The sequence below is a fragment of the Luteibacter sp. OK325 genome (assembly GCF_003050935.1).
GTDB lineage: Bacteria > Pseudomonadota > Gammaproteobacteria > Xanthomonadales > Rhodanobacteraceae > Luteibacter.
Genome location: NZ_QAOX01000005.1, coordinates 229,430 through 344,772, shown reverse-complemented (window position 1 = coordinate 344,772; position 115,343 = coordinate 229,430). Strand labels below are relative to the sequence as shown.

Annotated in this window: 105 protein-coding genes (1 of these 105 cut by a window edge); 35 read left to right on the top strand and 70 right to left on the bottom strand. The window is 63.7% G+C overall.

Annotated features, from left to right (window positions below; genetic code table 11):
• The 4 genes from C8J98_RS13540 to C8J98_RS13525 all read right to left on the bottom strand — a co-directional run.
• Positions 1–1,701, bottom strand: the 5' portion of a protein-coding gene (locus tag C8J98_RS13540) for an autotransporter-associated beta strand repeat-containing protein (protein ID WP_107913705.1). Its footprint begins 7,545 nt before the window's first position; the window shows 1,701 of its 9,246 coding nt (coding positions 1–1,701); its start codon is at positions 1,699–1,701; the stop codon falls past the left edge of the window.
• Positions 1,702–2,165: 464 nt separating this feature from the next.
• Positions 2,166–2,708 carry a GNAT family N-acetyltransferase gene (locus tag C8J98_RS13535; protein WP_107913704.1) on the bottom strand — a complete coding sequence of 181 codons (543 nt, stop codon included), beginning with the start codon at positions 2,706–2,708 and terminating at the stop codon, positions 2,166–2,168.
• A gap of 58 nt (positions 2,709–2,766) precedes the next feature.
• A complete protein-coding gene (locus tag C8J98_RS13530; RefSeq protein ID WP_107913703.1) occupies positions 2,767–4,119 on the bottom strand; it encodes a TolC family outer membrane protein in 1,353 nt (450 codons plus the stop codon).
• Between the two features lie 181 nt (positions 4,120–4,300).
• Positions 4,301–4,588, bottom strand: coding sequence for a hypothetical protein (locus tag C8J98_RS13525; protein ID WP_107913702.1), 288 nt, complete (start codon positions 4,586–4,588; stop codon positions 4,301–4,303).
• A 382-nt stretch (positions 4,589–4,970) separates the two neighbouring features.
• On the opposite strand from C8J98_RS13525, the gene C8J98_RS13520 reads away from it, so the two are divergent.
• Entirely contained in the window at positions 4,971–5,696 is a 726-nt protein-coding gene (locus C8J98_RS13520; protein WP_107913701.1) for a hypothetical protein, read from the top strand.
• 78 nt (positions 5,697–5,774) lie between these two features.
• Here the strand turns inward: C8J98_RS13520 and C8J98_RS13515 are convergent, their stop codons facing one another.
• Positions 5,775–6,560, bottom strand: coding sequence for a sigma-70 family RNA polymerase sigma factor (locus tag C8J98_RS13515; RefSeq protein WP_107913700.1), 786 nt, complete (start codon positions 6,558–6,560; stop codon positions 5,775–5,777).
• Between C8J98_RS13515 and C8J98_RS13510 the strand changes: the two genes are divergently transcribed.
• Entirely contained in the window at positions 6,537–7,211 is a 675-nt protein-coding gene (locus C8J98_RS13510) for an ATP-dependent Clp protease proteolytic subunit (RefSeq protein WP_343125724.1), read from the top strand. The genes C8J98_RS13515 and C8J98_RS13510 overlap by 24 nt on opposite strands.
• Positions 7,212–7,280: 69 nt before the next feature.
• Positions 7,281–7,580 (top strand): hypothetical protein, encoded by a 300-nt coding sequence (locus tag C8J98_RS13505; protein WP_158272704.1) that lies wholly within the window; start codon positions 7,281–7,283, stop codon positions 7,578–7,580.
• Positions 7,581–7,640: 60 nt separating this feature from the next.
• On the opposite strand, the gene C8J98_RS13500 is transcribed toward C8J98_RS13505, so the two are convergent.
• Entirely contained in the window at positions 7,641–7,928 is a 288-nt protein-coding gene (locus tag C8J98_RS13500) for a DUF1330 domain-containing protein (RefSeq protein ID WP_107913697.1), read from the bottom strand.
• Positions 7,929–7,997: 69 nt separating this feature from the next.
• Positions 7,998–8,732 (bottom strand): SDR family oxidoreductase, encoded by a 735-nt coding sequence (locus tag C8J98_RS13495; protein WP_107913696.1) that lies wholly within the window; start codon positions 8,730–8,732, stop codon positions 7,998–8,000.
• A gap of 325 nt (positions 8,733–9,057) precedes the next feature.
• Between C8J98_RS13495 and C8J98_RS13490 the strand changes: the two genes are divergently transcribed.
• Positions 9,058–9,951, top strand: coding sequence for an alpha/beta hydrolase (locus tag C8J98_RS13490; protein ID WP_233260239.1), 894 nt, complete (start codon positions 9,058–9,060; stop codon positions 9,949–9,951).
• A 79-nt stretch (positions 9,952–10,030) separates the two neighbouring features.
• Here C8J98_RS13490 and paoC read toward each other — a convergent pair whose 3' ends face one another.
• The 19 genes from paoC to C8J98_RS13395 form a co-directional block, all read right to left on the bottom strand.
• Complete coding sequence (paoC, locus tag C8J98_RS13485) at positions 10,031–12,229, bottom strand: aldehyde oxidoreductase molybdenum-binding subunit PaoC (protein WP_107913694.1); 2,199 nt, start codon at positions 12,227–12,229, stop codon at positions 10,031–10,033.
• Positions 12,226–13,185 (bottom strand): xanthine dehydrogenase family protein subunit M, encoded by a 960-nt coding sequence (locus C8J98_RS13480; protein ID WP_107913693.1) that lies wholly within the window; start codon positions 13,183–13,185, stop codon positions 12,226–12,228. The genes paoC and C8J98_RS13480 overlap by 4 nt, the downstream gene beginning before the upstream one ends.
• The gene (gene paoA / locus C8J98_RS13475; protein WP_107913692.1) at positions 13,182–13,820 is read right to left on the bottom strand and encodes an aldehyde dehydrogenase iron-sulfur subunit PaoA; all 639 of its coding nucleotides are present in this window, start codon (positions 13,818–13,820) and stop codon (positions 13,182–13,184) included. Before paoA ends, C8J98_RS13480 begins: the two co-directional genes overlap by 4 nt.
• Positions 13,821–13,946: 126 nt before the next feature.
• Positions 13,947–14,303 carry a hypothetical protein gene (locus C8J98_RS13470; RefSeq protein ID WP_107913691.1) on the bottom strand — a complete coding sequence of 119 codons (357 nt, stop codon included), beginning with the start codon at positions 14,301–14,303 and terminating at the stop codon, positions 13,947–13,949.
• A 481-nt stretch (positions 14,304–14,784) separates the two neighbouring features.
• On the bottom strand, positions 14,785–15,867 hold the full coding sequence (locus C8J98_RS13465; RefSeq protein WP_199229914.1) for a PA0069 family radical SAM protein: 1,083 nt from the start codon (positions 15,865–15,867) through the stop codon (positions 14,785–14,787).
• A 57-nt stretch (positions 15,868–15,924) separates the two neighbouring features.
• Positions 15,925–16,545 carry a GspH/FimT family pseudopilin gene (locus tag C8J98_RS13460; RefSeq protein WP_158272703.1) on the bottom strand — a complete coding sequence of 207 codons (621 nt, stop codon included), beginning with the start codon at positions 16,543–16,545 and terminating at the stop codon, positions 15,925–15,927.
• Positions 16,542–16,973: a type IV pilin protein gene (locus tag C8J98_RS13455; protein ID WP_158272702.1), complete on the bottom strand. Its 432-nt coding sequence runs from the start codon at positions 16,971–16,973 to the stop codon at positions 16,542–16,544. The genes C8J98_RS13460 and C8J98_RS13455 overlap by 4 nt, the downstream gene beginning before the upstream one ends.
• Position 16,974: 1 nt before the next feature.
• The gene (locus C8J98_RS13450; protein WP_158272701.1) at positions 16,975–20,925 is read right to left on the bottom strand and encodes a PilC/PilY family type IV pilus protein; all 3,951 of its coding nucleotides are present in this window, start codon (positions 20,923–20,925) and stop codon (positions 16,975–16,977) included.
• A gap of 11 nt (positions 20,926–20,936) precedes the next feature.
• Complete coding sequence (locus tag C8J98_RS13445) at positions 20,937–21,524, bottom strand: PilX N-terminal domain-containing pilus assembly protein (protein ID WP_107913688.1); 588 nt, start codon at positions 21,522–21,524, stop codon at positions 20,937–20,939.
• Positions 21,521–22,843: a PilW family protein gene (locus C8J98_RS13440; RefSeq protein ID WP_158272700.1), complete on the bottom strand. Its 1,323-nt coding sequence runs from the start codon at positions 22,841–22,843 to the stop codon at positions 21,521–21,523. The genes C8J98_RS13445 and C8J98_RS13440 overlap by 4 nt, the downstream gene beginning before the upstream one ends.
• Complete coding sequence (pilV, locus tag C8J98_RS13435; RefSeq protein ID WP_255417741.1) at positions 22,840–23,358, bottom strand: type IV pilus modification protein PilV; 519 nt, start codon at positions 23,356–23,358, stop codon at positions 22,840–22,842. Before pilV ends, C8J98_RS13440 begins: the two co-directional genes overlap by 4 nt.
• A 128-nt stretch (positions 23,359–23,486) precedes the next feature.
• Positions 23,487–23,876 (bottom strand): MgtC/SapB family protein, encoded by a 390-nt coding sequence (locus C8J98_RS13430; protein ID WP_107913685.1) that lies wholly within the window; start codon positions 23,874–23,876, stop codon positions 23,487–23,489.
• A 57-nt stretch (positions 23,877–23,933) separates the two neighbouring features.
• On the bottom strand, positions 23,934–24,206 hold the full coding sequence (locus tag C8J98_RS13425) for a DUF3325 domain-containing protein (RefSeq protein WP_158272698.1): 273 nt from the start codon (positions 24,204–24,206) through the stop codon (positions 23,934–23,936).
• A complete protein-coding gene (locus C8J98_RS13420; RefSeq protein ID WP_107913683.1) occupies positions 24,203–25,735 on the bottom strand; it encodes a PepSY-associated TM helix domain-containing protein in 1,533 nt (510 codons plus the stop codon). The genes C8J98_RS13425 and C8J98_RS13420 overlap by 4 nt, the downstream gene beginning before the upstream one ends.
• Positions 25,732–25,923, bottom strand: a complete 192-nt coding sequence (locus tag C8J98_RS13415; RefSeq protein ID WP_107913682.1) for a hypothetical protein — start codon at positions 25,921–25,923, stop codon at positions 25,732–25,734. The genes C8J98_RS13420 and C8J98_RS13415 overlap by 4 nt, the downstream gene beginning before the upstream one ends.
• Before the next feature lie 202 nt (positions 25,924–26,125).
• A complete protein-coding gene (locus tag C8J98_RS13410; protein WP_107913681.1) occupies positions 26,126–27,073 on the bottom strand; it encodes an aldo/keto reductase in 948 nt (315 codons plus the stop codon).
• Positions 27,070–28,539, bottom strand: a complete 1,470-nt coding sequence (locus C8J98_RS13405; RefSeq protein ID WP_107913680.1) for an efflux transporter outer membrane subunit — start codon at positions 28,537–28,539, stop codon at positions 27,070–27,072. Before C8J98_RS13405 ends, C8J98_RS13410 begins: the two co-directional genes overlap by 4 nt.
• 15 nt (positions 28,540–28,554) lie before the next feature.
• A complete protein-coding gene (locus C8J98_RS13400) occupies positions 28,555–30,051 on the bottom strand; it encodes an MDR family MFS transporter (RefSeq protein WP_107913679.1) in 1,497 nt (498 codons plus the stop codon).
• A complete protein-coding gene (locus tag C8J98_RS13395) occupies positions 30,048–31,088 on the bottom strand; it encodes an HlyD family secretion protein (RefSeq protein ID WP_233260232.1) in 1,041 nt (346 codons plus the stop codon). The genes C8J98_RS13400 and C8J98_RS13395 overlap by 4 nt, the downstream gene beginning before the upstream one ends.
• Before the next feature lie 105 nt (positions 31,089–31,193).
• On the opposite strand from C8J98_RS13395, the gene C8J98_RS13390 reads away from it, so the two are divergent.
• Together C8J98_RS13390 and mug are read left to right on the top strand one after the other, a co-directional pair.
• A complete protein-coding gene (locus C8J98_RS13390; protein ID WP_107913678.1) occupies positions 31,194–31,805 on the top strand; it encodes a TetR family transcriptional regulator in 612 nt (203 codons plus the stop codon).
• Positions 31,802–32,377 (top strand): G/U mismatch-specific DNA glycosylase, encoded by a 576-nt coding sequence (gene mug, locus C8J98_RS13385; protein WP_107913677.1) that lies wholly within the window; start codon positions 31,802–31,804, stop codon positions 32,375–32,377. Before C8J98_RS13390 ends, mug begins: the two co-directional genes overlap by 4 nt.
• Before the next feature lie 38 nt (positions 32,378–32,415).
• Here the strand turns inward: mug and C8J98_RS13380 are convergent, their stop codons facing one another.
• Both C8J98_RS13380 and C8J98_RS22060 read right to left on the bottom strand, forming a co-directional pair.
• Positions 32,416–34,080: an MFS transporter gene (locus tag C8J98_RS13380; protein ID WP_107913676.1), complete on the bottom strand. Its 1,665-nt coding sequence runs from the start codon at positions 34,078–34,080 to the stop codon at positions 32,416–32,418.
• Positions 34,081–34,092: 12 nt separating this feature from the next.
• Complete coding sequence (locus tag C8J98_RS22060; protein WP_158272697.1) at positions 34,093–35,589, bottom strand: hypothetical protein; 1,497 nt, start codon at positions 35,587–35,589, stop codon at positions 34,093–34,095.
• Between the two features lie 167 nt (positions 35,590–35,756).
• Between C8J98_RS22060 and acs the strand changes: the two genes are divergently transcribed.
• Positions 35,757–37,697: an acetate--CoA ligase gene (gene acs, locus C8J98_RS13370; RefSeq protein WP_107913675.1), complete on the top strand. Its 1,941-nt coding sequence runs from the start codon at positions 35,757–35,759 to the stop codon at positions 37,695–37,697.
• Positions 37,698–37,702: 5 nt separating this feature from the next.
• Positions 37,703–38,371, top strand: a complete 669-nt coding sequence (locus tag C8J98_RS13365; RefSeq protein WP_107913674.1) for a response regulator transcription factor — start codon at positions 37,703–37,705, stop codon at positions 38,369–38,371.
• Positions 38,372–38,418: 47 nt separating this feature from the next.
• Here the strand turns inward: C8J98_RS13365 and C8J98_RS13360 are convergent, their stop codons facing one another.
• A complete protein-coding gene (locus tag C8J98_RS13360; RefSeq protein ID WP_199229913.1) occupies positions 38,419–41,934 on the bottom strand; it encodes a PAS domain-containing hybrid sensor histidine kinase/response regulator in 3,516 nt (1,171 codons plus the stop codon).
• 83 nt (positions 41,935–42,017) lie between these two features.
• On the opposite strand from C8J98_RS13360, the gene C8J98_RS13355 reads away from it, so the two are divergent.
• Positions 42,018–42,644, top strand: a complete 627-nt coding sequence (locus C8J98_RS13355) for a 4'-phosphopantetheinyl transferase superfamily protein (protein ID WP_233260231.1) — start codon at positions 42,018–42,020, stop codon at positions 42,642–42,644.
• Between the two features lie 145 nt (positions 42,645–42,789).
• Complete coding sequence (locus tag C8J98_RS13350; RefSeq protein WP_107913672.1) at positions 42,790–43,533, top strand: pyridoxine 5'-phosphate synthase; 744 nt, start codon at positions 42,790–42,792, stop codon at positions 43,531–43,533.
• Positions 43,534–43,745: 212 nt separating this feature from the next.
• Here the strand turns inward: C8J98_RS13350 and C8J98_RS13345 are convergent, their stop codons facing one another.
• From C8J98_RS13345 to dnaA, 9 genes are all read right to left on the bottom strand, one after another.
• On the bottom strand, positions 43,746–44,153 hold the full coding sequence (locus C8J98_RS13345; RefSeq protein WP_107913671.1) for a biopolymer transporter ExbD: 408 nt from the start codon (positions 44,151–44,153) through the stop codon (positions 43,746–43,748).
• Between the two features lie 5 nt (positions 44,154–44,158).
• Entirely contained in the window at positions 44,159–44,572 is a 414-nt protein-coding gene (locus C8J98_RS13340; protein WP_063571454.1) for a biopolymer transporter ExbD, read from the bottom strand.
• Between the two features lie 11 nt (positions 44,573–44,583).
• Positions 44,584–45,354: a MotA/TolQ/ExbB proton channel family protein gene (locus C8J98_RS13335; RefSeq protein ID WP_107913670.1), complete on the bottom strand. Its 771-nt coding sequence runs from the start codon at positions 45,352–45,354 to the stop codon at positions 44,584–44,586.
• Positions 45,355–45,407: 53 nt separating this feature from the next.
• Positions 45,408–46,070, bottom strand: a complete 663-nt coding sequence (locus C8J98_RS13330; protein ID WP_107913669.1) for an energy transducer TonB — start codon at positions 46,068–46,070, stop codon at positions 45,408–45,410.
• 197 nt (positions 46,071–46,267) lie between these two features.
• The gene (locus C8J98_RS13325; RefSeq protein ID WP_233260230.1) at positions 46,268–47,581 is read right to left on the bottom strand and encodes a tetratricopeptide repeat protein; all 1,314 of its coding nucleotides are present in this window, start codon (positions 47,579–47,581) and stop codon (positions 46,268–46,270) included.
• Positions 47,582–47,907: 326 nt separating this feature from the next.
• Positions 47,908–50,349, bottom strand: coding sequence for a DNA topoisomerase (ATP-hydrolyzing) subunit B (gyrB, locus tag C8J98_RS13320; RefSeq protein ID WP_107913668.1), 2,442 nt, complete (start codon positions 50,347–50,349; stop codon positions 47,908–47,910).
• Positions 50,350–50,416: 67 nt separating this feature from the next.
• Entirely contained in the window at positions 50,417–51,499 is a 1,083-nt protein-coding gene (recF, locus tag C8J98_RS13315) for a DNA replication/repair protein RecF (RefSeq protein WP_107913667.1), read from the bottom strand.
• A gap of 88 nt (positions 51,500–51,587) precedes the next feature.
• Positions 51,588–52,688 carry a DNA polymerase III subunit beta gene (gene dnaN, locus C8J98_RS13310; RefSeq protein WP_107913666.1) on the bottom strand — a complete coding sequence of 367 codons (1,101 nt, stop codon included), beginning with the start codon at positions 52,686–52,688 and terminating at the stop codon, positions 51,588–51,590.
• 211 nt (positions 52,689–52,899) lie between these two features.
• Positions 52,900–54,249, bottom strand: a complete 1,350-nt coding sequence (gene dnaA, locus C8J98_RS13305; protein WP_107913665.1) for a chromosomal replication initiator protein DnaA — start codon at positions 54,247–54,249, stop codon at positions 52,900–52,902.
• 189 nt (positions 54,250–54,438) lie between these two features.
• Between dnaA and rpmH the strand changes: the two genes are divergently transcribed.
• The 4 genes from rpmH to mnmE all read left to right on the top strand — a co-directional run bounded on the left by rpmH (position 54,439) and on the right by mnmE (position 58,135).
• Positions 54,439–54,573 (top strand): 50S ribosomal protein L34, encoded by a 135-nt coding sequence (gene rpmH, locus C8J98_RS13300; RefSeq protein ID WP_007082494.1) that lies wholly within the window; start codon positions 54,439–54,441, stop codon positions 54,571–54,573.
• A gap of 14 nt (positions 54,574–54,587) precedes the next feature.
• The gene (gene rnpA / locus C8J98_RS13295; RefSeq protein ID WP_233260229.1) at positions 54,588–54,968 is read left to right on the top strand and encodes a ribonuclease P protein component; all 381 of its coding nucleotides are present in this window, start codon (positions 54,588–54,590) and stop codon (positions 54,966–54,968) included.
• A gap of 73 nt (positions 54,969–55,041) precedes the next feature.
• Entirely contained in the window at positions 55,042–56,736 is a 1,695-nt protein-coding gene (gene yidC, locus C8J98_RS13290; protein ID WP_107913664.1) for a membrane protein insertase YidC, read from the top strand.
• A 55-nt stretch (positions 56,737–56,791) separates the two neighbouring features.
• A complete protein-coding gene (mnmE, locus tag C8J98_RS13285; protein ID WP_107913663.1) occupies positions 56,792–58,135 on the top strand; it encodes a tRNA uridine-5-carboxymethylaminomethyl(34) synthesis GTPase MnmE in 1,344 nt (447 codons plus the stop codon).
• Positions 58,136–58,229: 94 nt separating this feature from the next.
• Here the strand turns inward: mnmE and C8J98_RS13280 are convergent, their stop codons facing one another.
• On the bottom strand, positions 58,230–59,120 hold the full coding sequence (locus C8J98_RS13280; protein WP_107913662.1) for a LysR family transcriptional regulator: 891 nt from the start codon (positions 59,118–59,120) through the stop codon (positions 58,230–58,232).
• Positions 59,121–59,274: 154 nt separating this feature from the next.
• Between C8J98_RS13280 and C8J98_RS13275 the strand changes: the two genes are divergently transcribed.
• From C8J98_RS13275 to C8J98_RS13265, 3 genes are all read left to right on the top strand, one after another.
• Positions 59,275–60,033 (top strand): SDR family oxidoreductase, encoded by a 759-nt coding sequence (locus C8J98_RS13275; protein WP_199229912.1) that lies wholly within the window; start codon positions 59,275–59,277, stop codon positions 60,031–60,033.
• A gap of 31 nt (positions 60,034–60,064) precedes the next feature.
• Positions 60,065–60,712, top strand: a complete 648-nt coding sequence (locus C8J98_RS13270; protein WP_107913661.1) for a glutathione S-transferase — start codon at positions 60,065–60,067, stop codon at positions 60,710–60,712.
• A gap of 217 nt (positions 60,713–60,929) precedes the next feature.
• The gene (locus tag C8J98_RS13265; protein ID WP_107913660.1) at positions 60,930–61,688 is read left to right on the top strand and encodes an SDR family NAD(P)-dependent oxidoreductase; all 759 of its coding nucleotides are present in this window, start codon (positions 60,930–60,932) and stop codon (positions 61,686–61,688) included.
• A 17-nt stretch (positions 61,689–61,705) separates the two neighbouring features.
• On the opposite strand, the gene C8J98_RS13260 is transcribed toward C8J98_RS13265, so the two are convergent.
• The 4 genes from C8J98_RS13260 to C8J98_RS13245 all read right to left on the bottom strand — a co-directional run bounded on the left by C8J98_RS13260 (position 61,706) and on the right by C8J98_RS13245 (position 65,492).
• Entirely contained in the window at positions 61,706–62,614 is a 909-nt protein-coding gene (locus C8J98_RS13260; RefSeq protein WP_107913659.1) for a LysR family transcriptional regulator, read from the bottom strand.
• A 110-nt stretch (positions 62,615–62,724) separates the two neighbouring features.
• Positions 62,725–63,243 carry a GNAT family N-acetyltransferase gene (locus C8J98_RS13255; protein WP_233260228.1) on the bottom strand — a complete coding sequence of 173 codons (519 nt, stop codon included), beginning with the start codon at positions 63,241–63,243 and terminating at the stop codon, positions 62,725–62,727.
• A gap of 27 nt (positions 63,244–63,270) precedes the next feature.
• A complete protein-coding gene (locus C8J98_RS13250; RefSeq protein WP_107913658.1) occupies positions 63,271–64,497 on the bottom strand; it encodes an MFS transporter in 1,227 nt (408 codons plus the stop codon).
• Positions 64,498–64,595: 98 nt separating this feature from the next.
• Positions 64,596–65,492: a LysR family transcriptional regulator gene (locus tag C8J98_RS13245; RefSeq protein WP_107913657.1), complete on the bottom strand. Its 897-nt coding sequence runs from the start codon at positions 65,490–65,492 to the stop codon at positions 64,596–64,598.
• Positions 65,493–65,605: 113 nt separating this feature from the next.
• On the opposite strand from C8J98_RS13245, the gene C8J98_RS13240 reads away from it, so the two are divergent.
• Both C8J98_RS13240 and C8J98_RS13235 read left to right on the top strand, forming a co-directional pair.
• The gene (locus C8J98_RS13240) at positions 65,606–66,655 is read left to right on the top strand and encodes an NAD(P)-dependent alcohol dehydrogenase (protein WP_107913656.1); all 1,050 of its coding nucleotides are present in this window, start codon (positions 65,606–65,608) and stop codon (positions 66,653–66,655) included.
• Positions 66,656–66,889: 234 nt separating this feature from the next.
• Complete coding sequence (locus tag C8J98_RS13235; RefSeq protein WP_199229911.1) at positions 66,890–68,071, top strand: MBL fold metallo-hydrolase; 1,182 nt, start codon at positions 66,890–66,892, stop codon at positions 68,069–68,071.
• Between the two features lie 18 nt (positions 68,072–68,089).
• Here C8J98_RS13235 and C8J98_RS13230 read toward each other — a convergent pair whose 3' ends face one another.
• Positions 68,090–68,530, bottom strand: a complete 441-nt coding sequence (locus C8J98_RS13230; RefSeq protein WP_107913655.1) for a helix-turn-helix domain-containing protein — start codon at positions 68,528–68,530, stop codon at positions 68,090–68,092.
• Positions 68,531–68,609: 79 nt separating this feature from the next.
• Here C8J98_RS13230 and C8J98_RS13225 point away from each other — a divergent pair, with 79 nt between their 5' ends.
• A complete protein-coding gene (locus tag C8J98_RS13225) occupies positions 68,610–69,404 on the top strand; it encodes an SDR family oxidoreductase (RefSeq protein ID WP_107913654.1) in 795 nt (264 codons plus the stop codon).
• A 151-nt stretch (positions 69,405–69,555) separates the two neighbouring features.
• Positions 69,556–72,123, top strand: coding sequence for a DNA translocase FtsK 4TM domain-containing protein (locus tag C8J98_RS22530; protein ID WP_107913736.1), 2,568 nt, complete (start codon positions 69,556–69,558; stop codon positions 72,121–72,123).
• A gap of 169 nt (positions 72,124–72,292) precedes the next feature.
• Here C8J98_RS22530 and rbsB read toward each other — a convergent pair whose 3' ends face one another.
• The 14 genes from rbsB to C8J98_RS13150 form a co-directional block, all read right to left on the bottom strand.
• Positions 72,293–73,228 (bottom strand): ribose ABC transporter substrate-binding protein RbsB, encoded by a 936-nt coding sequence (gene rbsB, locus C8J98_RS13215; RefSeq protein ID WP_107913653.1) that lies wholly within the window; start codon positions 73,226–73,228, stop codon positions 72,293–72,295.
• Positions 73,229–73,251: 23 nt separating this feature from the next.
• The gene (locus C8J98_RS13210) at positions 73,252–74,196 is read right to left on the bottom strand and encodes a ribose ABC transporter permease (protein ID WP_107913652.1); all 945 of its coding nucleotides are present in this window, start codon (positions 74,194–74,196) and stop codon (positions 73,252–73,254) included.
• Between the two features lies 1 nt (position 74,197).
• Positions 74,198–75,679 carry a sugar ABC transporter ATP-binding protein gene (locus tag C8J98_RS13205; protein ID WP_107913651.1) on the bottom strand — a complete coding sequence of 494 codons (1,482 nt, stop codon included), beginning with the start codon at positions 75,677–75,679 and terminating at the stop codon, positions 74,198–74,200.
• The gene (gene rbsD, locus C8J98_RS13200) at positions 75,679–76,077 is read right to left on the bottom strand and encodes a D-ribose pyranase (RefSeq protein ID WP_107913650.1); all 399 of its coding nucleotides are present in this window, start codon (positions 76,075–76,077) and stop codon (positions 75,679–75,681) included. Before rbsD ends, C8J98_RS13205 begins: the two co-directional genes overlap by 1 nt.
• On the bottom strand, positions 76,074–76,970 hold the full coding sequence (gene rbsK, locus C8J98_RS13195) for a ribokinase (RefSeq protein ID WP_107913735.1): 897 nt from the start codon (positions 76,968–76,970) through the stop codon (positions 76,074–76,076). The genes rbsD and rbsK overlap by 4 nt, the downstream gene beginning before the upstream one ends.
• A 115-nt stretch (positions 76,971–77,085) precedes the next feature.
• On the bottom strand, positions 77,086–77,439 hold the full coding sequence (locus C8J98_RS13190; protein WP_107913649.1) for a DUF971 domain-containing protein: 354 nt from the start codon (positions 77,437–77,439) through the stop codon (positions 77,086–77,088).
• A 186-nt stretch (positions 77,440–77,625) separates the two neighbouring features.
• Positions 77,626–78,246 (bottom strand): hypothetical protein, encoded by a 621-nt coding sequence (locus C8J98_RS13185; protein WP_107913648.1) that lies wholly within the window; start codon positions 78,244–78,246, stop codon positions 77,626–77,628.
• A 39-nt stretch (positions 78,247–78,285) separates the two neighbouring features.
• Entirely contained in the window at positions 78,286–79,626 is a 1,341-nt protein-coding gene (gene hslU, locus C8J98_RS13180) for an ATP-dependent protease ATPase subunit HslU (protein WP_107913647.1), read from the bottom strand.
• A 4-nt stretch (positions 79,627–79,630) separates the two neighbouring features.
• Positions 79,631–80,164: an ATP-dependent protease subunit HslV gene (hslV, locus tag C8J98_RS13175; RefSeq protein ID WP_063572655.1), complete on the bottom strand. Its 534-nt coding sequence runs from the start codon at positions 80,162–80,164 to the stop codon at positions 79,631–79,633.
• Positions 80,165–80,385: 221 nt separating this feature from the next.
• A complete protein-coding gene (locus tag C8J98_RS13170; RefSeq protein WP_107913646.1) occupies positions 80,386–81,264 on the bottom strand; it encodes a tyrosine recombinase XerC in 879 nt (292 codons plus the stop codon).
• Positions 81,261–81,947 (bottom strand): DUF484 family protein, encoded by a 687-nt coding sequence (locus C8J98_RS13165; RefSeq protein ID WP_107913645.1) that lies wholly within the window; start codon positions 81,945–81,947, stop codon positions 81,261–81,263. The genes C8J98_RS13170 and C8J98_RS13165 overlap by 4 nt, the downstream gene beginning before the upstream one ends.
• A gap of 49 nt (positions 81,948–81,996) precedes the next feature.
• The gene (dapF, locus tag C8J98_RS13160; RefSeq protein WP_107913644.1) at positions 81,997–82,827 is read right to left on the bottom strand and encodes a diaminopimelate epimerase; all 831 of its coding nucleotides are present in this window, start codon (positions 82,825–82,827) and stop codon (positions 81,997–81,999) included.
• Positions 82,828–82,832: 5 nt separating this feature from the next.
• Positions 82,833–83,048, bottom strand: coding sequence for a lipoprotein (locus C8J98_RS13155; protein ID WP_107913643.1), 216 nt, complete (start codon positions 83,046–83,048; stop codon positions 82,833–82,835).
• A gap of 43 nt (positions 83,049–83,091) precedes the next feature.
• On the bottom strand, positions 83,092–83,562 hold the full coding sequence (locus C8J98_RS13150; RefSeq protein ID WP_107913642.1) for a GNAT family N-acetyltransferase: 471 nt from the start codon (positions 83,560–83,562) through the stop codon (positions 83,092–83,094).
• 242 nt (positions 83,563–83,804) lie between these two features.
• On the opposite strand from C8J98_RS13150, the gene C8J98_RS13145 reads away from it, so the two are divergent.
• A complete protein-coding gene (locus C8J98_RS13145; protein WP_107913641.1) occupies positions 83,805–85,289 on the top strand; it encodes a RimK family protein in 1,485 nt (494 codons plus the stop codon).
• A gap of 232 nt (positions 85,290–85,521) precedes the next feature.
• On the opposite strand, the gene C8J98_RS13140 is transcribed toward C8J98_RS13145, so the two are convergent.
• Positions 85,522–85,740: a hypothetical protein gene (locus C8J98_RS13140; protein WP_107913640.1), complete on the bottom strand. Its 219-nt coding sequence runs from the start codon at positions 85,738–85,740 to the stop codon at positions 85,522–85,524.
• A 108-nt stretch (positions 85,741–85,848) separates the two neighbouring features.
• Here C8J98_RS13140 and C8J98_RS13135 point away from each other — a divergent pair, with 108 nt between their 5' ends.
• From C8J98_RS13135 to C8J98_RS13125, 3 genes are read left to right on the top strand one after another with little or no spacing between them, the layout of a single operon-like run.
• Positions 85,849–86,397, top strand: coding sequence for a lipocalin family protein (locus C8J98_RS13135; RefSeq protein ID WP_107913639.1), 549 nt, complete (start codon positions 85,849–85,851; stop codon positions 86,395–86,397).
• A 58-nt stretch (positions 86,398–86,455) separates the two neighbouring features.
• Positions 86,456–87,286 carry a shikimate dehydrogenase gene (gene aroE, locus C8J98_RS13130; RefSeq protein WP_107913638.1) on the top strand — a complete coding sequence of 277 codons (831 nt, stop codon included), beginning with the start codon at positions 86,456–86,458 and terminating at the stop codon, positions 87,284–87,286.
• Positions 87,287–87,299: 13 nt separating this feature from the next.
• A complete protein-coding gene (locus C8J98_RS13125) occupies positions 87,300–87,569 on the top strand; it encodes a YkgJ family cysteine cluster protein (protein ID WP_107913637.1) in 270 nt (89 codons plus the stop codon).
• A gap of 13 nt (positions 87,570–87,582) precedes the next feature.
• Here the strand turns inward: C8J98_RS13125 and C8J98_RS13120 are convergent, their stop codons facing one another.
• Positions 87,583–87,894: a hypothetical protein gene (locus C8J98_RS13120; protein ID WP_107913636.1), complete on the bottom strand. Its 312-nt coding sequence runs from the start codon at positions 87,892–87,894 to the stop codon at positions 87,583–87,585.
• A 372-nt stretch (positions 87,895–88,266) separates the two neighbouring features.
• On the opposite strand from C8J98_RS13120, the gene C8J98_RS13115 reads away from it, so the two are divergent.
• Positions 88,267–90,567, top strand: a complete 2,301-nt coding sequence (locus C8J98_RS13115; protein WP_107913635.1) for a TonB-dependent receptor — start codon at positions 88,267–88,269, stop codon at positions 90,565–90,567.
• A 20-nt stretch (positions 90,568–90,587) separates the two neighbouring features.
• Here the strand turns inward: C8J98_RS13115 and C8J98_RS13110 are convergent, their stop codons facing one another.
• Complete coding sequence (locus C8J98_RS13110) at positions 90,588–91,046, bottom strand: DUF4126 domain-containing protein (RefSeq protein WP_107913634.1); 459 nt, start codon at positions 91,044–91,046, stop codon at positions 90,588–90,590.
• Positions 91,047–91,178: 132 nt separating this feature from the next.
• On the bottom strand, positions 91,179–94,418 hold the full coding sequence (locus C8J98_RS13105) for a protease pro-enzyme activation domain-containing protein (protein ID WP_107913633.1): 3,240 nt from the start codon (positions 94,416–94,418) through the stop codon (positions 91,179–91,181).
• 344 nt (positions 94,419–94,762) lie between these two features.
• Here C8J98_RS13105 and C8J98_RS13100 point away from each other — a divergent pair, with 344 nt between their 5' ends.
• The 9 genes from C8J98_RS13100 (at position 94,763) to C8J98_RS13060 (ending at position 101,857) form a co-directional block, all read left to right on the top strand.
• A complete protein-coding gene (locus tag C8J98_RS13100; RefSeq protein ID WP_233260227.1) occupies positions 94,763–95,296 on the top strand; it encodes an energy transducer TonB in 534 nt (177 codons plus the stop codon).
• A gap of 95 nt (positions 95,297–95,391) precedes the next feature.
• Positions 95,392–95,685 carry a hypothetical protein gene (locus tag C8J98_RS13095; protein WP_107913632.1) on the top strand — a complete coding sequence of 98 codons (294 nt, stop codon included), beginning with the start codon at positions 95,392–95,394 and terminating at the stop codon, positions 95,683–95,685.
• A 111-nt stretch (positions 95,686–95,796) separates the two neighbouring features.
• Positions 95,797–96,105 (top strand): hypothetical protein, encoded by a 309-nt coding sequence (locus C8J98_RS13090; protein WP_107913631.1) that lies wholly within the window; start codon positions 95,797–95,799, stop codon positions 96,103–96,105.
• Positions 96,106–96,146: 41 nt separating this feature from the next.
• On the top strand, positions 96,147–96,680 hold the full coding sequence (locus C8J98_RS13085) for a gamma carbonic anhydrase family protein (RefSeq protein ID WP_107913630.1): 534 nt from the start codon (positions 96,147–96,149) through the stop codon (positions 96,678–96,680).
• A 48-nt stretch (positions 96,681–96,728) separates the two neighbouring features.
• Complete coding sequence (locus tag C8J98_RS13080; RefSeq protein ID WP_107913629.1) at positions 96,729–98,777, top strand: M3 family metallopeptidase; 2,049 nt, start codon at positions 96,729–96,731, stop codon at positions 98,775–98,777.
• 49 nt (positions 98,778–98,826) lie between these two features.
• The gene (xth, locus tag C8J98_RS13075) at positions 98,827–99,594 is read left to right on the top strand and encodes an exodeoxyribonuclease III (protein ID WP_107913628.1); all 768 of its coding nucleotides are present in this window, start codon (positions 98,827–98,829) and stop codon (positions 99,592–99,594) included.
• The gene (locus C8J98_RS13070) at positions 99,591–100,262 is read left to right on the top strand and encodes a YecA family protein (protein ID WP_107913627.1); all 672 of its coding nucleotides are present in this window, start codon (positions 99,591–99,593) and stop codon (positions 100,260–100,262) included. Before xth ends, C8J98_RS13070 begins: the two co-directional genes overlap by 4 nt.
• 198 nt (positions 100,263–100,460) lie before the next feature.
• On the top strand, positions 100,461–101,291 hold the full coding sequence (locus C8J98_RS13065) for a pirin family protein (RefSeq protein WP_107913626.1): 831 nt from the start codon (positions 100,461–100,463) through the stop codon (positions 101,289–101,291).
• Between the two features lie 206 nt (positions 101,292–101,497).
• A complete protein-coding gene (locus C8J98_RS13060) occupies positions 101,498–101,857 on the top strand; it encodes a hypothetical protein (protein ID WP_107913625.1) in 360 nt (119 codons plus the stop codon).
• A gap of 93 nt (positions 101,858–101,950) precedes the next feature.
• On the opposite strand, the gene C8J98_RS13055 is transcribed toward C8J98_RS13060, so the two are convergent.
• From C8J98_RS13055 to C8J98_RS13020, 8 genes are all read right to left on the bottom strand, one after another.
• Complete coding sequence (locus tag C8J98_RS13055; protein WP_107913624.1) at positions 101,951–104,692, bottom strand: carbohydrate binding domain-containing protein; 2,742 nt, start codon at positions 104,690–104,692, stop codon at positions 101,951–101,953.
• Between the two features lie 5 nt (positions 104,693–104,697).
• Positions 104,698–105,519, bottom strand: a complete 822-nt coding sequence (locus C8J98_RS13050) for a carbohydrate ABC transporter permease (RefSeq protein ID WP_107913623.1) — start codon at positions 105,517–105,519, stop codon at positions 104,698–104,700.
• Positions 105,516–106,394, bottom strand: a complete 879-nt coding sequence (locus tag C8J98_RS13045) for a sugar ABC transporter permease (RefSeq protein ID WP_046968075.1) — start codon at positions 106,392–106,394, stop codon at positions 105,516–105,518. Before C8J98_RS13045 ends, C8J98_RS13050 begins: the two co-directional genes overlap by 4 nt.
• Positions 106,391–107,647: a sugar ABC transporter substrate-binding protein gene (locus C8J98_RS13040; protein ID WP_233260238.1), complete on the bottom strand. Its 1,257-nt coding sequence runs from the start codon at positions 107,645–107,647 to the stop codon at positions 106,391–106,393. Before C8J98_RS13040 ends, C8J98_RS13045 begins: the two co-directional genes overlap by 4 nt.
• A gap of 29 nt (positions 107,648–107,676) precedes the next feature.
• Positions 107,677–109,128 (bottom strand): glucoamylase family protein, encoded by a 1,452-nt coding sequence (locus tag C8J98_RS13035; protein WP_233260237.1) that lies wholly within the window; start codon positions 109,126–109,128, stop codon positions 107,677–107,679.
• A 206-nt stretch (positions 109,129–109,334) separates the two neighbouring features.
• Complete coding sequence (locus tag C8J98_RS13030; RefSeq protein ID WP_107913620.1) at positions 109,335–110,861, bottom strand: tryptophan halogenase family protein; 1,527 nt, start codon at positions 110,859–110,861, stop codon at positions 109,335–109,337.
• A gap of 105 nt (positions 110,862–110,966) precedes the next feature.
• On the bottom strand, positions 110,967–113,993 hold the full coding sequence (locus tag C8J98_RS13025) for a TonB-dependent receptor (RefSeq protein WP_107913619.1): 3,027 nt from the start codon (positions 113,991–113,993) through the stop codon (positions 110,967–110,969).
• A gap of 224 nt (positions 113,994–114,217) precedes the next feature.
• Positions 114,218–115,237: a LacI family DNA-binding transcriptional regulator gene (locus C8J98_RS13020; RefSeq protein WP_107913618.1), complete on the bottom strand. Its 1,020-nt coding sequence runs from the start codon at positions 115,235–115,237 to the stop codon at positions 114,218–114,220.
• Positions 115,238–115,343 lie beyond the last annotated feature (106 nt).

The window sequence follows — 115,343 nt, the reverse complement described above, 5'->3', positions numbered from 1 at the left end:
AAGCGACTTCGCTCCCAGGTTCGTCGTGCCAGAGCCGGCTAGTGAACCGATGGACTGGTTCGCCGCCGCCGCGGAAATATCGAGGCTGGTGCCGGCACCGAGGGTCATGGCCTGCGTTGCCGACAACACGCCGCCGGAGCCGACGGCGAGGGTGCCGCCCGTGAGGGAGAAACCGCCGGTCATGCTGTTGATGCCGCCGAGCGTAAGCGTGCTCGTGCCTTGCTTCACCAAGGTGCCGGCACCCGAGAGCGCCCCGTTCAACGTCAGTGCCTGGTTGCCGAGAAGATTGAGGCTCCCTCCACCATTGACGACGAGGTTGTTGGCAAGGTTGAAGGTACCGGTGGCATCCAGCGTGACGTTGCCGCCCACAGTCAGCACACCCGCACCCAACGCATTCGCATTACCCAGCAGCAAGCCGCCGGCGTTGAGATTCACGCCTCCGGTAAACAGGTTCGCACCACCCAGCGTGACGACCGCGGTATCGGTGACCGTCAGGCCACCCGCGCCGGAGAGCACGCCGCCGAGTGTGAACGCATTGGTACCGGCAAGCTCGAGTCGGCCTGCGTTGAGATTGATGTCATTCGCCAGCAACAGGCCCGCCGCAGATGCGGCGATGGCACCTCCGTTCACCGTCATCTGCCCAGTGCCGAACACCCCTCCATTATCGAAGTTGACCAGACCGTCGTTGATCGTCGCGTCACCGGTAACCGCCGCTCCCTGCAGGTTCCAGGTACCGCTGTTCACGACAAGATGCTGGAAGTGAAGATAGTTTGCGGCATTAATCGTCGAGACCGCACCATCGGTGCCCGCGCCTGTGCCGGTGGCTGAGTTCTGCAGAAGCAGTCGGTTGTTCGTGCCGAGACCACCATCGACGATGCCCGCACCAGCCAGACTGATGTTGATCGTGGCGATGATCGCGTTGATGCCGATGCCGTCATTGATGACGTTCGAGCCGCTGACCGCGGTGAAACTGTTGCCGGTGGGCGTATCGCCCATATAGAGGCTGCCGTTCAAGGTGCCCGCATTGACGAAGGTATTGCCGGCTCCCGGCGTGCTCGATGCACCGAAGCCGATACGGCCCGTGACGGTGCCCGTGTTGGTGAAGTTCGTCTGGCCACCACCGTAGGTGACGATCGCCGGTGCGTCGGCCGTGCTAAACAAGCCCACGCCAAAAATCGACATACCGAACGTACCGTCGTTCCGGATATTGGTGACGCCACCGGTCGCGTTCTGCACCGTGAGCGCCTGACCACCGATGCTCAGTAGCGAACCAATGTTGACCAGGCCATTAATGGTGCCGCCGGCCAGGTTGTTGAAGTTGATGGTGTTCCCGCCGATCGCATTATTTCCGAGCACTGCACCGGATGCGGCGAGACTCAGGCCACCATTGAGGGCCGGGTCGATCGTACCCTGGTTGTTCACGGTGATGCCGTTGCCCGACAGGGTGAGTGCGGTTCCGCCCAGCAACGGCGGCACGCTGACCACCGCACCCGACTGCACGTTCACGGTGACCCCGTTAATCGCGTTCGCCGCGTTGTTGGTATTCGATCCGGTAGTGCAGGTTATCGTGACGCCGGCCGTAGTACACGCGGCGTGGGCGTTGCCGCTGAGCAAAGGCATCGCCAGCATCGACGCCAGGGCGAGATAGATTCCCCTGCTGAGTGAATTAGGACGAATGCTTTCCACGTGACGCTTGTTCATACCACCCCCGGTTAAGTCCAGCCCATTCCCGGATCCGGGGAATGCCGGCCGCACTTCAACGACGACGCCAGTTACCTGGGTCGCTAGCAGATAGACGTCTGAATGAATGACGCCGGATTGGCCTCAATGCATGAGGTCGACGTGCGCGGCCAGCCTATGCGAGCGCTCTCGGGGGTGAGTGCACAAATCCGGCGAGGGGGATTCTCAGCATTTTCTAAGGCAGGCTGAGCGCCTGCACCTTTTCCTGCATAGTCGACAAATACGGCAGGAGACGACCATTTATTGGCGCGACGTCCAGGCGGTGATTTGCTCGCAAGGCCAGTAAGAATGCGCGCGCCAGCGTTTGCTCATGCCGTGTTGACGTTCGAGGCCCGGATGCGGCGACACCTTGACGCAACACACCCGGCTATCGATTCTTGCCGATTATCTATGTCGATAAGCAAGTTGTCGCGGCGGCGTAGGGCTCAGGGATCGTTAACGAAGTAACGACTCGGCGTGTCGTAGTCCGGCATCTCGATGACGACACCCTCGTTGCGAAAGCCGAGATTCTCCAGTACCCGTATCCATCCGTCGTTGTCCAGCGTGGTGATCGCCACGACGCGACCAATGCCCCTTTCCCGACGCGCCTCGTCCAGTACGGCGGCACCGGCCTCGCTGGCATAGCCACGCCGATGGTGCATCGCAAGAAAGGCGTAGCCGAGGTCGGGGAAGTCCAGTGAGTCGCGACGAATCAATCCGCACATGCCGATGGTCTCGCCGCTTGGTTTGAGCGCCACCTTGTAGAGGCCGAACCCGTGAGTCGTATAGCTCTTGAGAGGGCCATCGAGCAGGTATGACTCGGCGCCGGCAAGGTCACGAACGCCCCTGTCGGCGATGTTCTTTATGAAATCCGGTTCATTCAATAGCTCGAGAATGAAGCCGGCATCGTCGGTGCCGAACTCGCTGATGGATAGCCGGTCCGTTTCGATCGACCAGAACTTTGTAGGCTCGCGGAGAATCGTCGTCATGGACCTGTACGCATCACGGAGGTTGCGTTGAAGAGTAGCGTGGCAGGTTTGGCTTACGCTACTGCAGCAGCCGGTTGATCTCCTCCACATCCTTCAGCTCCGCCGCACCGACGGTGCGCTTGAGCAACAGCTTGTTGAGAATGAAGTTGTGGCGGAGCGCGGTGTACTGCGTGCGGATCTGCGCGAGGATCTCAATGGCAACCACCACGTTGGTGAGGCTCTGCGTGCCGATGTCGTAGCCGGCGCGCAGGGACGCCAGCGACTTCTTCGCGGCGTCAACCGCGTCGCGCGCATCGTTTACCTGCCCTATCCCGGCGACCACGAGATTGAAGTAGTTCGTCGCGTCGCGCGCCGTCTGGCGACGGACCGATTCGAGATCGCTCTGGTCTTCGTCACGCTGGTGAATAGCCTGGCGCACCTGGGACTGGGTCAGGCCGCCGCTGAAGAGCGGCACGGAAAGCACCAGACCGATCGTCGTGCTGCCCGGGCCGTAGGCTGCCGTGCCACGGGCCGAGTTCGACCACGCGCCGACCTTGTCGTAACCGACGGCCGCGTTCAGCGTCGGTAAGTGCCCGCTGCGTGCGGCGTTGATCGAATGCTCATCCGCACTCACCAGATGGTTCGCAGCGATCACCGATGGATTCTGGCGCAGGGCCTGGTCGACCCAAGCGGCGGCGTTGTCGGGTGTCGGCGTCTCCATGGGAAGATCATCGCGGAGTGTCTTCAGCGTGCCCGGCTCCTTTCCGGTGAGCTGCTGGAGCGCGCGCCGTGCATCCTTCAATGCGTTTTCCGCATCCACACGCTCCGACTTGATCAGGAGGTAATACGCTTTCGACTGGGTAAGGTCGGCTTCCGGTGCCAGACCCTGATCGAACTTGATGGTCGCCTGGTCGAACGACTGCTTGTACGCATCCTCGTAAGAGCGGAACACTTCGACCTGATCCGCCGCGACCAGCACGTTGAAGTACGCGCTCGTCGATCGGACATAAAGGTCCTGGAGCTCACCTTCGTACGTCGCTTCCTGCGCTTCTTCGGTCTGCTTGGCCTGCCGTTCGCGGGCGAACTTGGAGAGATCGAGCACGGACTGGTTGAGCGACAGTGTCAGGTCGCGCTCGCGGCTGTGGCCGTCTCCGCCAGTGTTCGGCGTGCCATCGCTGTTCGTGCCGTTGGAGAAACTCGGGTGGAACTGCTGCAGGCTGAGTCCCGCGGAAAGTTGCGGGAGCAGCGCGGCACGAGCCTGCGGCACCCCTTCGGCCACGACGAGGCGGCGCGCATCGGCGCTGGCCAGCACCGGATCGTTGGCGACGGCTTCGCGATAGATGTCCATAAGGTCTTCCGCGCGAGCTACCGCGGGCAGGCCGGTCATCGTGAGCAGGCCGGCGAGGACAGCCGACAAGGTCCGAGTTTGCATGTATGTGTTTCCCTTGAGCACCCATGAGCTTGCCGACGTCGGTGCAAGTACCGTGCCGTCGGCTTGCCGAGCGGGGCACCGCCGCATGGAGTGGCTCGGGGCCTTCCTCTTCTCTTGAATCCGGCGTGCGGAGGCGGGATGCGAAGGGTGTCCGCGGACGCTGGGCGGCGGACACTATCGGTCAGTCCGGCCCCGTCTTGCCGGCTCCCTCCCAGTGCATGCGCACGTGCGCCTGAGCTGTGCATTGCACGCCCATAAGGGTCAGGGCAGCAATCGCTTCCAGACTGAGGGCCACGCGCTGGCAGTCGACGCGGTCGGCTTCGTGGATCAGATCGGCCAGAAGGCCGGTGACGCCTCTCGCGTACTGAAGCCATTGAATGGATTCGTTCATGAGGTCGTGTGCGGAAGCATCGGGATCGGCGTGGTAACCGATGCTGCGTTCCACTGGGTGTTCCTTCTTCGCGGGCATGACGTGGTTCCTTTGAATTGCCACCGCACCCTCATCCAGGTGCGGCACGCCGAGCACAGGCACGGCGTGCCGCGGATCTACGGATTCGCGGGTTCATTGGCTGTCCGTGTCCGGACGCCGGGCGGTGGGATTGACGAAGTGTGTGGCGGCGTCAGTTCGTTTGTTCGGAGCACACGGGAACGAGTTCGATGTCACGCAGCATGTGATCACGATTGCGACTCATGATCCTGCCGCGCTGAGGCAGGCCAGGATTGAGATTGAGGCCCACTGAACTTTTATGCGTTATGCCCGTCTGAGGATCTGAGTTCGACGCGGCGCCTTGTGGGACTGAGGGCCAGCGAGGGAATCGTCACTGCGCCAGAGGGATGGAATGGTGCGATCTATGGGTGTGAATCTCAACGGCATTTCGATCTCCGCTCGCCGCGTAGCCGCCATTGTCGTGACCGTCGGTTGCCATGTCGGCCTACTGATGGTTCTGTTGCGACCGGCGTCCAACATGGTGGACACGACGGCAATCGCGGACGACAAGACACCCTCGCTCGAGCTGAGGTTCATCTCAACGCCTCTGAAAAAGTCGCCTATGCCGACATCACAGACGCCTCAACTGGCCGGCAGTCGAGACGCGCCTGCGAACGAATCGGCGCGTTCGCGAGCCCGCCGTACCAGAGCCGTGATTACACGCTCGGAAGCGAATTCACCCAATGCTCCGATCACGGCCGAGGCACCCACACAACCTGTCGTTCCTACCGCGTCCACTAGTCCCGGTACCTCCGACCCACCTATGACCGCCCCGACTTCCACCGGTGACGGCGGTTTCCGTGAGCGGCTGGGCAACGCCCAGCACTCCCAAGGCGTCAGGGGCGTCCCCGGCTCCGACGCACCTGTCGTTACCGGCATTCAGCTGACCGATCCGATGAACCAGGGAGTCGGCGCCGTGATGCGCAGCACCCAGCGTTTGTTTGGCATCACGGATCGCCACTGCATTGATGTTGAAGTCTGGCAAAGCCTTACTCCGGAAGAGCTCAGCGCGCGACATCTCTCGCCCGGTGATGTGAGAACGGAACAGGAGAAGTACAACTGCAACCGGCCCCTGGGACTGAGCTTCTAGGTCGACACAATCAACGGGTCAAGGAAAGGCAGGAGCAGAAGGTCGGGACGTTCCAGTGAACCGCGAAGCCGTGGATGCTCAAGCCGCCTCGGTCATTGCCTCGCCCAACGGTATCCAGGCGACCGGGCCGTCCCCGATCTGGATCCGCAGGGCCAGCTGATTGTCGACCTGGACAAGCTGGGTCATGGGCGCCTTCGCCGCGAACAGCGACTGGGCTTCCCCGGCACGCTCAAGCGCGGCCATGGACTGCGGCGCTACCGTCCGCACCAGAGTGACTAACGCGGCCGTCTCGCACCGTGCCAGTGCCTGCTGGCACAAGGCAAGCAAGGCGGTCCGGTCCTCGTCCTCCGGCATCCCCATCGAGGTAGACCGATGCAAGCGCCCCATCATCCGATGCAGTCGCTGCCGTGATGCCACTTCGCTGCGCCCGGACAAGGCGCCGAGCTCAGCGTGGCTGAAATCGAAAACCTCATGAAGCAGCAGCGCTGCCACATCGTCGGCTGGCAGGTTATGGACCAGGTTGAGCAAGGCTTCGTCGACGCGCTGGGACTGTGTTGCCAGGCGCTCCGGCTGAGAACCGTCGACTCCGTCCGTCCACTCTTCAGCGAGCTGCCCAAGGATGGTTCGGTAGCGACCCTGTCGACGCAACTGGTCGATGCACAGGTTGCGCAGCACTGTTACGAGCCAGGCTTCCCGGTCGGCTGCCGAGGCGGGCAACGCACCATCGGTGGTACGCAGATAGGCATCGTGCAGCAGATCTTCGGCGGCGCTGGCGTCACCCAGCCAGTGTCTGGCCAGGCCGATCAAGCGCCGGCGGAGCGCGGTGTCTGCGGCGAGCGGATGGTCATGGACTGGGAATGTCACGTTCGTGTCCGCTCATTCGTTGATGGGGGTGAACCTACCACAATGGAGCGATTCCCCATGTTTGCGAATGAGACGGACAACACCCCCCAACCGCTGCAGAACAGCGCCTTCCTGGAAGAGAAAACCTTCCGCACCCGGACTGTCATGGTCTTCGGCACGGTCACCGACACGATGGCCGCGGAGACAGTGCGCCGCCTGCTTGCGCTCGATGCTGAATCGAACGCGCCCATCGACATGATCGTCTCGTCCCCAGGCGGCCATCTCGAGTCCGGTGACGTGATCCACGACGCGGTGCGCTTCATCTCCTCGCCGGTCAACATGGTCGGCACCGGCTGGGTAGGAAGCGCTGCCAACCATCTGTATCTCGGCGCACCGCGCGAACGCCGCTTCTGCCTGCCGCAGACCCGTTTCCTGATCCATCAGCCCAGCGGCGGCGCGGGCGGACCGGCCAGCGATATCGCCATCCAGGCGAAGGAGATCCTGAAGGCGCGCGAGCGCATCGCCATGGTCATTGCGCGAGAGAGCGGCCAGCCCATCGAACGGGTGCGCGAGGATATCGAGCGGGATAAGTGGATGTCCGCCGAGGAAGCCGTTGCATACGGTCTCGTTTCGCGCATCATTGTGCGGCGCGATGAGCTGCGCGAAGGCTAGGTCGTTCCTGGCACGATGGTTGTGGTGGACCTTGGGGAGATTGCCGTGACTTTGACGAGGCAGGTTCTGTTGGCGACGGTCGTCGGCGTGTTGGTCACGCTTATCCTGGCATGGCTCTCGTATCAGGCCGGCGAAGCAGGCTTCGAGGGCCTATCGAATGCGCTGTTCTGGCAGAACTCGCTTCTGCAATCGGCTGTACCGCCACTCGATCTCGGAACGGCCGATCGCCCTGTCTACGACGGGATGCTTCTGATGATCCTCGCGTTCGTCCTTAACTTCGTCATCGGATTTATCGTTTATGGCGTGTCGGCCTTCGTGATCGTAAGCAGGATGGCCGAACGCGCCGGCCATCTTCGGTCCAGGCGGTAGTTTCGAACCGGCGCGTTTTGAGAACCTGCGGGTTCGATCTCAGCGAACCGACGGGCTACATCACACGCCTTCAATCATGAAGACCCGATAGCCGGCGCCCTTGAGCCGGTGTTCTTTCGCTTCGCTGTACAGCGGACTGTTGTACCAGGCGAGGGCTTCTTCCTTGCTGGGGAAGCTGAGGATTACGGAGCCTTCGATGGGGCTGCCTTCCAACGTCTGGATATCCCCGTAGAAGGCAAGCGGCGTCAGCGGATGACCTTCACCCGCATGGTGGGCTTTCTCGGCGTAGATGGCCATTTCCTTCGGATCGGTGGTGCGCTCACGAGTGAACACGACATAGGTCGTCATGGTTGAGATCCTGAGAAGACATTCGACGGGCGGTCGGCCGCGCAGCATGCGCGGCCGACCGAGCAAGCATTACCAGGGAAGCGTCTTGCCGAGATAAGTGAAACTTCCCGTCGGGCCATCCGCACCAATCAGTGCCATGCCGACGCTGCTCTTCGCACCGGTCGGCACGTCGATCTCGCCCTGACCACCGTTCATGTCGGTCTGCACGTAGCCCGGATGGACGGCGTTGACCTTGATCGGCGTGTCGCGCAACTCATAGGCCAGATGCACGGTCCACGAGTTGAGTGCGCTTTTCGACGCATCGTACGCGGGGACCTTGAAGGTGTAGATCGGCGAGTCGGGATCCAGGTGCATGGTGATCGAGCCCAGCAGGCTCGACACGTTGACGATGCGAGCCGCCGGTGCCGCCTTGAGCAGGGGCAGGAAGGCCTGCGTCACTTCGACCACCGCGAACAGGTTGGTGTCGAACGTTTCACGCCAGGCGGCAAGCGTCTGCTCCGACGGCGCCTTGGCCATGTCGTCGACGATGATGCCGGCGTTATTGACCAGGATGTCGAGCTTGCCAAAGCGCGAGGTCACGTCGGCTACCGCTTTCGTGATGCTGTCGCCGCTGGTGACATCGAGCACGACCGACTCGACCGGGAGGCCCTCGGCCTTGAGCTTGTCCGCCGCCGCCTTGGCGCGACCGGCGTCGCGGCCAGCGAGAAGCGTGGTCACACCGGCCTCGGCCAGCTGGCGAACCGTTTCCAGGCCGATGCCGCGCGTGGCGCCCGTAACGAGGGCAACTCTCTGTGTAGTGTTCATGACGTATCCCTATCCAGAAATGACGATGCAGACCGGAAAGCCCGGGCGCTGGTATCGACATAGGGATGCCTTGGGCGGAGATAAAGGGGGCGGCTATCCGTGAGGCGTCATGTCATGAACGTCGGAGTGAGGAGGGTAATCTTCTGCAATTCTGACCGCATACGTCACTGCATAGTGGCCGGTACCATCCATTTTCCAGGGGAACGCCATGAGTGAGATCGAAGTTGACGCGTCACATGACGCCCCACGCCGCAAGTTCGTCACCTCGGCGGGCCTGACCGCCGGCGCCCTCGTCGCTGGCGGCGCATCGGTCGTTCAGGACGCCATGGCAGCGCCTGCTCCAGCCCCCTCGAAGGCCGCCGCCGGAGCGCACCGGGCCGAGTCGTCCACCGTTGTCACCAAGGACGGCGTCGAGATCTTCTTTAAAGACTGGGGCCCGAAGGACGCACAGCCCATCGTGTTCCACCACGGCTGGCCGTTGTCAGCGGATGACTGGGACGCGCAAATGCTCTTTTTCGTCGAGCACGGTTATCGCGTCGTGGCGCACGATCGACGCGGACACGGCCGCTCGCAGCAGGTAAGCGATGGGCACGACATGGATCATTACGCGGCGGATGCGTGGGCCGTCGTTGAGCACCTGAACCTGAAGAACGCCGTGCACATCGGTCACTCCACCGGTGGTGGCGAAGTCGCCCGCTACGTAGCCAACTTCGGGCAGCCGAACGGCCGCGTTGCCAAGGCCGTACTGGTAAGCGCGGTGCCTCCGCTGATGCTGAAAACCGCGGCGAATCCTGGTGGCACGCCTATCGAAGTGTTCGACGGATTCCGCAAGGCCCTGGCCGAAAATCGCGCGCAGTTTTACTTCGACGTTGCCTCCGGCCCCTTCTACGGCTTCAATCGGGCGGGTGCCAAGGCTTCCCAGGGCATTGTCCAGAACTGGTGGCGTCAGGGCATGATTGGTGCCGCCAAGGCGCACTACGATGGCATCAAGGCCTTTTCAGAAACCGACCAGACGGAAGATCTCAAGAAGATCACCGTCCCAACCCTCGTGATGCATGGCGACGATGACCAGGTCGTCCCTTACAAGGATGCTGGTTTGCTCTCTGCAAAGCTCATCAAGGGCGCGAAGCTGAAGATTTATCCGGGATATCCCCACGGCATGCTGACCGTGCACCCGGATGAGCTCAACAACGACATCCTCGAGTTCATCAAGAGCTGACCCAGCCAGCTACAGCCGGGCCGGGGCGCAACGCCCCGGCCACGGCAACCGTTAGGATTCCGATCCGTCTTGCCGCCCTTCAGCCGAGGGAGGGCATCTCGCCGAGCAGCTTATCCAGCGTCACCGGATAGTCCCGTACACGTACGCCCGTCGCGTGGTGCACGGCGTTGGCGATCGCTGCCGCTACGCCGCACAAGCCGAGCTCGCCCACGCCCTTCGCCTTCATCGGCGAGGACATCGCATCGGTTTCGTCGAGGAAGACCACTTCCTGATGAGGGATGTCCGCATGCACGGGCACTTCATAACCAGCCAGATCGTGATTGACGAAGAAGCCGAGGCGTTTGTCCACGACCAGCTCCTCCATCAATGCCGCGCCAGCACCCATGGTCATGGCACCGATCACCTGGCTTCGCGCGGTCTTGGGATTGAGGATCCGGCCGGCGGCGCACACCGCGAGCATGCGCCGAATGCGGATCTCAGCGGTGGCGGCATCCACCCCCACCTCCACGAAGTGCGCACCGAAGGTCGACTGCTGGTAACGCTTGCCGAGATCGCCGTACTCCATGCTGTCCTCGGCAACGATGTCGCCGCCTTTTGCCACGCCGGTGAGAGACTCCGTGCGCTGTCCGGAGCGAACATTCCCATCTTCGAAGACGGCGTCGTCGGGGTTCATTCCCAGCTTCTGCGCGATCGCTTCGCGCAGTTTCACGCAGGCTGCGTAAACGCCAGCCGTAGAGCTGTTACCGCCCCACTGGCCGCCGGAGCCCGACGACACGGGAAAACTGGAGTCGCCCAGGTGCACGTCGATGCGATCGACGGGCAAGCCGAGCATCTCCGCTGCCGTCTGCGCGATGATGGTGTAACTTCCCGTGCCGATGTCGGTCATGTCGGTTTCAACGGTCACGCGACCGCGCGCATCCAGCCGCACGCGTGCCCCCGACTTTTCCGTCAGGTTGTTGCGAAATGCCGCAGCGACGCCGGTACCGACGAGCCAGCGTCCGTCGCGCGTGGAGGCCGGCTTGATGATGCGCTTGTTCCAGTCGAACCGATTCGCGCCGGTGCGCAGGCACTGCACCAGCTGACGCTGTGAGAATGGCCGCTCGGGGTTCTCAGGATCGACCTGGGTGTCGTTACGGATACGAAACTCGACCGGATCCATGCCAAGCTTATCGGCCATTTCGTCCATGGCTATCTCGAGCGCCATCAGCCCCGACGCCTCACCCGGTGCGCGCATGGCGTTGCCTTCGGGCAAGTCGAGTACGGCGAGACGCATCGCCGTCATCCGGTTCGCGCCTGCGTAGAGAAGCCGCGTCTGCGCGACGGCTGTCTCCGGCTTGCCGCCAGGTAGATCACCCGACCAGCTCTCGTGACCGATAGCCGTGATCGTGCCGTCTTTCGTTGCACCGATCCGAATACGCTGGATGGTTGCCGGTCGGTGCGTCGTGTTGTTGAAGATGAGCGGTCGCGGGAGGGTCACCGCCACGGCGCGCCTGGCGGCTCGTGCACCAAGCGCCGCCAACAACGCGTCGCTACGTACGAACAACTTGCCACCGAAGCCACCACCGATGTACGGCGCGATGAGGCGCACATTCTCCTTCGGCACACCGAGCGTGGTCGCGACATCGCCGGCGCCCCACGCGATCATCTGGTTGGATGTCCACAGGGTGAGCTTGTCGCCCGTCCACGAGGCGATGGACGCATGCGGTTCCATCATCGCGTGCGAGTGATCGGGCGTCGTATAGCGGCCCTCGAACGTGACCTCGGCGCCAGCATAAGCGCCTGCGAAGTCACCCACGGCGGTGTCGGCCTTCTCGTCCTTCGGTTTCGTTGCCGAGGCGACCGCAGCGCGCAAGTCGAACGCACCGCTCGTGCGGGCGTAGTCGACCTTCACGAGCGCTGCCGCGGCACGGGCCTGTTCGAATGTCTCCGCCACGACCAGGGCAACGGCCTGGTGGTAGTGCTCGATCGTCGGACCACCCAGAAGCGCCGCGGTGTTGAATTTCCCCTTTCCCAGCTTGCCCGCGCTTTGCGCGGTGACAATCGCCAGCACGCCCGGCGCCCGGCGCGCGCGCGTCAGGTCGATGCCCTTAATGCGTCCCTTGGGAATGGACGAGGCCACGATATAGCCATAGGCGTGATTCGGCGCGGCTTCGTGCTGCTCGTAAGCGTAGTGCGCTGTGCCGGTGGTCTTGTGCGGGCCATCGATGCGATCGAGGGGTTGGCCGACGACCTTGAGCCGGTCGATGGGATTCGTTGTTGCCGGCGTGTCGAACTTCATGACGCGTCTCCCTTGGCTTCGGCAAGCACGGCATGGAGCGTTCGCTCCGCAAGAACCACCTTGAAGGCGTTCTCCCCGGTGGGCGTGGCATTCGCAAGGAGATGCGCCGTAAAGATCTTCGCGCCCTGCGGCAGATACGGCTCCGCCGCTTCGTCGCGCCACGGCTTCGGTGCGACGCCACCCAGGGCCACGCGTCCGGAACCATCCTTTTGGACGATGGCCGCCACCGACACCAGGGCGAAGGCATAGGAAGCCCGGTCCCGGACCTTATGGTAGATGTGCATGCCGCCCACCGGCTTCGGCAGCGTCACACCGGTGATCAATTCCCCACGCTCGAGTACGGTTTCCACATGGGGCCGCGCGCCCGGCAACCGATGAAAGTCCGCGATGGGAATACGGCGAGTCTGCCCGTCGGCGCGAACAGTCTCCACGACAGCGTCCAGCACGCGCATGGCTACCGCCATGTCACTGGGCTGCACGGCGATACACGACGCACTGCCACCAATCACGGCGAGCGAGCGGCTCGAGCCGCCGATTGCCGCGCAGCCACTGCCCGGGAGCCGTTTGTTGCACGGCTGGTTCGTGTCGTAGAAATACGGGCAACGGGTACGTTGCAGGAGATTGCCCGCCGTCGTCGCCTTGTTGCGCAGCTGCCCTGAAGCGCCTGCCAACAGCGCCCGTGAAAGCAGACCGTAATCACGGCGTACACGTTGATCTGCGGCAAGATCCGTATTGCGGACCAGGGCACCGATGCGAAGGCCTCCGTCGGACGTAGCTTCGATGGTGTCCAACGCGAGTCCGTTCAGGTCGATGAGGTGCATGGGCTCCTCGACCCCGATCTTCATCAGGTCGAGCAGATTGGTGCCGCCAGCGATGAACTTCGCACCCTCTGTTCTTGCGGCTGCCGCTGCCGCTGCCGCGGGCGAGGTAGCGCGCTCATACGAGAACGGCTTCATGCGTGGCTCCCGGCAACTTCGGTGATCGCTTCGACGATGTTGGAATAGGCGCCGCAACGACAGATGTTGCCGCTCATGCGCTCCCGCAGTTCCGTCGTCGTGAACTGCGCCTTCACGGTGAGGTCGGCGGAGACGTGGCTGGGAATATCGTTGCGAATCTCATCCAGCACGGCGACGGCCGAGCAGATCTGCCCCGGGGTGCAGTACCCGCATTGGTATCCGTCGTGCTTCACGAATGAAGCCTGCATGGGGTGCAGGTTGGTTGGGGTGCCGAGGCCTTCGATGGTCGTGACCTTCGCGCCCTGGTGCATCACGGCCAGCGTGAGGCACGAATTGATGCGGCGCCCATCCACGATCACCGTGCAGGCGCCGCACTGACCGTGATCGCAACCCTTCTTGGTACCCGTGAGGTGCATGTGCTCGCGCAAGGCGTCGAGCAGCGTGGTGCGGGTATCCAGCGTAACGTTTTGCGGCGTGCCGTTGACGTCCATGGCCACCGATGCATTGACCGGCTTGCGTCCGCCATCGGTGATCTGGGCAGCCGGCAGGCTGCCTGCGGCAAGCGCACCGGCGGATGCGGCACCCAGTTTGAGCACCTCGCGTCGCGTGAACTTCCACTTGCTGAAGTCATTCATGCGCGTTTCTCCTTATGAGCCGGCCGGGCTACGACCGAAAATCATACTTATAGGAGTGAGTGAGCTGTGTGAAATGAAGGGCTTAGCGAACGGCCGTGGTTACCGTGACAGCCATCAACCGAAAAATCAGCAGGCATGCGTCCTGAAGAAGACGACCACCTGGATGATGCGAATCGAGAAGAAGACGTAGGCCACTCCGAGCGCCACCTGGAGCGCCATGTGCCATCGGAGCTTGTTCAGCTTGCGCAGCCCATCAAGAAAATTCAGGGTTATCAGCAATACGCCGATCGCAATGACGATGTAGCTAAGTGTTGACGGATTGGCCAAACCCAGAAGGCTTGCCGCATCGTCTCGCTTCGCCGTGTCGATCCCGGCGGCAACAATGATCGTTGCTACCACCGCGTTGCGGGCGTGATCAAAGATGTGCCTTATGCCACCACGTTCGAATAGCGCTTGTATGGCGGCGTCGACGTAAGCCTTCATGCAGCTGCCCCTTCTCGAATCTTGCATGATCTTATTCGAAGCGACTATTCACCCCAAGTCAGAACCGCGCTCCGCTTGTCCTATAGAGGGTGAATCTCACGCCTGGCGGTGCCTTTCCTGTTGCTCCGAGCCCCACGTTTTCGGACAAACAGGGCAAGGGCGACCCCGGGAAGACGTACGCGAGCGCGTCAGGGGAAGGAGCATCGGCGCGGTCCTCGAACTCGAACGGGTCACTGGCAAGCCAATCCACCACGAGCCATCCAATGCTGCTGCCTCCATCCACGCTTGTCGCAGAGCTGTCTGCACAACATCGCCGCCGCCCTCTTGGCCGACGTCCTGCCGAAGCTTGCGCGTTCCGAGATCGTCACGCTAATCAGATCCTCCATCTCACCAGTGCCTCTTGCCTAAGGTCTCGGGCCCGATTGTCGCCGATCCGTGCCATCGCGTGAACGCGTCGACGAATCCGTCGAGCGCCCTCGTCTCAGAACAACTCTCCCTGCGGTGACGAGATTCTCGGCGGCACGAACTGCGACGTATCCAACACCGTATCCCAAGCCCGATCCAACCCCGCCTTCCGCGTCGCAATCTGCACCCGCTTGCGAATGATGTCCGCAAACACTCCCTGCCCGCGCATCCGCGTCGCAAAGTTCGAGTCGTAATCCTTCCCGCCATTCATCTGCTGGATCAGACTGATGATGTGCGAGGCTCGATCCGGGTAATGCACTTCAAGCCACTCGCGAAACAGCTGCTTCAGCTCATGCGGCAAACGCACGCACGTGTAACCGATCGAACGTGCGCCGGCCGCACCCGCCTGTTCGATGATCGCTTCGACATCTTTCTCGTTGAGCGCCGGAATAATCGGCGCAACCAGCACACCCACCGGTACGCCAACGCGACTCAATGTTTCTACCGCCTTCATCCTTCGATGCGGCGCACTTGCTCGTGGCTCCAGCTTCGACGCCAGCTTGTTGTCCAGCGAGTTGATCGAGATAAACACATGCACGAGGTTGCGCTCGGCCATCGGCACGAGGATGTCGAGGTCGCGCTCGATGAGCGCGTTCTTCGTGACGATGGTGCACGGGTGGTTGCACTCGTTAAGCAGCGCCAGCGCCGCACGCGTCAACCGCCACTTCTTCTCGATCGGCTGATACGGATCCGTGTTGCTGCCGATGTTGATCGGCTTGCAGACATAGCTCCGCTTCGCGAGCTCACCGCGTAGCACTTCCTCGAGGTTGATCTTGGCGAACAGCTTGGTCTCGAAATCCAGCCCGGCCGAGAGATTGAGATAACCATGTGAGGGGCGCGCGTAACAGTAGATGCAGCCGTGCTCGCATCCCCTGAAAGGATTCAGGGCCTGGTCGAATCCGATATCCGGGGAGTCGTTGCGGCTGATGACCGACCGGGCGAGTTCTTCCCTGGTCTCCGTCGGCGGCCGGGTGGTTTCATCTTCCCGGTACCAGCCATCGTCTTCGGCCACGGAGCGGGTCTTCTCGAACCGGCCCTCCGGATTGGAGGCGGCTCCGCGGCCCTTGTGCGGGTGAGTGGTGGGGATCGGAAAGGACACTGTACAAATGTACAACGTGCCGATCTCAGGGGGCGCGATCCGCCGTGCGGGCCTTACTCAGGGTGTGCAGGTATCCGTGCTGGCCAGCTTGGTGAACGCGAGGCCGCCATAGCGACTGACCCCGAGGCGCGACCCCGGGATCCGGGTCGTATTCGCACCGAGGCTGCTTGCGCTTGCATCGAGCGCACACAGGACGAAGGCCATCGGCTGGGCGATGTTCGTGCGTGAGGCGACGGCTTCGAGTTGGCCCTGCTGACCAAAGGTGACGACCGCGCCATCCACCGCGCGAGCGGACACGCCGTTCAAAGCGGGAGTGGTGCGAAGAATCTGCATGCCCGCCGAGGCAGTGGCCGTGTAGACATCGCTGGCCTTGGTCGTCGCGACCGGGTGGACGTAGACCAGCCAGCCCGTTTCGTACGTGGCGGCACCGGAACAGGTCGCGCCGTCGGCGCTGGCACAGAGGGATACGTAGGTCGCGCGCAGTACGCCTTCGGTACGCGCGTACTGGACGGCGGCCTGGAGGCTATCGGCGGAAACGCGAAGCCGGTGCTTCTGCAGCGTTGTGCGGAAGGACGGCAGCGCGATGGCGGCGAGGATCGCTGCCACGAAGATCGTCACCATGAGCTCGACCAGACTGAGGCCTTGCCCGGTACGCTTTCCTGGCCGGACGACCGTCACCAGCAAACACCGTTAGCGGTGGTGCCCGAGGGCCCCTTCAGCCCCGTGTCGGTCACGGTGAGTGGGCCGCATGTATCGCGCGCCTGCGAATTTATCGGTGTCGCGGTGGCGGTGAAGCCCTGAGCTGCCAACGTATTGACTGTCGTGGGCGTGACCGAGGCAGTGTAATAACTGTTCTCCGAAGTCGCCGTGGTGGTGGTCGAGTAACCGATGGTGGCGAGATCCGCGTAAACATTGTGCAGGGCGAAATAACGCTCCTCTGCGTTGGCGATCGCCATGAGTAACTTCTGTCCGTCCGACCGTCGTGCGCGGAAGCCGTAGCGGCTGTACGACGTCATGGCGATGGCCGCGAGGATGGCCATCACGACCAGGACAACCATCAGTTCGAGCAGGGTGAAGCCGCCACGGCGGCGCTGTATCGCAAGCATGTCAGTTCTCGCCATTCAGGATGCGCCACGAGCGACGGCGCGCGGTGGGAATGCTTTCGCCGACCGGTGTGCTACCGCCGCCCAACGCGGGTACCTGGCCCGGCAGGTACGCGGTGCCGCCGCTGAGACTGGCCGAGGTGTAGAGCGAGCCGGAACTGGCAGCCCCGAGTACATGGGCGCCGGCAAGCGAGTAGCCGCTACCGAAGCTGACCGCGGAACCGATGGAGACCCCGAAGGCCGCGCCACCGGTGGTGCCGTCGAGGGCAATGATCGATCCGGAACTCGATGTCTTGCAAGGATCGTTGGCGGTCGGAATCAGGGTGCTGAAAGTGACCGTGTTGCTGCTCGAGTCCAGCGCCGGGGTCACGACGACACGCTCCCCGGCGACCGTATCCAGGCGCAGGTACCAGCCCGAACTCGTCGCCGGCACGACGTTGCTGGTCACGCCGATGGCACCGGTTGCCGCGTCGAGCGCCATGGTCTGCTTGGTCAGGGTGCCACCAGCGAGCGTGATCGGGGAGGCCACGTTCGCGCCCGGGTCACGTACGCCGTAGAGCGTCTGGATCGTGGTGTCCGCCGTATCGGCGGTACTCAGGTAACGACCGGTGCCGAAGATCACCATGAAGTACGTCGATGTCGGATCGGCGAGCAGTCGCGGCGACGTGGTGATCGACTGCGCGTTGGCGGTGGCTGGCTTGAACAACAGGCTGACGCCCTGCGACTGGGCTGTTGCGGCGAGCGCCGTGGTGGAGAGATCGATTCGCCACACGTTGCCGTCCAGATCGCCGGCGAAGGCGACATCGGCCACCTGGTCGCCGTCGTAATCGCCAACGGCGGGCGTCGTGAGGCCATGACTGGCCACCGCACCGGTTCCCGTGGGCGTGCGGATCTCTTTCAACAGGGTGCCGGTCTGCGCATCCAGGACGAACAGCGAACTGTACGTGTTGCTCGCCGCGGCCACGGTGCTGCCATCGGGGAAATAGCCGCCGGGGACGAGAACCACCCAACGCCCAATGGATCCACTCCCGTTGTCATAAGCGACCCGGGTGATCACCGGCGTGCCGAAGGTGTAACCCAGGTTGGCGGGTGTGCCGGCGGCGGAAACGCTGTCGCTGTTGAATTCCCAAAGCACCTTCGAGGCTACGGCCGTGCTCGTATTGAGTGTTTTCTTGTTCGGATCGGTGATGTCGATACCGAAGACACCGCGGCCGCCGAGGCGCAGCGAGCCGACGAGTAGGGTGTGCCAACCCATGGTCGAGTTGTTCAGCGCGCTACTGCCGTTGAAGAAGACATCACCGGTCACCGGACTGCCGTCGACCGTCGGGGTGAACGTGAAGTTCGTCAATCGCGACTGGGCCGGGAGATTTGGGTACACGCTCGCCGGCACGTAAGCCCAGAGTTCGCGGCCAGGCTGCGCACCCGTGACCGATGCCAGGCGCGCGTCGAACGCATGCAGCATGCCGTCGTTAGCGCCCACGTAAACCACCGGCGGACGTGTCGCCCACGTGGACAGGAAGGTCGAGTAGCTCATCGCTGGATTGTCGGAGACTGCTTTCGCTTCCGGCGATCCCGCCGAGAACGAATCGCCGTAGCCGCTGTTGGGCGCGCCGACGTAAGCCGGCTGTGATCCGAAGATCGCGCCAAGCAACGACGATCGGGTACGGAACGTAGTGCCTTCGAGCGTGCGTACGCCGGTCAGCCAGTCCACCCGCTTGGTGCCCAGGCCGTCGGTCGTTGCCGTCGACCCGGTACCGTCGGACGAGTCCAGTGCGGCCTTCTCGGTCGTACTCAGACCCGTATAGGCGAAGGTGATGGCTTTGCCGGCGCCAGGACCGGTGCTCGTGGCGATGAGGCGAGGATCGTTGGTCGCACGGTTGGTGAGGAACGCGCCTGCGTCACCCGGTGTGCTCGTCGTGCCCGACGGGCCCGATGGCGTCGGAACCCACACTGGCGCGCCCACGGCACCGTTCGAGCCAATCACCCTGGCGATCAGCGTCCCGCTCCAGTCGATCGTGTTGTACCCCGCGTAATAGGCAATCGCATTCGTCGTCAGGACGTTCGCGCTGAGGCTGAGCGTGAGTGAGGTCGAACTGCTTGCGATGACCGAGGAGAGGATCGTGGTCAGGCTACTTACCAGCGAGGTCGGATCGGCAGCGCTGAAATACCCACCCCGACTGTTCAGCGCGGCGTGCCAGGTATCGTCGATATTGGTCGCGCCGCCCGACGTGTCGGGCGTAGGCCACACCTTCGTGCCTTTGCGCAGCGCGGTGTAGTCGGTCGGAAAAACAAGCGTACCGGAAATACCCATGGTGACCATGTACTGGGACATGTGCTGCCACGTCGCGGGATCGTTCGCCGGGTTGAAGTAGACCTCGCTGTTGCTGCCGGGCGTGGTCAGGCTGACCGTCGGCGTGGTGCCGGTCACGCCGGTGGTCAGGTCCGGAAAATAGGCCGGCACGTTGTTGGCCAGGTCGGTACGCAGGTCGTTCGCCCAGTACGAGAAAGCGATATCGGCGAGCGAAGGCGTGGTGGTGCCCAACTGGTTCCAGAATATCTTCGAGGGCGTGCCACTCGTCGCGTAAGTCGTGCCATCGGGTAACGTCAGGCCGACCGCGTCGGGGGATGTCCCCTTGGCAGGGGTGTCGCCGTTCCAGTATCCGTCGGTGACCAGCATATTGAAGTTCTTACGGCACGAGAGCTCAGCCGGCGTACTGGTGCTGCCATTCCAGTACGGGTCCTGCGCGTTGGGCGAGGTCTTCAGCGCGCGCTTGTAGAAGTCGCCTGCGACCTGGGTCGCCACGCGCGTCGGCGTGCCGCCGCTCGCAGGTGCCCCGTAGAGCCAGTTCATGAACTGGCTGCGCCAGCAGGTGTCGCTCGTACTCGTGGGCACGCAGGACGTGGCGTTCGCCAGCTCGAGAATCTGGCTCGTCGTGATCAGTGGTCCGTAATACTGGCCGGCGTAGCTTCCAGCGCTGGTGTTATAGCTGCCGCTTGCGGTCTGTGTCTGCAACGTCTGCCAGGCCACGCGCACCGAGCCATCGGCAAGGCTGGCAAAGACGCGACCCACCGCAGCGCGCGCGTTGAGGTTTCGCGTCCGGTAATAGCTGTACCAGATCGCGAAGTTCTGCTGGATCGCCGCCGATTCGTTGGCGACGAGGTGGTAAGTACAGGTCGCGTCGTTAGCCGGCTGCGTGCAGACATAGTAGAAGCCACCGGTGTCGGTGCTCGTCAAGCTGGTAACCATCGTGCAGGTGGTCACCCGCGAGCTCAACTTGCAGGTGCTGACCGTGACGCTGCCGTCGCTATTAGTCGTCGTCTTCGTGCCGACGAGTCCGTTCAGCAGCCCACAGACGGCGCCTGAGCAGGTCGTCGTCGTGCTGGTAGTGGTGGTCCCTCGCACCGACGTGGGGATGTCCTTCTGCGGGCACGAATTGCTGTTCACATACCAAGTCGTCAGCTCGTTGGCATTTCGCGAACACGGAAAGTTTCCCGCGGAGGTGTTGGCAAGAAACCCGGCGTAGAACGCGGTGCTGAGGTCGACCACGATGGGGCTGAGATACTTACTGTTGCCGGGCGACCAACACTTCTTCGTCAAGGTGTTTGCGCAGTAGCCATCACGCCACGCAGCCTTGAACGTTGGCGTGCCCAGGGGAGTACCACTCGCATCCGGTGGAACCACGTAGGTGATCGTCGGGTCGAAGTAGATTGGGTTTCCCTGCGCGGAGTAGTAATACTTCGAGCCGAAGCTATCGTCCATCGAATCGGGAATCGACGTGGAGTTCATCGAGCCGGAATCGTCAAACGTCACCACGATGTTAGGCGCCACCTTCGAGGTAACGCCCGGTGGTGTCTTGCTCACGGTGACGGTCCCGGCCGTGACCGCGGACGCGGCCAGCAACCACGCGATCGCTGCGAAGAAAAGGACAGCCCACGAGAGGGAGGGTTTCTGCATGAGGGGCGTCTTCAGGTCAGCGTACATGCGACAAGGTTCGGCGTGACGAACGTGGATTCCGCAACGCGGATACTGTTCGGACTGCCGCCTGACGCTCGCGCGGTAATCCGGTACAGATAGAACTTGGCCGTTCCCGAACCGCTCGATCCGGCTTCGGTCGCCGCGCTCGTACCGCTTCCCGGCGGCAGATCCTGGCCGAGGAGCTCGACGATGTACCACGGGTTGTGGGCCATCACCGCGGTGGACAGCGCCGCGTCCGCGGTTGCGGTGGTGTAGTCGATGGCGACGCCGGAGCCCTTGTATTCGGTAGCGCCATCGGTGAGCCACACCGACGACCGGCGGAATGCGGTGACCTTTGCGCTGATCGTGGAGGGGTTACTGGAGTTGTAACAGGCAACGCCGCCATTTCCGCTGAAGAGATTCCACTCCACGCCACGCAGGGCATTCTCCGCCGACCACTCCGCCTGCTGCGCGTTGCGCATCGCTCCCGCCATGCGTTCCTGCAAGAGTGACCGTCCAGAGGTGCTGATCGCAAGAATCGTCAACAGCAACAGGAAGATCATCGCCAGGACGAGCACTGCTCCGCGTTGTGCGTTCATGGATTGTAGTTCCGGATGGAGACCACCGCGGTGAACTCGCGCCGAAGCATGTGATTGTCGAAGCCTTGCTGGCTCGGCATCACGGCACGGCTCGTGTTGTCAGGCGCGGAAAGGCCGACAACGCCGGTGTCCGGGTAATACTGATACTGGAGCTCGGGTGCCGCCAGCGTGAACAGGGGTACCTGTCCATCCATGAGTATGTGCACTTCGATGCTCTTAACCGAACGCCACAGGCAGCCAGGATCAGTGCCTGTGACAGACACCGTGGACGAGGGGCAAACCGTGGCGCTGTCTATATCGGCCGCCGTGCGATAACTGGTGTTGCCCGCCGCGTCCATGACGCCATAGAGAAAGTCGAGCCGTTCGATGCCCCGCACCACCTCACCACTCACGCCGTTGACCCGGCGAATCAGCGCACCGGTCTTGTGACCGTTGTTGTCGTCCACGACCTGCAGGTAGTACGACACGGTCTGGAAGTCGCGGTTGAAGTCGAAGAGTTTGGGCGTTACCCCTGAAGGCCTGGCGACAGCGCTGTAGTTGGACGCGGGCGTGAACGTCGAGGCGGATGCGGTCGCCGAGAAAACCTGCGAGGAATTGCAGTCGGCAAGCATCATCAGATCGCCCTTCGTGAAGTTCGTCAGCGCAGGCTCGCCTGCCTGCGGGACGACCGTGAGGCTGGCAACCGTGTTGCCGCTGAGCGTGATGCTGCTGTTGATGCCATCCAGCACCCAGCCACGCGCGCCGTCCAGGTAGCGCAGCGTGAGCACGCTGCTGCCTGCCACGCGGTTGCCCACCGTGGTTCCCTGTTGGGGAATGCCAACGCCCTTGGGGTCTGCGGGATCCACGGGAGTACATGCCGATACAGTGCAGTCGTATCCACGCAGCGACACGAAGGAAGGCATGGTGAAGGCCACCAGCGGTGACGCCGGATAGGTGTTCCCCCCACTCGTTGTACCCCACGCGGTCGTGTTGTCGTTGAGTGCCGTCTGGAAGACGGCGCCGGAGACCAGCACCGTGGGTGCGCGCAGGTAGCGGTCCAGTGACATGACCCCGTTGGACAGGTTGGACGACTGGCCACCCACATTCGAGCAGTACTGGGCATTGGTCATACGCAGATCGGTCGTCAATGCCGTCATGGCGAAGCGACCTTCTTCCTGGAGCTTCGCCAGCTGCGTCTGGACCAGGCTGCTTGTCGACGTCGCAAGGAAAGCGCTGACGATGCCGCCGGCGACGATCACGCCCAGGGCCATGGCGACCATCAGTTCGACGAGCGTGAAACCGCGGTCTCCACGCGTTGCACGGGCGTTGGCGATGGTCATGGCTGGAAGTTCCATACGTAGGATCGCGTCGCGACAGCCTGATGGCTGCTATCGCCGGCGCCTCGCTCGGTCCAGTTGATCTGCATGACGCAGTTACCGGCATAAGGCGGCCGGACTAACAGTTGGGTAGCGTCGGGCGTGGCGCCATTGGTGCAGGCAATGGAAGCCGTCGCATTCGGCAGGAAGGCCTTGAGTTGGCTACTCCATAGGTACTGGTCTCGCAGGGCGAGCTTTGCCGGGCTGCAGGCACTGGCTGTCGTGCACGCCTGGGTGCCGGTCAACGGATATGTCGTGGAGTTGTAACCGCCCGACCAGACGCCGAGCGGATTCGCACGCATGCGATCGGCCATGCCCATGGCGATGAACTCGGCCTGGGTCCGTTGATAACCGACCTGGTTCGAGCGCAGCGACGTGATCAGCAAGCCAGCGAGGCCAATGAGACCGACACTGAACACCAGTACCGCCATCATGACCTCGATCAAAGACACGCCTCTGACATGTCTTGCCAAAGCCATATGAATCCTTAAGTGCATAAACGCAATTCAGGTATAGGCCGCAGCGCCGCGCCCCTATGCGTGGTTTCGGTAGCGTATACGCATTGCTGGCAAATAGCGTCGTAATAAATTGATTATTATCATTATTTTCATGCGCTCTTGCCCTGGATTTCACGAACGTACGCAGCATGTGAAGGCAACGACACGAGCTTGCCCGTTAGCCTGCGCTCGAGTGGCTTGAGCAGGGCGAGAATCACCCAGATGATCGCCGTGGCCATGACGGCACCGGCGTACATGCCGCTGCCCGCAGCAAGCCCCACGGAAGCGACGGCCCATAAACTTGCGGCCGTCGTGAGACCGCCAGTCACGACCTGCGCGGCGATACGTGAGGGATCGAGCACTACGTGCGGATGGTTGAGCACATCCGCGAATCCGAACGCCGAGACGATGATGGCGAGGGCCGCGCCCACCGCGACCAGCATGTGCGTACGCAGGCCGGCGGTGAGAAGACGAAGCAGCAGGTCGAGAGGTCCGATCATCCTGCCGACTTTAGGCAACGGGCAATAAAGATCCCGTGACCGTTGCCCCTGGCTGGCTCAACGAGGAACGCGGAGCCGCGATAGCAACGTAAGTGCGAGCAACACGATGCAAGCGCCGGCGCTTGCATAGCCGAAGGCGAGCAACGCACCGAACGCTGCCCCGCTGGTCGTCATGTCGAATACGAGAAGTGCGAAGAAGGCGACCGAGCCGGCGACCCGGAGCAGGCGAACTCGCGCTCGCGGCGGCTTACCGCCGATGACTTCCGAATGATGTCGATTCATCGCAGCAGCGAGGCACGCAAAACCAACGATGGCGAGAAGCAGACTCATGCGTGCTCCTTCCTGCCCGATGCGGACTTCGCTTCCTTGCGCAACTTTGTCGACACCGGAGTATGCCGCGCGACGCCCCATGCAATCGCCATGCAGACCGCACCGTGCGCCGCTATGACGAGGTCGATCCAGACAAAATCCGTACGTACGATAACGACGTCGCCAATCGCGAGCGCGACGAGCGAAACGCCGGCCAATGCAAACTGAATAATCCAGCCCTTGCGAGGAGATACGAAGCACGCATGCAGTAACGCCACGCCCCACACGATAAACATCGTGTGGATCTCCCATGCGGCGCGCTCACCCATACCGTGAGGCAGGAGACGATTGGCCCAGAGGAAGGCGGACATCCCCAGCGGCATGCCAGCCACGAAGGCGACGTTCAGTCGTTCTACCAGGCGGAAACCGAAGTACGGTCGTGCCGGGTCGGGGAGCTGCGCGCGACGCTTTACCGTCCACAGGATAAGCCCCGTTGCGACCATCGCCGTGCCGGCCATGCCCAGCACGAAGTACAGCCAGCGCATCTCGAGCGGCGCGAAGCGGCCGGCATGGACGCCGATCATGCCCCCGCGCGTAAGTACGCCCGGGCTTTCGGGCCTGGACGCAGCGATGACCGCACCGGTCGTTCCATCCATCTGCACCGTGACCAGGTTCGAGCTGATCCGGTCCGAGCCAGCACGCTCGGCGACGATTCGGGCCGAGGCGTCACCGGGCTGCGTGACCTTCAACGTCGCGACGTGACCGCCGCCCCAGGTCCTGCCCGCCGTGTCGAGCGCTATACGCAGATCGACCAACGGCTTCGAGTGCCCGCTGGCGGCAGGCGTCACGTAGGTCGGAATGATCGCCGCGAACAGCGCGTTGCGACTGCCGTTCGAGCCATCGGCACCCCAAGGCATATACATCGTCATGAGGGTGACGAGGCCGGTGTAGGTAATCATCAGATGGAAGGGGAGTGCGAGCACCGCGAGTGCGTTGTGCCCATCCAGCCAGCTACGCTGTCCTTTGCGCGGGCGGAAGGTGAAAAAGTCGACGAAGATCTTCTTGTGTGTGATGACGCCGCTGACGATGGCGATGAGCATGGCCATGGCGCAGATGCCGGCGAGCCAACGCCCCCAGAAGATCGGCATGTAGTGCATGTCGAAATGCAGGCGATAGAAGAAGTCACCGCCTTCGGTCGCACGCACGTTGATGGGTTCGCCATGGGCGTCGAGGAAGATCGGCGCCATTGTCGCGGTGCGCGGCGTAGCCTTGTCACGGAACGAGACCGAGACGCCTGCTCCGCGTTGATCGGGTAGCGCGATGTCCCACTGCGCCGCATGGGCGGCGTGCGCCTGCAGGTAGCGCTGCGCGTTGGCAACGTCCACGTCGGCTGGCTGATGCGCGCCGATCTCCGGTTGCGTCCAGCGAGTGATCTCCTCGCGCCAGAAGCTCACCGTGCCGGCAAGGAACATGGCATACAGCACCCAGCCGACGACGAGGCCGGACCACGTATGCAGGCTGGCCTGCGTCTGACGGAACCGGCCGCTCATGTCAGGGCGATGCCGAGTGCGGCGACGGCGGCGAGTGCGGCCATCGACACGGCCGCGCGGCCGAGACGCTTCGCGCCGAATACCCAGACGAAACAGCCGGCATAGAGCACGAAGGAGAGCATCGTTGCCGTAAAGCCGGCACCGGGACGATCGCCGGGGATGAGGCGGCCGAGCAGGAAGGTCCACAAGGAAACCGTGACGTAGCCGCCGACGATGGCCAGGGCGATGCGTGCGAGCGTGGTGACGGTGCGGCCTATCTGTAAATGCGAATGAATCGCATCCTAGGGGGAGGTCGTTTGGTCGTCAAGGTTGAGGGCATCGCCGCTGAAGCGGCTCCCACAGGGCCCCCCGAAGGGGGCCAAAGGAGATCCAGAGGGCCTCGGGCCTGGGTTATTTGCGATTTTCCCGGGGGATGAAGCCGGGGAGGCCGGTGTGGACGACGTCGTTGAGGCGGATGTTGGTGGTGATGCCTTCGCGGATTTCCTGGAGTGCTTCGGGCGGTAGCGGGGAGATCTCGAAGTTCTCGCGGATGTGGTCGGGGTTGGTGGACGTGGTCAGGAAGGCGGTACCGCGTTGGACGGCCCAGGCGAGGGCGACGTGGGCGGGTGTTTCGCCGATGCGTTCGGCGATGCTCTTCAATACCGGATCATCGGGGACGCGCGGTTCCATCCCGTGGCCGAGAGGTGCGAAGGCAAGCAGCACGATGCCGTTTGCCTGGCAGAACTCGAGCAGCTCCCACTCGGGAAGATACGGATGCGACTCGACCTGCACGATCGCCGGCTTGATGCGTGCGTTGGCGACGATTTCCTTCACCGCTTCGAGTTTCACGTCGGAGAGGCCGATGGCCCTGGCCAGGCCTTGGTCGACCAGGTTTTCCATCGCCCGCCAGGTATCGAGCAAGGTGATGCCCTTGTCGTAGAGCGGCTTGCCGTCCGTGTCCTTCGGGTACTGGTCGTCGCCAGGCGCAAAAGCGAACGGCGTGTGGATGAGGTAGGCATCCGCATAATCGACCTGCAGGCGACGCAGGCTCGCTTCGAGTGCGGGCTTCACGCGTTCCGGCCGATGGTTGTTGTTCCACAGCTTGGTCGTGACGAAAAGATCCTCGCGACGAACGACGCCGTTAACGATCGCCTCCTGGATCACATCGCCAACGACATCCTCGTTGCGATACGCCTCGGCGGCATCGAGGTGAAGGAAACCCACTTCGAGCGCCGTCTTGATGGCGGCACGTCCTTTCTCGCGATCGGGAATCAGCGTGCCGAAGCCGACGGCGGGGATGGCTCCCGTGCCGTGAGCGAGGGGAATGCGGGTGTGACGAAACGTATCAAGGGCGCTCATGGTTTTCCTCCGTTAATGGGTTCACCTGCCATCGATCGCTCGTCACGGTACGCCGCCCTGCGCTGGAATGCTTCGTCGGAATTGCCGCCAAGTGCGATGGATAGCTGTACGGTGTCCTGGTATTGCGCGGTCGTCGCCTGGATCTGGCCGATCAATGCACGCTGATAGGAACGCTCGGCGTCGATCACCTGCAGCACGCCGGTCTCGCCCGCCTTGTAGCCCTCGCGATTCAACTGGAGGTTGAGCTCGGCGGACTTGAGCGCACGATCTTGCGCGGCGACTTCCTCGCTATCGTGGTTGATCGCCTGCAGCACATCGGCCACCTGCCCCAGCGATGTCACGACGGTCTGCTGGTAGGTGGCGAGTGCCGCCTTGTAACCGTCGACGGCGCCGCGCTGGTTCGCCTTGAGCGTGCCGCCGTTGAAGATCGGCGCCGTGAGTCCAGCCGCCAGGCCCCACAGCGTGCCGATGCCGGGAGCCGGGCCGACGCGTGTGAGCGATCCGGATAGATTCAGGTGCGGATACAGATCCGATGTCGCCACGCCAATGGCGGCGCTGGCGGCGTGCAGCCGCGACTCCGCTTCGAGGATGTCCGGACGATCATGCGCGAGATCTGAGGGCAACGTGACAGGTAGCTGTGAGGGAAGCGCGAAGTCCGCGAGATCGAAGTCCGGCGGCGCCCAGTCGGCCGGTCCTTTACCTGCCAGGACGGAGAGCGCGTGTGCCGCGACGTCGCGCTGCTGAGCCAGCGGCGGCAGCAGGGTTTCGTCCTGCGCGAGCTGCGTCGTCGCCGTGGCGACGTCGACCTGCGTGGCGCTGCCATAGCGATGCGCGGTCTGCACCAGTTCGAGGTTCTTGCGGTCGTTCGCAAGCAGGCTCTGCACGGCGGCAATCTGCGCACGCGCGGAGGCGAGGGAGAACGCTTGCGTTGCCACATCGCCGGTCACGGTCAGGTAGGCCGCATCGAAGCGATGCCGCTGCAGCTCGGCCAGGGCGGCCTGCTCTTCCACGCGGCGCCTGGTACCCCCGAACAGATCGAGATCGAAACTCACCCGCGGCCCGACGGCGTAGAAGTTGGACGTGCCGAACCCGTTTGCGCCAGCGGTGTGCTGACGTCCGCCCTGTGCACCGAAATCGACCTGCGGGCTCAACGCACCGCGGACCGACGTCACGGCCTCATTTGCCTGCGCGATGGTGGCGTCCGCGGCTTCGAGGCCGAGGTTGCCGTCAATCGCCTTGTGCATCACCTGGTCGAGTTTCGACGAACCTAGCGACGACCACCAGTCACCGTCGATCTTCCTGTCGAAGTCGATGTGTTGTGCACTGTTACCGGCGAGCGCTTGCTCGGCCTGTACGTCGTAATGCTTAGACGCAGGTGCCGCGGGCTTCTCGAAATCGGGCCCGACCATGCATCCGGCGAGCACTGCAAAGGTAGAGGCGGCGAGGACTGTTCTGACGATTTTCATGGGCGACTCCGAGAGTCAGTTGACCGGGCGCGGTTTGCGAAGGAAGAGAACGAGTGGGCTCACGACGAGCATCGCGATCATCAGCAGCTTGAACTGGCCGATCACGGCGACCATCGCTGCCTGGCCGGTCACGAGTTCGTTGATCAAGGCGAGGTGCGCGCCGGAGAGATCACCCGTCGCCTGGGCGACGGCACCATACGGCCTCACATGCTTTGCGAGCGCGAGATGCATGGCCTGCGTGTTGTTGTAGAAGTAGATCTGCACGATGGAGATGCCGATCGTGCTTCCGTAGAGACGCGCCAGGTTGAAGAACGCCGTACCTTGCGAGCGAAGCGTGGGGCTGAGCGTGCTGAAGGCGGCGCGGGTCAGCGCAGGCATGAGGACACCAAGGCCGGCACCCTGCAACGCGCCGGCAATCACCACGGGCCAACGATCCATCAACGGCGAGTAGCCGAGCATCCGCCAGTTCCCGTAAACCACCAGCGCCATGCCGGCGACGATGATCAGGCGGTTGTCGAGGTGCTTCGGTGTGCGCCAGGTCAGCAGCAATGCCCCGATCAGCGCGGCACCTCGCGGAATCGCGACGTAACCCGCGGTGTCGGCGGGATAGCCCAGCAACTCTTCCAGCATCGGCGATGTAAGCGCCAGCGTCGGTAGCAGCACGAAGCCAAACACGAAGTACATCGCTGCGGAGACCGTGAAGTTACGGTCCTTGAACATGGCCCGGTTGAGGAAGTGCTCCTCTTTGGTCATCACGTGCACGGTGTAAAGATAGAAACCGATTGCGGCAACGACGGCTTCGACCCGGATCTCTGTCGACGCAAACCACTCGAGGCGTTCGCCGCGATCCAGGAACATCTGCAGCCCCGCTACGCCAAGGGTGAACGTGGCGAACCCGAAGAAGTCGAAAGGCGGGCTGCTCGGCGCCTTCTTCTCGCGAAGGAACAACGCCATGGCCACGAAGATCAGGACGGCCACAGGCAGGCTCACGTAGAAAATGGAGTGCCAGCCGTAGTATTCGCTCAGGTATCCGCCGATCGCCGGGCCGCTCAGGATGCCGAGCAAGGCCGTCACCGCCCACACAATGCCAATGTGCCCATGCCGCAGCGGCGGCAGCTCGTCGAGCAGGATCGCCATCGACAGCGGCGCCAGCGTCGCGCTGGCAGCACCCTGAAGAATGCGCGCGGACACGAACTGCAGAGGCGTCGTCGCGAGGGTCACGAGCACCAGCGCCAGCGTGAACAACGCCATCGAAAGCTGGAAGATCGTCTTCCGGCCGAACCGGCCCGCCAGCCAGTGCGTCATCGGCATGACGATCGCACTCGCCGCGATGTACGAGGAGAAGATCCAGCCGACCTCGTCATCCGACATGGATAGCCCGCCCTGGATATGCAACAGGGCGGCATTCGGGATGGAGATGTTCACCGCCGACATGAAGGTGGCGATGAGTCCGGCACCGATGAGTACGCGGTGTGCACCCGGTGTGCTGTGAGGAGCAACCACCGCGTTCACTGCGAGACGCCTGTCGTGGACAACTCCTTGTTCGTCGCGCTACGCGTGTCCACCAGCGCGGTGACGCTGATGCCGGAGTAGAGCGGCCACTTCGGGTCGATCGCGTCGAGCTCGAGGCGCACCGGCAGGCGCTGGACCACCTTGACCCAGTTACCCGTGGCGTTCTCAGGTGGCAACACGGCGAACTCCGAGCCCGTGCCCGGACTCATGCTGACCACATGCGCCTTGAAGGCATGCCCCGGATACGCGTCCACCTCGACGGTAGCTACCTGCCCGGCGCGCATGTGAGTCAGCCCGGTTTCGCGGAAGTTGGCTTCGATCCAGACATCGCGAGTCGACATCATCGAGAACACCGTCGTACCGCCGCTGACGAAGTCGCCCACCTGAAGGTCGTCGACGCGAGTGACGATGCCATCGTCGGGCGCGACGACGTCCGCATAGGAGAGGTCGAGCCTGGCGCGATCGAGCTGCGCCCTGGCTTCGAGCACGGTCGGGTGCTTGTTGACGTCGATATCGGGGTCGCCATTGAGCCCGGCGACGGAGTTGGAAACCGCCTGTTGGGCCGAGGCGATGTGCTGCCGCGCAACCCTGACATCGGTGTCCGCCCGTTCAAAGGACGCGCGCGAGGCGAAGTCGGAGGCAAGGAGCGCCTTCTTGCGCTCGAATTCCTTGCCGTCGAAGTCGGCGGAGTCTTTCGCCGACTGCAGTTCCGCCAGTTGTTGGCGATACGTCGCCTTGAGCGCCTCGACCTGGAGCCGGGCGGTGCCAAGACGGGCTTCGGCTTGTTCGACGGCGATCCGATAGGGCTGCGGGTCGACGCGGAACAGCAGCTGGCCCTTATGGACGCGCTGGTTGTCGTGGACGGCGATATCCACCACCTGGCCGGAAACCCGGGCGTTGATGGAATCCTTCGCTGAACGAACGAAGGCGTCGTCCGTCTCGACCTCGCCCTGTCCGCTGAGGAACCGCGCGCCGCCCACGCCGATCATCAGGAGGGGGAGAGCGGCCATGAGAGACCAGCGCAGCTTGCTGTTCATACGATGCGACTACCGGTGATGTCAGTGGATTGAATTTTGTACCGGTTCGTATAATATGTTTGGGCAGGCCCGACTTCAAGGGTTTTTATGCATGGTGGTACAAAAATGGATAAGATCGAGAAACGACCCCGCGGGCGGCCTCGCGCCTATGAGCCAGAGGTGGCCCTGCGCCAGGCGGCGGACGCCTTCTGGAAAGCCGGTTATTCCGGGACCTCGCTCGACGACCTCTCCGCCGCGACCGGGATGAACCGCCCCAGCCTGCGCGCCGCCTTCGGCGACAAGCACACGATTTACCTTCGCGCGCTGGCCGATTACTGGGGTCTCAAGTTCGCCGTGATGAAGGTCGCGCTGGCGAGCCCCGGCACGCTCCCCGAGGTGTTGATGCGGGTGTACGACTCGGCGCTGGACATCTACTTCTCCGGCGACGAGCACGTCCGCGGCTGCTTCGTCGTCGGCACGGCGATTACCGAAGCCCTGGGCGATCCGGAGATCCAGGATGTAGTCACAGGTGGCTTTCGCAAGCTCGACGCGGATTTCGAAACACGGCTGCGCGAGGCGCGCGACGCCGGCGAACTGAAGAAGGACGCCGATCCGGAGGCCCTCGCGATGCTCGTCTCCGCGACGATGCACACCATCGCCATCCGCGCCCGCGCGGGTGCATCCCGCGCCGAACTCAGGAAGCTCGCGCAGAAGGCGGTAGGCGTGATTACCGGATGAGCGATGGGCTGCCCGACATCGTCGGCGGGCAGCTGTCCGTGCTGTTCTGCGGGATCAATCCCGGCATGGCGGCGGCGGCCACAGGGCATCACTTCGAAGGTCGTGCGAACCGCTTCTGGCGCGTGATCCACCTTGCCGGGTTCACGCCTGAAGAACTCTCACCGAAAGAGGATCATCGAATCCTCGAGTATGGCTGCGGGCTCACGACCGTGGTCCCCCGGCCGACCGCCGCGGCCGACCAGCTGTCGAAGCAGGACTTCGTGGATGCAGCTTTCGGGTTCGAACGAAAAATCGCGACTTACGCGCCGCAGTTCGTGGCGTTCCTGGGCAAGGCGGCTTATGCCGCCCTCACGGAGACGCGCGAGGTTCCCTGGGGCCGTCAACCGGTGGCGTTGCAGGGTTCCACGGTCTGGGTACTGCCCAATCCCAGCGGAAGGAACCGCGCGTTCGCGCTCGACCGCCTCGTCGAGGCCTACCGCGAACTCCACCTCGCTACAGTCCCTGTAGGAGCCGCTTCAGCGGCGATCCCGCGGCAGCGGGTAAGGCTGCCGCGAGCACCCATTCGCCGATGAATCGGCTCCCACATAGAACAACCCATGCAACCGGCTGATCAATGATCCAGCGGCACATCCTTCGTTTCGCGGACGAAGAACAAACCGATCACCACGGTCATCAGCGCCACGACCACCGGATACCAGAGGCCGTAGTAGATGTCGCCCTTCCACGCGACCAGCATGAAGCCGATGGTCGGTACGAAGCCACCGAACCAGCCGTTGCCGATGTGATACGGCAAGCTCATCGATGTGTAGCGGATGCGCGTCGGGAACATCTCGACCAGCCAGGCGGCGATCGGTCCGTACACCATGGTCACGTAGAGCACGAGGATGGCGAGCAACACGATGAGCATCGGGTAGTTGGACTGGGTCGGGTCGGCTTTCTCCGGATAGCCCGCGGTCTTTACCTGCGCCGTGACCTTGCCGGTGAAGTCCTTGCTCTTCGCCGTGAAGTCCGCTTTTGCCAGCCCGGCGCCTTCGAACGACTCGATCACCTCGTCGCCGATCTTCACTGTCGCCAGCGTGCCGGCAGGTGCCGCCGCGTTGGTATACGGAACGCCCTTCTTCGCCAGCACGCTCTTGGCGACGTCGCACGAGCTAGTGAAGGTTTTCTTGCCGACCGGATCGAACTGGAACGAGCAGGCGTTCGGATCGGCCGTGACCACTACCGGTGCCGTCGCGGCCGCGGCTTCGATGGCCGGGTTACCGAAGTGCGTGAGTCCCTTGAAGATCGGGAACAAGGTCAGTGCGGCGAGAAGACAACCGGCAAGCACGACGGGCTTGCGTCCCACCTTGTCCGACAACCAACCGAAGAACACGAAGAACGGTGTACCGATGAGAAGCGCGGCGGCGATCAGCAGATTCGCCGTCGTGCCGTCGATCTTCAGGCTCTGGGTCAGGAAGTACAGCGAGTAGAACTGTCCGGTGTACCAGACCACCGCCTGACCAGCCGTGGCGCCGAGTAGCGCGAGGATCACCAGGCGCAGGTTCTTCCACTGACCGAAGGCTTCGGTCAGCGGTGCCTTGGACTGTTTACCCTCGGCCTTCATCTGCTTGAACAGCGGCGACTCCTGCAACTGCATGCGGATGTACACCGATACGCCGACCAGGATCGCGGAGAGCAGGAACGGGATACGCCAGCCCCAGGCTTCAAAGCTTTCAGTGCCCAGGCCAAGACGTGTGCCGAGGATGACCAGCAGCGAGAGGAACAGGCCGAAGGTGGCCGTGATCTGGATGAAGCTCGTATACAGCCCGCGCTTTCCGGCAGGTGCGTGCTCAGCGACATACGTAGCCGCACCGCCGTACTCGCCACCGAGCGCGAGGCCTTGCAGCAGGCGAAGCGCGATCAATAACACCGGCGCGAGCACACCCATCGTCGAATACCCGGGTAGCACGCCGACCAGGAAGGTCGAGGTACCCATGATGATGATGGTGATCAGGAACGTGTACTTGCGGCCGATCAAATCGCCCAGGCGTCCGAACACGATGGCACCGAACGGACGCACGGCAAAGCCGGCGGCGAAGGCGAGCAAGGCGAAGATGAACTGGCTGGTCTCGTTCAGGCCGGTGAAGAACTGCTTGCCGATGATCGCGGCAAGCGAGCCGTAAAGGTAGAAGTCGTACCATTCGAAAACCGTGCCAACGCTGGACGCGAGAATCACGCGCCTGTGGCTGGTTCCGATGGTGCCGTCGGCGCGAAGGCCGCTAGCAGTAGTCGCCATGGTGCTCTCCAATCAGAACCGGTACATACCGTTGAGGGTGAGTTCGTTACCCGAGGTCTTCTCGCGGCCGAGGCCGTTGACGGTGGTCGAATCGAGGTTGGAGTGGATCAACTCCAGGCTGAAGTCGAAGGGACCCGTCGTGTATTGCAGGCTGCCCGCCGTCTGCCGGTTCTTAAGCAGGCCGACGGTGTTGGCGGCACGCCAGCGCAGCACGTCGTCCGTATCGGGCTTGCTGACCGACGCGAAGCCATACAGCGTCCAGTGCGTGTCGAACTTGTAACCCGCCTGCAGATAGCCGCCCTTCTCCTTGATGTCGCCGAACTGCGAGAGGTTGCCGAAAATCTCGCCGATAGCGTTTCCGGAATACACCGCGGACTTGAGGATGAACTGACCGGGCGTCCACATGCCGCCGAGCTCGACGGCCGTGCTCGAGAGGTTCTTCTTGATCGGGGTCGGGGTAGTGCCCTCGACGCCGCTCAGGTCGATCTTGCTGTAGTGACCGGCAAGGAACGCGGCCCAGTTGCCACCCTTCGCTGTGAGGCGTGCTTCGAACTGCGGCCTGAAGCCGGCGTTACCCTGGGTGAGGAAGTTGTTCGTATCGGTGCCGCCGGCTCGGCCGTTCCATGTGCCTTGAAGTGCCGCGACATCCAGCCGCCACTTGGTGCCTTCGGCGCCATGGTTGAGGTCCTGCATGAAGATCGCGCCCGGGAAACGCCAGCCGATGACGCCACTGCCGTAGCCAAGCGGGAAGGCGATATGCGAGAGCGATTGCGGGATGTAATCCAGCGGGAACATGAGGTCCCACATCTGGCCCACGCGGATCGTCGTGCCCGAGTTGGGGTTGCTGATGTCGAAATACGCCTGGCGCAGACGCTGCTCAGGCTGCGAGCCTGCGTAGGCACCGGTGCCGTTGAAGCCGCCGAAAAAGTCCATTTCGATGCGGCCGCTGCCGTTCCAGTTCTCGTTGAACTTGGCACCGGCGAAGTCGAGCCAGAAGCGCGTGTTGCGCACGTCGACGCCGGAGACCTTGCCATTGGCATGGCCGGCACCGTCTGACGGGATCGGGTATTCGGCGTTCTGGCCGTTGCCATACGTATAGGCCCTGTTCTGGCTGAACGCGCTGACGTCGATGAAACCGTGCAGCGCGACCGAGACGCCGGGTGCGGTGCCGCTGGCAAAAGCCGGTTTCGCCGGGACGGTCGCGACGACCTTCTCGACCTTGGTCACCTTCTCGTCGGTGGCCTGGGCCTGCGTCTGCGCGGCCTGGGCCGTGGACGTGGCCTGCGTGGTCTCGGCCTTCTGCTCCTGGATCATCGCCTTGAGCTCGGCGAGCTGCTGCTCGAGCGAGTTCACGCGGGCTTCGAGTTCCGCTTCGTGGCTCGTGGTCTTCTTGGATTTCGCTTTCGACTGGGCGTGGGCCATGTCCGGTAATGCGGCCATCGGCAGCATCAAGGCGCAGGCGACACTCAGGGCGATGGCCTTACGGCCACCGGAACGGTTCGTCTTCATCATGGTCTCCCCAACCATTGGCGACCCGAGCATGTGGCACGGCAGCCCGGGCATCCATTCGCCAAAGGTCGAACCTCGACCAAAGTCGTAGCAGGGTCACAGCCTTATGTTGCGCCGCGACGTTACACTTCCGGGCATAGCCCCACGCCTATCTGCAGGAAGAAAGCATGTCCGATATCCACCCGGTCGATCCCGCCTTTGCTGCCAAAGCGCACATCCGCAAGGACGACTACCAGCGCATGTACGCCCGGTCCGTCGAGGATCCCGAGGGCTTCTGGAAGGACATGAGTGGCCGGCTGGACTGGGTAACGCCGCCGACGAAGATCAGGAACGTCTCGTACGACCCCAAGGACCTGTACATCAAGTGGTACGAGGACGGCACCCTCAACGTGGCCGCCAACTGCCTGGACCGGCACCTGGAGAAGCGTGGCGAGAAGATCGCCATCATCTTCGAGGGTGACGACCCGAACGAATCAGGCAGCCTGACCTACCGCGAGCTCCACGCCGAGGTGTGCAAGTTCGCCAACACGCTGAAGAACCTTGGCGTGGCCAAGGGCGACCGCGTCATCATCTACCTGCCGATGATCCCCGAGGCCGCCGTGGCCATGCTGGCCTGCGCGCGCATCGGCGCCATCCATTCGGTCGTGTTCGGCGGCTTCTCGCCGGATTCCCTGGCCGGACGCATCGCGGATTCCGGCGCCAAGCTGGTCATCACCGCGGACGAAGGCTGCCGCGGTGGCAAGAAGGTTCCGCTCAAGGCGAACGTCGACGAATCGCTCACCCGTCCGCACACCAACAGCGTGGAGACGGTGATCGTGGTCCGCCGCACCGGCGGTGCGATCAACATGCAGTCGCCGCGCGACCGCTGGTACCACACCTTGATGGAAGGGCAGTCCACGGACTGCCTGCCGGAGGCGATGAACGCGGAAGATCCGCTGTTCACGCTGTACACCTCCGGTTCCACAGGGCTGCCCAAGGGCGTGCTGCACACCAGCGGTGGCTACCTCGTCTATGCCAGCATGACCCACGAACTGATCTTCGACGTGCGCGAGGACGACGTGTACTGGTGCACCGCGGATGTGGGCTGGATCACCGGCCATAGCTACGTGGTGTACGGTCCGCTCGCCAATGGTGCCACCGTGGTGATGTTCGACGGCGTGCCCAACTATCCGGACTTCAGCCGCTTCTGGCAGGTGGTCGACAAGCACCAGGTCACCTTGTTCTACACGGCGCCGACCGCTATCCGCGCACTCATGCGCGAGGGTGAGGAGCCGGTCAAGAAAACCTCGCGCAAATCCTTGCGCCTGCTCGGCACGGTCGGCGAGCCGATCAATCCGGAAGCCTGGAACTGGTACTACCGCGTGGTCGGCGACGAGCGTTGTCCCATCGTCGACACCTGGTGGCAGACCGAAACCGGCGGGATCCTCATTACGCCGCTGCCCGGCGCGACGGACCTGAAGCCGGGCTCGGCCACGCTCCCGTTCTTCGGCATCAAGCCGGCCATCGTCGATACCGACGGCAAGGCGCAGGAAAGCGCCTGCAGCGGCAACCTGGTCATCACCGACTCCTGGCCCGGCCAGATGCGTACGGTCTACGGCGACCACCAGCGCTTCGTCGATACCTACTTCAAGACCTATCCGGGAAACTACTTCACCGGCGACGGCGCGCGCCGCGATGAAGACGGTTACTACTGGATCACCGGCCGCGTGGACGATGTGATCAACGTTTCGGGCCATCGCATCGGTACCGCGGAAGTGGAGAGTGCGCTGGTGGCCAACCACAAGGTGGCCGAAGCCGCCGTGGTCGGCTGCCACCACGACATCAAGGGCCAGGGCATTTATGCGTATGTCACCCTGGTAGCCGGCGAGAACGGCAGCGACGAACTACGCAAGGAACTGATCGCCGGCGTGCGCAAGGAGATCGGTCCGATCGCCGCGCCGGATTACCTGCAGTGGGCACCCGGCCTGCCGAAGACACGTTCGGGCAAGATCATGCGCCGCATCCTGCGCAAGATTGCCGAGAACCAGCCCGACCAGCTGGGTGATATCTCGACGCTCGCCGATCCTTCGGTAGTGAAGAGTCTGGTGGAAGAACGACTGATCAAGTAGCTCCCATGTCCGATGTCCTGATCGCCGACGACCATCCGCTGTTCCGCGACGCCCTGCAGCGTGCGGTACTGGCGGCCTTGCCCGATGCCACCGTGCACACGGCGGACAGCGTGCCCGCTCTGTTCACGCTGATCGAGTCGCTTCCCGACGCCGACCTGCTGTTGATGGACCTGCACATGCCGGGCGCGCGCGGTTACTCCGCGCTTGCCCACATTCGCGGCCAGTACCCCGGGCTGCCCACGATCGTGGTCTCCGGACATGAGGAAGCACAGGTCGCGCGGCGCGCGCTCGCGCACGGTGCGTCGGCTTACATTCCGAAGTCGGCCGCGGTGGACGATATCGTCGAAGCCGTGCGTGCCGTGCTCGACGGCGACGTGTGGCTTCCGCATAAACTGGTCGGCGGCAGCGTAGAGTTGAAAGCCGACGAAGCGGATGTCGCCGCGCGCGTGGCCTCGCTCACGCCGCAGCAGTTTCGCGTGCTGAACATGATCGCCGAGGGCCTGCTCAACAAGCAGATCGCCTACGAGCTCACGGTGTCCGAAGCCACGGTCAAAGCGCACATGACCGCAATCATGCGCAAGCTCGGCGTGTCCAACCGCACGCAGGTAGCGCTCGCAGCGAGCCACCTCGATGTCGACAAAGAAGCCTTTCCCACCAACTCACCCGAGCCTTGATTTTCTGTGGGAGCCGCTTCAGCGGCGACAGGCTGCTCGCGACGACATCATCGGCCCGCCTTGCCCATCGCCGCTGAAGCGGCTCCCACAGGGCCGGTGCGCTTGGCCAGTGCAACAAGCAGCGCACGCAACGCAGCAGGGCGCACGGGCTTGTGCAGCAGCGGATAGCCCAGCGCACGCGCGCGCTGCTTGAGTTCCGTACTGCCGTCTGCCGTGACCATCGCCGCCGGCGGTATCGTGCCGAGTTTTTCGGCGAGAAAGCGCAGCGCTTCAAGACCATCCATATCGTCGGCAAGGTGGTAATCGGCAAGGATCAGGTCGACATGCGTGGTCGACAACGTATGCAGCGCGTCGCCGACATCGATCGCCACGCGGCAATCCACACCCCAGCGCCCAAGCAGGGCCTTCATGCCCTCGAGAATCGTTTCGTCGTTGTCGATGCACAGCACCGTCAGCGGAAGTTGTTCGCCGCCGCCGGGGCGCGCCATGGCCGGCGCGCGCTTGCGCGACACGGGAGCTGTTCGCGGTACCGAGATGCTGAAGCAACTTCCGTGTCCCACCCGCGATCGCAGACTCAGGCGATGGTGGAGAATGCCGGCGAGGCGATCGCAAATAGACAGGCCGAGACCAAGACCCTTCTCACCCCAGGGGGAAGGACGTTCCAGCCGCTGGAACTCGCCGAAGACTCGCACCTGCTGCTCGTTCGCAATGCCGGGTCCGGTATCCCACACTTCGATGCGTATTTCGTCACCGTGGCGGCGCGCGCCGAGAAGGACACCACCTACGCGGGTATAGCGCAGCGCATTGGAAAGAAAGTTGGCGACGATGCGACGAAGCAGCTGCGCGTCAGAACGGACCGAGAGCGTCGTCGGTACGACGTGAAGCGACAGGCCGCGTTGTTCGGCGACGACAGCGAATTGCTGTCTCAACGAATCGAAAAGATCGGCCAGGGCGAACGGTGCGACTTCCGGGCGGTAGCTGCCTGCATCGAGTCGGGACACATCGAGCAGTGCGTCGAGAAGATCTTCCGCCGCACGGAACGAGGCGTCGATGCGTTCGGCGAGCTGCGCCGCGTCGCTGTCCAGTCCGGGATGTTGGCGCAGGGCTGAAGTAAACAGGCGCGCCGCATTCAGCGGTTGCAGGAGGTCGTGGCTGGCTGCGGCAAGGAAGCGCGTCTTCGACGCGTTCGCCGCCTCCGCTTCGCGCCGCGCGATCGCCGTGGCGGTCAACGCTTCGGAGAGCTCGGCGGTTCGTACGTCCACACGCTGCTCGAGTGTTTCGTTCGCGTCGATCAGCGCCTGTTCGACCGATTTGTACGCCGTGACGTCGGTGAACGTCGTGACGAAGCCGCCACCGGGAAGCGCGCGACCACGCATTTCAATCACGGTGCCATCCGGCCGGATGCGCTGGAAAACATGCGGCGAGCCGGCGCGCATGTAGCGGATGCGTTTGCCCACATGTTCGTCCACTTCGCCGGGCCCGCATTCGCCATGTTCGGCATTCCATCGAATCAGGTCCGCGACGGGAAGTCCGACGTACACCATGCCCTCGGGGTAGTCGAACAATTCCACGTAACGACGATTCCACGCGACCAGGCGCATCTCGCCGTCCACCACGCTGATGCCTTGCGAGACATTCTCCAGCGTGGTCGAGAGCAACTCGCGATTGAACCGGAGTTCCTGCGACGCTTCGTCCATCAGCGCCATGGCTTCGGCGATGTCCAGGCCCGTGCCGGACAGCGCACCCATGAGGATGCGCCGTGCGCTGGCCGCACCGACGGCACTGGCCAGCAGCCGTTCGGTGAACTGGATGAGCGGACGGTCCGCGGAGTCGGTGGCGGTGAGCGTGACGCCGTGGCGCTCCCCATACTCGTTGAATGCGCGCGCCGTCACACGCTCCCCGACAATGCGGCCCGCGATGGTACCGAGATCGCGCACGGTGACGCGGCCGCGCCAATCGCCTGCGCCGGTGACGCTGCGCACGTAGGGATCGACGAACAGGGCGGCATGAAGACGTTCGGCGACGCTGGGCCTGAAGCGCAACGAGATGAAGATCAGGCTGGCGACGTTGAACAGTAGTGACCAGAACGTGCCGTGCGTGACCGGCTCCCATCCGCTCAGATGAAAGAGTTCGTTCGGCTTGAGCCAGCCGATGCCGAAGGGTCCGTTCTCCACCCAGCCACTATGCATCCAGCCAGCGCGCGTCATCGCAGGCAGGAGAAGGGTGTATGCCCAAACCGCGAAACCCGCGAGCAAGCCGATATAGACGCCGACGCGGCTCGCACCTCGCCAGTAGAGCGCGGAGACGATGGCTGGTGCGAACTGCGCCACGGCTGCGAACGAGAGAAGACCGGTCGCAGCGAGGTTCTCGGCGTCAGCGATGATGCGGTAGTAAATGTAAGCAAGCGCGGCGAGCCCGACAATGGCAATGCGACGCACAAGCAATACGATGCCGGAGAGATCGCCCCGTCGCTCGAGGTCGAGGCGACGTATGCGCAACAGCGCGGGCATCACCAGATCGTTGCTGATCATCGTAGCGAGCGCGACCGCGGCCACGATCACCATGCCGGTCGCGGCGGAGAAACCACCGACGAAGGCGAGGAGGGCGATGCCGCTGTCGCCCAGGGCGATCGGAAGATTCAGCACCCACGCATCGACATGGCCGTTGGTAACCTGGGGGAGCGCGAGGCCGGCGCTGACGATGGGCAGGACGGCTGCTGAGATCAGCACCATGTAAAGCGGGAAGAGCACGCGCGCCTTTCGCAGATCGCGTGGGTCCTCGCACTCCACCACGCCGATCTGGAATTGCCGGGGGAGGCAGAACATCGCGCAGAAGGCGAGCAGGGTCTGGGCGACGAAGCCCGGTGGCATGCTGCCTTTCTCAATCTGCAGCACGGGCGCGTGCAGGGTCTGGGCGAGACCCGGACCATGCATGTACGCATAGATGCCGATGGCGACGAAGGCCAGCAGCTTCACCAGTGATTCCACGGCCACCGCCAGCATCAGGCCATGGTGGTGCTCGGTCGCATCGATGTTGCGCGTGCCGAACAGGATAGCGAACACCGCGAGCAGGGCCGCGCACCAGAGCGCTGTGTCACCGAACCACCACGCCGAATTGCCTGCGCCAAGCACGGCGAAGGACATCGCCACGGCTTTGAACTGCAAGGCGATGTACGGAATGATGGCCACGACGGCGATGACCGCGACCAGGGCGGCGAGGCCGTGCGACTTTCCGAAGCGCGCAGCGATGAAGTCGGCGATGGATGTGATGTTGCGCTGACGCGCCACGAGCACCAGGCGCTCGAGCAAGCCGAAGCCGAAGACGAACAGCAACAGCGGCCCCAGGTAGATCGGCAGATACGCCAGGCCGGAGCGTGCCGCCGTGCCGACCGCGCCGTAGAAGGTCCACGACGAGCAGTAGACGGCGAGCGCGAGACTATAGACCAGCGGTCGCAGCCTGGGTTGGCGAGGGTAGAGCGGACGACGGTCGCCCACGTAGGCAATAGCGAACAACATGCCGACGTAAGCAAGCGCAACCAGCAGCAGAAGCCAGCCTGCAATCACATTGAGTGCTCCCCATTCGGCACGGCCCTGATTCTACGGTAATGCTTGCCTGAATCGCGTCACCAAAGCAGCATGGGTGGATGATGTCCGTCCTTCCCCATGTTCCCTTGCTCGCCGACGACGAAATCCATGTCTGGCAAACCCGCTGGACGTCCGGCCAGGGAGAGCTGCCTTTCATGTCGCTGCTTGCGGCTTACGCGGGTCCGGATGCACCAGCGGTGGCGCGCGGTGAACACGGCAAGCCGCATTTCCCGGCGCCGTTCGGCGAGCTCGGCTTCAACTGGTCGCACAGCGGGGACAGGGCACTGTTCGCCGTCGGTCGCGGCAGCGAGGGCTTCGAGTTAGGCGTCGATATCGAGCGCGTTCGCCCACGGCCGCGCGCGCTGGAACTCGCCACACGTTTCTTTGCGCCCGATGAGACGGCGATGCTGGCGAGGTTACCCGCGGGGCGGCTGCTCAACGGCTTTCTTCGCCTGTGGACCGCGAAGGAAGCGGTGCTCAAGGCGAACGGCAGCGGCTTGTCGTACGGCCTTCACCGGGTGTCGTTTGCGCTGGGCGATGCAGCGGTGACGCCGGTCGCTTTCGAGGGTGAGATCGCGCCCGCTTCAGCGTGGTGTGTCGAAGCCCTGGCGATGGACGACGCGTGGGTGGCCGCCGTCGCCTGGCGGGGATGTGAACGAACGATTCGCGTCTTCACATATGCGCTTTGAACCTTTTCGTAGTGAGGCGTGTCTGATTCCCTGTGAGTGCGCGTGTGTGTGTGTGTCGTGCGCCACAGGGAGTTGGCGCGTTATGCTGGGACGACAGTCATTACGCACGTCGCGATGGCGACGTGCGTTTTTTTATGGATAAACGATGACCCTACTCAGCGTAAACCTGAACAAGATCGCCGTGCTGCGCAACTCGCGCGGCGGCAATGAACCGGATATCGCGACAGCCGCGAATACCTGCATCGACGCCGGCTGCGGCGGCCTCACCGTTCACCCGCGGCCGGACATGCGTCATGTGACCCCAGGCGATGTACGCGCGCTGGCCGGTTTGCTGCGCGGGCGGGTCGAGTACAACATCGAAGGCAATCCCTTCGCCGGCGCCCGTGGTGCCTATCCCGGCCTGATCGAACTGGCACGTGAAGTACGCCCGACCCAGGTGACGCTCGTGCCGGATGGCGACGGGCAGATCACCTCGGATCACGGTTTCGATCTGACCAGGGACATCGAAGTCCTCAAGCCGGTGGTCGCCGCGTTTCGCGAACTGGGATGCCGCGTCAGTGTGTTCGTCGACGCCGGCGGGGAGGGCTTCACGGAGGCCGCCGCGATCGGCGTGCAGCGCATCGAGCTCTACACCGGCCCGTACGCCGAGGCGTTCGCCGAAGGTGATGCGCGAAAGGAACTAGCCTCGTTTGCGGATACCGCGCAGAGGGCGCAGAAGGCCGGCCTTGCGGTGAACGCGGGTCACGACCTCAGCCAGGCGAACCTGGGCACCTTCAAGTCGGCCATTCCGGGGCTGGCGGAGGTGTCGATCGGGCACGCACTGATCGGTGAGGCCCTGTACGAAGGCCTGTCCCGAACCGTAAAGAACTACATCAGCATCCTGTCGTAACGCCGGTGCCCGTTTGTGTAGGAGCCGATTCATCGGCGAATGTGGGAGCCGATTCATCGGCGAATGGGTGCTCGCCAAAACCTGGCCCGCTGCCGCGGGATCGCCGATGAATCGGCTCCCACAAAAGAGCATCGCCGCTGAAGCGGCTCCCACAGAAAGCAAAAAAAACCCCGCCGAAGCGGGGTTTTTCAGTTCTTACCGGACGACCGCGATCAGTTCGAGTTAACGAAACCGATCTTGGTCAGGCCCTGGCCCTTTGCGTCGGAAAGCACGCGTGCCACGACCTCGTACTGAGCCGCGTCATCCGCGTCGATCTGCAGTTCCGGCTGGTTCGACTGCTGGGCGATCACCGCGATCTGAGCCTTGAGGCCCAGCTCGTCAACCGGCGTATCGTTCCAATAGAGCGAGCCATCCTGGCGAATCTGCAAACGGACGGGATCCGGCGGATTCTCTGGGTTGACGACGTTCGGATTCGGCTGCGGAAGATCGATCTTGATCTTATGCGACAGCATCGGAGCCGTGATCATGAAGATGATCAGGAGCACCAGCATCACGTCGACGAGCGGCGTGACGTTGATGTCCGCCATGGGACCACCAGAGCTACCTGAGCTAAAAGCCATCTCGTTTACTCCTTACCAGTCGACATGAAGCCGACGTGGACCATGCCGGCATCCTTGGCGTCGCCAAGGACCTTCTTCACCACTTTGTATTCCGTGGTGCGGTCTGCACGGATCTGGAGCTCCGGCTGCGGCGACTTCGCCGCCGCAACCGCGAACTGTGCCTTGAGCTCAGCCTCGCTGACTTCGCCGTCATTGAGGAAGTACGTACCGTCCGGCTTGATCGCGAGATCCATCGGATCGACCGGGGTGTCATCCTTAACGTTCGGATTAGCCTTCGGCAGATCAATCTGGACCTTGTGGGACATCAGGGGAGCCGTGATCATGAAGATGATCAGCAGAACCAGCATCACGTCGACGAGCGGCGTGACGTTGATTTCCGACATCGGACCGCCGCTGTTGCCCCCGCTACTCATAGCCATGGGTCAATTCCTCACTTCTTGACGGAGACGACCGGACCCGAGCCTTCGACGCGGGCACCCGTGGCGAAGAAGTCGTGCAGGTCGTGCGCGAATTCGTCGAACTGGGCGTAGGTCAGGCGGTTCGAGCGCATGAAGAAGTTGTACGCGAGCACGGCCGGGATAGCGGTGAACAGACCGAACGCGGTCATGATCAGAGCTTCACCAACGGGGCCAGCGACCTTATCCATCGACGCGGAACCCGAAGCGGCGATACCGATAAGTGCGTGGTAGATACCCCACACCGTACCGAGAAGACCGATGAACGGTGCCGACGAACCGACCGTAGCGAGCAGGGTCAGGCCGCCTTCCAGACGCAGGCTCTCGCGAGCAACAGCCTGGCGCAGGGCGCGATCGATGAATTCCGAACGCGACAGGGTCTCGGCGAGGCGACCACCGGCAGCTGCCTGGTGATGCGCGACGGCCGAAGCGGCGTCGAGTGCGATCTTCGAGAACGGTTCGCCCTTCGGCTGCTCTTCGAGCACGCGAATGGCTTCCTGCGTCGACGCGGTGTTCCAGAAGCCCTGGATGACCTTGTCGGCTCGCGAACGCACCATGCTGTTACGAATGAAGTTCGCAACGATGAAGTACCACGACAGGATCGACATCGCGGTGAGCACCACGAACACAATCCAACCGAGGAAGTCGAAGTTGTGGATCAGGTGGTCGAAGCCCATCTGCTTGAGGGCGTCGGCATTGGAGTTTTGACCTGGATTAGCAGGCTGAGCGGAGGTGTCTTGCAACATAACGCTACCCTTGGGAAGTCAAGCGTGAACTTAATAGCTGTAAGCGAGGAAACTTACAGCTGGTTTAGGTTGAACGTAACGGGGACACGTGCATAGCCTTCGACGGCAGCACCGCCTCGCTTGCCCGGGTTGAATCGCCAGTTCCTAGCGGCATCCTCCGCAGCTTTGTCCAATTCGCGGAAACCGCTCGACTGGTCGACCTTGATGTCCTTCGGCGAACCGTCGACACCCACGAGGACCAGAAGTACCACAGTACCTTCATGCCGCTGACGAACCGCCTGCGGCGGATACTTCGGCGGGTTACGCTGACGGTACGACAGATTTTCACTCGGCGCGATATCCGCCGGCGGTGCTGGCGGCGCGGGAGGCGCCGGCGGCGGTGCCGGAACGGGGTTCGAACTCGCCTCGTCTACTGCCGGCGGCGGTGGAGCCGGCGGCGGTGGTGTCGGGGGCGGCTTCGATATCTGCACGATTTTCGGCGGCGGCTGCTTGGGGGGCTCCGGCGGCGGCGGCGGGGGGGGCGGGGGAGGCGGCGGCGGTTCAATAAAGTCGACCTGAACTACCTTCTCTTTCTGCTTTTCCTGCGACTTCGGCGGCGCCATGGGCGCTACCAGCAGCAGGAAGGCGAACGAGTGCAGAGCGATGGCGACTGCCAACGCGCTGGTGCGCCCCCAACTAAACGGCGCTTGGCCGGTTGATTCGTTACTTGAGGCCATCAGTCACTATCAAGAGCTAATCAAGCGGAAGTGAACCCGCACTGCTCTTCCGGCGCTCGGCGATTGACATTGCCGAAAACGCTGGTTTCTGCAAGCGGAAAGATAAGCAAATTACACCAGCATATGGCATTTGTATAGCACCTGAAGGGAAGAACGATGGCAGTGCCAATCCATCCCTTCCGGTACTTTACAAAGGCTTACTTAGTGTTCTCTGCCTTGCTCAACCAGGCGTTGGCCTTGGCAGATGTTTCAGGATCCTGAGCCGCGAGCTTCATGTCCGCGACCGCACCCTGCTTGTTCTTCTGACCACGCTTGGCTTCCGCGCGCACCATATAGGCTGTGCCTTTATGCTGAACGCCCTTGCTGATGGCATCTGTCGCCGACTTTTCAGCGGCGGCGTATTGATTCTCTTGGAGCTGCAGGCGCGCCACGCTGAGCGAGACGGAACCGTCCGTCGCAAGCGGTGCAGCCTTCTGGTACGCAGCGAGGGCACCCTTGGTGTCGCCACCGGTGATAGCAGCATCGCCCTGGAGCTTGTAGACCTCGGCGGAGGGCTTGATCGCACCCTTGGCGATACCGTCTGCGAGCACGGCCTCTGCCTTCTTCGCGTTACCGTCCTGGCGCTCGGAGTGTTCCTGGCCGTCGATCAGATAGACCTTGGCGAGATTCACGTAGAGCTTCGCGCCGTTGTCGTCAGTGTGGAACGCACCGGCGGCGCGGCCCTTCTCGAGCAGCGCGATGGCTTCCGGATACTTCTGCGCCTGGATCAGCGAGGACGCCGCGTTCTGCATTGCCGTCGGGTCATTCGGGTTCTTTGCCAGCTCGGCCGACGCGAGGTCCGCGGCCTTGTCGCCCTGGCCGGTCTCGGCATAGCTGGCGGCGAGGATCTGGGTCCACGAAGCCTGCGGCTTCGCGTCCGGCATCGACTGCGCCTTGGTGATCGCGGCGATCGCTTCGGGATACTTCTCGAGGCGGTAGTCGATATTGCCTTCGAGACCGTAGGAGTCGGCGGTTTCCTTCTTGCCCTGGTCGCGCCACTCGTGCAGCGACTGCAGGGCCGGAGCGTACTGCTCGTCGGCCACCAGGAACTGGGTGTACATGTACTTCAGCTGGAAGTAGGTGTCGTTCGGCATGACGCCGATGTCGAGCGCCTGCTTGAGCGTGGTGATCGCGCCCTTGATGTCGCCGTCGTTGTATTTCATGTTGGCGAGGCCCTGGAGGGCGAGCGCCTGCGCGTACTTGCTGCTCGTGCCCGAACCGTCGGCCAGCGGCTGAAGGATCTGCTGTGCCTTGTCCTTCTCGCCGTTGTTGGCGGCGTCGAGACCTTCGTTCAGGGCCTTCTGGTCTTTTTCGCTCTTCAGGTCGAGCTTGGGTTCCGTCCGGGTCGCATTCGGATACAGCGCTTCTTTCTTATCCTTGGGAGCGGCGTCTTTCGCGACGACAGCGCCACTGGCAAGGGAAAGGGCGATCGCGGATGCGAGCACCATCTTGATCAAGGAACCCTGTTTCATTGACTGACCTCTGTTGAAGGAGTCGTCGCACAGTTACGTGCTCCGGGGGACTACAGAGGTTAACCCGATTCTATTCCTAAGAACAAGTCGCAGTGCCACAAAAATGTGGAGTCAAAACAATGACTTGTTATATGAATGTTGGCGCTAACGAAATTAGGTCAACTTTTGGCCCTTGAAAACGCCATTTTCATCCCACCTCATACGAGGTTGGGCGGACGAATTCTTGCGTTCAATTCGCGGGCGTATGGAACAAAAAAAACGCCCGGAGCATGACTGCATCCGGGCGCTTTTTCTTGCGCACGCGTCGGCGACCGGCCCGCCGGAGGTTACACGTCGAGGTTGGACGCCTTCAGCGCGTTCGCTTCGATGAAGTCACGACGCGGCTCCACCGCCTCGCCCATGAGCATCGAGAACATCTGGTCCGCGGCGACGGCGTCTTCGACACCGACCTGGAGCATGCGTCGCGTTTCCGGATTCACCGTGGTCTCCCACAGCTGTTCCGGATTCATTTCGCCCAGGCCCTTGAAGCGCTGGATGGTGCGGCCCTTCTTCGCTTCGTCGAGCAGCCAGGTTCGGATGTCGGCAAAGCTGAGGACGCCGCGCGAACCGTTGCCGCGGCGGACCACGGCGCCCGGCTGCAGCTTGAGTTCCGACAGCTGCTGCGCAATGGACAGGATGGACCGGAACTCGACCCCGCCGAAGAACGACTGCGGCATGATCCAGATGTGGCTGAGGCCGTGTTGCATGCGTTCGACCTCGATCGCCGCGCCCTGCTCGTTCAGTGCCGGGCGGAAACGCAGCGTGTAGGTCGGCTTGCCGAGGCCACTCGCGCTCAGGCGCTTGGCCAGGCCGTCCAGCCAGCCCTGCATCAGGGCGGCGTCGGTCCAGGCCGCGTCGACCATCGGTGCATGCTCGAGCATCGCGGTGAGCGAGGCGACGTCGAAACGGTGGCTCAGGCGAGCGATCTGGTCCAGGGCCGTCTGGTAGTCGTGCAACAGCTTCTCGAGGGCTTCGCCGCCGATGGCCGGTGCGCCCTCTTCCGGGAACAGCGACGCGTTGTCGACGGCGCTGGAGATGAGGTAGTCGTTGAGGACGGCATCGTCCTTGATGTACATCTCCTGCTTGCCCTGCTTCACCTTGTACAGCGGCGGAAGGCCGATGTAGACATGGCCGCGCTGGATCAGCTCGGGCATCTGGCGATAGAAGAACGTGAGCAGCAGCGTGCGGATGTGGGATCCGTCCACGTCCGCATCGGTCATGATGATGATGCGGTGGTAGCGCAGCTTGTCCGGGTTGTACTCGTCCTTGCCGATGCCCGTACCGAGCGCAGTGATCAGCGTGCCGACTTCAGCGGACGAGATCATCTTGTCGAAGCGGGCCTTTTCCACGTTGAGGATTTTGCCCTTCAACGGAAGCACGGCCTGGGTGCGACGGTTACGGCCCTGCTTGGCAGAACCACCTGCGGAGTCACCCTCGACCAGGAACAGTTCCGACAGTGCGGGATCCTTTTCCTGGCAGTCGGCGAGCTTGCCCGGCAGGCCGGCGATATCGAGCGCGCCCTTGCGGCGGGTCATTTCGCGAGCCTTGCGAGCAGCGTCGCGGGCGCGGGCAGCGTCCACGGCCTTGCCGGCGATAGCCTTGCTCTCGCCCGGATGCTCAAGCAGGAACGTGGCCAGCTTGTCGTTGATGACCTGCTCGACTGCGGTCTTCACTTCGCTGGAGACCAGTTTGTCCTTGGTCTGCGAGGAGAACTTCGGATCAGGCACCTTTACCGACAGCACGGCGATCATGCCTTCGCGCATGTCGTCGCCGGAAAGGGCAACCTTGGCGTTCTTGGCCAGGCCTTCCTTCTCGATGTAGTTCTGCAGCGTGCGCGTCAGCGCCGCGCGGAAGCCGGTGAGATGGGTGCCACCGTCGCGCTGCGGGATGTTGTTGGTGAAGCAGAACATCGTTTCCTGGTACGCGTCCGTCCACTGCATGGCCACTTCGACCGTGATGCCTTCGCTCTCGGAGCTGAAGCTGATCACGTTCGGGTGCAGCGGGTTCTTCAGCTGGGACAAATGCTGCACGAAGGACTTGATGCCGCCTTCGTAGGCAAAGATGTCCTTGCGCTCGTTGCGCTCGTCCACCAGCTCGATCGTGACGCCGGAGTTGAGGAACGCCAGTTCGCGCAGCCGCTTCGCCAGGATGTCGTAATGGAACTCGATATTGTTGGTGAACGTCAGCGGGCTGGGCAGGAAGCGAACCATCGTGCCGCGGCGGTTGGTGTCGCCGAATACGGAAATCGGGGCCACCGGATCGCCGTGGGCGTATTCCTGGCGGTTTTCCTTGCCATCGCGCCAGATCGTCAGCCACAGCTTTTCGCTGAGCGCGTTGACCACCGAGACGCCGACACCATGCAGGCCGCCAGAGACTTTGTAGGAGTTCGCATCGAACTTGCCGCCGGCGTGGAGCACGGTCATGACGACTTCGGCCGTCGACCTGCCCTCTTCCGGGTGGGTCTCGACGGGAATGCCGCGGCCGTTGTCGGCCACGCTGACCGAGCCGTCCTGGTGGATGATGACCGTGACGTAGTCGCAGTAACCGGCCAGCGCCTCGTCGATGGCGTTATCGACGACTTCGAAGACCATGTGATGCAGACCGGTGCCGTCATCGGTGTCGCCGATGTACATGCCGGGGCGCTTACGGACGGCATCCAGTCCCTTGAGGACCTTGATGCTGCCGGAGTCGTAGGCGTTCGAATTGGTCGGATCGAGAGGTTCGTTCATGCGATGCCTGGTGATGGCGCAGGTTTCGGTCCCTGGCGGCGCGGACGCGCCGGGGACAGTCGGTCGATTATAGCAAAGCCGAGACGGCACCCTGTTCCACGTGGAACACAGTGACTGGCTGCTCGATGAGGGCGGACGGGATCTCGGTGCCCGTCACGAAGACCTGGACGTCGCGGCCGAGAAGCTGGGCGACTACCCACTCTTGATGGGTACGATCGAGCTCGGATGCAAGGTCGTCAAGGCAGACCACAGGCCATTCTCCGCGGATTTCGGCGTGCAACGACGCCTGACCGAGAAGGCATGCGAGAGCGCAGAGTTTCTCCTGCCCACGGGACAGGTGCTCACGAAGTGGCGCGTGCTCGAAGCTCAAAGTGAAATCGGCCCGATGGGGTCCGACGGTAGTGTGCCCACGTCCGAGGTCGCGTTGCCGGAGTTCCGCGAGCGTGGTGAACAGATCCGCCGCTTCGTCCCAGCCAGGTTTGTATCGAAGGGTGAACTCGCCCAACTCGGGGAGTACGTTCCCCATGAAACCCTGGATGTGAGGCAGGAGCCGTGCGATGTAGTCGCGTCGGAAGCCCGTGATGGCCTCCCCTGCTCCAGCCAGCTCGGATTCCCAGGGCTCAATGAGACTGGATTCGACGATCCCGCCGTTCCGCAGCAGCGCGTTCCGTTGTTTCAGCGCGCGTTGATACCGGCGCCACTGGCTAACGAAGGAATGTTCCACGTGGAACAGGCCCCAATCCAGAAAACGGCGACGCTCATCGGAGGCACCGGCGATCAGGTCGTGCGAGCCGGGCTCGAAACAGACCACCGCGCATTCCTGGACCAGTGCCCCCAACGAAGCGGCCGCGTCACCGTCGACACGGGCAATCCAGCGTCCGCTCTCCCGCCCCAGACCAAGGCGGCGGATCCGGCCGTCATCCGAACGCACTTCAGCAAAGACCGTGAGCGCCGCAGCACCACGTTTCAACAACACGTCGCGGGACCCGGCACGGAACGAATGCCCATGGGAGAGCAAATACGCTGCTTCCAGGACGCTGGTCTTCCCTGCGCCATTAGCGCCGACGAAGACATTGATCCCCGCAGACGGCGACAGCGTTACGCCGTCAAGGCAACGCAGACCGGCGATTCTCAGCGACTCGAACTTCATGCCAAACGCGTCCCCATCCAAAACGAACGACGCCGGGGTGTCGAAGACATCCCCGGCGTCGTGGGCCGAACTTTAACTTGCCCTGGCCTCAGAGACGAAGCGGCATCACCACGTGACGTGCCTCGTCGTTGCCCTCTTCCTGGAGAAGGCAGCTGGACTGGGCATCGCGAAGGTTGATGCGGACCTTGTCGCCACGAAGCGCACTGAGCGCGTCCAGCAGGTAGCCCACGTTGAAACCCACGGCGAGATCGTCGACCACCGTCTCGGCTTCGACTTCTTCCTGGGCTTCTTCCTGCTCAGGATTGTGCGCGACGATCTTGATGCGACCCGGGGTCAACTCAAGCTTCACGCCGCGGTACTTCTCGTTGGAGAGAATCGCTGCGCGCTGCAGGGCGCTCTTGAGCACGTCGCGCTCGATCGTCGCCGATTTGTCAGCACCGAGCGGGATGACCGCTTCGTAATCCGGGAAACGGCCGTCGATGAGCTTGGAGGTAAACATCACCCCACCGCGACGGACGCGCAGATGATTACGCCCGAACTCGAGCTCGACCATTCCCTCGCCCGATTCGAGCAAGCCGATCAGTTCGTTCACGCCCTTGCGGGGAATGATGATCTGGCGGCGAGCGGAAACGGAGCTTTCCAGCTTGGTTTCCTTCAGTGCCAGGCGGTGGCCATCGGTAGCGACACAGCGCAGCGTGTGCTCCTGGAGATCCAGCAACATGCCGTTGAGGTAGTAGCGGACGTCCTGGTTCGCCATGGCGAAGGCCGTGCGGTCCATCAGGTCGCGCAGCACTTCTTCCGGTAGCGAAACGCGCTCGACCAGTTCGATCTCGTCGACGGTCGGAAATTCGCCAGCGGGCAGTGTCGCCAGGGTGAAGCGGCTACGGCCTGCGTTGAGCGCGATGCGCTCACCGTTGAGCTTGATATCGATCTTGGCGCCGTCAGGCAGCGCACGAACGATGTCGAACAGCTTGCGGGCCGGAATCGTGATCTCGCCTTCCTGGACCGCGTCGGCGGCCGTGGTGGCAACCATCTCGACTTCGAGGTCGGTACCGGTGAACGAGACTTCGCTACCGGAGGCGCGAACCAGGAGGTTGGCCAGTACGGGCAGGGTCTGGCGACGTTCTACGACACCTACCACTTGCTGCAGAGGTTTGAGCAGAACCTCCCTCTGGATGCTGAATTGCATGCGCCCCTTCTCCTGCTTTTAAGTTTTTAAGATTTTATAGTGGTTGTAGTAGGGCCGGTGGATATCTGGAGAAGCCTGAATTTATAAACTATTTCAGATACTTAACGTTTGATATCGACTGTGCCCAACAGGCGGTGCCATGTGTGCAGCTTGTGGATAACTTCAAGGGTCAAAACCATCCTCTGTCCATCCACCTATTATCCACAGGTTCTCAGCCCGTCAATATACGGATGAGCTGTTCCCAGTCCTGCCGCATACGAACGTCTTTCTCACAGAAACCACGGATGGTGCGGCAGGCATGGAGCACCGTCGTATGGTCGCGGCCACCAAACGCTTCACCGATCTCCGGGAGGCTGTGGTCGGTCAGTTCCTTGGACAGCGCCATGGCTACCTGCCGGGGACGCGCCAGGGAGCGCACACGGCGTTTGGAGAGCAGGTCGGACAGGCGCACCTGGTAATAGTCGGCGACCATCTTCTGGATGTTCGGGACAGTGACTGCCTGCGCATGCGTGTTGAGCAGGTCGCGCAGGGTCTCTTCCGCGAAGTCCGTCGTAATCGGCTTGCGGTAGAAGTTGGCGCGAGCCGCCAACGTGTTGAGCGCGCCCTCGAGGTCGCGCACGTTGGAGCGGATGCGCTTGGCCAGCAGCATCGCGACATCCTCGGACACTTCCATGCCCTTGTCGGCGGCCTTGGAAAGAAGGATCGCCGCGCGCGTCTCGAAGTCCGGCGGCTCGATCGCCACGGACAAACCCCAGCCCAGGCGCGACTTCAGGCGTGGCTCGAGCTTGTCGAGCTCCTTCGGATAGCGATCGCAGGTAAGGATGATCTGCTGCTTCGCTTCGAACAGCGCGTTGAACGTATGGAAGAACTCTTCCTGCGTGGTGTCCTTGCCGGCGAAGAACTGGATGTCGTCGATCAGCAGCGCATCCACCGTTCGGAAGCGACGCTTGAACTCGTCCATGTTCTTCTGCTGCAACGCTTTCACCATGCCGCTGACGAACTGCTCCGAACGCAGGTAGAGCACCTTGGCATCCGGATTGTTCTGCATAAGCAGGTTGCCGGCCGCATGCATGAGATGCGTCTTACCCAGACCGGTGCCGCCGTACAACAGCAATGGGTTGTAGGCCCGACCCGGGTTCATCGCCACCTGCATGGCCGCGGCCTTGCCGAGCTGGTTCGACTTGCCTTCGACGAAGGTATCGAAGGTGTAGTGCGGATCCAGGTTGTGCACGTGGGGCGCTTCGGGCGCGGCCTCACGGGCAGGGCGCGGGGGCGCCGCGGCCGGAGACGACGCCACGGGCCGCTGGGGCGCGGGCCTGCCAGCGGACGAGCCGACTTCCAGGCTCACGGGCACGGGGTGTCCGAGCAGGTGCTCGGAGATCGTCTGGATCTGTTTCAGGTATTCGTCGCGGACGGTGTCCAGCGAGTACGGATTCGGGGCGAAGAGATGCAGCCCACTGGCGTCTTCCCTGGCCTGCAACGGCATCAGCCAGGTCTGGACGTCCTCGGCGCTCAATTCGCCTTCAAGACGCTCGAGACAGCGCCTCCAAAGATCACTCATCGGGTATTCTTGCCACAGAAGGGGCGCTTGCGCGCGGGGTGGACGACGAAGTCTACCAGCGTTCCGCCCCCACCTCGGGGTTCGCCTGGCCGGGCCTCCGCTGTTGTTGCGCGGCCAAGCGGTTGACACCTCAGCGGAATGTCGGCCATACTTTCCGGCCATATTCATTCTTCACCCGGATTAAGAGTCATGAAGCGGACTTTCCAGCCCAGCAAGCTCAAGCGCGCCCGCACCCACGGCTTCCGCGCCCGCATGGCGACGGCCGATGGTCGCAAGATCATCAATGCCCGCCGCGCGAAGGGTCGCAAGCGCCTGATCCCGTAATCGGTTCGCCTGTCGTGCGTGCCGCAGCCATGCCGCGCGAAGCGCGGCTCCGCCGCGCCGCCGACTTCGCAGCCTTGCGAACAGTCAGCGGACGCCTCGGCGGCCGCTGTTTTCTTTTGCGCTTCGGAAACAACGACGTCGACACGGCAAGGCTTGGCCTGGCCATCTCCAAGCGCTGTTCCAAGCGCGCGGTCGACCGTAACCGGATCAAGCGCCTGGCACGTGAGGCATTTCGCCGCGCGCGCATCGCCCTACCCCATGTCGACATCCTGGTCATGGCACGCGACAGCGCGGTCAAAGAGACCGGCGAAGCCTTATTGGCCGAGCTCGACATGCTCCTGCGCAAGGTCCGGCCGTTGAAGCGCGAAGGCGCCGACGGCACAATCGCGCGTTGACCTTCTTCTCACCGTCGTCCCCGCCTTTCCTGGCCAACATCAGGCCAAGGCGTCATCCGGATCTGGCCCTGCAATGAATCAAACGCGCACGCTCCTCTTCTTCGCGCTCATGTTCGTGGCGTATCTCTTGTGGACCGAGTGGGAGAAGGACTACGTCACTCCGCCGGCTCCTCCTGCGCCTACCGGCCAGACCACGGCTGGACAGCCCGGCGCCGATGCCGCCGTTCCCGGCGCGACCAGCCCGGCTGGCGTCCCGAACGAATCCGGCGCTCCCGCAGACGGCAAGGCCGAGTTGGTCACGCTGTCCAATGACCTGCTCCGCCTGACCATCGACACCCGCGGCGGCAGCATCGTCCGCTCGGAACTGCTCGCCTACCCGACTGAGCCGGAAACCAAGAAGAATCCGACGTCGCCGCCGGTCCGCCTGCTCGACGACGACGGCGCGCATTTCTTCGCTGCCCAGGACGGTCTGGTCAGCAATACGGGCGCCGCGCCGGACCACCGCGCGCTGTTCCACGCGGAGAAGACCGAGAACGTCCTCGCCGACGGCCAGAAATCGGTCAGCGTCGACCTGAGCTGGACGGATCCGTCCGGCGTGAAGGTGATCAAGCGTTACACGCTCAAGCGCACCGACTACGTGGTCGACCTCGACCAGCGCATCGAGAACGGCTCGACGGCCGTGTGGAACGGTAACGCTTACCATCAGCTACAGCGGGTGCCGGCCGAGAAGGTCAACTGGTTCAAGGCCTATACCGACCCGGCGCAGCACAGTTTCTTCGGGGCCGCCTGGTATAGCCCGGAAAGCAAGTTCGAGTCGCTGCCCTTCGTTGAGTTCGGCAAGAAGCCGCTCAACCGCCAGATCACCGGTGGCTGGGTGAGCATGCTGCAGCATTACTTCTTCGTCGCCTGGATTCCGCCGGCGAACGAAGCGGTGACCTATAGCAGCAACATCGTCGATCCGAACTCCGCGACGCCGCGTTACCTCGTGCGCGCTTTCGGCCCGGCGATCCAGGTCGCTCCGGGTCAGTCGGCTGACAGCGTCGCGCGTCTTTATATCGGTCCGAAGCTGCAGGGAACGCTCGACGTCATCGCACCGGGCCTGGAACTGACCGCCAACTACGGCTGGTTCACGATCATCGCCCAGCCGCTGCACTGGTTGCTCTCGCAGCTTCACGCAATCAGCGGTAACTGGGGCGTCGCGATCATCCTGCTCGTGCTGCTGATCAAGGCCGCGCTGTACAAGCTCACCGATGCGCAGTTCCGTTCGGGCGCACGCATGCGCAAGCTGCAGCCGCGCGTCGCCGCGCTCAAGGAGCGTTACGGCGACGATCGCGTGAAGATGCAGCAGGCGATGATGGAGCTGTACAAGAAGGAGAAGGTGAATCCGATGGCGGGCTGCCTGCCCATCCTGATCACCTTCCCGATCTTCATCGGCCTGCTTCGCGTGCTGTCGGAATCCATCGAGCTGCGCCATGCGCCGTTCTTCGGCTGGATCCACGATCTGTCCGCGCCGGATCCCTTCTACGTGTTGCCGGTGTTGTACTTCATCGTCACCCTGCTCACCCAGCGCATGATGCCGACGGCCGGCATGGACCCGACCCAGGCCAAGATGATGAAGGTGATGCCGTTGATCTTCGGTGTCTTCTTCGCCTTCTTCCCCTCGGGCCTCGTGCTCTACTGGACGATCAACGGTGCGACCAGCCTGCTCCAGCAGTGGTACATCAACCGTAGCGTCGACCGGGCCGAGATCAAGGCCAAGACCGCATAACCCCCGAGCGGCGCGTCGAAAGACGCGCCGCTTCGCTATCGAAGGTACGGAAGGCATGACTCACGGCGACGACACCATCGCGGCCATCGCTACCGGCGCCGGCGCGGCTGGCGTCGGCGCCGTTCGTGTTTCCGGGCCTTTGGTTCCTGAAATCGCCAAGGCGTTCCTCGGTCGAGAGCCGGTGCCGCGCCATGCGCACTTCGCTGCGTTTCGCGACGGCCATCGTGAGTTGATCGATCGCGGGATTCTGCTGCACTTTCCTGGTCCGGCCTCTTATACCGGCGAGCATGTTCTCGAGTTGCAGGGGCATGGGAGTGCGGTACTTCTCGACGCCCTGCTTCGCCGTTGCATCCAGCTGGGTGCGCGGCTTGCACGGCCGGGCGAATTTACCGAGCGCGCGTTTCTCAATGGGAAGCTCGATCTCGCGCAGGCGGAAGCCGTAGCCGACGTGGTCGCTGCGACATCGGAAGCGAGTGCGCGCGCAGCATTACGTTCGATGGAAGGCGTGTTCTCGGCGCGCGTCGACGAACTACTCGCGGAGATGATCGCGCTGCGCGTGCATATTGAAGCGGCCATCGACTTTCCCGAAGAAGAGATCGACTTCCTCGCTGATCCCGTCATCGGTGAACAGCTCGCGTCACTGCGAACGGACCTCGATGCCCTGCTCGTGGAAACGCGTCGTGGCGTTCGCCTGAATGACGGCATCACAGTGGCGATCATCGGTCGTCCGAACACTGGAAAGTCGAGTCTGATGAATGCGCTTGCGGGCCAGGAGCGTGCCATCGTTACGGACATCGCCGGCACGACGCGCGACGTTTTGCGTGAGTCGATCAGCATCGATGGCGTGACACTCGAACTGGCTGATACCGCAGGTCTTCGTGATTCTGTTGACGTCGTCGAGCGCGAGGGTATTCGGCGCGCACGCGCGCAGCTAGAGCGCTGCGATGTGGCCCTTCTTGTGACCGATGCCGAGCACGCCAATTCCGACCTCGCGTTCTTCGAGGGGACACCGGTACATGCCGCGCGCATCGTGGTAGTAAACAAAATCGACCTCGCGCACGCGTCGGCACACCGGGAATCGCACGACGGCCACGACATGTTGTGGTTGTCCGCGCTGACCGGCGATGGCCTGGACGCGCTACGCGCCATGTTGAAGGACCTCGCGACCGCCGGGGCGGGCGACGGTGCGTTCAGCGCACGTCGCCGGCATGTTGTGGCGCTCGAGGTCGTTCACGAACACCTGTCACGTACGGCGAATGCGTTGCATGGCTCCCATGCCGGAGAGCTTGCTGCGGAAGAACTGCGTCAGGCGCAGCAAGCGTTGGGTGAGATCACCGGGACGTACTCATCGGATGATCTTCTCGGAGCTATCTTCAGTTCGTTCTGTATCGGGAAATAGCGAACTGAGCCGTTAGTGTCCAGAACGATCACATATCGAAGCCAGGTGGCTCGCGCATGGGATCTCGCGAAGGGAGCTCGATATCGGCAACGGCCTAAAGCGACGTCGCATCGGGTACGAATTTGTCCAGGCGAGAAAGAAATTCCTCGAGGATGGGCGACGTATTGCTCCTGCTATACCCCACAACGAGATCCAGCATCGGCGGATTCTTCAGCGGCCGACTGGTCACCGACCAGGGCATCAGGTCCTGGATGTACGCGGGGATCAACGCCAGCCCGCGCGTTGACGCAACGAGCGACATCACCATGGCAGGATTGTCGACACCTTGCGTCGGTTCGATCGCAACACCCGATCGCTCAAGGTAATGATCGATAACCCCGCGAAGCACCTTCGCCTTGTTCGCCATCGCGACATATGGCTCGCCGATCATGTCCTTCGGCTCGACCATCTTCCGTTTCGTCAGCTTGTGATCGCTCGGCATGAGCATCACCAACTCCTCCTGACCGATAACGCGATACTCGAGATCGTAATCCGGCTCGGCTCGCATGAAGGCGAGATCGAGTCGGCCGCGTGCGACGGCATCTGCAAGATCCGGCGAGTAGTCACTCGATACCGTGACATCGACGGTCGACATGTCCTGGTGTAGCAACTGCATCGCACGAGGCAGCCACTTCATCTCGAGGCCGGTGAGGAAGCCAAGCGCGAACCGCCGCTTTGAAGGTAACGCTGCCCGACGCGCAGCTTCGACGGCCGCATCCACCTGGCTCAATGCCAGTCGCGCGTGATCGATGAATGCCCTTCCTGCCTCGGTGAGGACGACGCCTCGCGCGCTACGCGTGAGCAACGCGACGCCGACCTGATCCTCCAGATCACGTATCTGCCGGCTGAGCGAGGGTTGCGACGTATGCAGGCGCTTCTCGGCGGCCTCCGTGAGGCTGCCTGTTTCAGCGACCGCGATCAGGTAGCGCAGGTGCCGAAGTTCCATGGGCCATGCCTCAGAGGTATGCGTACCAGCTTACAAAGTCTTTTTCAGACGCGCCAGAGCGGCCTAGATTGTCCACCAAGCCTCCGGGAGAGCCAATTGCCATCCCGCCGGCAAGCCCGATCCATTCGCTAGCCATATCTCTGAGGAATACATCATGAGCAACCAAATCTTCAATCTGACCGGCAAGACCGCCCTGGTGACCGGTGCTTCGCGTGGTATCGGCAAGGCCAGCGCGCTGGCTCTCGCCAAGGCAGGTGCACAGGTGCTCGTGCACTTCAGCCGCGGCGAACAGGAGGCCCAGGCTGTCGTGGACGAAATTCGCCAGGCGGGCGGCAAGGCAGAGAAAGTCGGTGCGGACCTCCGTGCCGCGCAAGGGCCGCACGAACTCGCCGCCAAGGTGCGCGAGATCATTGGTGGCCGACTCGACGTCCTGGTCGCTAATGCCGGTATCGCCGTCTCCGCGACGATCGAGGACACCACCGTCGAGAACTTCGACGACCTCTTCGCCGTGAATGTTCGCGCCCCCTACTTCCTCGTGCAGCAGCTCCTTCCGGTGATGTGCAAGGACAGTAGTGTCGTCCTGCTTTCGTCGCTCGCCGCCAAGTCCGCCGTCGGCACGTTGTCGGCTTACTCCGCGACCAAGGGCGCCATCGACACGCTTGTGAAGCACTTTGCGTCGGCACTGGGCGACCGCGGCATTCGCGTCAACGCCGTTGCGCCGGGCGTGGTTCCCACCGATATGTCGAGCTTCGCCAAGAGCGACGAAGGTCGTGACTTCACGCTGAGCATCCAGGCGCTGAAGCGCATGGCCACCGCCCAGGACATCGCGGACGCAATCGCCTTCCTCGCCTCCGACGCATCGCGCTGGGTGACCGGTGAAACGCTGCACGTCGATGGTGGCTCGAAACTTTGATCGTCCCGATCTCCCGTCTAGAAGAAAACCCATGACTACTGAATCACTCAAGCTCTACCAGTCCGGCGGTTCGCCGAACTCGCGCCGCGTGCGCATCTTCATCGCCGAGAAGAACCTGACCATCCCTACTGTCGCGGTCGATCTCGGCAAGGGCGAGCAGCACGCAGAGGCCTACCGGGCGATCAATCCGCGCCGCGTGGTGCCGACCCTGGTACTGGGTGACGGCACCTCGATCGGAGAAGTGCCGGCCATCCAGCGTTACCTCGAAGACGCATTTCCGCAGCATCCCTTGTTCGGTACGAACGCGAAGGAGAAGGCGCTCATCACCATGTGGGAGCGGCGGGTCGAACTCGAAGGCTTTGCATCGGTGATGGAGGCCATTCGCAATGTGCTTCCCGGTCTGCAGGGTCGTGCAATCGCTGGTCCACATGATTACGAGCAGATTCCCGCACTGGTGGATCGAAGCAAGCAGCGCGTGGCGAACTTCTACAGTGATCTTGAAGTGCGGTTGTCGGAAGTGGGCTTTGTCGCCGGCGACCGGTATTCGGTCGCGGACATCACGGCACTGGTGACGGTGGACTTTGCGACGAAGGCGATCGATATGCCGGTGCCGGAAGGTCACGTTGCGACGAAGCGCTGGTATGCGGAAGTGAGTGGTCGGGTGAGTGCGGGGGCTTGAGGGAGAGCTTCGCCGATGAATCGGCTCCTACAAGGAGCAGGTTACGGCAGCAGCCGGTCTTTGTAGGGAGTGGGCCCCCGATTGATGTGGGGCCCACATAAGTCAAAGCGGAAATGAACGGCTACTGCGGCTGGCTGGTCATCGCTAACTTGTGTTCAACGAAACGCGCCGCTGGCCCCGACTAACGGGGCGGCGGCCAACTGACCGAGGACACACCATGAAAATCAGCGGCAATACCATCTTCATCACGGGCGGCGGTTCGGGCATCGGTCGCGGCCTTGCCGAAGCACTTCACGCCAAGGGCAACAAGGTCATCATCGGCGGACGTCGTCGTGGCCATCTCGATACCGTCGTCGCCGCGAACCCGGGCATGAGCGCCGTACAGCTCGACGTCTCTGATGTCGCCGACATCGAGCGGGTCGCAAAGCAGCTTATTGCGGAGTTCCCGACACTCAACGTGCTGATCAACAACGCGGGCATCATGGAACTCGACCGTGCGGTCGGCCGGCTGGACGATGCGCAGATGGTCTCGACGATTACCACCAACCTGATGGGTCCGCTGCGCCTGACTTCGGCCCTCATCGACCATCTTAAGAAACAGCCCGATGCGACGGTGATCTACAACAGCTCGGTGCTTGCTTTCGTGCCACTCGCTTTCACGGCCGTCTATTCCGCTACCAAGGCCGCGCTGCACTCCTACGTTCTTTCGCAGCGCTTCCTGCTCCGCGAAGACGGCGTCAAAGTGCTCGAGATCGCTCCGCCGTGGGTTCGCACGGAACTGATGAATAGTCAGGAAGCTGAGCTTGCCATGCCGCTCGATGAGTTCATTGCCCAGACCATGGCCGTACTGGAGACGGACGCAAACGAGATCCTGGTTGAAGGTGCACGGCCCCTTCGCAACAACGCGGGTCCCGCAGAGCACGGGCTCGTCGACGGCTTCAATACGCAGGTATCGAGCATCTTCGGCGGCGGTTGATAACGGAAGGCCGCCCGTCAGTAGGGCAGGCGGCCAAGACCGGCATCGATGGCCAACTCCGCCATCAGATGATCGACGACGGCGCGCGCTGCGGCGCGCGTCGCCCGTCCGAGCGGAAAGTACGCAAAGACGGGAATTTCCTCGGTGCGCCAGTCGGTGAGCAGCTGAACCAGTGAGCCATCGGCGAGCTCGCGCCGACATGCCCAACCTGTCGTCGACGTTATGCCCATGCCGGAAACAACGGCAGCGACCGCACCTTCGCTCTCGTTGGTGCTGAAGTGCGAACCGAGCTCGATCGTCCTGACGTCATCGTCGCGCTCGAACCGCCAACCCTTGGGCACCATCGACGCGGGTCCGGAAACAATGCGATGGCTGACGAGGTCATCGGGAGAGGTGGGCGTTCCCGCTATCGCGAGGTACGCAGGCGACGCGATGATCACCCTCGGAATCACGGCCAGCTGCTTGATCGTGCCGCTCGCGTCTGGCTTCGACCCGACACGAATCGCGACATCCACGGCGTCGCGAACGAGATCCTGACGGCGGTCCTCGAGCAAGAGCTGGAGTTCCACGTTGGGGTACCTGGTCGAAAACGATGCAAGACGCGGAATGATCTCGCGTATGGCGATGCTCAGTGACATGCTCATGCGTATGAGGCCGCGAAGGTCACCGCCGTCGCGCACACTGTGCTCGGCGTCGTCGAGCGCGAGCAGGATCGGCTCCATACGCGCGAGAAATTCCGAACCGGTCTCCGTCGGGACCACGGCACGCGTCGTCCTTGAAAGCAGGCGTACCCCGAGGTCCGATTCAAGGTCTGCGATGATCCGCGAGGCCTGCGACTGCGATAGCCCGCACTCGCGCGCTGCGGCAGAGAAGCTGCCGAGCCTGGCGACACGCGTGTAGAGCTTGAGCGCGAAGATGTCTCTCATGCCGGAATCCCGAACCCCGCGGATTGAGGTCTCGCCTGCATCGAAGATAGCGGAATCCGATCGCTGGCGGTCAGTCACCAGTCTGTCCCTGTTCGGGCCTGGCTTCGCGGTTACAGCGCCCGGTACATGAGCAGGTCGCGCTGGGCGTCGCTGCCGACATGGAAAATATGCTCACCCACTTCGACGAAACCGAATTTTGCATAGAAGCGAAGGGCTCGCGGGTTGTTCTCCCAGACGCCGAGCCATACGCCATCCGCGCCACGCTTCGTAGCGTCGTCCAGCGCAGCATCCATGAGCAGCGTCGCGACGCCCTTTCCATGCCAGGGCGCATCGACGTAGATACGATGGAGCTCTACCGCCCTTGATCCCGGGACGCAGGCCGGACGTTTGCCGGAACGTACTTGCGCGAAGCCGGCGATCGACTTGCCGTCGGTACAGAGCAAGGTCGTGATGTCCGGATCGACGACTTCCGCGCGCTGGATCGCTTCGCGGTAACTGTTCCGGCAATGCTCGGCCATATGATCTTCGGCGGTGGACTCGCCGAAGGTGGCGCGGAACGTTCGTTCCATCACCTGAGCGAGCGTCGCCGCGTGGTCGGCGGTCGCCACGCGAAGTTGAAAGCTGGTCATCGAATCTCCAACGGCACGCGGTGACGGTCAGCAGGGCTCGGCGGCCGCTTCGGAGATCGTCCGCTTCTCGGCGGCGACCGACGCCGCCCAGATACCCAGACCCGCCAGTGCCAACAAGCTGCCGACCCAGCCGGGCGATGTCCAGCCGTAGCCGCCTGCGATGGCCAGGCCGCCGAGGAACGGGCCCAGCGCGTTCGCCGTGTTGAAGGCGGAATGATTGAGCGACGCGGCAAGGCCCTGCGCATCACCCGCGACATCCATCAGGCGTGTCTGCAGCACGGTACCCAGGGCACCACCGATGCCGATGCAGAACACGTCAAGGCTGAGCAGCCAGATGTTGCCGGTAGTGAATGGGAAGATGGCAAGGAGCACCATGCTCCACACCAGCAGGACGCCGGCCGTGCGCATGAGTGCGCGGTCGGCAAAGACGGGAACGACCATATTGCCGATGGTCATGCCAACGCCGAAGACACCCATCACCCAGGGCACCGAGGACAGCGGCATCTTCGTCACGTTGATCAGGATGTCCGCCAGGTACGTATAGACCGCGAACATGCCGCCGAAACCGATCGCACCGATGGCGAGCGTGTACCAGACCTGCGAACGCTTCAGGGCACTGAGTTCGCGCAGCGGGCTGGCCTTTGCATCGGACGGCGTGTTCGGCGCGAAGAGCGCGACGGCGGTCATCGTCAGCACGCCGAGTACGGCGACCAAGGCGAAGGCCCAGCGCCAACCGACCGCCTGGCCCAGCCAGCTGGCCAGCGGCACGCCGACGACGGTCGCGACGGTGAGCCCGAGGAACATCTGACCTACCGCGCGCGTGCGCCGGTTCGCAGGCACCAGTGAAGACGCGACCAGCGCGGCTACGCCGAAGTACGCCCCATGCGGCAATCCGGCGAGGAAACGGAAGACCAGCATCCAGTGGTAGTTCGGCGACAGCCCGGTCAGGCCGTTGAACACGGTGAACATGGTCATGAGGATCAGCAGCAACCGGCGCCGCGGCACGCGCGCGCCGAGCACGGTCATCACCGGCGCGCCGACCACGACGCCAAGCGCATACGCGCTGATGGTGTGACCGGCGGTTGGCGCATCGATGCCCAGGCCCTGTGCGAACAGGGGAAGCATGCTCATCGAGGCGAACTCGGTCGTCCCGATGGCGAAACCACCGACGGCGAGCGCGAGGATGACCAGGCCAACGTGCGGCGCGCGGACGGGCGGGGTACCCGGATCGAGGGCGGGTGCGGAAGCAGACATGGGGACTCGGGACGTGGGGGCCCGGCGCGTGGTGCGCCGCAGCATATGCCTAGGATACCCCTTGCATGCGCTTGCACCAAGGGCGTCTCAGAAGTGCCTCACCCCACCCCGTCATCGCGGATGAGATCGATAAAGGCGCGCAGGGCGGAGGTCACCCTTCGCTGCCGCGGGTAATACAGCATGAAACCGGGATACGACGGGCACCAGTCCTCGAGTACGCGAACCAGCCGGCCGTCCTCGATGAACTGGGTGACCTGATCCTCGAGCACGAAGGTCAGGCCCACACCGGTCAGCGCCAGGTCCAGGGACAGCCGGAAGTCCGCGAAGGTCAGCCGGCCCGGCACATCGACGTCCAGCTTGCGGCCGGCCTGCTCGAACTCCCACTTATAGATACGGCCACTCGGGAAACGAAATCGGATGCACTCGTGACGCACCAGATCGTTGGGGTGCAACGGGGTGCCATGCGCGGCGAGGTACTCCGGCGTGGCGACGCAGACGCTCCGGCGTGGGCCGCCAAGCGGCACGGCGATCATGTCCTCGGGCACCTGCTCGAGGAAGCGGATCCCGGCATCGAACCCCGACGCCACGATATCGATGAGGCCATCGTTGTCCACCGCCTCGAAGCGCACGTCCGGATACGCCGCCAGGAACCGTGGCAACAGCGGCGGCAGGATCAGCTGCGCCGTGATCCGCGGCATGTTGATCCTGAGCGTGCCGGACGGGGCCGCGCGAAACTCGTTCATCTCCTCCAGCGCGTCACCGACGTCGCGCAAGGCAGGCTCCAGCCGTTCAAGCAACCGTTGGCCGGCTTCGGTCAGAGAGACGCTGCGGGTGGTCCGATGGAAAAGCATCACCCCGAGTCGCTCTTCGAGACCGCGGATGGCATAGCTGATCGCCGAGGTGGACAGCGTGAGCTCGGCGCCGGCCTTGCGGAAGCTGGCGTGGCGCGCCACGGAGGCGAAGGCGGCGAGATGGGAAAGGTTATCGGGTCGCATAATTGTGAAGGATATCTCAACAGCTCATCCCGGAATCTCCGCTGGCGGCGCCATTCCAGCGGACGTATTGTTGTGGACTACCGATCAAACTCTCAACGATAAGGATGACTGCCATGATCGACGTCCGCGGATTTGCCGCCAAAAGCGCAACGACCCCCCTCGTCCCGTTCACCTTCCAGCGCCGTGAGCCGGGTGAGCACGACGTTCGCATCGAGATCCTCTACAGCGGCGTCTGCCATTCCGACCTGCACCAGGCCAAGGGTGACTGGGGCAACTCCACCTTCCCGATGGTCCCGGGCCACGAGATCGTCGGCCGCGTCGTTGCCGTCGGTTCGGCCGTGAAGAAGTTCAAGGTCGGCGACTTCGCCGGGGTGGGCTGCATGGTCGACTCCTGCCGTACCTGTGAATCGTGCAAGCAGGACCTCGAGCAGTACTGCCTGACCCACACCAGCTTCACCTACAACGGCACCGAGCAGGACAAGAAAACGGCGACCCAGGGTGGCTACTCCACCGAGATCGTCACCGAAGAGCGCTTCGTGGTGAAGATCTCCGAGAAGCTCGACCTCAAGGCCACCGCCCCGCTGCTCTGCGCCGGCATCACCACGTACTCGCCATTGCGTCACTGGAAGGTCGGCAAGGGCCAGAAGGTCGGCGTGATCGGCCTCGGCGGTCTCGGCCACATGGGTGTGAAGTTCGCCAAGGCGATGGGTGCGCACGTCACCATGATCACCACCTCGGCCTCGAAGGGTGAAGATGCCAAGCGCCTGGGCGCCGACGCCGTGCTGCTGTCCACCGATGCGGAAGCGATGAAGGCCGCCGGTGCCAGCTTCGACTTCCTGCTCAACACGGTGCCGGTGTCCCACGACATCAATCCTTACACCAACCTGCTTAAGCTGGACGGCACGATGGTGCTGGTCGGTGCGCTCACCCCGCTCGACGGCGTGGTCGGCGGCAGCCTGATGCTCCCGCGTCGCTCGATCGCCGGTTCGGCCATCGGCGGCATGGCCGAGACCCAGGAGATGATGGATTTCTGCGCCGAGCACAACATCGTTTCGGATATCGAAGTCGTCGACATGGCATCGATCAACGAGACCTATGTGCGCCTGGCGAAGAACGATGTGCGCTATCGCTTCGTGATCGACATGGCGACCATGCCGGCGTGAGGTAACCCCATCGCCGGCATAGCCGGCTCCCACAAGGTTGCTGTGACCCACAAGGTTGCTGTGACCCACAAGGTTGCTGTGACCCACAAGGTTGCTGTGACCCACAAGGTTGCTGTGACCCACAAGGTTGCGGTAACCCTGTGGGAGCCGGCTTCGCCGGCGATGCTCTTGATCTGTGGGAGCCGGCTTCGCCGGCGATGCTCTTGAAGGCGGATGCTCTCGAAAGGACACCGTTTGAAGCGATTCCTCCGCTACGCCCTCATCCTGCTCGCGCTAATCGCGGCCTTCCTCGCGTTCGTCGCGATCAGCGCATGGCCGAACATCGGCACGCTCCCCGACGCCGCGCAAACGGCGCGCGACGCGAAGTCGCCCGAGTGGCATAACGGCAAGTTCGAAAACCCGTTGCCCATGTACACCAACGTCAAAGGCGGCGTGTTGCAGATGCTGAAGTCGGCGCCCGGCGAAGAGCCCGACGCACCCGTGCCGACAATGGACTCGTCCGCGCTTTACAAGACACCGCCTTCATCAGGCCTGCGCGTCACCTGGTTCGGCCATTCATCCATGCTGCTCGAGATCGATGGCACGAACATCGTCGTCGACCCGCTGTGGAGCGAGCGGGCTTCGCCGTTCTCCTGGTTGGGCCCGAAGCGCTGGTACGAACCGCCGGTTCCGATCGACCATCTTCCGCATGTCGATGCGGTCATCATTTCGCACGACCACTACGATCACCTCGATCGCGCTTCCATCCAGGCGTTCAACGCGCGAGGCGTGCGCTTCATCGTGCCGCTTGGCGTCGCTTCCCACCTGCTTGGATGGGGCATACCCGCCGAGCGCATCACCGAACTCGACTGGTGGCAGGAAACCACGGTCGGCAACCTGACGATCGCATCGACACCTTCGCGTCACGCCTCGGGCCGCCTTTCGGCACGAAGCGATGTCACGCTATGGACAGGTTACGCGTTGATCGGAAAGGAGCACCGCGTGTTCTATTCCGGCGACACCGGATTCAACGACACCTTCGCCGACGTCGGCACGAAGTACGGACCCTTCGACGTCAGCCTTATCGAAGCAGGCCAGTACGACGCCCAGTGGCCGGACTGGCACCTCGGCCCCGAGCAGGCGATGAAGGTGCACGAGGAAGTTCGCGGCAAGGTGCTCATCCCCGTGCACTGGGGTCTGATCAAGCTCGCGCATCACGCGTGGACCGAACCGCCGGAGCGCATTCTGGCCGCGGCGAAATGCAGCCACGCCGACGTACTCGTGCCGAAACCCGGGCAGGCGGTGGAACCCACGACGCGTCCGGTGGTCCCTCGTTGGTGGCCCGGGCAACGTGTAGCTACGGCGCGGGAGAAGCCGATCATCGCTTCGACCCATGGCGACCCGACGCAGAAATTCGAGCTGCCCACCTGCCCGTGAGTGGCGACGCCCGACGAGTCAGCCCGGCATCACCAGATGCATCGGCGTCTCACCTAGCGGTTTACCGGTGCACTGGTCGACCACCATCGCTTTGATCGGCTCACCCGTCTCATCACTGGCCAGATGACTCATCGCCGGGCCGCCTCCGTTGTAGGTGCGGCCCCACTCGCCGATGGCCGCCATGATCGGAATGAAGTCCCGCCCTGCCTGTGTCAGCACGTACTCATCGCGAGGTGGGCGCTCGCTGTAGCGGCGCTTTTCCAGGACGCCGGCCTCGGTCAGGGCCTTCAATCGACGCGACAGGATGTTCGGCGCAATGCCGAGACTGGTCCGGAACTGGTCGAACTGGCTCATGCCCCGGCTGGCATCCCGAAGGATAAGCACGCTCCAGGTATCGCCCACGAAGGCGAGGCCGCGGGAGATGGCGCAGGTGCCTGAAGAAAGTTTGTCGATGTCCATTGCATTATGATAGCGATGTCACTATCGTATGGCAACCTAGTTACTATCCTTTTGCAACTAACCCATCCGGAGAGACACCATGAGCACTGAAAACAAAGGCACGGCCATCGTGACGGGCGCTTCCTCGGGCATCGGCCAGGTCTACGCGGAGCGCCTCGCCGCCCGCGGCTACGACCTGATCCTGGTTGCCCGCCGTCTCGACCGCCTGGAAGCCCTGGTGAAGTCGATCGGCGAGAAGACCGGCCGTAAGGTCGAAGCCCTCAAGGCCGACCTGACCCAGAAGGCGGATGTCGCCCTGGTCGAAAAGCGCCTCAAGGACGACGCTTCGATCACCCTGCTGGTGAACAACGCCGGTATTTCGCTCGAGGGCAGCATCCTTGATAACGACACGGCCGCGATCGAGCAGCTGATCGCGATCAATATCACCGCGCCGACGGTCCTTTCCGCCGTGGCTGCCAAGGTGTTCAAGGCCCGTGACAAGGGCGGCATCATCAATATCGCTTCCGTTCTGGCGTTTGTGCCGGACCTGTTCGACGGCATCTACAGCGGCTCGAAGGCCCATGTGGTCAACATCACACTCGGCCTCGCTTCGCAGCTGAAGGGCACGAACGTGCGCGCCCAGGCCGTGTTGCCGGGTGCTACCCGCTCCGAAATCTGGGAGAAGTCGGGCAAGGACGTCGACGTCCTGCTGCCGGGCATGGTCATGGAAACGGCCGATCTGGTCGACGCGGGTCTGCTCGGCTATGACCGTGGCGAAGTGGTCACCATTCCGCCGCTTGCGGACGAAGGCCAGTACCTGGCCTACGAGGCTGCACGCATCGCGATGGGCCCGAACCTGTCGCGCAAGGAAGTCGCTCCCCGCTACCGCGTGTAACGGCTAGCGTCGATGGCCGGCCGGAGCTGCTTCAACAGCTCCGGTCGGTCATGCTTGTGAGTGTGAACAGCGGCTTATCCCAACTTCACACATCGACCCGCACGAATGCGCGCTAAACTACGGGGCTCGCTCGATTCTCTTGCGGTTCGGCATGCCCTCTTTCGTTTTTGGCGCCTTCGGGCTGTCCACGCTCTGGCTACTCCCCCTCCTCTGGCGCATCGGCGTCGCGGTGCTTCGTCGGCGTCGTCCGCCCACGGTCGGACCGGGCGCGATTCGCTTCTGGTCGGGGTTTGCCCTGGTCTTGCTTGCGAGCATGACGCTCGAGGGCATCGTGATATCCCACTACACCGACGACCCTTCAATTGGCGGCGTCGTCTGCCGCTGGCTCGGCACCCTGTTCGGTGACTTTCCCGGCGCCGCGTTGACCTCGTTCATCGCCGCCGTGGCCATCGTCGTCGCACTGCCCTGGTATCTCGGTATTTCCTGGTCTTCGACCATCGTGCGCTTAAACAGCCTGCTCGAGCCGATGGGCGCACTGGCGATCGAAGGCACACGCCGGCTCATGACCCGCACGACGTCACGTGCCACCGGGCGCCGTCCTGCTTCCGCCGTGCGTCGCGCGGATCGCCAACCTGCTGCGCGTCGTCGCGCCAACGCGGCACCTGCCAAACCCACGCCCGTGGCCAAGTCGGTCCGCGCCGCTTCCAGTCGAAAGGACGCGCTGCGCAGTGAACCGCAACAGCACGATCCCATACGACCTTCGGTATCGACCCCCGTACCGCCGCGCCACCGCGCGAAGCCGGAGACAGTGATTCGCGAGCCGTGGCTCGCGCCGCGTGGGCTTGCTTCGGTGTCCCCGGAGAACGACGCCGAGGCGCTTGTCGTCGAGCCTCGACGCGAGCCCGTCCGAATCGCCACGTCGTATCGCTCGCAAGAGCGGCCGCCCATCGCACCATCCGGTCCGGCCCGTGCCGAAGAGCACTCGTACACCGCGTTACGTCGTGCCGAGGAAGAGCGCCAGCCTTACGAGTCGTCGGCAACGTTGGCCGAAACAGCGCCCGCACCCGCCGCAGAGCCGACGGTCGAGGAAGTGCCGTCGGTTTCCACCCTGCCGGTCATCGCTCCCGTCTCGCGCTTCGCCGTGGCAGCCAACGACGCCCCGCACGTCGAGCCCGTCCGCAGCATCACGCTCACGCCCGTCAGGCTGTTGCGCAACGGAAGTAGTAGTAGCGCCGTCGGTATCCCTCCGTTGAACCTGCTCGCTCCCGCGTCGCCCAGTTCGAATGCCGCGCTCGCCATTTCCGAACAGGATCTGCGCGACACCGGTGAGCTGATCGAACAACGCCTGCGCGAGTTCAAGGTGCCGGTGCAGGTGGTCGGCGCTTCAGCGGGTCCGGTGATCACCCGCTACGAAGTGGAACCTGCCGTTGGTGTTCGCGGTAACCAGATCGTCGCGCTGATGAAAGACCTCGCGCGCGGTCTCGGACGCACCACCATCCGCGTGGTCGAGACCATTCCGGGCAAGACCTGCATGGGCCTGGAGCTGCCGAACGAGCAGCGCCAGATGATCGCGCTGTCCGAGATCCTCGACTCCGCCGAGTACCGCGAGTCCGATTCGTTACTGACGCTCGCCATGGGCAAGGGCATCACCGGCGAGCCCGTGGTGGCCGACCTGGCCAAGGCGCCGCACATGCTTGTCGCCGGCACCACCGGTTCGGGCAAGTCAGTCGCGGTCAACGCGATGATCCTGTCGATGCTCTACAAGGCCACGCCTGAAGACGTCCGCATGATCATGATCGATCCGAAGATGCTGGAACTCTCGGTCTACGAAGGTATTCCGCATCTGCTGGCGCCCGTGGTCACCGACATGAAGCTCGCCGCCAACGCGCTGAACTGGTGCGTGGCCGAGATGGAAAACCGGTACCGTGTGATGTCGGACCTGCGCGTGCGCAATCTTGCCGGCTTCAACCAGAAGGTGCGCGAAGCGCGTGCGGCGGGCAAGCCGCTGTTCAATCCGTTTCCCGCGCATCCGGAAGTGCCGGAGCATCTGGACACCTTGCCGATGATCGTCGTGATCATCGACGAGCTGGCGGACCTGATGATGGTTGCCGGCAAGAAGATCGAAGAGCTGATCGCACGGCTGGCACAGAAGGCTCGCGCTGCGGGCATCCATTTGATCCTTGCGACGCAGCGTCCATCGGTCGACGTGATCACCGGCCTGATCAAGGCGAACATCCCCACGCGCGTGGCCTTCCAGGTTTCTTCCAAAATCGACTCACGCACCATCCTCGATCAGATGGGTGCGGAGAGCCTGCTCGGCCAGGGCGACATGCTGTTCCTGCCGCCGGGCACGGGCTATCCGCAGCGCATCCACGGTGCGTTCGTGGCCGACGAGGAAGTGCATCGCATCGTCGCGTGGCTGAAGCAGTTCGGTGAGCCGGATTACAAAGATGAAATCCTTGCCGGTCCGCCGAATGACGCGGTCGACGGCGAGCCGGGCGAAGAAGGCGTCGACGCCGAGCTCGACCCGCTCTACGACGAAGCGGCGGCGTTCGTGTTGCGTTCGCGTCGCGCGTCCATCTCGTTCGTGCAGCGTCAGTTCCGCATCGGCTACAACCGTGCGGCGCGGCTGGTCGAAGCGATGGAGGCTGCGGGACTGGTGTCATCGATGGGCATCAACGGCCAACGCGAAGTCATCGCACCCGGTCCTTCCGACTAGCGACACCCCGCATGCCCTGCTCTTGTAGGAGCCGATTCATCGGCGATGGGTGCTTGCGACACGGTTAGGCATCGCCGATGAATCGGCTCCCACAAGAAACAAAAAAAGGCCGGGCATCGTGAGATGGCCCGGCCTTTCTTAGTTACGACATCACATCGCTAAGCGACGCTTATTCCTTCGTGAGGAGCTTCAGCGGCACGGCGATCGACTTCTCGACCGGCTGCTTGTCGATCAGCTTCTTCGCCGTCTCGACGCCGAGCTTGCCGATCTCTTCCGGCTGCTGGGCGACGGTGGCAGCCATGGCGCCGCTCTGCACGGCGGTCTTGCCGTCCGGCGTACCGTCGAAGCCGACGACCAGGATCTTCTTGTTCTTGCCGGCCAGTGCCTGCACCGCACCGAGGGCCATTTCGTCGTTCTGGGCGAAGATCGCCTGGACGTCGGTGTTGCCCTGGAGCAGGTTCTCGCTCACCGAGAGGCCCTGCGCGCGATCGAAGTTCGCCGGCTGCTGCGCAACGACCTTCATGCCGGTCGTAGCGATCTCATCGTCGAAGCCCTTGCCGCGCTCACGTGCGGCCGAAGTACCGGCCACGCCCTGCAGTTCGATGATGTTGCCCTTGCCGTTGAGCTGCTTGGCGAGGAAATCGGCCGCCATCTTGCCGCCGGCAATGTTGTCGGAGGCGATGTGCGAAGCGACTTCGGCACCGTCGACACCGCGGTCCAGCGTGATCACCGGAATATTCGCGCGCTGCGCGGACTGCACGGCGCCGGCCAGGGCCGAGGAGTCGGTCGGGTTGAGCAGGATGACCGAGACACGCTTCTGGATGAGATCTTCAACGCTGGAGATCTGGCGAGCCGGATCGTCCTGCGCGTCGACCACCACCAGCTGCACGCCGGCGTCCTTGGCGGCCTTCGTGGCGCCGTCCTTCAGTTCGACGAAGAACGGGTTGTTCTGCGTCGACAGCGCAAGGCCGATCACCGGCGTACCGGACGCGGCGGCGCCGCCAGCCGTCGACGAAGCCGCCGGCGTGGATTCGCCGGGGCCCTGCTGCGAGCAGGCCGCGAGCAGCGTTGCCGCTGCGGCGGCGAGGAAGGTGAGTTTACGCATGGTGAGATTCCCTCATTTTGTTTTTACTGCCGCCTGTCGAGCAGGACGGCGATCAGGATGACGATGCCCTTCACCACCTGCTGGTAGAAAGAGCTTACGCCGAGCAGGTTGAGACCATTGTTCAGGAAGCCGATCAGCAAGGCGCCGATCAGGGTGCCGAAGAGCCAGCCGCGGCCACCGGCCAGGCTGGTACCACCGAGCACCACCGCGGCGATCGCGTCCAGCTCGTAGCCTGCACCGGCCGTCGCCTGCGCCGAATACAGCCGCGAGGTAAGCACAACGCCTGCGAATGCGGAGAGAAGGCCGGAAAGACCGTAGATGGCGAGCTTCATCGGCGAAATGCGTACACCGGACAGACGCGCCGCCTCTTCGTTACCGCCGATTGCCACCACGTGGCGGCCGAACACCGTGCCACGCAGCAGGAAGCCGCAGAGGATGAAGGCGACGGCCATCCAGATCACGGGCAGGGGGATCAGGTTGGCGATATAGCCTCCGCCGAGCATGGCGAAGCCGGGGTTGGTGACCGGGATCGGGCTGCCCTGCGTGTACGCCAGCGTGAGACCGCGCAGCAGCGTGACGGTGCCGAGTGTCGCGATGAAAGGCGCCACCCTGCCCCATGAAACCAGCGCACCGTTGACCATGCCAAGCACGGCGCCGAGCGCGAGACCTGCGCCCACCGAAAGCACCATGCCGTGGCCGGCAGCCATGAGGCTCGCGGTGATCGCGCCGGTAAAGGCGAGGATCGCGCCGACGGAAAGGTCGATGCCGCCGGAGAGAATCACGAAGGTCATGCCGAACGCGATCAGCGCGTTGATCGAGACCTGACGCAGCACGGTGAGCAGGTTGCCCGTGGTGAGGAAGTCCGGACTCAGCACCGACAGCACGATGAAAAGCAGGAGCAGGCCGATTACCGAGCCAAGGCGCTGGAACAGCGTCTTGGCCTGGCTCCAGTTGAGTTGAAGCGTCATGTCAGTGGCCTCCGGTCGCGGCAGTCATCACGGTTTCCTGGGTGGCACCGTGGGCTTCGAGCAGGGCCGTTGCATGGCCCTCGTGCATGACCAGGATGCGATCGCTCATGGCGAGCACCTCCGGCAGTTCCGAGGAGATCATGAGAATGGCCACGCCCTGCTCCGCGAGTTGATTGATGATGTGATAGATCTCGGCCTTGCCGCCGACGTCGACGCCACGCGTTGGCTCGTCGAGGATGAGCACGCGCGGTTTCAGTGCCAGCCACTTGGCCAGCACGACCTTTTGCTGGTTGCCGCCCGAAAGCGCGCTCACGTTGAGCTCCATGTCGCGCGTGCGAATCTTCAGCGCCTCGATCAGGCCGCGGGTCTGTGTCTTCTCACCACGGCGATCGACCAGGCCGATATGCGCAGGTACGCGCGGCAGGCTGACGTTCTCGCGCAGGCTGAGGTCGAGCACCAGGCCCTGCGCCTTGCGGTCCTCGGTGAGGAAACCGAAGCCGGCATGGATGGCCTGGTTGGGGTTGGTCGCCGTGACCACCTCGCCGTCGAGCAGCACGCGGCCCTCCGACGGTTTGTCCAGGCCGAACAGCAGTCGCGCGAGTTCGGTACGTCCCGCGCCCAGCAGGCCGGAGACGCCGAGTACTTCACCCGAACGCAGGTCGAAGCTCACGTCCTTCACCATGCCGCCGCTGATGTGTTCCACCTGCAGGCGAACCTTGCCCGGCGTGGAGGTGCGGGCCGGGAAGCGCGCTTCGAGCGTGCGACCGACCATCATCTTCACCACTTCGTCGAAGGCCAGCCCCGGCACGGGGCGCGTGCCGACGAACTTGCCGTCGCGCAGGACCGAGATGCGATCGCAGAGCGCGAAGATCTCTTCCATGCGATGCGAGACGTAGACGATGCCGGTGCCCTTCTCGCGAAGCGCGCGGATCAACTTGAACAGCGTCGTCGTCTCGTGTTCGGTCAGCGCCGCGGTGGGCTCGTCCATGATCAGCACGCGCGCGTTCTGGCCGAGAGCGCGAGCAATCTCGACCATCTGCTGTGTGCCGACCGACAGGCGCTCGACGAGGGTATCCGGATCGAGCTTCTCCATGCCGACCTGGGCGAGCCATTCCATCGCCTTCTTCACCATCGCCTTGCGATCGAGCAGGCCGAAGCGCTGGATCTCGCGACCGAGGAACAGGTTGTCCGCGACACTGAGCGCCGGAATCAGGTTGAGTTCCTGATGGATGATCGCGATGCCGTACTTCTCGGCGTCGGCTGGTGTGGTGATCGAGACGGGCTTTCCATCCACCTGGATCGTGCCGGAGTCCGGCGCGTAGATCCCGGTGAGGATCTTCATCAGGGTGGATTTGCCCGCGCCGTTCTCACCCATCAGGGCGTGCACTTCGCCCGCGATCAGCTCGAAGTCCACGCCTTCGAGCACCTTCACCGGGCCGAAGGCCTTGTGGATGTCGTGCATGCTGACCAGCGGCGTGGCCATCAGAAGGTCACGCCCGCGTGCAGGATCACATTGGCATACGGCGAGGTTTCGCCGGTACGCACCACGGCGACGGCGCGTGCACTTAGCTTCTTGAGGTCTTCATGCGAGACCTCGTTCACGGCCAGGCCGTCCTTGCCCAGTCGCGCGGCGAGCTTCACCAGCGCCGGATTGCGCGCATGGATCTCGCTGGCGACCGTCACGCTCTCGACGGCGAGCTCGGCATAGACCGCTTCGAATACCGTGGCGAAATCGGGCATGCCGGGCAGTACCGCCAGATCGATGCAGGGAACCCCGCGTGGAACCGGCAGGCCGACATCGCCGATGACCAGCGTGTCGGTATGGCCCATCGCGGCGATCACGCGGTTGAGTTCCGCATGGAGCAGGCCGCTGCGCTTCATTGATGTGTCTCCAGGAATGCCGTGACCTCGTCGGCACGCGGCATGCCGCCCTGGGCGCCCAGGCGCGAGACGGCGATCGCAGCGGTGGCGCAAGCCTTGCGCACCGCCACGTCGAGGCCTTCGGCGAGGTACACCGCGAGAGCGGCATTGAAAGTGTCACCGGCGCCGGTGCTGTCCACCGCGTCGACCTTGAAACCGCTCTGGTGGCGCGGCTCTTCATCCTTGTCGCGGAACCACGCGCCGTCCTCGCCGCGGGTCAGCACGACCGGGCAGGGAGCGCGACGCATGAGTTCGCGGAAATCGGACTCGCCTTGCGCGCCCAGTACGGTCGCGAGCTCATGCTGGTTCGGCGTGAGGAAGCGCACGCGCGACAACCACTCGACGGGGAGCAACTGCGCGGGGGCGGGATTGAGAATGACGGGAACGCCCTCGTCCTGCGCGATGCGCAGCGTGGCGTCGACCGCATCGAGGGGAATTTCCAACTGGACCAGCACCGCGTCGGCGCCGCGAATGATGCCGCGGGCGGCTTCGACCTGGGCGGGAGTCACGCGGCCGTTGGCGGCCGGCACCACGACGATGCTGTTCTCGCCGCCGGCGACCGTGATGGACGCCGTGCCGCTGCCGACCCCGTCAACCCGGCGCACGTGCGTCACGTCGACGCCTTCGGAAACCAGGCCGTCGTAGAGCTGCTGGCCGAAGGCATCGTCGCCGATGCAGCCGACCATCGACACCGAGGCGCCGAGGCGCGAAGCGGCGACCGCCTGGTTCGCACCCTTGCCACCAGGAACAGTGAGGAAGCGGTCACCGGTCAGTGTTTCACCCGGGCCGGCAAAGCGCGGCGCAAGCGTGACCAGATCCATATTGATGCTTCCGACGACGACGATTCGCGTCATGCCTTGTAGCTCCGCGGTGATGACTTCGGAACGTCCGTTGTTCGCCGGTGTGATGGGGATGGCGCGCAAATATACGCCTTGCACGCGCAGGATGCTTTCATGCGCGTGCTTTCCATTACCGGGAGAGACCCTTGGCCTCGAGTTCCGCGAGATAGGCGGGCCATGCCGTGTCGTAGGCCCGGCCGAGGTCGTACAGCGTGTCCCAGCCGAAGATGCCGCTCGCGTGGCCGTCGTCGAAGCGAATCAGTACGCCGTAGTGGCCGGTGGGCTCGAGTGCGGTGATGCCGACGTTGCGTTTGCCGGCCACCAGCACCTTCTGTCCCGGGCCGTGGCCCTGCACTTCGGCGCTGGGCGAGTTCACCCGGAGGTATTCACAGGGAAGTCGGAACCGTTCGTCGTTGTCGAAACTGACCTCGAGGATGCGCGAGGCCGAATGCAGGACGATATCGAGGGGGCGCGGGCGGGACATGGGCCGGTGGCCTTGGTGGTGCTGCAAGAATATTTCTGGGGAAGGCTCCTTGTAGGAGCCGATTCATCGGCGAAGCTCGTGCCTTTGCTCGGTAGGAGCCGATTCATCGGCGATCCCTGCGGAGACGGGCGCCCGGATTGATAGCGAGCACCCATCGCCGCTGAAGCGGCTCCTACAAAAAGCGGATCAATGCGCGCTGCCGAAACCGCCGCCGGTGTCGCCCTGTTCGAGCGGCGGCGGGTCGCCGGCCACGGCAAGCAGGGAGGTGGCGTAGGCGTCTTCCATGCTGATGGTGGAGATCTCGTCCCAGGAGAAGAACGACGGCTCGTTCAGCCATTCCGCATCGGGGGTGATTTCCTGCATGTTGAAGCCTTCTTCCTCCACGCTGACCAGCCGGCCGATGTAGCAGACCTCGGCTTCGTCCTCGCTGTCGACATGCACGCCGATCACAGGCGCGTGCGCAGCGGCGGCCTTGACCACCTGCTGGATGTCGTCCAGCGGGAAGTCCGCCGGCGGCGTCGGGCGAATGCCCTTCAGCGCGAGCGCCTTCTCGAGGAAGCTGCTGTGCTTGTCGGGGGCTTCGAATTCGGAGATGTCGCGATGCCGCATGATGTACATGCCGTCATAGCTCACGCCGTCGCCGATGACCCACAGAAGGAAAAATTCGCGACCGACTCCGCCCACGTAGCCGCAAAAGCTGCCGTGTTCGAGTTCGTCGCGCCACAGACGTACCAGCTGCTGACTGTCCTGCGCTTCACGCAGGCTCGCACGCTGGCCGTTGGTTTTGAGTTGAATAACCTTGCCCATATACGTCAATAGTTTACCAGAGGGGGGACCCCTCATTGTTCAGAGGATGTAACGGCTCAGATCCTCGTCCTTGACGAGAGAAGACAGCGTTTTGTCGACATATTCGGCGTCGATCGCATGCTTTTCGCCGGATTTGTCGGCTGCTTCGAAGGAAATGCGTTCCAGCAGGCGCTCCATCACCGTATGCAGGCGGCGGGCTCCGATGTTTTCGGTGCGCTCGTTGACCTGAAACGCTACCTCGGCGAGGCGGTCGATCCCGGACTCGGTGAACTCCAGGGTGACGCCCTCGGTATTGAGCAGCGCAACATATTGCTTGGTCAGGGCGTTGTGCGGCTCGCGGAGGATGCGCTTGAAGTCGTCGACCGACAGGGCGGAAAGCTCCACCCGGATCGGCAGTCGACCCTGCAGCTCGGGAATCAGATCCGACGGCTTGGCCAGGGAGAACGCGCCCGAGGCGATGAACAGGATGTGGTCCGTCTTGATCGCGCCGTACTTCGTCGACACGGTGGAGCCTTCCACCAGCGGCAGCAGGTCGCGCTGGACGCCTTCGCGGCTTACGCCTGCGCCGCCCCATTCGGAACGCTGGGCCACCTTGTCGATCTCGTCGATGAAGACGATGCCGTTCTGCTCGGCGAGGTCCACCGCACGGCCGCGCAGCTCGTCGTCGTTGAGCAGCTTGCCGGCCTCTTCCTCGATCAGGAGCGGGCGCGCCTGACGGATCGTCATTTTGCGCTTCTGCGACTTCGAGCCGCCCAGGTTCTGGAACATCTTGCCCAGCTGCTGGCTCATTTCCTCCATGCCGGGCGGGGTCATGATCTCGACGCCGACGTTGGTGGCGAAGTCCAGTTCGATCTCGCGATCGTCCAGCGCGCCTTCGCGCAGCTGCTTGCGCAGCTTCTGCCGGGTGTCGCTATCGATGGCGGGGGTCTGTGCGCCTGTATCGTCCCAGCCAGTGGCCTGTTGGCGGCGCGGAAGCAGCGCATCGAGCAGGCGGTCTTCGGCGGCGTCCTCAGCCTGGCTACGCACCCGGCCCTTGGCCTGGTCGCGCACCAGCTTGTACGAGACGTCGACAAGATCGCGGATGATCGACTCCACGTCCTTGCCGACATAGCCCACTTCGGTGAACTTGGTCGCTTCGACCTTCACGAAGGGTGCGTTGGCCAGGGTGGCCAGGCGACGGGCGATTTCGGTCTTGCCGACGCCGGTCGGGCCGATCATCAGGATGTTCTTCGGCGTCACCTCTTCGCGCATGCCCGGTTCCAGCTGCATGCGGCGCCAGCGGTTACGCAGCGCGATGGCCACGGCGCGTTTGGCGTCCTGCTGGCCGATGATGTAACGGTCGAGTTCGTTGACGATCTCGCGGGGAGTGAGTTCGGACATCGGCTCAGAGCTCCTCGATGGAAGTGTTGTGGTTGGTGTAAATGCAGATATCGCCGGCGATCTTCAGTGATTTCTCTACGATCGTGCGGGCATCGAGCTCGGTGTTTTCCATCAACGCCAACGCGGCGGACTGCGCGTACGGACCCCCGGAGCCGATCGCGATCAGGCCGTGATCGGGTTCGAGCACATCGCCATTGCCCGAGATAAGTAGCGAGGCTTCCTTGTCGGCCACGGCCAGCATGGCTTCGAGCCGGCCCAGGCGGCGGTCGGTGCGCCATTCCTTGGCCATTTCCACCGCGGCGCGGGTGAGATTGCCGCCGTGCTTGACCAGTTTCTCTTCGAAAAGCTCGAACAGGGTGAAGGCATCCGCCGTGGCGCCAGCGAACCCGGCCAGGACGTCGCCCTTGCCGAGGCGGCGCACCTTGCGGGCGTTGGCCTTCATCACGGTATTGCCAAGGGTGACCTGGCCATCGCTGCCGATGACGACCTTGTCGCCCCGGCGGACGCAGACGATGGTCGTAGCGTGCATCGGTTCCATAGCGAGTTCCTTTGGGGAGTCGCTAGACGTGGGGGCCGGGGGTGGTCGTCGCAAGCCTGAACCCGGCCACCCCCTACCGGTCACCCCTACCGGCCACCCCCTGTAGGAGCCGATTCATCGGCGAGCTCTTCCTCCGGTGGGAACTGAGGCAAGCAACCCTGAGGTCGCGGCTGCGCCGCGGGTTTATCTGCCATTCGCCGATGAATCGGCTCCTACATGTCTTATTTGCGCTTCGCGCGGGGATGCGCGGCGTCGTAGACCTTTGCTAAATGCTGGAAATCGAGGTGGGTGTAGATCTGGGTGGTGGCGATGTCGGCGTGGCCGAGTAGTTCCTGCACCGAGCGCAGATCCCCGGACGACTCCAGCATGTGGCTGGCGAAGGTGTGCCGGAGCATGTGCGGGTGCACTCGCTTGGTCTGCCCGCTGGAAAGCTTGGCCAACCGCATCTGGACGGCGCGGGCGCTGATGGGTGCCCCACCCCGGCCCTTGAACACCGGTTGCTCCGGACCGGCACCGCCCAAGGCGGCGAGACCTTTCAGCGCGGTGATGGCAAACCGGCCCACCGGCAGGATGCGTGTCTTGCTGCCCTTGCCGAGCACACGCACCTGGCCGTCTTCGAGATCGAGATCGCCCCAGCGCAGGCCGGTGAGCTCGGACAAGCGCAGGCCACTCGAATAGAACAGCTCCATCATGGCCGAGTCCCGCGGCGCCAGCGTGCCACCGAGATTGGTTTCGACCAGCTCCTTGGCTTCGTCGGCGTCCAACACCTGCGGCAGCTTGCGGCGCACCTTGGGCCCACGGACGGCGGCGGCCGGATCGTGGGCCAACCGGCCCTCCCGCGTGAGGTAACGGAATAGCGTGCGACAGGCGGAAAGCAGACGCTGGATGCTATTGGGCTGCAGGCCTGCACGATGCTCGCGGGCAATCATGCCGCGCAGGCGATCGGGACTGAGCGCGTCGAAGCTCGCCAGTCCCTCGGTTTCCATGAAACGAAGCAGCTTCTCGAGGTCGCGGCGGTAGGCCGCCAGGGTGTGGACCGATGGCGCGCGCTCGGCGGAAAAATGCCGAAGGAAGGCCTCGACGGCCTCGCGCGGGCTCACGCCGCCTTCCGCGCCCGTTCGATCGCCGAGCCGACGGTGGTCGAAATCATGTCCAGGAACAGGGTGCCCATGCCCGGATGGAAGCGGTCGGCGTCGGCGCTACCGATAGCCAGCAAGGCATCCGGACCGACGCGCATCAACGCGGCCGAACGGACGTCCGGGGCCTCGGTGCCGAACAGGCGGTGCAGCTTGTCGGGCGCGAGGCGGCCGGCGACAGGGTCGGCGTGCTCCAGGAATGAAGCGAACTCAGGCAGGCCCGAGCTGCCGCGTGGCTCCCGAAGTAGCCAGGGCTCGTCGGGCAGGCCCGACAGGTCGCCGAAGAACACCAGGCGAATGGACTCGGACTGGAAATCATCGGTGAGGCGACGGACCACGCTGCGCACGGTCTCCTCGATGTCCTTGGCGCTGAGCAGGGCCAGCATCAGCCCGTGGACGCGGCGCATCAGCTTCTCGTTGTCGCCGGCGATCGACGCCAGTTCCTTCAGCCGTGTTTCGAGCTCGGCGTTCTTGTCGCGCAGCCCGCGCAGCTGATGCACGGCAAGCGACGCCGCGGGACCGTTGCTGCTGGGCAGGGTGAGTGCGTTGGCGAGTTCCGGGTAGTCGGCGAGGAAGTCCGGATGTCGGCGCAGGTAGGACGCCACGGTGGCTGGCTTGATGTCGCCGTCGATCGCGGTGTCGGTCATGGGGTTGGGTTCCTATTTACAGGCAGTGTGCCCCGTTCGCGTGCGAACGTCACACTTCGCCTTCAAAAACAAAGGCGGCCGGGCCGGTCATCCACAGCGTGTGGCCAGGGCCGTGCCATTCGATGGTGAGGCTGCCGCCGGGGAGTTCCACGGTGACGACGGGCGCGGCCATGCCCAGTGACTGGGCCACCGCCGCCGCCGCGCAGGCACCGGTCCCGCAGGCGCGGGTCCAGCCACTGCCGCGTTCATGCACGCGCAGGCGGATGCGATCGGGCCCAAGGCGCTGGGCAAAGCCGACGTTCACGCCCTCCGGGAAGGCCGGGTGCGCCGTGAGTGTCGGGCCGAGCAGATCGATCCGTGGATCGGCGAGGTCGTCGTCGAAGACCACCGCGTGCGGGTTGCCCATCGACACGGCGCCAAAGGAAATCCGCTCGCCGGCCACCTCGAGCGTGTAGGTGGCGGCCAGCAGTGGCGCACTGAAAGGAAGCGATGCCGGATCGAAATCCGGTTCGCCCATGTCGACCACCACGTGGCCTTCGTCGAGGACGCGCACCGTGACCGGGCCCGAGGGACTTTCCAGGCGCACGTCGGTGTCGCGCTCGATCACGCCATCGCGGAAGAGCCACGCGGCGACGCAGCGGACGCCATTGCCGCACTGGCCCGAAGGCGAGCCATCCGCATTCCAGATGCCGTAGTAGAACTCGCAGGAGGGATCGCGCGCGGGTTCGATGCTGATCAGCTGGTCGAAGCCGACGCCGGTGTGGCGATCGCCCAGCGCGGCGATGCGGGCCGCGTTGGGCGTTCGCCCCGCGTCCTCGCGCCAGTCCACGATGACGAAGTCGTTGCCGATCCCATGCATCTTGGTGAAGCGGTTCGGCATCGTCGTTACTGGTGGATAACGGAGTTGAACGGGGTGATGGTGCTGCTGGCCTTTGCGGGGCCGTCGACTGTCGAGGCACTGGCCGGATGCGCGCCTTGCGGGTTGGCCGTCGTGCCTGCCGCGGGCGGCGGAGGCAGGAACAGGTCACCCTTCTGGCCGCAACCGGAAAGCGCGGCGGAGACGGCAACGGCGATGGCGAACGGCAGGATCAGTCGGCGCATGGGCGATTCCCCGTAAACGGCGGCCAGTATAGCTCCGCGGTGCTCAGAGCGGCTTCTCGAAGCGCAGGGCGTCGGCGCCATCGGCGTAGTAGCGCACGTACTCACCGATGCTTCGGTAGCCAAGGCGTTCGTACAGGCGGATGGCCACGGCGTTGTCCTTGCGCACTTCGAGCCGGAGCGCGCGGCAGCCGCGCGAACGGGCCGTGTCCTCCGAGGTCTCGATCAGCGCCGATCCCACGCCCTTGCCCTGGGCCTGCGGCGTGGTGGCGAGGGAATACAGACGGGCGACCGTACTGCCCTTGCGGAAGAAGACCACGGCGGTGCCGAGGAAGCGACGATGGTTCGCACTGGCAACGAGCACCAGGGCGCTCTCGCTGTCCAGGTGCTTGCGGTACTGGGCACGGCTGAGCCGATCCTGCGCGAAGCTCGATTCCTCGAGGGCGACCAGATCGTCGAGATCGCTGACCTCGGCGCGACGAACGCGAACCGCAGCGGTTACCGGGGGTGGACGCATGCGCTTTGGGAACTCCGGCGCGAGGGGATGACGGCTGCGGAGCCGGACGGGGAGGATCGGCAAGCGCGGCACTGTAGACCTCGTGCCCGGGCCGATCAATGACTTTTTCATGAATTCGTTTAAACAGGCTTCATCGCTGGCGCTTGTGCGTCGCGGCACGGGAGGACCACACTGCGCCACCGACGAAACGAACGACTCCATGTGGGGTCGCAGTGCAGGTATTCGTCGTCTGTCGAGGTCTCATGAGCCGGCTCGTCATCGTCGTGGAAAAAGCCTCGGACTGGGGCTCGTACTACCCATCCGCCGATGTCGTCAGCGCCATGGACTACCTCCGTGAGCCGGTCGGTGGCGACGACGAGCGCACGCACGTCATCAATCTCTGCCGCAGCTACAAGTACCTGGGCACCGGCTACTACGTGTCCTTGCTGGCGGAAGCGCGTGGGCACAAAGTCATTCCGTCGGTGCGCACGGTGAACGACCTGCGCCGTCGTTCCCTTTACGGCCTGGATATCGACGACCTCAACCAGAAGCTGGCCAACTTCCTCCCGGCCGGTGGTCGCGACACCACCGACTTCGGCGTGCTGGTCTACTTTGGCGAGACCGCCTACGAAGACCTGCAGGATCTTGCGAGGCAGATCTTCGAGATGTTCCCCTGCCCGCTGATGCGCATCGAATTCGAGCGCGAACGCGTGTGGCAGGTCTCGTCGATCAAACCCGTGGGCCTGCACACGCTGGACGACGCCCAGGAAGACGCCTTCGCCCAGGCGCTGGACAAGTTTTCCAGGAAGCTCTGGCGCAAGCCCAAGGCGCGTCGCCGCTTCCGCTACGACATCGCCATGCTGGTCGACCCGAACGAGAGCATGCCCCCTTCGAACAAGAAGGCGCTGAAGCACTTCATCGAAGCCGGCAAGCACCTGGGCATCGAGGTCGATCCGATCGGCAAGAACGACTACCAGCGCCTTGCCGAATACGACGGCCTGTTCATCCGGGAAACCACGGCCAGCGACAACCACACCTACCGCTTCGCCCACCGTGCGGAGAAGGAAGGCATGGTGGTGATGGATGATCCGACATCGATCCTGCGTTGCACGAACAAGATCTTCCTTAACGACCTGATGGTCGCGCGCAAGCTCGCCACGCCGATCACCGAGATCATCTATCGCGACGACGCCAGGCGCGTGCGCGAACTCCCCGACCGTCTCGGCCTGCCCATCGTGCTGAAGATTCCGGACGGGTCGTTCTCGCGGGGTGTGGTCAAGGTGGAAACGCGCGAAGCGCTGGAGAAGGCGGCCGCCGAACTGTTCTCGCACAGCGCGTTGCTCATTGCGCAGGAATACCTCTACACCGAGTTCGACTGGCGTATCGGCGTGCTCAACCACGAGCCGCTCTATGCCTGCCAGTACTACATGTCGCGCGGGCACTGGCAGATCTACAACCATGGTGCCAAGGGCACGGCCAAGTCCGGTGGCTTCCGCACGGTGCCGGTGCGCGAGGCACCCACAGACATCGTCAAGCTGGCGCTGAAGGCGACACAGACCATCGGTGACAGTCTCTACGGCGTCGACCTCAAGCAGGTCGGCGACAAGTCCGTGGTGATCGAGGTCAACGACAATCCGTCGATCGATGCCGGCGTCGAGGACGGCTACCTCGGCGAGGACCTCTACCTGCGCATCATGCAGGAGTTCCTGCGTCGCCTCGAACTCAAGCGCCTCGGCATAAAAACCTGACGTTGGGTTGTTTGCCCCTTGTGGGAGCCGCCTCACTGTGGGAGCAGCTCTCAATGTGAGAGCCGCCTCAATGTGGGAGCCGCTTCAGCGGCGATGGGTGCTTGCCTCGACGTGGCCCGCTGCCGCGGGATCGCCGATTAATCGGCTCCCACATTCGCCGATCAATCGGCTCCCACATTCGCCGATTAATCGGCTCCCACAATGGCCGATTCGCGGAGGCTGGCCCACCACCTCAGCGGCGGAACAGGGTGGCCAGCAGCGACAACGGCAGCCCCGGCTTCATCGCCACCAGCACGCTGGCCGGTGCCAGCATCAACCAGAACGCCGGCGTCCAACCGAGCGCTTCGCTATGCGCCGAAAGCGGCGTCAACAGCAGGAGCAAGGTGCCCACTGCAAGCCAGGCCAGGGCGATCAGGGCGCGAATGCGGCGGGGCGAGAGCGTGTCGTTCATGGCGTAACTCCGGGAGGGGCATCGTTGGAGCTCAGGCTAGGTACCCCCCGTCTCAGGGATCGCGACCCGTTGACCCCTCCTTGATGCCCGGCCCCCCAGGCTGGGCTCATGAATCGACTCCCGCTGGGTTTCCTCCTCGCCGCTGGCATGGCGACCGCCGGCTGCGCTGCCGACGCCCCCCTGAAAACAGTGGGTCAGGTGGACCTGCCCCGGTACATGGGCACCTGGTACGTCATGGGCAACATTCCCAACTTCGCCGAGCGAGGCAAGGTGGCCACGGCGGACGAGTACACGCTGCGCCCCGACGGCCAGATCGACAACGTCTACCACTACCGCAAAGGCTTCGATCAGCCCGCGAAGACCTGGCACGGCAAGGCGTGGCTGCCCGACCCCAACGACGCCAGCCGCTGGAAGGTACAACTGCTGTGGCCGTTCCGCTCCGACTACATGATCCTCGCCCTGTCCGAGGACTACCGCGTCAGCATGGTCGGCCTGCCGTCGCGCAAGCTGCTGTGGATCATGTCGAAGGACCGGAGCGTGGACGATGCCGTTTACCAGCGCCTGCTCGAGGTCGCCCGCCAGCAAGGCTTCCCGGTTGAACAGATGCGCCGGGTGCCGCAGTCTTCCGACGATGTCGGCAAGCCCGGTTACCAGTAGGCAGCGTTAGAATTGACCTACCGGGCAGGTTCGGTCCGGCGTCGATCCAGGAGTACCCATGAGCGCTGAAGCGCACCGTTTTGCCGTGTTCGGTCATCCGATCGCGCATTCGTTGTCCCCGCAGATCCACCAGGCCTTCGCCGAACAACTCGGCATCCGCCTGAGCTACGAGACCATCGATGCCGCGCCGGACCAGTTCGAGCCGGCCATCCATCGCTTCTTCGCCGAAGGCGGTCTGGGCGCCAACGTGACCATGCCGCATAAGCTCGCCGCGCTCGAAGTGGCCCAGGAACGCTCGGAAGCGGCCGTTCGCGCCGGGGCGGCCAACACGCTCACCCCGCTGGTCGGCGGCAAGCTCCAGGCGCACAACACCGATGGCAGCGGCTTCGTCCGTGACATCACCGACCGCCATTCGCTGGACCTGCGTGGTCACGACGCCCTGCTCCTCGGCGCCGGCGGCGCGGCACGCGCCGTGGCCTGGGCGCTGATGGACGCGGGCGTGCAGACGCTCACCATCGTCAACCGCAGCCCCGAACGCGCCGACGAGCTCGCCGACGCCATCGGCGAGCCCGCCCGTTGCCACACGCGCTACTGGGACGACCTGAAGGGAAAGTGCTTCGACCTCGTCGTCAACGCCACCTCAATCGGCATCGTCGGTGGCACGTTTGACTTGCCGATGTCGATCCTGCAGGACCACAGCACCTGTTACGACCTCTGCTACGGCGCCGCCGCGGCGGACTTCAAGGGCTGGGCCACCGCAGCCGGCACGCGCTACTTCCGCGACGGCCTCGGCATGCTGGTCGAACAGGCCGCCGATGCGTTCGAGCGCTGGCACGGCACGCGGCCGGATACCGATCCCGTTTACAACCTGCTGCGCCAGAGGTTCTGACGCGAACCCGGCCATGACCATGTCGTTGTCTTGCCGCATGGGCTGCGGTGCCTGCTGCATCGCGCCCTCCATCAGCTCACCGATCCCCGGCATGCCCCACGGCAAGCCGGCGGGCATGCGCTGTGTGCAGCTGACCGACGACAACCGTTGCGCGATCTTCGGTCGACCGGAGCGGCCGAAGGTTTGCGGCGGGCTGCGGCCCGAGGCGGAGATGTGCGGACCGGATCGGGATTACGCCCTGGCCTGGATCACCGGGCTGGAACGGGCGACAGCGACCCACTGACGGTCGTCGTGACTCAAGGCAGCGTGGCGACACGTTGCGCCGGGCACGCATAGGTCGCCTGGTACTCATAGACAGTCTTCGGCGTGTCCTGCGCATCCGCCGGCACCTGCTTCGCCAGCACCAGTCGGATCGTATCCACGGCGGGCGCGCTACAGCGTTTGCGAGCCATGGCGATGCAAGGCTGGTCGGTGATCGTATCCGTCTGGCAGGACACGGCGATCGGCGCGACGGGCGGCGCGGACGCGACTTCTGCGGGCGCGGCGGCACAGCCTGCCAGCGCCAGTAGCGCGACGGTGGGCCATACGAGACGGAAAGTGACATTCATCGAAAGCTCCTTCTTGTCTCAATCTAGGCTGACGGTATGACCAGACCTTTTCAGCGAACCAGTTGGCGAATCCCTAGCGCGCCACCACGCGACACACACGGAAAGAACGGTGGTGATAGCGGTCCAATCGATAATGACGGGGCGGCCCGACGAGTGACGTTCAACTGTAGCGCGTTTCGGGCTGCGTCAGCGCTAACGGACGTACAGAAGTCCAAAACATATTGGACGAAACCACCGCTTAGGACAAAAACCCGGCAAAGACAACGTCATCACGATTTGAACCACCGTCAACCAGCCGTCATCTACAAGTAAACCGCGATACATGCGCAACCGCGACTCTCCCTGGTTTTACACCTCCAGGGGATCGACCCGATGACGTTCGCACGTGCTTCGCTCCGTCGCACCGCCCTCGCCACCGCGCTTGCACTGTCGCTGCACGCCGGTTTCGTCCACGCCGCCGACGACGACAAGGCCGCGCCTGCGGCGGATATCGCAGCGACGACCAAGGACGCGAAGCAGCTCGACGCCGTCTCGGTGATCGCGCCGGGCGAAACACGGCAGATCCAGAGTATCGGCGTCGAGGAGATCACAAAACAGCAGACGCCGGGTACCAGCGCGTTGAAGGCGCTCGATAAACTGCCAGGCGTGCAGTTCCAGTCCGCCGATCCCTGGGGCGCATACGAGTGGTCGACGCAGATCACCCTGCATGGTTTCGACCAGTCGCGCCTGGGCTTCACGCTCGACGGCATCCCGTTAGGCACGATGGGTTACGGCGTCACCGACGGCCTGCAAGTCACGCGAGCCATCACCACCGAGAACCTCGCTACCGTCGAACTCGCCCAGGGTGCAGGTGCGCTGGGCACCGCATCGAACACCAATCTCGGCGGCACGGTGCAGTTCTACTCGGCCGATCCGGACATGACGCCGGGCGTGCGCCTGAACCAGGTGCTCGGTTCGGATTCGACGCACCGCACCTTCGCACGCGTCGATTCGGGCGACTACCACGGCTTCTCCATGTATGTTTCGTTCGCCAACGCGGACACGGACAAGTGGAAGGGCTTCGGCGACCAGAAGTCGAACCAGGCGAACCTGAAAGCCCTGTACCAGTGGGGTGATGGCAATCGCATCAGCCTCTTTGTCGACAGCAGCAAGCGCAAGGAATACGACTACATGGATCTGTCCCTGACCAGCCAGCGTGCGCTGGGCTGGGATTGGGACTACCTGCAGCCGGACTGGAATTCGGCTGTGCAGATCGCCAACGCGCTAAACGGCAAGGGGCAGTATCCGGCCTCGCTCAATGCACTGCCCGCCGACTATGGCAAGGGCGACGCGACCTACTACGCAGGCGGCGGCATTCGTCGTGACACGCTTACCGGACTGTCGGGCTCGTTCAACCTCGGCGGTGCCACGCTCGATACCACGGGTTACTACCACGCCGACCGCGGTGAGGGTCAGTGGGCCACGCCGTACCAGGCGTCCTCGCCGACCGTGCCTATTTCGATGCGTACGACCGACTACGGGCTGGATCGCTACGGCATCACCTCGGCGCTCAAGTTCAGCCTCGGCAACAACGACATCGAGGTCGGCATCTGGGGCGAAGATTCGAACACCAACCAGGAGCGCAACTACTTCACGCTGAGTGGCCAGTACACGGCGCTGTACACGGTCTACAACGACCAGGATCCGTTCCTGCGAGCCTTCCTCCAGCATTACGAGACGAAGACGCGCATGGGTTACGCCGAGGACACGATCCACCTCCTCGACGACCAGTTGACGATCAACTTCGGCGCGAAGTCGTTGCGCGTGACTACCGATGCGACCTCGCTCGTGCCGACCACCGCATTCGCGCAGGGCCAGATGCGTGCGAAGAAGGGCTTCCTGCCTCAGGCCGGCATCGACTACAAGCTCGACGCCAACCAGGACATCTACGCCTCGTATGCGAAGAACATCTCCGCCTTCGGCATCACGCCGTTCAGCACGTCGCAGGCGGCGTTCGATGCAGCGAAGGACCACCTGAAGCCGGAGGAATCGCAGACCTGGCAGACCGGTTATCGTGCCCACGGCGAAACCTTCGAAGCCTCGCTGGGCCTGTTCTACACGCGCTTCGAGAATCGTCTGCTGGCGACGACGCCGTGCCCGGCAGTGGTGACGTGCGCCGCGTCGCTGAACAACGTGGGCGACGTGAAGAGCCGCGGCGCTGACGTGGCTTTCCTGTGGAAGCCGGTGCAGGGCCTGAGCTGGCTCAACTCGTTCTCGTACAACAACTCCAAATACCAGGACGACTACCAGAACGCTGGCACCGTACACACGGCAGGCAAGTACGTGGTCGGCGTACCGAAGACGATGTTCTCCAGCTCGGTGAGCTACGAGCTCGCTGGCTGGCGCGCGAACATCGAAGGCAAGTACACGGGTCGTCGTTACATCACTTACACCGACGACTCGTCCGTGCCCTCGTACTGGGTGGTCGATGCCGGACTGGCCTATGACATCGGCAATCTGTCGGTGCTGAAGGAGATGAGCATCGGCCTCAACGTGACCAACCTGCTCGACAAGCGCTACTTCGCCTCGACGGGCACGAACGGCTACGTCGCTTCCGATCCGAATGGCTACAACCAGACCTTGATGGCCGGTGCGCCGCGCCAGTACTTCGTGAACGTCAACGCGAAGTTCTGACCGCGGCACAGCAACGACAATCAGGCAAAGAAGACGACCAGCGCGGCGAGGGCGATCGCGACGACGTCCTCGACGATGGCGGCGGCACGGTCGCTGCGGAACGCGGCGGCCATCTTCGTGCGCATCGCCGAGCCACCAAGTGTGCCAAGGACGGCACCGATGGCGCCGGCGACCAGACCGATGACCAGGGCATCATGCGCGGCGCCGATGCAGGCGCCGGAAAGGGCACCCGTGACGACACGCGTTCCGAACTGGACCGGGCTCTTCCGGCTGGGCGTCGAAGGCAATTGGTCGGAGATGAGTTCGCCGAGTGCGGCAATGCCCAGGATCCAGGGCGTCCATGCGTAGCCCATGAAGGCAAGCGGGGTTCCCGCGAGCGCAAGGCTACCGAATCGGGCGGCGAACGCCACGGCAGCCGGTGCCATCATCGCGCGGAGGCCGGCAACGACGCCGATGAGAAGGGCAAGGACGAAGATCATGGGCATTCCTTTCCTGGGCAGTGCGGCCATTCAAGCGTGGCCGGGCGCGCATGGCTTGCCCAAACCTAGCGTGGCCGCAGGGCCGTGCAGGAAAGTGACGGACCGGCCCGATGGCCGGCCCGTCGTCATGCCTTACGGCGCGGAGACCACGCGGCGGCTACCCTGGAAGCGGTTCGCCGGGACGGTGTCCTGTTTGGCCAGTACCAGGGCTGTGCCCCAGGCATCGGCCACCTTGAACGAGGTGAAGCCGGAACCGGTTCCCTGCCACTCGAACACGCGGTTGTTGGCATTGCGCCAAAGCAGGTCGGCCATGCCGTCGCCGTCGAAGTCGCCGATGCTGGCCAGTGTGTAACCCGCCGGGATGGCACGGCTCTTCTTCGCGATGACCCGGAAGCTATCCAGCGTCCACCAACTGACCTGGGCATTGGCCGTATCGGTCCAGATCAGGTCGGTGGTGCCATTGCCGTCGATATCGCCGACGCCGTAAAGCGTCGCGCCTGCCGGCCGATCCGGCAAGGCATGGGCAACGAAGTTGCCCTGCTGGTCGGCGATCCACAGCGCCAGCGAGGTGTTGTCGGCGCGGGTCCAGACCAGGTCCGTGTAGCCGTCGCCGTTGGCATCGGCAAGGGTCGGCGTGGCACCGGCGACGCCATCGATCGGTGCGGATTCCGCGGTGACGATGATGTCGTTCTGCGTGGTCGGGTCCAGATCCAGCGACCACCAGACGATCTGCGAGGTTGCCGTGTCGAACCACACCAGCTTCTGTGTACCACTGGCGTCGTTGACTCCGGCGCCGAGCAGCTTCCACGTGGCGGAGACCGCATGGTTCACCACGAACGTGTAGTAGCCGCCGGTACCCGTCGACACCCAGACATTGACCTGGTTGTCGGCGCCGAGCAGGACGATCTCGCCGGATTTCAGCGAGAGTGCGTCAAGGCCCGGGATGAGATCGCCGAACGCGGCCACGCTGAGGCTGGGATCGATCGCCTGGGTTTCGTCATACAGGCTCACGGCACCTTTCATCGCCACCGAATGGAGCACGCCCTGGGTGGGATCGACATAGGCGAAGTCGCTATACCCGTCGTTGGTGAAAAGGTTGTTGAGTGAGAGGAAGTCCGCCGACGCGACATAACCGCGTTTGGCGGGTGCGCCCCAACCGAGGAACGCATCGACCAGGTTCGCCGCGTTGATCGTACCGAGGCCGGTCGCCATGCTGTAGCCGACATTGCTCTTCCATGCGGGCACCAGCGCGTTGGTGGTGGGATCGCCGCCCTCGACGATGCCGACGATGTTGTTGAGCTTGTGGCCCGTGTCGCAATTGGGCGTACCGGTACCGCAGGGCTGGACGATATCGCCTTCGGTGACGTTGTTGAACACGCAGTCCGTGCCGATCGTCGCGCCGTTGCTGGCGTTGCATGCCGTAAGCGTCTTCGTGTTCGGCGAGCCGACGGTGCCGAACTGGCGCGCGGCGATGCCATAGAACGCGGGGAGCACGTTGCCGCTGCGGTCACCGGCGGCTTGGTTGATCAACGTCTGCACGCCGGCCATCGCGGGTGCGGCGAACGAGGTGCCACCTGCCGAGTTGGCGAACACGTTGTCCGGATTGCTGAAATCGCAAGCCGTGCCACCGTTGTCCGCATCGGACATGCAGAACACCAGCGCATGGCCGAAGATGCCGTTCGCCGAGAACAGCGACACATCCGGCAGGGTTCGCGAGGTGTGATTGGTCGAGCCGTTCAGGCCGATCTGCTCTTCCGGCTGTGCGTATACGCCGCTGGGACCACCGCCACCGCCGCCGACCTGAAGGAAATCCTGCCCGCGTCCGACGCTGTCGTTGCACGCAGTGATGCCGTCCTTGTAGCCGAGCAGCGTGTAGAGATGGCTGCTGGCGCAGCTGTTGTTCCAGGTCATCTCCGGGATATAGCTGATCGCGGACTGGTAGTAGGGCAGGTTGGTCGCGGTCCAGTAAGTGGACTGCTGGCCACGGTCGTTGAAGTCCGTACCACCCACCGCCACCGAAGAGGGCGATGACGCCAGCCCGTTGACTGCGGCACCCGAGGTCGACCAGAACAAGGCACCCTGGTCGCACTGCGTGGAACCACCGTCGCCGGTGGAGACGAACACCGTGACACCTTCCGCCGCGGCGGATGACCAGATCGCATCGGCGACAAAGGCATCGCTGGCGTCGCCAGACTCGCACGCGCCGTAGCTCAGGCTCCAGACCGATGGTGGGAGAGCGCCGTCGGGACCGCCTTCAAGCAACCGCGCGGCTGCCATGAACGGGCCAAAGGTGGCGCCGCTGTCGGCACACGAGGCCAGCACGATATTCGCGTCTGGTGCTGCCGCGCCCGCCCATTCGGCGTCGAGCGCAGCTTCGCCTTCGTCGCCGTTCAATCCCGGATCGGCGCACGCGACGCCGCCGTCCAGCGGGTGCAAAATGCTGAAGCTGCCTTTCGCATCGGCCGGCAGGAATGCGTTGCGGAAGCGCGTCACGTCGTCCGCCTGAACGTTGGTGCGTTCCAGTACGACGACGGTCTCACCTGCGCCGCGTAATGCGTTGCGCCTGTCCCACAGCGACTTCACGTTGTAGACCTGGTTGAAATCGGCCGGGACCATGTCATACGTGATGTTGGGATCGCTCGTACCCGGTGGCACGGTGAACGCGGGCTTCGCCGCGTCGGCCGTGCTCCACTTGCCGTGCTTGCGATCGAACGTGCTGTGCATCGGTGCCGTGTGCTGCGGCTTCGGGAAGAAGTCATTCAGCGCCACACTGCGGATAACCGGCGAAAGTGACGCGGGAATGCGCGTCTGCGTGCTGTTGGCGAAATGCTTCTCGCCGTCCACCGTGTAGCGATGCAGCTGCGTGCCGAAGGCCTTCGCCACGGCGCTGGCAGGACCGGAGAACGTGATGCGCATGTGGTCGCTGGAAATGCCCGACACCGTCATGCCTTGCGAGCGCAGCCACTGCTGCACGGTTTTCACATCCTGCACCGACGGCCCGAAGCGATTGCCGAGCTGGGTGGCGGTCAGCCAATGATGAAAATCAGGCGATGCGGGGTTGTTGAGGCTCGACAGGTACGAGCGGAACGCCTTCTCATGGTCGTCGTCGCGTTTCAGTACCAGGGTGATGCCGCTAACGGTGTCGCCTGCCGACATGGCTCCGGCATCGAACCGGGCCATGGCGCTCCGCGGCGCGGTGCCGGGAAGTGCGAAGGTGGATGTGCTCTCCACCGTGGTGGTGACGCGAGCGGTAGTGCCGGGTTGCAGTGCGCGTGCCGCCTGCTGCAGATCGGTCGCCGCGGACGGTAACGACAGGACATAGCCTGCCGTCAGGCTCGCGAATGCGAGCCAGGGTTTGAACCTGCGTGACATTGTGATTACTCCCTTGCGTGAGTGCTGTATCCCCACCGAGCTCCCTTCACCAGGCTTCCCCCCTCAATGCCACGTCTTCAGGGCGATCAGTCGCGCCACCGTAGTCCTGTGTATCGCGACGAACCATGACCGCAGTCACATTTGGCCGTCTAAATGAGGTGCGTCACGCAAAAAACATGTCCGCTGTCATTCCATCACGCACGCAGGCGCGCCAACGGCAAGTTCTTGCGACCTTCCGATGACCGCAACGTCGCTGCAACATTTCGCCGCCAAGATGACAAGCCCGCTGGGGTCGTCCAACAGGGGGACGACCTGGTTGCGGGTGTGCCACGGAACCACCCCCCATGTCCCAGACACTCACCGCGGCGTTTCCCCGACGCACGGTTCTAGCTATTGCCGTCGGTGTGGCCGCGCTTGCGGTTATCGTCGGTGTCGTTGCGTTGCGCAGCCATCAGACGGCGTCATCCACGGATGCCTCGGGTACGGTGAGCGGCGATGCCAGCCCGTCGTCCGGGTCGGCCCCGGAAATCGATATTCTTCTCGGCCTGGCGCGCGATGCGACGAAGGAAGGCCGCCTGGTGGCGCCGCAGGGCAACAATGCCTACGAGTACTACCTCAGCGTCAGCCAGCTCGATCCTAAGAACGCGACGGCGCAGGACGCCTTGCGCGAAACGCTTCCGTTCGCCTCGCAGGAAATCGAACGACAGATCAATCGTCGCGAGCTGGAAGAGGCGCGCCGGGAGATCGCGCTGCTGCGCGACTACGATCCGACCAATTACACGCTGATCATCCTGGGCGCGAAGCTCGATGCCCAGCAACGGGTGGTTACGGCCGAAGACGAGGCGAAGGCTGACGCCATACGTCGGCGAAACGGCTAGGCGGGTTCAGGAAACGGCGGGTTTCGGGTGGTCATAGTTCAAGTGCGCGTAGGAAAAGCCCACGTGCAGGACCATCCCCAGGCAAGGAGCCTTATATGAAAACCGTTACCCGCATCCTGTCCCTCGCTGCACTCGCCCTCGCGCCACTCGGCGCCGCGCATGCCATGCAGCAATCGGCGTCACTCAGGTGCGGCATCGTCAACCCGACGGGCTTCGTGAACTACGTCGAGGAGCACAAGCCGACACTGGTCGAACTGAAGGCCGATTTCAGCTGCCTCACGATCATCATGCCGGGCCAGGCAACGACGCTGGAATACCGCCATGACAATAGCCGCTTCTACGCGAAGACCGACGAGTACGGTCGTATCGTCGGCGGCGGGTTCAACTAAGCGGTCCGGCGGTAGCGGTCCGCACCGCTACCGCCCTACGCGACCGCGTTCATGATCCGGTGGACCGCGCCGCGTCATAATCGGAGCTCTCCATCAGGCAAGGAGCCTCCCATGCATCGTCTCGCCATTCTCTTCTTCACCGCCGTGCTCGGTGGCGCCGCCCTCGTGGCATGCCAGACTTCGCCCCAGACCGCGCCAGCCGCCCCATCGAAGCCGACGGCGGGTTTCGTCACTGACATGAAGGCTTTCGATGCCTTTATCGCCACGAAGCCGACCCCTGAGCAATTCCACGTGGCCTATCCGGACGTCATGCTGGTCACCCCGGACATGATGACCACCCGGGAAATGCGCCAGAACAACAGCCGCTACTTCCCGAAGATGGACCCCGACGGCCACATCGTGGGCGGCTCGTTCATGTAATGCCCCACGGCGGGCATGGCGCGACAGACTAGAATCGCGCCATGCCTACCTCGATCCGGCCCTTCAAGGGCATCCTTCCCCGCCTTGGCGCGCGGGTCTATGTCGACCCCGCGGCCACCGTCATCGGTGACGTCGAACTCGGCGACGACGCCTCCGTCTGGCCCGGCGCCGTCGCCCGGGGTGACGTTCACCACATCCGCATCGGCGCCCGCAGCAACCTGCAGGATGGCGCGATCATCCACGTAACCCATGATGGGCCGTATACCCCCGGGGGCTTCCCGACGATCATCGGCGAGGATGTGACCATCGGCCACGGCGCAGTGATCCACGCCTGCACGATCGAGGACGGCTGCCTCATCGGTATGCACGCCACCGTGCTGGATGGCGCCGTTATCCGGAAGAACGGTTTCGTCGGCGCGGGAGCAGTGGTCCCGCCCGGCAAGGTCGTTGGCGAGCGAGAGCTGTGGCTGGGCAACCCGGCGAAGATGGTCAGGGTGCTCAGCGACGCGCAGGTGGCGCAGCTTTATTACTCGGCAGCCAACTACGTGCGCCTGAAAGACGACTACCTGGCTTGATTTGACCGGGCCGCGGCACCACGCTGGGCGCCTGACAGGAGATTACCGATGGACAGCAGCACCAATCCCCTTCTCGACCCCAACGGCCTGCCGGCGTTTTCGGCAATCCGCCCGGAACACATCGAGCCGGCCATCGACAGCCTGATCGCCGAGCAGCGCGCCGCCATCGAACGGATTGCCGCCGCCGACGCCGTAAGGGATTTCGACCACGTGATGTTGGCCCAGGAGCGCCTGGACCAGGTGCTGTCCCGTGCCTGGTCACCGGTCAGCCACCTGCATTCGGTGGCCGACTCCGAAGCCCTGCGCAAGGCCCATGGTGCGGCCGAAGAAAAGCTTACCGATCATGGGATTGAAGTCGGCCAGAACCGCGAACTGTACGCCGCCGTCCAGGCCGTGGCGGATCGCGGTGACTTCGCCGGGTTGCCTGTCGAGGCCCGCGCCGCCGTGGACCACGCCCTGCGGGACTTCCGCCTTTCGGGCGTAGCGCTGGAAGAGCCGGCCCGTAGCCGCTTCCGCGAGATCGGTGTGGAGCTTTCGAAGCTGACCACGGAGTTCTCGAACGCCGTGCTCGACGCCAGCGAAGCCTGGCGCAAGCACATCACCGATGAGCGTGATCTCGCCGGCATTCCGGCGTCCGGTCGCGCCGTGTTGCGTGAATACGCCCGCGAGGAATCGCTCGACGGCTTCCTGGTCACCCTGAAGCAGCCCAGCGTGCAAGCGGTGCTGACCTACGCGGAGAATCGCGACCTACGGGAAGCCGTGTACTACGCGTACCAGACCCGCGCCTCCGACCAGGGGCCGGACAAGGGCAAGTTCGACAACTCTGAGCGCATCGAGAAAATCGTCGCCCTACGCCACGAGGCCGCCCAACTGCTCGGTTTCGCCAATGCCGCCGAGGAATCGCTGGCGACCAAGATGGCTACCTCGCCGGACGTCGTGCTCGGCTTCCTTCGCGACCTGGCTGCCCGGGCCAAGCCCGTGGCGAAGAAGGAGCTGGAGGAATTGCGCCGCTTTGCCTCTGAAGAGCTGAAGCTGGACAACCTCGAGCCCTGGGATGTCGGGTTTGCGTCCGAGCGCCTCCGCCAGCAGCGTTATGCGCTGGACGAAGAGCAGATCAAGCCGTACTTCCCCGCGTCCGGCGCCATCGACGGCCTGTTCGCCGTGGTCGAGCGCCTCTATGGCGTCCGGTTCGCGCCTCGCGACGACGTCGATACCTGGCACAAGGATGTCCGCTTTTACGACGTGATGAACGCCGACGGCACGATTTTCGCCGGTGCCTATCTCGACCTCTACGCGCGCTCCGGCAAACGCGGTGGTGCATGGATGGACGTGTGCGAGTCGCGCTTCCGCGACGGCGAGCACCTGCAGTTGCCCATCGCTTTCCTGACCTGCAATTTCCCGCCGCCGACCGATGGCGCACCCGCGCTGCTGACCCACGACGACGTGCTTACCCTATTCCACGAATTCGGCCACGGTCTGCATCACATGCTGACCGAGGTCGATATTCCGTCGGTCGGTGGTATCGATGGCGTGGAATGGGATGCGGTGGAGCTGCCGAGCCAGTTCATGGAGAACTTCGCCTGGGATCGCGAGGCACTGCGCCTGTTCGCGAAGCACTACCAGACCGGCGAACCGCTTCCCGACGACCTCTACCAGCGGATGCTCAACGCGCGACATTTTCACGCCGGGCTGTTCCTCGTCCGTCAGCTGGAGTTCGCCCTCTTCGATTTCCGCCTGCACCTCGAATACGACCCTGCACGAGGCGCCCGTCCGCTCGACGTGCTCGAGCAGGTGCGCCACGAAGTGGCCGTCATGCACCCGCCGGCCTGGCAGCGTTTCCCGCACGCCTTCACCCACATCTTTGCCGGTGGATATTCGGCCGGCTACTACAGCTATCTGTGGGCCGAGGTGCTGTCGGCAGACGCGTTCGAGCCGTTCGAGGAAGCCGGCGTCCTGGACCGGGCGACCGGGCAGCGGTTCCGCGAGGAGATCCTCGCCGTAGGTGCCACGCGCCCGGCGCTGGCCTCGTTCAAGGCCTTCCGTGGTCGCGAGCCGCAGCCTGACGCTCTGCTCAAGAGCTACGGCCTGGTGGCCTGAGGCATCGGCCGCGCGGGCCGTCGCGCGGCCGTTCCTTTACAATGGCGCCATGAAGATCGCGTCGTGGAACGTCAATTCGCTGAAGGTCCGTCTGCCCCATCTCCAGCAATGGCTGGGTGAGGCGCAGCCGGACATCGTCGCGCTGCAGGAAACCAAGCTCACCGACGACAAGTTCCCCGCGGACGAAATCGCCGCCATGGGCTATCGCGTCGTGTTCTCCGGTCAGAAGACCTATAACGGCGTGGCCATCCTCGCGCGCGCCGAGCTGACCGATGTCGTCACCGACATCGAAGGCCTGGACGATCCGCAGCGTCGCATCCTGGCCGCTACCGTCGGCGATATCCGCGTCGTGAACCTTTACGTGGTGAACGGCAAGGCGTTGGGTGACGAGAAATACACCTACAAACTCCACTGGCTGGCGAAGGTCCGCGACTTCCTCGAGCAGCAGGTCGCGAAGTATCCGAAGCTCGTGGTGCTGGGCGATTTCAACATCTGCCGCGACGACCGGGACGTGTACGACCCCGTGGCCTGGGGCGAAGACATCTTCTGCTCGCCGCCCGAACGGGCCGCGCTTCAGGCGCTGTTCGATGTCGGCCTGCATGACAGTTTCCGCCTGTTCAACGAGGAAGCCGGTCTCTTCAGCTGGTGGGATTACCGCCAGGCGGCCTTCCGCCGCAACATGGGCCTGCGGATCGACCTCATCTTGATCAGCGATGCGCTCAAATCGTCGGTAACCTCGTCGATCATCGACAAGGCCCCGCGCAAGTGGGAGCAACCGTCCGACCACGCGCCCGTCGCGCTGGAGTTGATGCTTTGAACACACCCAAGTCCGAATGGCCCAGCTCGCTGGATGACGCCGAGCTCGAAGTCCTCGATACCTACCTGCGCGTGCATGGTGCGGAAGGGGACCTGATGCTCGACGGCCTGCACGGCCTGCTCTCGGCGATCGCCATCGGCCCGCTCGAAGTGAAGCCGGAAGAGTGGCTGCACGAGATCCTGCACGACGCCTTCGAGGACGAGAACGAGGGCAACCAGCTGCTCGCCCTGCTGGCCAAGCTCAACGATTCCATCAGCGCCGAGCTCGACGTGGATGCCTACGAACCCATCCTGGGTGAGATCGACACCGAGGACGGCCCGATGCTCTCCGCCGCCGGCTGGTGCGAAGGCTTCAGCCGCGGCATCGACATGCGCGCCACCTTGTGGGAAACGCGCCTGGCCGAAGACCCGAACCTCATGCAACTGCTCGGACCGATCATGGCGCTGGCCGTCGACGAGGGCGTGCTCCAGGCCGATGCCGAGTTCGAAAAGCTCACCGACGAGGAATACGACGAGTGCCTGGGCCAGCTGCCCGACGTGCTCAATGCGGTCGGCGAGTACTGGCGCCAGAATGCGCCGACCGAAGAGGAACTGGCAGCGATGACCCGCCCGCGTGTCGATGGCGAAGAAGGTCCGCCGCGCCAGCGCTCCGGCCACTGGGTGCATTGAGGCGCCGTTTTTCTGTAGGAGCCGATTCATCGGCGATTGGCGTCACCGCTCCGTTGGCCTTTCGCCGCTTAAGCGGCTCCCACATGTCCCTTTTCGCCGCTGAAGCGGCTCCTACGGGACAGATTGTTCACCGGGCGCGTCTTGGCCCCACCGTGATTTAGCGTCATCTTTGGTCGCATCAGCTACCGGAGACCCGTCATGACCCAACGAAGCATCGTCCGCCGCGTCCGCGGCATGGATACCGCCGACGGCGCCGGCGTGAAGCTCAAGCGCGTGATCGGACAGCCCGCCCTCGACATGCTCGATCCCTTCCTGCTGCTCGACGAATTTCGCTCCGATCAGCCTGGCGACTACATCGAAGGCTTTCCCGAGCACCCGCATCGCGGCTTCGAAACCGTGACCTACATGCTCGCCGGGCGTATGCAGCACGGCGACAACCACGGTAACCGCGGCGATCTCGGTCCTGGCAGCGTGCAATGGATGACCGCCGGGCGCGGCATCCTGCATTCGGAAATGCCGCAGCAGGAAGAAGGCCTGATGTGGGGCTTCCAGCTGTGGGTGAACCTGCCGGCGACGGACAAGATGGTCGAGCCGCGCTACCAGGACATCCCGCCGGGCGATATCCCGGTGGTGCATCCCGTCGATGGCGTGACCGTACGTGTCGTTGCCGGCGAACTGGCAGGTGCCAAGGGTCCGGTCTCGGCGGTGGCGACCGAGCCGGTCTACCTCGACATCGCACTGGACGCCGGTGCGCGTTTTGAACTCGACCTGCCGGAAGGCCATAGCGCCTTCGCTTATGTATTCGACGGCAAATCCGCCGTGGTCGCGGGCGAGTCGCTGGCGCGCAGTGAACTCGCTGTGCTGTCCAGGGGTGACAAAGTGAGCTTTGCCGCTGACGATGCGACGCGCGTGTTGCTCGTCGCCGGCCGGCCGCTGGCCGAGCCGGTTGCGCGCTACGGACCCTTCGTGATGAACACGCCTGCGCAGATCCATGAGGCGATCGCGGACTTTCGCGCGGGCAAGTTCTGACGCTGTCACGAGCACCATCGCCGATGAATCGGCTCCCACATGAGCCCGACCCCGCTCGTGTAGGAGCCGATTCATCGGCGATCCCGCGCCAGCGGGGCCTTCCGTACCTGAACAAGCGCGCGAAGTTCCCGACGGTGTTTAAGTCCCGGACGGGGAAGGGCCTTTACGATCGGGCCCATACGCATTCGCGAGGAAATGCATTTCCCATGCGCTTCATTCTCACCGTCGTGCCCATCACGGCAGCTCTCATCATCGCGGCGTGCTCGCCTTCCGCGCCGCCTGCACCAACGGCTGGCCCCACGCCCGAGGGGTCGGTAGCGAGCACGCCGGCACCGGGCAAGACCGCGCCCGCGAATCCCGCCCTCGGCTCACCCGAGTGGGTCGCGTGGGTCGACAAGACCCTTGCCATCAGTGATGACGGCCACGGCCCCAGGCCGGATACGCCGGCGTGGGACCAGGCTGTCAATACAAAGCTGGGCGAAGAGGCCCCTCAGGCGAAGCCGGGTTCGGCGGAGTGGCAGCAGGCCGTGGATGCGCTGCTACGAACCCGGGTAGCTACGCACTGATATAGACAGGTGGGAGCCGCTTCAGCGGCGAAAAGCCAACGGAGCGGCGACGCTGCACCGCCCGTCGCCGATGAATCGGCTCCCACAAGGAGCCTACAAGGCGGCTTTGAAGGTCCTGGCATCCGTTGGGACTTTCACTTCGCCTGATGGGAGCGACAGCACGAGGCCACCAGGAGGGTGGATGGGCTGGGTGATCGTCAGGGTGACCTGCTTGCCCTTCGCCGTGAGCGTGTAGCCGAGGCGTCCATACGGCGTGCGCAGGTCGCGGATGGCGATGCCCTCGCCCTTCAGCCAGTCCGGCTGCACGCCCGCCGCCAGGACCATGCTGCCGTCCGACTCGCGGTCGTAAGCGAACAGGTCGAGCGCCGAGCGCACATAGTCCGAGGCGATCCACGCGTGGGGCATGTCGCCAACGAAGCGCGGCTTGCGCGCGTCGTGACCGACGACTTCGGCCCACTGGTTCCAGGCCGCCGGCCGGCGGTCGGCGAAGAAGAAGGTGATCAGGTCGTTGACACGATCCCGCCAACCCAGCCGGACGAAGCTGGCTATCGTGCGTACTTCGTAAGGTGTGTAGTCCTCCCACGCGGTACGTCCGTCGCGACGCGCGACGAAACCTTGCCAGTACTTCTCGAAGGTCTGCTCGAGCAACGCTCTCGGCAGGCGCGCCTGTTCGCCGCCCGGGGACAGCGCGATGGTGGTGGAAGTAGCGTCGAAGTCACCGAGCTCGGCGGATCCTGGAATGAAGTCGATACCGTGGGCTTTCACCGCGGCGTCGATCGACGCATACAGGTCGTCGCGAAACTGATCGCGCGATGACGTGTATGCGGAGGCCTCGTCCGCATGGCCGAGCGCCGAAGCGAGTTCGACCGCATCGTCGTAACCCTTGAGCGCCCAGAAGTCGTCCCAGTACGAATGCATCGGTTTGGCCGAATAGCCCTCGTGGCTGATCGACGCCGGCATCAGGCCATAAAGCGCACGATCGGTTCCTTGCAGACGTGATGGCTGACGTTCACTCGCGCGCAGCAAATCCATATACGCAACGGCCTTCTCCACATGGGGCCACAACGCGTCCACCGTCGTGCGGTCGTGCGTGTAGCGCCAGAGCTCGGCCACGCTGAAGATCAACTCGCCCTGGCTGTCGTTCTCCGGCACGGGGTCGGAGCCGCGCGCGTCGACACAACAAGGCACCTTGCCGTTGGAGAACTGATGGGGCGCGTACCAGCGGATGAAGGCCGAGGCGACGTCTTCGTGGCCGGTACGTAGCAGCCCTTCGAGCATCATGGCGCCATCGCGGACCCAGGTGCGCGAATAGGAGCGCGTTCCGGGCTGCAGCGCGGGCCCATCGCGCGAAATGAGGATCTGCGCGATGCCACTCTTCATGGTATCGACGATCGGCTGGGCCGAGGTGGGCACCGTGATATCCACGCGATCGAGTTTGTCGCGCCACGCGGCGGCGACGGTATCGGCGTGCGACGCGAGCCACGCGGCTGGATCTGCCGGTGCGGTGACGACATCGGTCTGGTTCACCGGCACAACCACGCCAACATCGACGTGACCATGCGCGGGCACATGCAGGTCGTACAGCAAGGCACCCTGTGCGAAGCCCGCGTCGTCGTGCAGCTGCTTTGTCACCGGCCGCTCGCCGCCGTCCAGCCGTTCGCTGAGCGTCTTCGGCTGATTGGCACTGGCGACGAACGCCGTGGTCGGCTGCAAGGGCACGACCTTGCGCATCCCGTTCACGGTCAACACATGACCGTCCCAGGCGAGGTCGTGTATCGGGCTGGTGCCGCCGGGTGCATTAAGGAACTGCGTGGGCGGATTGACCTGGAACGGCCGGGCGGCGAGCGCCAGGGTGATGTCGCGCGGCGTATCGCTCTCGTTCGTGACCCGATAGCTCACCACCAACTGTGAGTCACCCGCCGGACCCTGCGCGAATGCCGTGGTATCCAGTGTCAGCCCATCGGTAGCCCACCTCACCGAGGGTATGGGCAAGTAGCGGTCGCGTAGTGATTGCGTCGTCGTGACGTCCGCCCAGGTGACCAGCTTGCCGCCCTCGATCAGGAACGGCTCGATGGAGAAGCCGCCACGTACGATCTCCACGGCGCCGTCTTCGGAGATCAGTGCCGAATCGCGACTGCCGCCATCGACGCCGACAATCGTCCAATACGACTGCTCTCCCGAGAAGCCACGTGGATACAGCCCGCGGCGAACCTGCTTCGCGCGAGCCTCGAACACGGCATTCGGCGTCGGCGGCGCCACGGCCACCGCGCCTGGCTTGCGCGGCGTAAGACGGAGATTGTCGAAGCACACTTCACCGCGATTCGCGGCCTGCGAAGGCTGTGCCTCCGCGTAGACCACGAATTCGATATCGCGCGTGTGACGGAGTGTGCGGTCCTTCACGGGCCCCCAGGCAAACTCGACCTGCCGGCTCGTCGCCTCGACAGTCTTCCACGCCTGGCCCGGCGTGAAGTGGGGCTGCTGGAACCACCAGACATTGTCGCCGCTATCGTCAATCAGTTTCAGCTGCAGGGTGTTCGGCGGCATGTTGCCGCGCACGTCGAAGCTCAAGGCGAAGCCATCGGGATAATCGACGGGAAGCGTCTTGCGGATCGACGCGGCACCGGACACGCCGTTGAAATCGTAGGTGAGGCAAAGTGCCTGGCCCGTCCGTCCCGGTACGACGCGCAGCGCAGCCGATACGTCGTCGGTATGCGTCGCCGACCATCCCGTCGTCGCGTCGAAGCTGTCGAGTGTGCGTGCCTTGTCCACGGCAAACGTAGGCATGGCGATGAGGCAAGCCACGACGGCCAGCGTGAGTGAAACACAACGCGACATACGAGTTATCCCTTGACGCTGCCCATCAACAGGCCTTCGAGGTAGTACCGCTGCAGGGCGAGGAAAAGCACGAGCACCGGCAGGATGGTGACCACCGAGCCGGCCATCATCAGCTCGCTGTCCTGCACGTGTTCGCGCGACAGGGAAGCGAGTGCGATCGGCAGGGTGTAGTGCTCCTGCCCGGTCAGTGCGATCAACGGCCACATGAAGTCGTTCCACGCGGCGAGGAAGGTGAAGATGGCCAGGGTGACCATGATCGGCTTCAGCAGCGGCATGACGATGGTGGCGAAGATACGGAATTCGCCGGCGCCGTCGATGCGCGCCGCCTCCATCAGGTCGTCCGGAATACCGCTGGCGTACTGGCGCACGAGGAAGATGCCGAAGATGGTCGCCAGCGCCGGCACGATCACCGCGCCATAGGTATTCACCAGGCCCATGTACTTCAGCAGCAGGAACAGCGGCAACATGGCGACCTGCGCTGGAATGACCAGCGCACCGAGCAGCACCTGGAAGATCCGCTGGCGCCCTTTGAACTCCAGTTTGGCGAAGGCATAACCGGCCATGAGGTTGAAGGCGAGCGAAACCACCGTGATCGCCGTGGAGATCAACAGGCTGTTGACCAGGTAGCGACCCATGCCGGCATTGAGGAACAGCTCGCGATAGTTGGCGAGGGTCGGATGCGTCGGCAGGACCGGCGGCGGCAACGCACTGGCCTCGCCCTGTGGCATGAACGATACGGACAGCATGTACAGCAGCGGCGCGATGGCGATCGCGGCGGCGCCGATCAGCAGGCCATGGATGAGGGCTTTGGCCAGGCGCGGGCTCATGCCTTTTCTCCTTGCCGCGACAGGCGCAGCATCGTCGCGGTGACCGCGAACATGATGACGAACAGGATAAAGGCCACGGCCGAGGCCGAGCCCAGGTTCCACCACTTGAAGCCCTCTTCGTACATCAGGTACAGCACGGAGGTGGTGCTCTGCAGAGGACCGCCCTCGGTCATCACGTACGGTTCGGCGAACAACTGGAAGTAACCGGACACGGTGAGGATGCTGACCATCAGCATGGTCGGCTTGAGCATGGGCAGCGTGATGTGGCGGAACTGCGCGAAGGCCGAGGCACCATCGATGCGCGCAGCTTCGTAGAGGTCGCCCGGAATAGCCTGCAGGCCGGCCATGAAGATGATCATGTTGTAGCCGAAGTTCTTCCACACGGCGAACAGGATGATCGTCGGCATGGCCCAGTGCGGATCACCCAGCCAGTCCACGGTCGGCATGCCGATCGAATCGAGTGCGTAGTTGACCAGGCCGTACTTGGTGTTGAACAGGTAACGCCAGATCACCGCGACGGCGACCACGGTCGTTACCACCGGTGCGAACAGTGCCGTGCGGAAGAACGGTTTGAAGCGCGCGAGCGGCGAATTGAGCAGCATCGCCGCGCCGAGCGAGGCGAAAAGCGACAGCGGCACACCGACTACTACGAAGTACACCGTGTGCCCGAGCGCCGACCAGAACAGCGGACGCTGCAGCAGCTGCCAGTAGTTCTGCAGGGCGACGAACCGGAGGTTGCGGATATCTGCCAGCGCATAAAGGTCGTAATCGGTCACCGAGAGGATCAGCGCCGCGATCACCGGCAGCAGGAAGAACAGGCCGAGGATGATTAGCGCAGGCGTGATGAACAGCCAGGCGGCGCGGGAAGTGTTCATGGCGATGCCTTATGGCCGTGGTCGAGCATCCAGCGACGCTTTTCAAGCAGACGATCCGCGCGGCGATCGATCTCGGCCGCGGCGTCATCGATGGTGATATCGCCGTGCGCGGCCTGCGCAGCGACGAGCTGCATCTCGGTGACGATGCGCTCCCACTCCGCGACCTGCGGCGTGGGCTTCACGCGCTCGAGCTGCTCGCGGAACGCGGCGGCCTTGTCGTCGCCGCGCAGCGCAGGTGCTTCCCACGAAGAACGACGCGGCGGCATGTCGCCGAGGATCTGGTAGAAGCGCTCCTGGATAGCAGGGCGCGAGAGGAATTCGATAAGCGCCCAGGCATCGTCCTTGTGCTTCGACGCACGGAAGATCACCAGGCTGGAGCCGCCTGCGTTCGAAGCACCGGGGCCATTCGGACCGGGCAATGGCGTGGTCGCCCAATCGCCTTGCTGTTCGGGCGGGAGGCGCTTGCGGAACTCGCCGATATTCCAGGGACCCGACAGATAGAACGTATAGAAGCCCTGGCCGAACGCAGCCCACGGGTTACCGACACCGACATTGGTCATCATCGGCGCCTGCCTGTTCTTGAATAGCGATACGTAGAAGGTCAACGCCTTCTTGAAGCCGGCACTGCGAAAATTGCCATAGCGGCCGTCGTCGCGCAGCAAAGGGTCGTCCTGCTGCAGGGAAAGCGCCAGAAGCTGTTCGAACTCGTTGGTCGGCAGCAACACGCCGAAGGTCTTGCCGGGAGGCTGCGACAGCTTCGCCATCATCGCCTGCCATTCGTTCCAGTCACGTGGCGGGTGGTCGTAGCCAACCCTGGCCAGGAGATCCTTGCGATAGAACAACAGGCGTGTATCGACATACCAGGGCACGCCGTAGAGCTTGCCGTCGATGACGTTGGTCGACCAGATGGCGGGAAAGTAATCGTTCTTGTCGACGACCTTCGATGCGGCGACGCGTGCATCGAGCGGTTCGATGGCGTCCAGCGCCACCAGTTCCGGCACCCAGGTGTTGCCGAGCTGGGTGATGTCCGGTGTGGAATCACCCGCATAGGCGGTGAGCAGCTTCTGGTGGGCCGCCGTGAGCGGCAGCTGCTGCACGGATACGTGCAGGCCCGGATGCTCGCGCTCGAACTCCGGCAGCAGTTTCTCCACCGCCTCGCCTTCGCGTCCGATGGTCCAGAACTGCAGGGTTCGCGTGCCCTCGTCCTGTTTTGCGCAGCCGGTCACCGTGGCGCTGGCAAGCGCCAGCGCCATGGTGGTCCGGAACATACGGGTGGCGCGACTCACCACAGGTTCGCGGCCGTGTCGGCATCCAGCCAGCCGCCGGTGAAGCCGGCACGCTGCAGGCCCCTGCGGATATACGGGTTCTTCTTCATCACCGACCAGACGAAATCGCTGCGGTAATTCTCGATCATCAACACGATCGGGCCCTGGTCGATACCCAGGTGCACGGTGTCGGCCCAGCCGAAGCCCGGGACCAGCTTGCCGGTACGCAGTTCGGTCTTGGTGTCGAAGGTCATGTTGAAGGCGTCGACGAAACCGTACTTCGTATAGATGTTCTGGCCGTACTTCTTCTTCATTTCCTCGAGCGCGGGGATCACGATTTCCGGCGCGAAGGCGATCGAGCCGCCAGCGGCCGTCGGCACGATGGTGCCATCGTCGGAGATGTAATCCAGGCCCGCGCCGCGGGCGGTGTAACCGGCGAAGGTGCGTTCCTTGTCACCCTGCTTGACGATCAGGCCGCCAGGGCCATTGCTCGCAGTGAGGCCCCAGACGTTCTTGCCATAGCCCTTCCAGCCGCCGGGATTGGCCACCGCATAGGCCTGCTGCGAGTAGGTCGCACGGCGGCTGTTCTCGAAGTAATCCATGTTGTGATCGCGGCCCCAGGCGTCGCGGATGCCGCGGAAGTCCACCCAGGTGTGGCTGTACTGGTGACCGAACAACGGGGCGAAGTTGAGGAAGGTCTGGCCGTGGAACTCGCCCCAGGTCTTGTCATAGGTGGCGGTCCAGGCGTGCCACGCGTCCTCGTTCACCGGATGCGTCGGCGAGCCCAGTGCCAGGATGTAGACCAGCATGCCTTCGTTATAGCCGGCCCAGTCGTGCGGAATCATCTTGCCGCCGGGCGTCCAGCCCATGCTGATCAGCGGGCCGTGGTTCTGCGCCCAGGTCCACTCGACGCGACGGTAGATGTCGTCGGCGAGCTGGCGGATCTGCGCTTCCTGCGGGTTGTCGCGGTCGTAGTAGCTCTGCGCGAACAGGATCCCGCCGAGCAGCAGGGTGGTATCCACCGTGGAGACTTCCGTCCAGCGCGCTTCACGCTCGCCGGTCTGCATGTTCAGGAAGTGATAGAAAAACCCCTTGTACCCGGTGGCGCCGTCTTCGGCGTCGTTCTGCGGCGCATCGTGGAAGAAACGCAGGGTGGCCAGCGTGCGCTCCACGGCCTGCTCGCGCGTGATGTAGCCGCGCTCCACACCCACGCCGTACGCCGTCAAACCGAAGCCGACCGAGGCGATCGAAGCAAAGGAGGGGCTCGGGTAATGGTCGGGAATCAGGCCGTTGGTCGGGTTGCCGCTGTCCCAGAACCACTGGAAGGTGCGCTTCTCAAGATCGACCACCATCGGCGGAACGGCGTGGAGGTCTTTCAACGCAGCGGCGGAGGCGGTGCCGGCGGATTCGTGCTTTTGTTTCATTGCGCCTTTCTGCGCCATGGTGAGGGGAGCGGCGCAGGCCAACATGACACCAAGTGCCAGGGAGAAACGTCTAATCGTACTGGAGTTCATGGCGCGCTTTCCTTCGGACTATTCGGGACTGGCGTCAACGACGTGGAGGCATCGCTGGCGCGTAAACGTTTACATCCAGGGGTCAGAGAAAGGCCCCGAAGGGCCTTGGTCGAAGCTGGAACCATACGATCCGGCCCGCGCTCTGGCAATCATCGGGTGCTTCACACCACCACCGCCGCTGCCTTGCACTCCCGGTCGATGAATTGCTGGTGCGTAGGCATGAGGTCGACATTCTTGGAAATGACATCGCGAATGCTGTCGAGGAACTTCGGCAGGTCCGCGTCCGGCATCTGGTCTACCAGGGGGTTGTAACCCGTCGGCATGATGCCCTGCCCGATCATCACCTGGATCCAGCTGACCGCGGCGAACATCTCGTCGGCGTTCCGGAAGAAGCGTCCGCTGTGGCGGAATAGGTCGATATTGGTCTTGAGCGAATCCGGGATCGACATCGTCCGGCAGTAGTCCCAGAACGGCGTGTCATCGCGGGTCGTCGCGTTGTAATGCAGGACAAGGAAGTCGCGGATGCGCTCGGACTCGAACCGGGTACGCTCGTTGAAGCGTTCGATCAGAACCGGGTCCATGACGCCATCGCTGGGGAACAGTTCGAGCAGCTTGGAGATGCCGGCCTGGATCATGTGGATGCTGGTCGACTCCAGCGGCTCCATAAAACCACTGGCCAGGCCGAGTGCCACGACGTTCCTGTTCCAGCTCTTCTTGCGCATGCCCGTGACGAAGCGCAGCGGGCGTGGATCGGCCAGTGCCTTGCCGTCGAGATTGGCCATCAGTTTCGCGGCCGCTTCGTCCTCGCTGATGAACTGGCTCGAATAAACATAGCCGTTGCCGGTGCGATGCTGCAGCGGGATGCGCCACTGCCAGCCGGCCTCGCGCGCCGTGGAGCGCGTGTAGGGTGTCGGCGCTTCCACACGGGCACAGGGCACGGCCAGGGCGCGGTCGCACGGCAGCCAGTGGCTCCAGTCCTCGTAGCCGGACTGCAACGCGCCCTCGATGAGCAGGCCGCGGAAGCCGGAGCAATCGATGAAGAGGTCGCCCTCGATCCGCTCGCCACTTTCCATGACGACGGCGGCGACGTGGCCCGTCTCCGGGTGCAGGTCGACGCTGCGGACCTTGCCTTCGGTACGGCGCACGCCACGCGCTTCGCTGTATTCGCGTAGATAGCGTGCGTAGAGCGACGCGTCGAAGTGGTAGGCATAACCGATGGTCGACAGCGGTGACCCGGCAGGAACATCGGTGGGCGCGGGCATGAACTTGCCCCGCGTTGCCGCCACCGTATTCACCGAATAATCGTGCAGGTCCGCATCCGAGTGCATGCCGGAGAGCCTGGCCTTGAGCCAGTACTGATGGAACGGCGTCAGGCCGATGTCATGGCCGATCACGCCGAACCCGTGAATATAGGTGTCACCCAGCTTTCCCCAGTCGCGAAACTGGATGCCGAGCTTGAAGGTGCCCTGCGTGCGTGCGACGAAGTCGGCTTCGTTCAGTCCGAGCAGGTTGTTGAACAACTTGATATGCGGGACGGTCGCCTCGCCGACGCCGACGATGCCGATCTCCTCGGACTCCACCAGCCGCACGGTGACTTGCTTGTTCAGCACGCGGATCAGCGCGGCGGCAGCCATCCAACCGGCCGTACCGCCACCTACGACGACGATGTTGGTGATGCCGTTGGCCATCGTTATCCACGCATGCCAGGAAAAGAAACGCGCCCGCGGGGAGACACACGGGCGCAAAGTGAAGACGCATCCGGCAAAGCCATCCGGATGCGCCTGTGGAGCGCTTTAAAACTTGAAGCCTGCAGTGAAGCGGGCCGTGCGCGGCACGAACGAGATGTTGCCGGTGTCGTTGTACTCCACCGAGAAGCCGTTCGGACCGACGGTCGGGGTGTAGTCGACGAAGTTCTTCCAGTTGAACACGTTGAGGATGTCGAAGCGGATGTAGAACTTGGTCTGGTCGTTCTCGCTGATCACGAAGTCCTTGGTGGCCTGGATATCGATGTCGCGATAGCCCCAGATCTTGCCGCCAACGAGGAACTTCGAGCCGCGCACTGTGCCAGCGACCGGACGTGAGCCTTCACCGTAGTTGTACGTCTCACCCGGAAAGCCGAGCACGCCGTTGTAAGGCAGCGGGGTTGCGATGGTCAGCTTGGCCGACATCGTGATGCCCCACGGGCCATCGAGCGAGCCGGTACCGACGAAGCGATGCTTGGCGACCGAGTTCGAAGTGATGAACGGGTACTGGTTGATCGTCTCTTCGTCGAACGAGTAGTGCTCGTTGATGTCGCGGTTCTGCTTGGCGTGGCTATAGGTGTAGGAGAAGTTGGCACTCCAGCCCGACTCACGCGTGTACGGCTTGTCGACCGAGAGCAGCAACTGCGTGGTGCGGGTGCGGATGCCGTTGTTGCCGATGATCATGCTGCCGAAGCCCGGGATGCCGTTGCTCCAGGGCTGGCTGCCGCCCTGGAAGAAATCGCCGTTCGGGTAGCGGTTGCCCAACGTGAACGCGAAGCCGTCGTATGAGAGCACGCGGGCTACGGTTACGTCGGTCTGCCAGTCGCCCAGCTTGTTCGACATGCCGATGCTGAACTGGTCGGAGTACGGCGCCTTCAGGTTGTTGTTGAGCATGTCGACTTCCTGGCCCTTGTTGGAGCCAGCGACAAGCGACTGCAGGTTCTGAAGACCGTTAAGGTACGCCGGGTCCCAGTTCACGCAGCTGGTGTTGGTACCGACGGTGCAGGGACGGCCCGGGATGTTGAACTGAATTTCCTGGATCGGCAGGGCCGACTTGGTCTGTTCGAGCTGCAGGTAGTCGTACAGGTTGCGGTCGTACGAACGGCCGTAACCGCCGTGGATCACATGCTCTTCGTCGGCGAAGAGGTCATACGAGAAGCCGACGCGCGGCGCCCACTGGTTCTGCGCCTTGCGGTTGTGGCCGTTGCTGATGTAGTCCTGGTAGTTCACACCACCCTTCGCCAGCGTCTGCGCGTAGGTCTGGCCCGGGAACTGGTCCTGTGCATTCTGGTCGAGCATGCCGAACGCATCGATCACGTTCTGCGGCGTGACCCAGTCAAGGTAGGACTTGGTTTCTTCCTTATCCCAGCGCACGCCGAGGTTCAGGGTCAGGTTATCGTTGACTGCCCAGTCGTCCTGGATGTATGCGCCGTACTGTTTGCTGCTGGTTTCCGACACCGGGTTGAGGCCGGGGACCGGATTGGAGAACTGGGCCTTGTACGGAAGCGGCTCGGTGCCGTCCGGGCCGACGTTGTAGAAGAACTGCGGGTTGGTGTCCTGGGCGTCCTGCGCGTGCAGCGTGACATCCTTCCACTTGTAACCGGCCTTGATCGTGTGATCGCCGTACCACTGGAGGTCGTTGAAGGTGAAGTCGTCCGAGATCATCGGACCTTCCTGACCCTTGATCTGCGTGGCGAGCGGACCGGCCGAACCCACCGCGACGATGTTCGAATCGTTCGACGGGCGATAGGTGTAGGTGTAACCGTTACCGTAGTTCACCGGCAGCGGATCGTTCGACGAATTCTCGTAGCTAGCCTTGAACTCGTTGTAGAACCAGTCGCCGCTGTGCTGCCAGCGGAAGGTGCCGCGGGTGTCATGGTTCTGGATCTGGACGCTGGCGGATTTCGCGACGGCCTTGGTGATGCCGTCGATCTGGTCCTCGCGACGCACCTGGGTGCTGATCTCGATGCGATCGCGGTCGGTCAGTTCCCAGTCGATCTTGCCGAAGTACAGCTTCTCATTGAACGGCAGGTTGGCCGGCCCGAGCTGCGAACCGACACCGGCGGGCAACAGCCCGGCCACGTTCGGCGGGGAGTTATCGCCCGGGCTGACCGTGGTCGGCGTGTCGAACTTCTTCTCTTCATACGCGATGAAGAAGTGCATCTGGTCCTTGATGATCGGACCGCCGAGCGCGAAGCCGTATTCCTTCTCGAACGAGTTCGCCTTCTTCCCGGCATCTTTTTCAGCGGGCGTCGGGCTGCGGTACGTGTCCGAGGTGTAGGTGTCGAACACTTCACCGTGGAACTCGTTCGTGCCGGACTTCGTCTCGGCCGTGATCACCGCCGACGAGACCTGGTCGTACTCGGCCTTGTAGTTGCTGGTGATGACCTTGTACTCGCCGATGGCGAGCTGCGGGAACGGGTTGCCCTGGCTGGCGGTCTGGCCGGAAACACCGCCCGACTTCACGTAGCTCTTCTGGCCCACGCCGTCGATGAAGACATTGACCGCGCTGGTGTTCTGGCCGCCGCTCTTGAGCGATGTATGGCCCTGCGCGTCGACGTTGAAGACCATGCCAGGCACGGTGTCGGCAAACTCGAGGAAGTTGCGCGAGACCTGCGGAATCGTCTGGATCTGGCGCAGCGAAATGGTGCCGCCGACTTCCGGCGTCTTCACTTCGGTCAGCGTCGTGGCGTTCACCGTCATGCCTTCCATCGCCGTGGCGTTGGAGGCCTTCGCGGTAACGTCGCCGGCACCGGCCGCGGCGGCGGCGAGGTTCAGCGTCGCGGTCGAAGCGACCGTCAACGTCACCGTCTGTTCCGTGCCGGGACCTGCGTCGACCTTGTATGAGGCCGGTGGCAGACCGTTGATGACGTACATGCCGTCGGCACCAGCCTTGGCGTGGCGAGTCAGGCCGGTCTGCGGGTTGAACGCGGTGACATTGGCACCCGGCGCGGTCTTACCGCGCAGGGTCGAGCTCGCGGACTGCGCGAACACGGACGGGGTGACCACAGCGGCGGCGACCGTCGCAGTGATGACGCTGGCGAGCAGTTTCTTCTTCAGATGCATCGAGGCTTTCATGGTTCCCCTCTCCCAAAAGGTTCTGTGTGTGCTGTTCCGGCCCGGCTGAGCACGAGACACGGCGGTCGACTTTTTCGTGTCGGCCACTCTTCAAAGAGCGTTCTGCCCTCCGCGTATCGCACCCGTTCCGCGCTTGCGGACCGGAAGATCGATCGAAGTCCTGTGTTTGGCGCCGTCCCTGAGGTTCCAGCCACGGCCCGGCAAGCCGTGTGTTCCGACGGGCGTCAGGCCCGTCGTCTTACCGTGTCGCCCCCGCCACATGAGGCGCGAACGACGATTTCGGTGCTGACGACATGTGGCTCGGGAGCCGCGTCGTCGGGTGCTTCGATCATGGCGGCGAGGCGCTGGAGCGCGGCCTCACCCAGTTCGGCGATGCGGATGCGCACCGTCGTCAGCGGCGGCGACACATAGCGCGCCATGGGAATGTCATCGAACCCGGCCACGGCGATGTCGTCGGGCGTGCGCACTTTCGCTTCAGCCAGGGCGGACAGGCAGCCGATGGCCATCATGTCGTTGGCGGCGAAAATCGCGTCGGGACGCGGCACCATCGCGAGAGCCTGCTTGCCGGCGTGGTAACCGGACTCCTCGGTGAAATCGCCTTGCAGGATCGCCGCACGCTCGCCGAGACCGGCAGCGGCCAGGGCATCGCGGTAACCGCGGATACGCTCCTGCACGTCGTGGTTCACTTCGGGTCCAGCAATGAAAACGATGCGCTTGCGGCCCAGGCCGAGCAGGTGCTCGGTCATGGCGTGGGCGCCGCCGAAGTCATCTACGTCGAGCGAGGCATGGCGTTCCGAGCGCACGTGGCTGTTGATCAGCACGGTCGGCAGGACGACGGGCAGGTTCTCGTCGAGGAAGGCTTCGTCCGCATGCGGTGACATCACCAGCAGGCCGTCCACGCGGCCCTGCATGGCGCGCAGGGCGATCGCGGCTTCCGTGGCGTCGCCATGGGAGCTGGACACCAGCAGGTAGAGGCCACGCGAGCGGGCGGCCAGGTCGATGCCGCGGATGAGTTCGGAGAAGAACGCGCCGTGCAGGTCGGGCAGGAGCGCCCCGATGGTCTGGGTGCGGCGGGTGATCAGGCTGCGCGCAGCATTGTGCGGCACGTAGCGCAGGCGGGTCGCAACTTCACGGATGCGCTTCTGGGTTTCGGCGGTCACGCCGCCATGCCCGTTAAGGGCCCGGGAAACCGAGGCCACGGAAACGTTGGCCATTCTCGCGACATCTTTGATGGTCACACTCACGCGTTTTTCACCCTCTCCCCCGCCCCGGAGGGCTGATGGCGCGGAACGTAAACGTTTTCATAGGAGGTTGTAAAGCGTTCGAAAACAAGGGGTTGTTGCAGTGCAG

Bases quoted from the DNA above. Each gene is read 5' to 3' on its own strand.
- C8J98_RS13535 (WP_107913704.1), bottom strand. From the start codon at position 2,708: ATGACGACGATTCTCCGCGAGCCTACAAAGTTCTGGTCGATCGAAACG.
- C8J98_RS13530 (WP_107913703.1), bottom strand. From the start codon at position 4,119: ATGCAAACTCGGACCTTGTCGGCTGTCCTCGCCGGCCTGCTCACGATG.
- C8J98_RS13525 (WP_107913702.1), bottom strand. From the start codon at position 4,588: ATGCCCGCGAAGAAGGAACACCCAGTGGAACGCAGCATCGGTTACCAC.
- C8J98_RS13520 (WP_107913701.1), top strand. From the start codon at position 4,971: ATGGGTGTGAATCTCAACGGCATTTCGATCTCCGCTCGCCGCGTAGCC.
- C8J98_RS13510 (WP_343125724.1), top strand. From the start codon at position 6,537: ATGGTCATGGACTGGGAATGTCACGTTCGTGTCCGCTCATTCGTTGAT.
- C8J98_RS13500 (WP_107913697.1), bottom strand. From the start codon at position 7,928: ATGACGACCTATGTCGTGTTCACTCGTGAGCGCACCACCGATCCGAAG.
- C8J98_RS13495 (WP_107913696.1), bottom strand. From the start codon at position 8,732: ATGAACACTACACAGAGAGTTGCCCTCGTTACGGGCGCCACGCGCGGC.
- C8J98_RS13490 (WP_233260239.1), top strand. From the start codon at position 9,058: ATGGCAGCGCCTGCTCCAGCCCCCTCGAAGGCCGCCGCCGGAGCGCAC.
- paoC (WP_107913694.1), bottom strand. From the start codon at position 12,229: ATGAAGTTCGACACGCCGGCAACAACGAATCCCATCGACCGGCTCAAG.
- C8J98_RS13480 (WP_107913693.1), bottom strand. From the start codon at position 13,185: ATGAAGCCGTTCTCGTATGAGCGCGCTACCTCGCCCGCGGCAGCGGCA.
- paoA (WP_107913692.1), bottom strand. From the start codon at position 13,820: ATGAATGACTTCAGCAAGTGGAAGTTCACGCGACGCGAGGTGCTCAAA.
- C8J98_RS13470 (WP_107913691.1), bottom strand. From the start codon at position 14,303: ATGAAGGCTTACGTCGACGCCGCCATACAAGCGCTATTCGAACGTGGT.
- C8J98_RS13455 (WP_158272702.1), bottom strand. From the start codon at position 16,973: ATGCTTGCGATACAGCGCCGCCGTGGCGGCTTCACCCTGCTCGAACTG.
- C8J98_RS13450 (WP_158272701.1), bottom strand. From the start codon at position 20,925: ATGCAGAAACCCTCCCTCTCGTGGGCTGTCCTTTTCTTCGCAGCGATC.
- C8J98_RS13445 (WP_107913688.1), bottom strand. From the start codon at position 21,524: ATGAACGCACAACGCGGAGCAGTGCTCGTCCTGGCGATGATCTTCCTG.
- C8J98_RS13440 (WP_158272700.1), bottom strand. From the start codon at position 22,843: ATGACCATCGCCAACGCCCGTGCAACGCGTGGAGACCGCGGTTTCACG.
- pilV (WP_255417741.1), bottom strand. From the start codon at position 23,358: ATGGCTTTGGCAAGACATGTCAGAGGCGTGTCTTTGATCGAGGTCATG.
- C8J98_RS13430 (WP_107913685.1), bottom strand. From the start codon at position 23,876: ATGATCGGACCTCTCGACCTGCTGCTTCGTCTTCTCACCGCCGGCCTG.
- C8J98_RS13425 (WP_158272698.1), bottom strand. From the start codon at position 24,206: ATGAGTCTGCTTCTCGCCATCGTTGGTTTTGCGTGCCTCGCTGCTGCG.
- C8J98_RS13420 (WP_107913683.1), bottom strand. From the start codon at position 25,735: ATGAGCGGCCGGTTCCGTCAGACGCAGGCCAGCCTGCATACGTGGTCC.
- C8J98_RS13410 (WP_107913681.1), bottom strand. From the start codon at position 27,073: ATGAGCGCCCTTGATACGTTTCGTCACACCCGCATTCCCCTCGCTCAC.
- C8J98_RS13405 (WP_107913680.1), bottom strand. From the start codon at position 28,539: ATGAAAATCGTCAGAACAGTCCTCGCCGCCTCTACCTTTGCAGTGCTC.
- C8J98_RS13395 (WP_233260232.1), bottom strand. From the start codon at position 31,088: ATGAACAGCAAGCTGCGCTGGTCTCTCATGGCCGCTCTCCCCCTCCTG.
- C8J98_RS13390 (WP_107913678.1), top strand. From the start codon at position 31,194: ATGGATAAGATCGAGAAACGACCCCGCGGGCGGCCTCGCGCCTATGAG.
- mug (WP_107913677.1), top strand. From the start codon at position 31,802: ATGAGCGATGGGCTGCCCGACATCGTCGGCGGGCAGCTGTCCGTGCTG.
- C8J98_RS13380 (WP_107913676.1), bottom strand. From the start codon at position 34,080: ATGGCGACTACTGCTAGCGGCCTTCGCGCCGACGGCACCATCGGAACC.
- C8J98_RS22060 (WP_158272697.1), bottom strand. From the start codon at position 35,589: ATGAAGACGAACCGTTCCGGTGGCCGTAAGGCCATCGCCCTGAGTGTC.
- acs (WP_107913675.1), top strand. From the start codon at position 35,757: ATGTCCGATATCCACCCGGTCGATCCCGCCTTTGCTGCCAAAGCGCAC.
- C8J98_RS13365 (WP_107913674.1), top strand. From the start codon at position 37,703: ATGTCCGATGTCCTGATCGCCGACGACCATCCGCTGTTCCGCGACGCC.
- C8J98_RS13355 (WP_233260231.1), top strand. From the start codon at position 42,018: ATGTCCGTCCTTCCCCATGTTCCCTTGCTCGCCGACGACGAAATCCAT.
- C8J98_RS13350 (WP_107913672.1), top strand. From the start codon at position 42,790: ATGACCCTACTCAGCGTAAACCTGAACAAGATCGCCGTGCTGCGCAAC.
- C8J98_RS13345 (WP_107913671.1), bottom strand. From the start codon at position 44,153: ATGGCTTTTAGCTCAGGTAGCTCTGGTGGTCCCATGGCGGACATCAAC.
- C8J98_RS13340 (WP_063571454.1), bottom strand. From the start codon at position 44,572: ATGGCTATGAGTAGCGGGGGCAACAGCGGCGGTCCGATGTCGGAAATC.
- C8J98_RS13335 (WP_107913670.1), bottom strand. From the start codon at position 45,354: ATGTTGCAAGACACCTCCGCTCAGCCTGCTAATCCAGGTCAAAACTCC.
- C8J98_RS13330 (WP_107913669.1), bottom strand. From the start codon at position 46,070: ATGGCCTCAAGTAACGAATCAACCGGCCAAGCGCCGTTTAGTTGGGGG.
- C8J98_RS13325 (WP_233260230.1), bottom strand. From the start codon at position 47,581: ATGAAACAGGGTTCCTTGATCAAGATGGTGCTCGCATCCGCGATCGCC.
- gyrB (WP_107913668.1), bottom strand. From the start codon at position 50,349: ATGAACGAACCTCTCGATCCGACCAATTCGAACGCCTACGACTCCGGC.
- recF (WP_107913667.1), bottom strand. From the start codon at position 51,499: ATGAAGTTCGAGTCGCTGAGAATCGCCGGTCTGCGTTGCCTTGACGGC.
- dnaN (WP_107913666.1), bottom strand. From the start codon at position 52,688: ATGCAATTCAGCATCCAGAGGGAGGTTCTGCTCAAACCTCTGCAGCAA.
- dnaA (WP_107913665.1), bottom strand. From the start codon at position 54,249: ATGAGTGATCTTTGGAGGCGCTGTCTCGAGCGTCTTGAAGGCGAATTG.
- rpmH (WP_007082494.1), top strand. From the start codon at position 54,439: ATGAAGCGGACTTTCCAGCCCAGCAAGCTCAAGCGCGCCCGCACCCAC.
- yidC (WP_107913664.1), top strand. From the start codon at position 55,042: ATGAATCAAACGCGCACGCTCCTCTTCTTCGCGCTCATGTTCGTGGCG.
- mnmE (WP_107913663.1), top strand. From the start codon at position 56,792: ATGACTCACGGCGACGACACCATCGCGGCCATCGCTACCGGCGCCGGC.
- C8J98_RS13280 (WP_107913662.1), bottom strand. From the start codon at position 59,120: ATGGAACTTCGGCACCTGCGCTACCTGATCGCGGTCGCTGAAACAGGC.
- C8J98_RS13275 (WP_199229912.1), top strand. From the start codon at position 59,275: ATGAGCAACCAAATCTTCAATCTGACCGGCAAGACCGCCCTGGTGACC.
- C8J98_RS13270 (WP_107913661.1), top strand. From the start codon at position 60,065: ATGACTACTGAATCACTCAAGCTCTACCAGTCCGGCGGTTCGCCGAAC.
- C8J98_RS13265 (WP_107913660.1), top strand. From the start codon at position 60,930: ATGAAAATCAGCGGCAATACCATCTTCATCACGGGCGGCGGTTCGGGC.
- C8J98_RS13260 (WP_107913659.1), bottom strand. From the start codon at position 62,614: ATGAGAGACATCTTCGCGCTCAAGCTCTACACGCGTGTCGCCAGGCTC.
- C8J98_RS13255 (WP_233260228.1), bottom strand. From the start codon at position 63,243: ATGACCAGCTTTCAACTTCGCGTGGCGACCGCCGACCACGCGGCGACG.
- C8J98_RS13250 (WP_107913658.1), bottom strand. From the start codon at position 64,497: ATGTCTGCTTCCGCACCCGCCCTCGATCCGGGTACCCCGCCCGTCCGC.
- C8J98_RS13245 (WP_107913657.1), bottom strand. From the start codon at position 65,492: ATGCGACCCGATAACCTTTCCCATCTCGCCGCCTTCGCCTCCGTGGCG.
- C8J98_RS13240 (WP_107913656.1), top strand. From the start codon at position 65,606: ATGATCGACGTCCGCGGATTTGCCGCCAAAAGCGCAACGACCCCCCTC.
- C8J98_RS13230 (WP_107913655.1), bottom strand. From the start codon at position 68,530: ATGGACATCGACAAACTTTCTTCAGGCACCTGCGCCATCTCCCGCGGC.
- C8J98_RS13225 (WP_107913654.1), top strand. From the start codon at position 68,610: ATGAGCACTGAAAACAAAGGCACGGCCATCGTGACGGGCGCTTCCTCG.
- C8J98_RS22530 (WP_107913736.1), top strand. From the start codon at position 69,556: ATGCCCTCTTTCGTTTTTGGCGCCTTCGGGCTGTCCACGCTCTGGCTA.
- rbsB (WP_107913653.1), bottom strand. From the start codon at position 73,228: ATGCGTAAACTCACCTTCCTCGCCGCCGCAGCGGCAACGCTGCTCGCG.
- C8J98_RS13210 (WP_107913652.1), bottom strand. From the start codon at position 74,196: ATGACGCTTCAACTCAACTGGAGCCAGGCCAAGACGCTGTTCCAGCGC.
- C8J98_RS13205 (WP_107913651.1), bottom strand. From the start codon at position 75,679: ATGGCCACGCCGCTGGTCAGCATGCACGACATCCACAAGGCCTTCGGC.
- rbsD (WP_107913650.1), bottom strand. From the start codon at position 76,077: ATGAAGCGCAGCGGCCTGCTCCATGCGGAACTCAACCGCGTGATCGCC.
- rbsK (WP_107913735.1), bottom strand. From the start codon at position 76,970: ATGACGCGAATCGTCGTCGTCGGAAGCATCAATATGGATCTGGTCACG.
- C8J98_RS13190 (WP_107913649.1), bottom strand. From the start codon at position 77,439: ATGTCCCGCCCGCGCCCCCTCGATATCGTCCTGCATTCGGCCTCGCGC.
- C8J98_RS13185 (WP_107913648.1), bottom strand. From the start codon at position 78,246: ATGGGCAAGGTTATTCAACTCAAAACCAACGGCCAGCGTGCGAGCCTG.
- hslU (WP_107913647.1), bottom strand. From the start codon at position 79,626: ATGTCCGAACTCACTCCCCGCGAGATCGTCAACGAACTCGACCGTTAC.
- hslV (WP_063572655.1), bottom strand. From the start codon at position 80,164: ATGGAACCGATGCACGCTACGACCATCGTCTGCGTCCGCCGGGGCGAC.
- C8J98_RS13165 (WP_107913645.1), bottom strand. From the start codon at position 81,947: ATGACCGACACCGCGATCGACGGCGACATCAAGCCAGCCACCGTGGCG.
- dapF (WP_107913644.1), bottom strand. From the start codon at position 82,827: ATGCCGAACCGCTTCACCAAGATGCATGGGATCGGCAACGACTTCGTC.
- C8J98_RS13155 (WP_107913643.1), bottom strand. From the start codon at position 83,048: ATGCGCCGACTGATCCTGCCGTTCGCCATCGCCGTTGCCGTCTCCGCC.
- C8J98_RS13150 (WP_107913642.1), bottom strand. From the start codon at position 83,562: ATGCGTCCACCCCCGGTAACCGCTGCGGTTCGCGTTCGTCGCGCCGAG.
- C8J98_RS13145 (WP_107913641.1), top strand. From the start codon at position 83,805: ATGAGCCGGCTCGTCATCGTCGTGGAAAAAGCCTCGGACTGGGGCTCG.
- C8J98_RS13140 (WP_107913640.1), bottom strand. From the start codon at position 85,740: ATGAACGACACGCTCTCGCCCCGCCGCATTCGCGCCCTGATCGCCCTG.
- C8J98_RS13135 (WP_107913639.1), top strand. From the start codon at position 85,849: ATGAATCGACTCCCGCTGGGTTTCCTCCTCGCCGCTGGCATGGCGACC.
- aroE (WP_107913638.1), top strand. From the start codon at position 86,456: ATGAGCGCTGAAGCGCACCGTTTTGCCGTGTTCGGTCATCCGATCGCG.
- C8J98_RS13125 (WP_107913637.1), top strand. From the start codon at position 87,300: ATGACCATGTCGTTGTCTTGCCGCATGGGCTGCGGTGCCTGCTGCATC.
- C8J98_RS13120 (WP_107913636.1), bottom strand. From the start codon at position 87,894: ATGAATGTCACTTTCCGTCTCGTATGGCCCACCGTCGCGCTACTGGCG.
- C8J98_RS13115 (WP_107913635.1), top strand. From the start codon at position 88,267: ATGACGTTCGCACGTGCTTCGCTCCGTCGCACCGCCCTCGCCACCGCG.
- C8J98_RS13110 (WP_107913634.1), bottom strand. From the start codon at position 91,046: ATGATCTTCGTCCTTGCCCTTCTCATCGGCGTCGTTGCCGGCCTCCGC.
- C8J98_RS13105 (WP_107913633.1), bottom strand. From the start codon at position 94,418: ATGTCACGCAGGTTCAAACCCTGGCTCGCATTCGCGAGCCTGACGGCA.
- C8J98_RS13100 (WP_233260227.1), top strand. From the start codon at position 94,763: ATGTCCCAGACACTCACCGCGGCGTTTCCCCGACGCACGGTTCTAGCT.
- C8J98_RS13095 (WP_107913632.1), top strand. From the start codon at position 95,392: ATGAAAACCGTTACCCGCATCCTGTCCCTCGCTGCACTCGCCCTCGCG.
- C8J98_RS13090 (WP_107913631.1), top strand. From the start codon at position 95,797: ATGCATCGTCTCGCCATTCTCTTCTTCACCGCCGTGCTCGGTGGCGCC.
- C8J98_RS13085 (WP_107913630.1), top strand. From the start codon at position 96,147: ATGCCTACCTCGATCCGGCCCTTCAAGGGCATCCTTCCCCGCCTTGGC.
- C8J98_RS13080 (WP_107913629.1), top strand. From the start codon at position 96,729: ATGGACAGCAGCACCAATCCCCTTCTCGACCCCAACGGCCTGCCGGCG.
- xth (WP_107913628.1), top strand. From the start codon at position 98,827: ATGAAGATCGCGTCGTGGAACGTCAATTCGCTGAAGGTCCGTCTGCCC.
- C8J98_RS13065 (WP_107913626.1), top strand. From the start codon at position 100,461: ATGACCCAACGAAGCATCGTCCGCCGCGTCCGCGGCATGGATACCGCC.
- C8J98_RS13060 (WP_107913625.1), top strand. From the start codon at position 101,498: ATGCGCTTCATTCTCACCGTCGTGCCCATCACGGCAGCTCTCATCATC.
- C8J98_RS13055 (WP_107913624.1), bottom strand. From the start codon at position 104,692: ATGTCGCGTTGTGTTTCACTCACGCTGGCCGTCGTGGCTTGCCTCATC.
- C8J98_RS13050 (WP_107913623.1), bottom strand. From the start codon at position 105,519: ATGAGCCCGCGCCTGGCCAAAGCCCTCATCCATGGCCTGCTGATCGGC.
- C8J98_RS13045 (WP_046968075.1), bottom strand. From the start codon at position 106,394: ATGAACACTTCCCGCGCCGCCTGGCTGTTCATCACGCCTGCGCTAATC.
- C8J98_RS13040 (WP_233260238.1), bottom strand. From the start codon at position 107,647: ATGGCGCTGGCGCTTGCCAGCGCCACGGTGACCGGCTGCGCAAAACAG.
- C8J98_RS13035 (WP_233260237.1), bottom strand. From the start codon at position 109,128: ATGTTGGCCTGCGCCGCTCCCCTCACCATGGCGCAGAAAGGCGCAATG.
- C8J98_RS13030 (WP_107913620.1), bottom strand. From the start codon at position 110,861: ATGGCCAACGGCATCACCAACATCGTCGTCGTAGGTGGCGGTACGGCC.
- C8J98_RS13025 (WP_107913619.1), bottom strand. From the start codon at position 113,993: ATGAAAGCCTCGATGCATCTGAAGAAGAAACTGCTCGCCAGCGTCATC.